Origin of the sequence: Pseudomonas sp. RIT288, assembly GCF_000631985.1 — a bacterium.
Classification (GTDB): domain Bacteria; phylum Pseudomonadota; class Gammaproteobacteria; order Pseudomonadales; family Pseudomonadaceae; genus Aquipseudomonas.
In genome coordinates this window covers 285342-398820 of record NZ_JFYN01000001.1, presented here as the reverse complement: position 1 = coordinate 398820, position 113479 = coordinate 285342, and the positions used below count along the sequence as shown (strand labels likewise).

At 61.4% G+C, this 113479-nt stretch carries 104 protein-coding genes and 1 other RNA gene (2 of these 105 only partly in view); 67 read left to right on the top strand and 38 right to left on the bottom strand.

Annotated elements, in window-relative coordinates; translation table 11 throughout:
• Nucleotides 1-1707, top strand: partial view of an FTR1 family protein gene (locus BW33_RS01785; RefSeq protein ID WP_047596706.1) — the 3' portion only. The gene continues 192 nt to the left of window position 1, outside the view; 1707 of the gene's 1899 nt are visible here — the last part of the coding sequence; its start codon lies off the left edge, out of view; the stop codon is at nt 1705-1707.
• Between the two features lie 110 nt (nt 1708-1817).
• Nucleotides 1818-2273, top strand: a complete 456-nt coding sequence (locus tag BW33_RS01780) for a YaiI/YqxD family protein (protein ID WP_047596705.1) — start codon at nt 1818-1820, stop codon at nt 2271-2273.
• 89 nt (nt 2274-2362) lie between these two features.
• Here BW33_RS01780 and elbB read toward each other — a convergent pair whose 3' ends face one another.
• Both elbB and BW33_RS01770 read right to left on the bottom strand, forming a co-directional pair.
• Nucleotides 2363-3031 (bottom strand): isoprenoid biosynthesis glyoxalase ElbB, encoded by a 669-nt coding sequence (gene elbB, locus BW33_RS01775; protein ID WP_047596704.1) that lies wholly within the window; start codon nt 3029-3031, stop codon nt 2363-2365.
• Nucleotides 3032-3321: 290 nt separating this feature from the next.
• Nucleotides 3322-3972: a DedA family protein gene (locus tag BW33_RS01770; protein WP_047596703.1), complete on the bottom strand. Its 651-nt coding sequence runs from the start codon at nt 3970-3972 to the stop codon at nt 3322-3324.
• A 207-nt stretch (nt 3973-4179) separates the two neighbouring features.
• Between BW33_RS01770 and hemB the strand changes: the two genes are divergently transcribed.
• A complete protein-coding gene (gene hemB, locus BW33_RS01765; RefSeq protein WP_047596702.1) occupies nt 4180-5193 on the top strand; it encodes a porphobilinogen synthase in 1014 nt (337 codons plus the stop codon).
• A gap of 18 nt (nt 5194-5211) precedes the next feature.
• Nucleotides 5212-7437 (top strand): polyphosphate kinase 1, encoded by a 2226-nt coding sequence (gene ppk1 / locus BW33_RS01760; protein WP_047596701.1) that lies wholly within the window; start codon nt 5212-5214, stop codon nt 7435-7437.
• Between the two features lie 161 nt (nt 7438-7598).
• Here the strand turns inward: ppk1 and ppx are convergent, their stop codons facing one another.
• The 5 genes from ppx to BW33_RS01735 all read right to left on the bottom strand — a co-directional run bounded on the left by ppx (nt 7599) and on the right by BW33_RS01735 (nt 12189).
• Nucleotides 7599-9101 carry an exopolyphosphatase gene (gene ppx, locus BW33_RS01755; RefSeq protein ID WP_027610472.1) on the bottom strand — a complete coding sequence of 501 codons (1503 nt, stop codon included), beginning with the start codon at nt 9099-9101 and terminating at the stop codon, nt 7599-7601.
• 240 nt (nt 9102-9341) lie between these two features.
• Nucleotides 9342-10079, bottom strand: a complete 738-nt coding sequence (locus BW33_RS01750) for an amino acid ABC transporter ATP-binding protein (protein ID WP_047596700.1) — start codon at nt 10077-10079, stop codon at nt 9342-9344.
• Entirely contained in the window at nt 10066-10716 is a 651-nt protein-coding gene (locus BW33_RS01745; protein ID WP_007968438.1) for an amino acid ABC transporter permease, read from the bottom strand. The genes BW33_RS01750 and BW33_RS01745 overlap by 14 nt, the downstream gene beginning before the upstream one ends.
• Nucleotides 10713-11381 (bottom strand): amino acid ABC transporter permease, encoded by a 669-nt coding sequence (locus BW33_RS01740; RefSeq protein ID WP_047596699.1) that lies wholly within the window; start codon nt 11379-11381, stop codon nt 10713-10715. Before BW33_RS01740 ends, BW33_RS01745 begins: the two co-directional genes overlap by 4 nt.
• 22 nt (nt 11382-11403) lie before the next feature.
• Complete coding sequence (locus tag BW33_RS01735; protein WP_047596697.1) at nt 11404-12189, bottom strand: transporter substrate-binding domain-containing protein; 786 nt, start codon at nt 12187-12189, stop codon at nt 11404-11406.
• A 256-nt stretch (nt 12190-12445) separates the two neighbouring features.
• Here BW33_RS01735 and BW33_RS01730 point away from each other — a divergent pair, with 256 nt between their 5' ends.
• The 6 genes from BW33_RS01730 to BW33_RS01705 all read left to right on the top strand — a co-directional run bounded on the left by BW33_RS01730 (nt 12446) and on the right by BW33_RS01705 (nt 19810).
• Nucleotides 12446-13153 carry a FadR/GntR family transcriptional regulator gene (locus BW33_RS01730; protein WP_047596696.1) on the top strand — a complete coding sequence of 236 codons (708 nt, stop codon included), beginning with the start codon at nt 12446-12448 and terminating at the stop codon, nt 13151-13153.
• Between the two features lie 120 nt (nt 13154-13273).
• Entirely contained in the window at nt 13274-13603 is a 330-nt protein-coding gene (trxA, locus tag BW33_RS01725) for a thioredoxin TrxA (protein WP_008150340.1), read from the top strand.
• Nucleotides 13604-13850: 247 nt separating this feature from the next.
• Nucleotides 13851-15110: a transcription termination factor Rho gene (rho, locus tag BW33_RS01720; RefSeq protein ID WP_003229334.1), complete on the top strand. Its 1260-nt coding sequence runs from the start codon at nt 13851-13853 to the stop codon at nt 15108-15110.
• 195 nt (nt 15111-15305) lie between these two features.
• Nucleotides 15306-17306, top strand: a complete 2001-nt coding sequence (locus BW33_RS01715; RefSeq protein WP_047596695.1) for an acyltransferase family protein — start codon at nt 15306-15308, stop codon at nt 17304-17306.
• Nucleotides 17307-17375: 69 nt separating this feature from the next.
• Nucleotides 17376-18842 carry a 4-hydroxy-3-polyprenylbenzoate decarboxylase gene (ubiD, locus tag BW33_RS01710; RefSeq protein ID WP_003229330.1) on the top strand — a complete coding sequence of 489 codons (1467 nt, stop codon included), beginning with the start codon at nt 17376-17378 and terminating at the stop codon, nt 18840-18842.
• The gene (locus tag BW33_RS01705; protein WP_047596694.1) at nt 18842-19810 is read left to right on the top strand and encodes a CDP-6-deoxy-delta-3,4-glucoseen reductase; all 969 of its coding nucleotides are present in this window, start codon (nt 18842-18844) and stop codon (nt 19808-19810) included. Before ubiD ends, BW33_RS01705 begins: the two co-directional genes overlap by 1 nt.
• Nucleotides 19811-19832: 22 nt before the next feature.
• Here the strand turns inward: BW33_RS01705 and BW33_RS01700 are convergent, their stop codons facing one another.
• Nucleotides 19833-20306 (bottom strand): hypothetical protein, encoded by a 474-nt coding sequence (locus tag BW33_RS01700; protein ID WP_047596693.1) that lies wholly within the window; start codon nt 20304-20306, stop codon nt 19833-19835.
• A gap of 354 nt (nt 20307-20660) precedes the next feature.
• Between BW33_RS01700 and BW33_RS01695 the strand changes: the two genes are divergently transcribed.
• A complete protein-coding gene (locus tag BW33_RS01695; RefSeq protein ID WP_047596692.1) occupies nt 20661-21329 on the top strand; it encodes a gamma-glutamylcyclotransferase in 669 nt (222 codons plus the stop codon).
• Here BW33_RS01695 and glpT read toward each other — a convergent pair.
• On the bottom strand, nt 21305-22654 hold the full coding sequence (glpT, locus tag BW33_RS01690; protein ID WP_047596691.1) for a glycerol-3-phosphate transporter: 1350 nt from the start codon (nt 22652-22654) through the stop codon (nt 21305-21307). The two genes, BW33_RS01695 and glpT, sit on opposite strands and share 25 nt — an antisense overlap.
• 225 nt (nt 22655-22879) lie before the next feature.
• On the opposite strand from glpT, the gene BW33_RS01685 reads away from it, so the two are divergent.
• On the top strand, nt 22880-23509 hold the full coding sequence (locus BW33_RS01685) for a hypothetical protein (RefSeq protein ID WP_047596689.1): 630 nt from the start codon (nt 22880-22882) through the stop codon (nt 23507-23509).
• A 179-nt stretch (nt 23510-23688) separates the two neighbouring features.
• Nucleotides 23689-24303 (top strand): energy transducer TonB, encoded by a 615-nt coding sequence (locus BW33_RS01680; protein ID WP_047596688.1) that lies wholly within the window; start codon nt 23689-23691, stop codon nt 24301-24303.
• An 83-nt stretch (nt 24304-24386) separates the two neighbouring features.
• Here the strand turns inward: BW33_RS01680 and BW33_RS01675 are convergent, their stop codons facing one another.
• Nucleotides 24387-25364 (bottom strand): NADPH:quinone oxidoreductase family protein, encoded by a 978-nt coding sequence (locus BW33_RS01675; protein ID WP_047596687.1) that lies wholly within the window; start codon nt 25362-25364, stop codon nt 24387-24389.
• A gap of 150 nt (nt 25365-25514) precedes the next feature.
• Between BW33_RS01675 and BW33_RS01670 the strand changes: the two genes are divergently transcribed.
• Entirely contained in the window at nt 25515-25922 is a 408-nt protein-coding gene (locus BW33_RS01670) for a flagellar basal body-associated protein FliL (RefSeq protein WP_027610485.1), read from the top strand.
• 16 nt (nt 25923-25938) lie between these two features.
• Here BW33_RS01670 and BW33_RS01665 read toward each other — a convergent pair whose 3' ends face one another.
• From BW33_RS01665 to BW33_RS01650, 4 genes are all read right to left on the bottom strand, one after another.
• Nucleotides 25939-27057: an ABC transporter permease gene (locus BW33_RS01665; RefSeq protein ID WP_047596685.1), complete on the bottom strand. Its 1119-nt coding sequence runs from the start codon at nt 27055-27057 to the stop codon at nt 25939-25941.
• Nucleotides 27057-29783, bottom strand: a complete 2727-nt coding sequence (gene rbbA / locus BW33_RS01660) for a ribosome-associated ATPase/putative transporter RbbA (RefSeq protein WP_047596684.1) — start codon at nt 29781-29783, stop codon at nt 27057-27059. The genes BW33_RS01665 and rbbA overlap by 1 nt, the downstream gene beginning before the upstream one ends.
• Nucleotides 29780-30745 (bottom strand): HlyD family secretion protein, encoded by a 966-nt coding sequence (locus BW33_RS01655; RefSeq protein ID WP_047596683.1) that lies wholly within the window; start codon nt 30743-30745, stop codon nt 29780-29782. Before BW33_RS01655 ends, rbbA begins: the two co-directional genes overlap by 4 nt.
• A gap of 121 nt (nt 30746-30866) precedes the next feature.
• The gene (locus BW33_RS01650; protein WP_047596682.1) at nt 30867-31316 is read right to left on the bottom strand and encodes an EVE domain-containing protein; all 450 of its coding nucleotides are present in this window, start codon (nt 31314-31316) and stop codon (nt 30867-30869) included.
• A 197-nt stretch (nt 31317-31513) separates the two neighbouring features.
• Here BW33_RS01650 and BW33_RS29930 point away from each other — a divergent pair, with 197 nt between their 5' ends.
• Entirely contained in the window at nt 31514-31669 is a 156-nt protein-coding gene (locus tag BW33_RS29930; protein ID WP_003229308.1) for a hypothetical protein, read from the top strand.
• 35 nt (nt 31670-31704) lie between these two features.
• Here BW33_RS29930 and BW33_RS01645 read toward each other — a convergent pair whose 3' ends face one another.
• From BW33_RS01645 to BW33_RS01635, 4 genes are all read right to left on the bottom strand, one after another.
• Nucleotides 31705-32310 carry a 5-formyltetrahydrofolate cyclo-ligase gene (locus tag BW33_RS01645; protein ID WP_047596681.1) on the bottom strand — a complete coding sequence of 202 codons (606 nt, stop codon included), beginning with the start codon at nt 32308-32310 and terminating at the stop codon, nt 31705-31707.
• 80 nt (nt 32311-32390) lie between these two features.
• Nucleotides 32391-32569: non-coding RNA, 6S RNA (ssrS, locus tag BW33_RS28165), on the bottom strand.
• Nucleotides 32570-32599: 30 nt separating this feature from the next.
• Nucleotides 32600-32917 carry a cell division protein ZapA gene (locus BW33_RS01640; RefSeq protein WP_007967943.1) on the bottom strand — a complete coding sequence of 106 codons (318 nt, stop codon included), beginning with the start codon at nt 32915-32917 and terminating at the stop codon, nt 32600-32602.
• Nucleotides 32914-33123 (bottom strand): TIGR02449 family protein, encoded by a 210-nt coding sequence (locus BW33_RS01635; protein WP_047597101.1) that lies wholly within the window; start codon nt 33121-33123, stop codon nt 32914-32916. The genes BW33_RS01640 and BW33_RS01635 overlap by 4 nt, the downstream gene beginning before the upstream one ends.
• Nucleotides 33124-33257: 134 nt before the next feature.
• On the opposite strand from BW33_RS01635, the gene BW33_RS01630 reads away from it, so the two are divergent.
• The 8 genes from BW33_RS01630 (at nt 33258) to gcvH (ending at nt 42367) form a co-directional block, all read left to right on the top strand.
• Nucleotides 33258-33818: a YecA/YgfB family protein gene (locus BW33_RS01630; protein ID WP_007967947.1), complete on the top strand. Its 561-nt coding sequence runs from the start codon at nt 33258-33260 to the stop codon at nt 33816-33818.
• Nucleotides 33819-33845: 27 nt separating this feature from the next.
• Nucleotides 33846-35180 (top strand): Xaa-Pro aminopeptidase, encoded by a 1335-nt coding sequence (gene pepP, locus BW33_RS01625; protein ID WP_047596680.1) that lies wholly within the window; start codon nt 33846-33848, stop codon nt 35178-35180.
• Entirely contained in the window at nt 35177-36364 is a 1188-nt protein-coding gene (gene ubiH, locus BW33_RS01620) for a 2-octaprenyl-6-methoxyphenyl hydroxylase (RefSeq protein WP_047596679.1), read from the top strand. Before pepP ends, ubiH begins: the two co-directional genes overlap by 4 nt.
• 109 nt (nt 36365-36473) lie before the next feature.
• Nucleotides 36474-37691, top strand: coding sequence for a 2-octaprenyl-3-methyl-6-methoxy-1,4-benzoquinol hydroxylase (locus tag BW33_RS01615; RefSeq protein WP_177327456.1), 1218 nt, complete (start codon nt 36474-36476; stop codon nt 37689-37691).
• Nucleotides 37692-37933: 242 nt separating this feature from the next.
• A complete protein-coding gene (locus BW33_RS01610; protein WP_047596677.1) occupies nt 37934-38938 on the top strand; it encodes an extracellular solute-binding protein in 1005 nt (334 codons plus the stop codon).
• A 141-nt stretch (nt 38939-39079) separates the two neighbouring features.
• Nucleotides 39080-40696 carry an ABC transporter permease gene (locus tag BW33_RS01605; RefSeq protein WP_047596676.1) on the top strand — a complete coding sequence of 539 codons (1617 nt, stop codon included), beginning with the start codon at nt 39080-39082 and terminating at the stop codon, nt 40694-40696.
• A gap of 156 nt (nt 40697-40852) precedes the next feature.
• Nucleotides 40853-41935 carry a glycine cleavage system aminomethyltransferase GcvT gene (gene gcvT / locus BW33_RS01600; protein WP_047596675.1) on the top strand — a complete coding sequence of 361 codons (1083 nt, stop codon included), beginning with the start codon at nt 40853-40855 and terminating at the stop codon, nt 41933-41935.
• A 48-nt stretch (nt 41936-41983) separates the two neighbouring features.
• Complete coding sequence (gene gcvH / locus BW33_RS01595) at nt 41984-42367, top strand: glycine cleavage system protein GcvH (RefSeq protein ID WP_047596674.1); 384 nt, start codon at nt 41984-41986, stop codon at nt 42365-42367.
• 87 nt (nt 42368-42454) lie between these two features.
• On the opposite strand, the gene BW33_RS01590 is transcribed toward gcvH, so the two are convergent.
• On the bottom strand, nt 42455-43594 hold the full coding sequence (locus BW33_RS01590; protein WP_047596673.1) for a DegT/DnrJ/EryC1/StrS family aminotransferase: 1140 nt from the start codon (nt 43592-43594) through the stop codon (nt 42455-42457).
• A gap of 156 nt (nt 43595-43750) precedes the next feature.
• Between BW33_RS01590 and gcvP the strand changes: the two genes are divergently transcribed.
• A complete protein-coding gene (gene gcvP / locus BW33_RS01585) occupies nt 43751-46624 on the top strand; it encodes an aminomethyl-transferring glycine dehydrogenase (protein WP_047596672.1) in 2874 nt (957 codons plus the stop codon).
• A 78-nt stretch (nt 46625-46702) separates the two neighbouring features.
• On the opposite strand, the gene BW33_RS01580 is transcribed toward gcvP, so the two are convergent.
• The 3 genes from BW33_RS01580 to BW33_RS01570 form a co-directional block, all read right to left on the bottom strand.
• Nucleotides 46703-47023 (bottom strand): DUF2388 domain-containing protein, encoded by a 321-nt coding sequence (locus BW33_RS01580; protein WP_169843014.1) that lies wholly within the window; start codon nt 47021-47023, stop codon nt 46703-46705.
• Nucleotides 47024-47088: 65 nt separating this feature from the next.
• Nucleotides 47089-48873 (bottom strand): GspE/PulE family protein, encoded by a 1785-nt coding sequence (locus tag BW33_RS01575; protein ID WP_047596670.1) that lies wholly within the window; start codon nt 48871-48873, stop codon nt 47089-47091.
• 90 nt (nt 48874-48963) lie between these two features.
• A complete protein-coding gene (locus BW33_RS01570; RefSeq protein ID WP_047596669.1) occupies nt 48964-49302 on the bottom strand; it encodes a hypothetical protein in 339 nt (112 codons plus the stop codon).
• Between the two features lie 126 nt (nt 49303-49428).
• On the opposite strand from BW33_RS01570, the gene BW33_RS01565 reads away from it, so the two are divergent.
• Complete coding sequence (locus BW33_RS01565) at nt 49429-49899, top strand: Lrp/AsnC family transcriptional regulator (protein WP_025112016.1); 471 nt, start codon at nt 49429-49431, stop codon at nt 49897-49899.
• A 136-nt stretch (nt 49900-50035) separates the two neighbouring features.
• On the opposite strand, the gene BW33_RS01560 is transcribed toward BW33_RS01565, so the two are convergent.
• Nucleotides 50036-51406, bottom strand: a complete 1371-nt coding sequence (locus tag BW33_RS01560) for a CYTH domain-containing protein (protein ID WP_047596668.1) — start codon at nt 51404-51406, stop codon at nt 50036-50038.
• A 156-nt stretch (nt 51407-51562) separates the two neighbouring features.
• Here BW33_RS01560 and argE point away from each other — a divergent pair, with 156 nt between their 5' ends.
• Together argE and argA are read left to right on the top strand one after the other, a co-directional pair.
• Nucleotides 51563-52717 carry an acetylornithine deacetylase gene (argE, locus tag BW33_RS01555; RefSeq protein ID WP_047596666.1) on the top strand — a complete coding sequence of 385 codons (1155 nt, stop codon included), beginning with the start codon at nt 51563-51565 and terminating at the stop codon, nt 52715-52717.
• 267 nt (nt 52718-52984) lie between these two features.
• Nucleotides 52985-54283 carry an amino-acid N-acetyltransferase gene (gene argA, locus BW33_RS01550; RefSeq protein ID WP_007967974.1) on the top strand — a complete coding sequence of 433 codons (1299 nt, stop codon included), beginning with the start codon at nt 52985-52987 and terminating at the stop codon, nt 54281-54283.
• A gap of 116 nt (nt 54284-54399) precedes the next feature.
• On the opposite strand, the gene tauA is transcribed toward argA, so the two are convergent.
• Nucleotides 54400-55335: a taurine ABC transporter substrate-binding protein gene (gene tauA / locus BW33_RS01545; RefSeq protein ID WP_442965389.1), complete on the bottom strand. Its 936-nt coding sequence runs from the start codon at nt 55333-55335 to the stop codon at nt 54400-54402.
• Nucleotides 55336-55753: 418 nt separating this feature from the next.
• Between tauA and BW33_RS01540 the strand changes: the two genes are divergently transcribed.
• The 8 genes from BW33_RS01540 to BW33_RS01505 all read left to right on the top strand — a co-directional run bounded on the left by BW33_RS01540 (nt 55754) and on the right by BW33_RS01505 (nt 63034).
• On the top strand, nt 55754-57103 hold the full coding sequence (locus BW33_RS01540) for an OprD family porin (protein ID WP_047596664.1): 1350 nt from the start codon (nt 55754-55756) through the stop codon (nt 57101-57103).
• Nucleotides 57104-57399: 296 nt separating this feature from the next.
• Nucleotides 57400-58038 carry a peroxiredoxin gene (locus BW33_RS01535; protein ID WP_047596663.1) on the top strand — a complete coding sequence of 213 codons (639 nt, stop codon included), beginning with the start codon at nt 57400-57402 and terminating at the stop codon, nt 58036-58038.
• Between the two features lie 315 nt (nt 58039-58353).
• On the top strand, nt 58354-58947 hold the full coding sequence (gene ssuE, locus BW33_RS01530; RefSeq protein ID WP_041072109.1) for an NADPH-dependent FMN reductase: 594 nt from the start codon (nt 58354-58356) through the stop codon (nt 58945-58947).
• 89 nt (nt 58948-59036) lie between these two features.
• Nucleotides 59037-60017, top strand: coding sequence for a sulfonate ABC transporter substrate-binding protein (locus tag BW33_RS01525; RefSeq protein ID WP_047596661.1), 981 nt, complete (start codon nt 59037-59039; stop codon nt 60015-60017).
• A gap of 25 nt (nt 60018-60042) precedes the next feature.
• The gene (ssuD, locus tag BW33_RS01520) at nt 60043-61191 is read left to right on the top strand and encodes an FMNH2-dependent alkanesulfonate monooxygenase (RefSeq protein WP_047596660.1); all 1149 of its coding nucleotides are present in this window, start codon (nt 60043-60045) and stop codon (nt 61189-61191) included.
• An 8-nt stretch (nt 61192-61199) separates the two neighbouring features.
• A complete protein-coding gene (gene ssuC, locus BW33_RS01515; protein WP_003229260.1) occupies nt 61200-61982 on the top strand; it encodes an aliphatic sulfonate ABC transporter permease SsuC in 783 nt (260 codons plus the stop codon).
• A complete protein-coding gene (gene ssuB, locus BW33_RS01510) occupies nt 61979-62785 on the top strand; it encodes an aliphatic sulfonates ABC transporter ATP-binding protein (RefSeq protein WP_047596659.1) in 807 nt (268 codons plus the stop codon). The genes ssuC and ssuB overlap by 4 nt, the downstream gene beginning before the upstream one ends.
• Before the next feature lie 33 nt (nt 62786-62818).
• Nucleotides 62819-63034, top strand: coding sequence for a TOBE domain-containing protein (locus BW33_RS01505; protein WP_007967989.1), 216 nt, complete (start codon nt 62819-62821; stop codon nt 63032-63034).
• Between the two features lie 136 nt (nt 63035-63170).
• On the opposite strand, the gene BW33_RS01500 is transcribed toward BW33_RS01505, so the two are convergent.
• Together BW33_RS01500 and BW33_RS01495 are read right to left on the bottom strand one after the other, a co-directional pair.
• Nucleotides 63171-63797, bottom strand: a complete 627-nt coding sequence (locus tag BW33_RS01500; protein ID WP_047596658.1) for a TetR/AcrR family transcriptional regulator — start codon at nt 63795-63797, stop codon at nt 63171-63173.
• Nucleotides 63798-64070: 273 nt separating this feature from the next.
• Nucleotides 64071-65447, bottom strand: coding sequence for a glutamine synthetase family protein (locus BW33_RS01495; RefSeq protein WP_003229254.1), 1377 nt, complete (start codon nt 65445-65447; stop codon nt 64071-64073).
• A gap of 278 nt (nt 65448-65725) precedes the next feature.
• On the opposite strand from BW33_RS01495, the gene BW33_RS28790 reads away from it, so the two are divergent.
• The 8 genes from BW33_RS28790 to BW33_RS01460 all read left to right on the top strand — a co-directional run bounded on the left by BW33_RS28790 (nt 65726) and on the right by BW33_RS01460 (nt 74539).
• Nucleotides 65726-66082, top strand: coding sequence for a glutamine amidotransferase (locus tag BW33_RS28790; protein ID WP_152546076.1), 357 nt, complete (start codon nt 65726-65728; stop codon nt 66080-66082).
• 95 nt (nt 66083-66177) lie between these two features.
• The gene (locus BW33_RS01490) at nt 66178-67536 is read left to right on the top strand and encodes a glutamine synthetase family protein (protein WP_007967993.1); all 1359 of its coding nucleotides are present in this window, start codon (nt 66178-66180) and stop codon (nt 67534-67536) included.
• A 56-nt stretch (nt 67537-67592) separates the two neighbouring features.
• Entirely contained in the window at nt 67593-68957 is a 1365-nt protein-coding gene (locus tag BW33_RS01485; RefSeq protein ID WP_047596657.1) for an aspartate aminotransferase family protein, read from the top strand.
• A 171-nt stretch (nt 68958-69128) separates the two neighbouring features.
• A complete protein-coding gene (locus tag BW33_RS01480) occupies nt 69129-70241 on the top strand; it encodes a polyamine ABC transporter substrate-binding protein (protein ID WP_047596656.1) in 1113 nt (370 codons plus the stop codon).
• Between the two features lie 187 nt (nt 70242-70428).
• On the top strand, nt 70429-71526 hold the full coding sequence (locus tag BW33_RS01475; protein ID WP_047596655.1) for a polyamine ABC transporter substrate-binding protein: 1098 nt from the start codon (nt 70429-70431) through the stop codon (nt 71524-71526).
• 66 nt (nt 71527-71592) lie between these two features.
• Nucleotides 71593-72735: an ABC transporter ATP-binding protein gene (locus tag BW33_RS01470; protein ID WP_003229245.1), complete on the top strand. Its 1143-nt coding sequence runs from the start codon at nt 71593-71595 to the stop codon at nt 72733-72735.
• 35 nt (nt 72736-72770) lie between these two features.
• A complete protein-coding gene (locus tag BW33_RS01465; RefSeq protein WP_177327455.1) occupies nt 72771-73652 on the top strand; it encodes an ABC transporter permease subunit in 882 nt (293 codons plus the stop codon).
• Nucleotides 73649-74539: an ABC transporter permease subunit gene (locus BW33_RS01460; protein ID WP_047596653.1), complete on the top strand. Its 891-nt coding sequence runs from the start codon at nt 73649-73651 to the stop codon at nt 74537-74539. Before BW33_RS01465 ends, BW33_RS01460 begins: the two co-directional genes overlap by 4 nt.
• 93 nt (nt 74540-74632) lie before the next feature.
• On the opposite strand, the gene BW33_RS01455 is transcribed toward BW33_RS01460, so the two are convergent.
• Nucleotides 74633-75274, bottom strand: coding sequence for an HD domain-containing protein (locus tag BW33_RS01455; RefSeq protein ID WP_047596652.1), 642 nt, complete (start codon nt 75272-75274; stop codon nt 74633-74635).
• Between the two features lie 225 nt (nt 75275-75499).
• Between BW33_RS01455 and BW33_RS01450 the strand changes: the two genes are divergently transcribed.
• Entirely contained in the window at nt 75500-76465 is a 966-nt protein-coding gene (locus tag BW33_RS01450) for a GlxA family transcriptional regulator (protein ID WP_047596651.1), read from the top strand.
• Between the two features lie 115 nt (nt 76466-76580).
• Here the strand turns inward: BW33_RS01450 and BW33_RS01445 are convergent, their stop codons facing one another.
• Both BW33_RS01445 and BW33_RS01440 read right to left on the bottom strand, forming a co-directional pair.
• The gene (locus tag BW33_RS01445; RefSeq protein WP_047596650.1) at nt 76581-78992 is read right to left on the bottom strand and encodes a penicillin acylase family protein; all 2412 of its coding nucleotides are present in this window, start codon (nt 78990-78992) and stop codon (nt 76581-76583) included.
• A gap of 102 nt (nt 78993-79094) precedes the next feature.
• Nucleotides 79095-79673, bottom strand: coding sequence for a DUF6436 domain-containing protein (locus BW33_RS01440; RefSeq protein WP_047596649.1), 579 nt, complete (start codon nt 79671-79673; stop codon nt 79095-79097).
• Nucleotides 79674-79772: 99 nt separating this feature from the next.
• On the opposite strand from BW33_RS01440, the gene BW33_RS01435 reads away from it, so the two are divergent.
• Nucleotides 79773-80720, top strand: a complete 948-nt coding sequence (locus tag BW33_RS01435) for an alpha/beta hydrolase (RefSeq protein WP_047596648.1) — start codon at nt 79773-79775, stop codon at nt 80718-80720.
• A gap of 102 nt (nt 80721-80822) precedes the next feature.
• Here BW33_RS01435 and BW33_RS01430 read toward each other — a convergent pair whose 3' ends face one another.
• Nucleotides 80823-81575: a DUF2059 domain-containing protein gene (locus BW33_RS01430; RefSeq protein ID WP_047596647.1), complete on the bottom strand. Its 753-nt coding sequence runs from the start codon at nt 81573-81575 to the stop codon at nt 80823-80825.
• 108 nt (nt 81576-81683) lie between these two features.
• On the opposite strand from BW33_RS01430, the gene BW33_RS01425 reads away from it, so the two are divergent.
• Nucleotides 81684-82316 (top strand): 2OG-Fe(II) oxygenase, encoded by a 633-nt coding sequence (locus BW33_RS01425; RefSeq protein WP_047596646.1) that lies wholly within the window; start codon nt 81684-81686, stop codon nt 82314-82316.
• A gap of 1 nt (nt 82317) precedes the next feature.
• A complete protein-coding gene (locus tag BW33_RS01420) occupies nt 82318-82803 on the top strand; it encodes a DUF523 domain-containing protein (RefSeq protein WP_047596645.1) in 486 nt (161 codons plus the stop codon).
• Nucleotides 82804-82903: 100 nt separating this feature from the next.
• On the opposite strand, the gene BW33_RS01415 is transcribed toward BW33_RS01420, so the two are convergent.
• Nucleotides 82904-83467, bottom strand: coding sequence for a transporter substrate-binding domain-containing protein (locus tag BW33_RS01415; protein ID WP_047596644.1), 564 nt, complete (start codon nt 83465-83467; stop codon nt 82904-82906).
• Nucleotides 83468-83602: 135 nt separating this feature from the next.
• On the opposite strand from BW33_RS01415, the gene BW33_RS01410 reads away from it, so the two are divergent.
• On the top strand, nt 83603-84028 hold the full coding sequence (locus tag BW33_RS01410) for a DUF4399 domain-containing protein (protein ID WP_047596643.1): 426 nt from the start codon (nt 83603-83605) through the stop codon (nt 84026-84028).
• A 62-nt stretch (nt 84029-84090) separates the two neighbouring features.
• Here BW33_RS01410 and serA read toward each other — a convergent pair whose 3' ends face one another.
• Nucleotides 84091-85320 (bottom strand): phosphoglycerate dehydrogenase, encoded by a 1230-nt coding sequence (gene serA, locus BW33_RS01405; protein WP_025112046.1) that lies wholly within the window; start codon nt 85318-85320, stop codon nt 84091-84093.
• Nucleotides 85321-85526: 206 nt separating this feature from the next.
• Between serA and BW33_RS01400 the strand changes: the two genes are divergently transcribed.
• The 4 genes from BW33_RS01400 to BW33_RS01385 all read left to right on the top strand — a co-directional run bounded on the left by BW33_RS01400 (nt 85527) and on the right by BW33_RS01385 (nt 89880).
• On the top strand, nt 85527-86921 hold the full coding sequence (locus BW33_RS01400; protein ID WP_047596642.1) for an FAD-binding oxidoreductase: 1395 nt from the start codon (nt 85527-85529) through the stop codon (nt 86919-86921).
• A gap of 41 nt (nt 86922-86962) precedes the next feature.
• Complete coding sequence (locus BW33_RS01395) at nt 86963-87628, top strand: fumarylacetoacetate hydrolase family protein (protein ID WP_047596640.1); 666 nt, start codon at nt 86963-86965, stop codon at nt 87626-87628.
• A gap of 212 nt (nt 87629-87840) precedes the next feature.
• Nucleotides 87841-88764, top strand: a complete 924-nt coding sequence (locus tag BW33_RS01390; RefSeq protein WP_047596639.1) for an SdiA-regulated domain-containing protein — start codon at nt 87841-87843, stop codon at nt 88762-88764.
• 198 nt (nt 88765-88962) lie between these two features.
• Nucleotides 88963-89880 carry an SdiA-regulated domain-containing protein gene (locus BW33_RS01385; protein WP_047596638.1) on the top strand — a complete coding sequence of 306 codons (918 nt, stop codon included), beginning with the start codon at nt 88963-88965 and terminating at the stop codon, nt 89878-89880.
• Between the two features lie 146 nt (nt 89881-90026).
• Here the strand turns inward: BW33_RS01385 and rpiA are convergent, their stop codons facing one another.
• Complete coding sequence (gene rpiA, locus BW33_RS01380; protein WP_007913886.1) at nt 90027-90701, bottom strand: ribose-5-phosphate isomerase RpiA; 675 nt, start codon at nt 90699-90701, stop codon at nt 90027-90029.
• 299 nt (nt 90702-91000) lie between these two features.
• Between rpiA and ilvA the strand changes: the two genes are divergently transcribed.
• Together ilvA and BW33_RS01370 are read left to right on the top strand one after the other, a co-directional pair.
• Entirely contained in the window at nt 91001-92515 is a 1515-nt protein-coding gene (gene ilvA / locus BW33_RS01375; protein ID WP_047596637.1) for a threonine ammonia-lyase, biosynthetic, read from the top strand.
• Between the two features lie 39 nt (nt 92516-92554).
• Nucleotides 92555-92980, top strand: coding sequence for a DUF2269 domain-containing protein (locus tag BW33_RS01370; protein ID WP_047596636.1), 426 nt, complete (start codon nt 92555-92557; stop codon nt 92978-92980).
• An 84-nt stretch (nt 92981-93064) separates the two neighbouring features.
• On the opposite strand, the gene BW33_RS01365 is transcribed toward BW33_RS01370, so the two are convergent.
• On the bottom strand, nt 93065-93721 hold the full coding sequence (locus tag BW33_RS01365; RefSeq protein ID WP_047596635.1) for an HAD family hydrolase: 657 nt from the start codon (nt 93719-93721) through the stop codon (nt 93065-93067).
• A 143-nt stretch (nt 93722-93864) separates the two neighbouring features.
• On the opposite strand from BW33_RS01365, the gene BW33_RS01360 reads away from it, so the two are divergent.
• Nucleotides 93865-94344, top strand: a complete 480-nt coding sequence (locus tag BW33_RS01360; RefSeq protein ID WP_003229203.1) for an RNA pyrophosphohydrolase — start codon at nt 93865-93867, stop codon at nt 94342-94344.
• 22 nt (nt 94345-94366) lie between these two features.
• Nucleotides 94367-96646, top strand: a complete 2280-nt coding sequence (gene ptsP / locus BW33_RS01355) for a phosphoenolpyruvate--protein phosphotransferase (protein WP_047596633.1) — start codon at nt 94367-94369, stop codon at nt 96644-96646.
• 70 nt (nt 96647-96716) lie between these two features.
• Here ptsP and BW33_RS01350 read toward each other — a convergent pair whose 3' ends face one another.
• Nucleotides 96717-97463, bottom strand: a complete 747-nt coding sequence (locus BW33_RS01350) for an NRDE family protein (protein ID WP_047596632.1) — start codon at nt 97461-97463, stop codon at nt 96717-96719.
• A 130-nt stretch (nt 97464-97593) separates the two neighbouring features.
• Here BW33_RS01350 and BW33_RS01345 point away from each other — a divergent pair, with 130 nt between their 5' ends.
• The 3 genes from BW33_RS01345 to BW33_RS01335 all read left to right on the top strand — a co-directional run bounded on the left by BW33_RS01345 (nt 97594) and on the right by BW33_RS01335 (nt 100306).
• Nucleotides 97594-98376 carry a sulfite exporter TauE/SafE family protein gene (locus BW33_RS01345; RefSeq protein WP_027610537.1) on the top strand — a complete coding sequence of 261 codons (783 nt, stop codon included), beginning with the start codon at nt 97594-97596 and terminating at the stop codon, nt 98374-98376.
• 92 nt (nt 98377-98468) lie between these two features.
• Complete coding sequence (gene lgt / locus BW33_RS01340) at nt 98469-99284, top strand: prolipoprotein diacylglyceryl transferase (RefSeq protein ID WP_007965581.1); 816 nt, start codon at nt 98469-98471, stop codon at nt 99282-99284.
• Nucleotides 99285-99334: 50 nt separating this feature from the next.
• On the top strand, nt 99335-100306 hold the full coding sequence (locus BW33_RS01335; RefSeq protein ID WP_047596629.1) for a thymidylate synthase: 972 nt from the start codon (nt 99335-99337) through the stop codon (nt 100304-100306).
• A 153-nt stretch (nt 100307-100459) separates the two neighbouring features.
• Here the strand turns inward: BW33_RS01335 and cadR are convergent, their stop codons facing one another.
• Nucleotides 100460-100909 (bottom strand): Cd(II)/Pb(II)-responsive transcriptional regulator, encoded by a 450-nt coding sequence (gene cadR / locus BW33_RS01330; protein ID WP_008088440.1) that lies wholly within the window; start codon nt 100907-100909, stop codon nt 100460-100462.
• 85 nt (nt 100910-100994) lie between these two features.
• Between cadR and BW33_RS01325 the strand changes: the two genes are divergently transcribed.
• The 7 genes from BW33_RS01325 to BW33_RS01295 all read left to right on the top strand — a co-directional run bounded on the left by BW33_RS01325 (nt 100995) and on the right by BW33_RS01295 (nt 110080).
• Nucleotides 100995-103310: a heavy metal translocating P-type ATPase gene (locus tag BW33_RS01325; protein WP_047596628.1), complete on the top strand. Its 2316-nt coding sequence runs from the start codon at nt 100995-100997 to the stop codon at nt 103308-103310.
• 16 nt (nt 103311-103326) lie between these two features.
• Nucleotides 103327-104190: a LysR family transcriptional regulator gene (locus tag BW33_RS01320; RefSeq protein WP_041072184.1), complete on the top strand. Its 864-nt coding sequence runs from the start codon at nt 103327-103329 to the stop codon at nt 104188-104190.
• A gap of 160 nt (nt 104191-104350) precedes the next feature.
• Nucleotides 104351-105427, top strand: a complete 1077-nt coding sequence (locus BW33_RS01315; protein ID WP_047596627.1) for a putative 2-aminoethylphosphonate ABC transporter ATP-binding protein — start codon at nt 104351-104353, stop codon at nt 105425-105427.
• Nucleotides 105427-107151: a putative 2-aminoethylphosphonate ABC transporter permease subunit gene (locus BW33_RS01310; protein ID WP_047596626.1), complete on the top strand. Its 1725-nt coding sequence runs from the start codon at nt 105427-105429 to the stop codon at nt 107149-107151. Before BW33_RS01315 ends, BW33_RS01310 begins: the two co-directional genes overlap by 1 nt.
• Nucleotides 107152-107198: 47 nt before the next feature.
• Entirely contained in the window at nt 107199-108224 is a 1026-nt protein-coding gene (locus tag BW33_RS01305) for a putative 2-aminoethylphosphonate ABC transporter substrate-binding protein (protein WP_003229178.1), read from the top strand.
• A 165-nt stretch (nt 108225-108389) separates the two neighbouring features.
• Entirely contained in the window at nt 108390-109523 is a 1134-nt protein-coding gene (locus BW33_RS01300; RefSeq protein ID WP_047596625.1) for a TIGR03364 family FAD-dependent oxidoreductase, read from the top strand.
• Nucleotides 109523-110080, top strand: coding sequence for a phosphonate degradation HD-domain oxygenase (locus BW33_RS01295; RefSeq protein WP_047596624.1), 558 nt, complete (start codon nt 109523-109525; stop codon nt 110078-110080). Before BW33_RS01300 ends, BW33_RS01295 begins: the two co-directional genes overlap by 1 nt.
• Nucleotides 110081-110183: 103 nt before the next feature.
• On the opposite strand, the gene BW33_RS01290 is transcribed toward BW33_RS01295, so the two are convergent.
• Nucleotides 110184-111560: a GTPase/DUF3482 domain-containing protein gene (locus BW33_RS01290; protein ID WP_047596623.1), complete on the bottom strand. Its 1377-nt coding sequence runs from the start codon at nt 111558-111560 to the stop codon at nt 110184-110186.
• Nucleotides 111553-112926: a DUF2868 domain-containing protein gene (locus tag BW33_RS01285; protein WP_047596622.1), complete on the bottom strand. Its 1374-nt coding sequence runs from the start codon at nt 112924-112926 to the stop codon at nt 111553-111555. Before BW33_RS01285 ends, BW33_RS01290 begins: the two co-directional genes overlap by 8 nt.
• Nucleotides 112927-113011: 85 nt before the next feature.
• Between BW33_RS01285 and BW33_RS01280 the strand changes: the two genes are divergently transcribed.
• On the top strand, nt 113012-113479 hold the 5' portion of the coding sequence (locus BW33_RS01280; protein ID WP_047596621.1) for a dihydrofolate reductase. 45 nt of this gene lie beyond the right edge of the window; 468 of the gene's 513 nt are visible here — the first part of the coding sequence; its start codon is at nt 113012-113014; its stop codon lies off the right edge, out of view.

Below are 113479 nucleotides of genomic sequence, written 5' to 3'. Positions count from 1 at the left end.
GAATTCACCCAGGTGTTGCAAGGGCTGATCGCAGTTCTGCCGGCCAAACCGGAGAAGGCTGCGCTGGAGCAGGGCGTCGCAGCTCTGCACGCGGCTATCACGGCGAAGCAGGACGGCGCCGACGTCGCGCATCAGGCCCGACAACTGGGGGCGAAACTGGCGGTGGCGTATGAAGTCAGCCAAGCGCCGATCATCACACCCGATCCGACCCGAGGCGCGCCGCTGTACGCGCAGAACTGCTCGGTCTGCCACGGTGCAACCGGCGCCGGTGACGGCCCGGCGGGGCTCGGCATGACGCCGCCGCCGGCCAATCTGCGCGATGCCGCACGCATCGATCATCTGAGCCTGTACGCGATCTACAGCACCCTCGGCCAAGGCGTCGAAGGCACCGACATGCCGGCGTTCGCCGATCAACTGGACGACCGTCAGCGTTGGGATCTGGCGACCTACATCGCCGGTTTCAGTGCCGACCCGGCCGCAGCCAAGGCCGACAAGACCTTCAACATCGCTGATCTGGCGCGCCAGACGCCGGCCGAAGTGCAGGCCGCCGAAGGCCCGCAGGTCGCTGCGAGCTTCCGTGCCCAACGCGCCCAGCCGCCGCAGGTCAAGCGTGGCCCGACGCAGCTGCTCGACTACACCGCCGCCACGCTGGACAAGAGCCTGGCGGCATACCGTGCCGGTGATCACGATCAGGCCTATGACCTGTCGGTGGCGGCGTATCTGGAGGGTTTCGAACTGGTCGAAAGCTCGCTGGATAACGTCGACGCCAACGTGCGCAAGGACACCGAAAAATCGCTGATGGCCTACCGTCAGTCGTTGCAGGACGGCTTGCCGGTGGCGCAGGCCGAGCAGCGTCTGGACGCGGCCAAGGATAAATTGAAAGCGTCTGCCGAACTGCTCGGCAGCGATGGCCTGAGCTGGTCGCTGAGCTTTATCTCCGGTCTGCTGATTCTGCTGCGTGAAGGCCTCGAAGCGATTCTGGTGCTGGCGGCGATCCTCGCGTTTCTGCGCAACACCGGCCAGCAGTCGGCGGTGCGCAGCGTCAACATCGGTTGGGGCCTGGCGCTGCTCGCCGGTCTCGGCACTTGGGCGCTGGCGGCGTATGTGATCGACGTCAGCGGCTCGCAGCGTGAACTGCTCGAAGGCGCCACGGCGCTGTTCGCCAGCGTCATGGTGCTATGGCTCGGCGTGTGGATGCACGACCGGCGCCACGCGGCGGCCTGGCAGGATTACATCAAGCAGAGTCTGGTCGGCGGCGGCGGGCGTTTCGGCTTCGCGATCCTCGCGTTCTTCTCGGTGTACCGCGAGCTGTTCGAAGTGATCCTGTTCTACGAAACCCTGTGGCTGCAGGCCGGCCCTGCCGGGCATGACGCGGTGCTGGCCGGTGGTGCGACGGCGCTGGTGCTGCTGATCGGTCTGGCCTGGGTGATCCTGCGCGGCTCGGCGAAACTGCCGCTGGCGCTGTTCTTCAGCATCAACGCCGGGCTGCTCTGTGCGTTGTCGGTGGTGTTCGCCGGGCATGGCGTGAAAGCGCTGCAGGAAGCCGGGATCTTCGGCACACGGCCGGTGGCGTTCTTTGAGTTCGACTGGCTGGGAATTCACGCCGATGCCTATTCGCTGACGGCGCAGGCGGTGGCGATTCTGGCGATTGTTGTGCTGTACGGGCGCAGCCGGATGGCCGAGAAGAAGCGGATCACGACTGCCTGATCGAGTTATCGTTAAAAGATCGCAGCCTGCGGCAGCTCCTACAGGGGATCGGTTTATACCTGCAGGAGCTGCCGCAGGCTGCGATCTTTTGTTTTTAAGAGGTTATCAAGATGCGTGTATGGATCGATGCCGACGCCTGCCCCCGGGCCGCCAAGGATCTGGTGGTGAAGTTCGCCCTCAAGCGCAAGTTTGAAGTGGTGCTGGTGGCCGGGCAGCCGCAGACCAAGCCGGGGCTGGCGATCGTCAAACTGATCGTGGTGCCCAGCGGACCGGATGCGGCGGACGATTATCTGGTCGAGCACGCGGTGCCCGGAGAGCTGGTGATCTGCAGCGATATTCCACTGGCCGATCGTCTGGTGAAGAAGGGGGTGGCGGCGCTGGATCCGCGTGGCAAGGAATTCGACGCACAGAACATGGGCGAGCGCCTTGCCGTGCGCAATCTGTTCACCGATCTGCGTGAACAGGGCCAGATCAGCGGCGGCCCGGCGCCGTTCGGCGAACGTGAGAAGCAGGCGTTTGCCAATGCGCTGGATCGAATCCTTACCCGCCTGACTCGTCAATCTTGAAAAGATCGCAGCCTGCGGCAGCTCCTACAGAGGATTGAGGTGCTCACCAGAACTCTGTAGGCGCTGCCGAAGGCTGCGATCTTTTGATTTCAAGCGTCGTTCTCGTGGGTCAGTTCGAGCACCCGATCCACCAGTTTGTTGATCCCCGAAGCCGCTTCACTGATGTTCTGCGCCAGCATGTAAGCCGGGGTCGTTACCAGTTTGCGTGCCTTGTCTTCGATGATGTCGGTCACCGCGCAGTCTTCGTGGGTGGCGCCCATCTTGTTCATCGCGGTGGCGGTGTCGGCGTCATTGCCGATGGTGCAGGTCACGCCCGGGCCGTAGATCTTCGCCGCCAGTGCCGGCGAGATGCACATCAGGCCCACCGGTTTGCCCGCTTCGGCAAACGCCTCGGCCAGTTCCAGCACCTGCGGCTGCACGCTGCAACCGGCGCCTTCGACGGCGAAATTCGAGAGGTTCTTCGCCGCACCGAAACCGCCGGGCACGATCAATGCGTCGAAGTCTTCGACGTCGGCCTCGCGGATGTCCTTGATGTTGCCGCGGGCAATGCGGGCCGACTCCACCAGCACGTTGCGCGTCTCGGGCATTTCTTCACCGGTCAGGTGATTGATCACATGTAATTGAGCGATGTTCGGCGCGAAGCACTGTACCTGCGCGCCGCGTTGATCCAGGCGCAGCAGGGTGATGACGCTCTCATGGATCTCGGCGCCGTCGTACACGCCACTGCCGGACAGGATCACTGCAACTTTTTTGCTCATGGGGTTCTCTCCAGATTCATGGCGCTAAATGTCCACTAAATTGTCGCGCGTTGCCATAGGCTCAAGTGGTGGCTGCACCTGCACGGAACGCTTTCTACATGGATCGCAACAACGGCGGGGTGTTCATTTTTTGGGGCTGCCTGACTCGTAACGAGCGGGAGATTTTGGGCGTGAGAACGCCGCCGGCGAACTTGAATGCGCCAGAGCAGCAAGGATAAAAGTGACGTATCTGACTGAAAGGGCCGGCCAGCCCGCTCAGTGCCGGCGGGCTGTAGCGAGTCGCCAGTGCGTTACTCGGCTGGCGTCTTGGGTTCGGTGGGTTTGCCTTGCTCTGCTTGCAGCAGGCGCGCGGCTATTGCGGCTTGCTCATCGGCGTAAACCTGCTTGGCCAGTCGCGCATTCTTGAAGCGGCGACGCAGCCACAGGCCGACACCCAGTACCAACAACGCGCCGAGCACCCACAGTTCGTACTTCTTGATGCTGCCGAGCATGCCTTCAAGTACCGCGCCGAAGTGGTAGGCGGCGGCAGCCAGCGCGGTTGCCCAGATTGCGGCGCCGATGCCGTTCAGCAGCAGATAACGTCCCGGCGGATAACCCGACAGGCCGATCGCCACCGGCATCACCGTGCGCAGGCCATAAACGAAGCGGAAGCTCAGGACCCAGATGTCCGGATGCTTGCGGATATGTTCCAGCGCGCGGTCGCCCATCATCTGCCAGCGCGGTTTGCGCGCGAGCAATTTGCGCCCGTGCTTGCGCCCCAGGAAGTACCACAGCTGATCGCCGGCATAGCTGCCGAAGAACGCCACGACCACCACCAGGTTGATGTCCATGTATCCACGGAACGCGAGGAAGCCTGCGAGCACCAGGATGGTTTCGCCTTCGAAGAACGTGCCGAGGAACAAGGCAAAGTAGCCAAAGTCATGCAGAAATTGTTGGAGCATTGTCTGGGTGCTGGCGAAATGAACGCGCAGCCTAACCCTTCGCACACATTCATGAAAGTGTCCAAATGTGTCTCGACGTGAACAATTCCTACGCTAACAATGGAATGCGGCTACATGTCACGGGGTACGCACAACTGTAATCTGTTGGTCATAATGGCCGTCTATAACTGTCACGCTCGCCCGTTTGCGCGGGCTCAGGAGTCTGCCGTGAGCTTTACCCCTGCCAACCGTCTGTTCCCCGCCACGCGTTTGCGCCGCAACCGTCGTGATGATTTTTCGCGCCGGCTGGTGCGGGAAAACGTGCTGACGGTCGATGACCTGATCTTGCCGGTGTTCGTGCTTGAGGGTGAAAACCGTCGCGAAGCCGTGGCCTCGATGCCAGGTGTCGAGCGCCTGACCATCGACCTGCTGCTTGAAGAAGCGGCGAAATGGGTCGAGCTGGGTATCCCGGCGCTGGCGCTGTTCCCGGTCACGCCTGTCGAATTGAAATCCCTTGATGCTGCCGAAGCCTGGAACCCCGAGGGCATTGCCCAGCGTGCTACTCGCGCGCTGCGTGAGCGTTTCCCTGAATTGGGCGTGATCACTGACGTCGCGCTCGATCCGTTCACCACCCACGGGCAGGACGGCATTCTCGACGAAGAAGGCTATGTGCAGAACGACATCACCGTCGACGCACTGGTCAAGCAGGCTTTGTCCCACGCTGAAGCCGGCGCTCAGGTCGTGGCACCGTCGGACATGATGGACGGTCGGATTCAGGCGATTCGCGAAGCGCTGGAAATCGCCGGTCACGTCAACGTGCGGATCATGGCCTACTCGGCCAAGTACGCCAGCGCCTATTACGGGCCATTCCGTGATGCGGTGGGTTCGGCGGCGAATCTGGGCAAGGCCAACAAGGCCTCCTATCAGATGGATCCGGCCAACAGCGACGAAGCGCTGCACGAAGTCGGTGCGGACTTGTCTGAAGGCGCGGACATGGTCATGGTCAAACCCGGCATGCCATACCTGGACATTCTTTTCCGGGTAAAAGATGCCTTCAAAGTGCCGACCTTCGTCTATCAGGTTAGCGGCGAATACGCCATGCACATGGCGGCGATCCAGAATGGCTGGTTGAGCGAGGCGGTGATTCTTGAATCACTGACCGCCTTTAAACGTGCCGGCGCTGATGGCATCCTGACTTACTTTGCTGTCCGTGCCGCTCAATTGTTACGAGAGCAGAAATAGCCCTCCCAGGAACATTCGATGAATACCGAAGGACTCACTGAAGTTGCAGTAAAAGAAGCTCAACCGGTGGTGGAGCAAATTACCGAAACCCCGCCGGAACTCGAGCCTGCGCCACCCGCGCCGGTCACCGAAACCGTCGCGGCGGCGCCAGTGATTGCGATCCCGGGGCTGGATGACAGCAGCCTGTATATCCACCGCGAGCTCTCGCAACTGCAGTTCAACATCCGCGTGCTGGAACAGGCGCTGGACGAGTCCTATCCGTTGCTGGAGCGGCTGAAGTTCCTGCTGATTTTCTCCAGCAACCTCGACGAATTCTTCGAAATCCGCGTCGCTGGCCTGAAAAAGCAGATCACCTTCGCCCGGGAACAGGCCGGTGCCGACGGTCTGCAACCGCACCAGGCGCTGGCGCGGATCAGCGAGCTGGTGCACGGTCACGTTGACCGCCAGTACGCGATCCTCAACGACATCCTGCTGCCGGAGCTGGAAAAGCATCAGGTGCGCTTCATCCGTCGTCGTCACTGGACGACCAAGATCAAGACCTGGGTGCGCCGCTACTTCCGCGACGAGATCGCGCCGATCATCACCCCGATCGGGCTCGACCCGACGCACCCGTTCCCGTTGCTGGTGAACAAGAGCCTGAACTTCATCGTCGAACTGGAAGGTATCGACGCCTTCGGTCGCGATTCCGGTCTGGCGATCATCCCGGCACCGCGCCTGCTGCCACGGATCATCAAGGTCCCGGAAGAAGTCGGCGGCCCGGGCGACAACTATGTGTTCCTGTCGTCGATGATCCATGCCCACGCCGATGACCTGTTCCAAGGCATGAAGGTCAAAGGCTGCTACCAGTTCCGCCTGACCCGAAACGCCGACCTGGCGCTCGACTCCGAAGATGTCGAAGACCTTGCGCGCGCCCTGCGTGGCGAGCTGTTCTCGCGGCGCTACGGTGATGCGGTGCGTCTGGAAGTCGCCGACACTTGCCCGAAACACCTGTCGGACTACCTGCTCAAGCAGTTCAACCTGAGCGAGACCGAGTTGTATCAGGTCAACGGCCCGGTCAACCTGACCCGCCTGTTCAGCATCACCGGTCTGGACAGCCACCCGGAGCTGCAATACACGCCGTTCACCCCGCAGATCCCGAAATTGCTGCAGAACAGCGAAAACATTTTCAGTGTGGTGAGCAAGCAGGACATCCTGCTGCTGCACCCGTTCGAGTCATTCACCCCGGTGGTCGACCTGCTGCGTCAGGCCGCCAAAGACCCGCATGTATTGGCCGTGCGCCAGACCCTGTACCGTTCCGGCGCCAACTCGGAAATCGTCGATGCGCTGGTGGACGCCGCGCGTAACGGCAAGGAAGTGACCGCGGTCATCGAACTGCGCGCCCGCTTCGACGAAGAATCCAACCTGCAACTGGCCAGCCGTCTGCAAGCGGCCGGTGCGGTGGTGATCTACGGCGTGGTCGGCTTCAAGACCCACGCCAAGATGATGCTGATCCTGCGTCGCGAGGCCGGCGAGATTGTGCGTTACGCGCACCTCGGCACCGGTAACTACCACGCCGGCAACGCCCGTCTGTACACCGACTACAGCCTGCTGACCTCCGACGACGCCTTGTGCGAAGACGTCGGCAAACTGTTCAGTCAGTTGATCGGCATGGGTAAAACCCTGCGCATGAAAAAGCTGCTGCATGCGCCGTTCACCCTGAAGAAGGGCATGCTCGACATGATTGCCCGGGAAACCCAGTTCGCCGTCGAAGGCAAACCGGCGCACATCATTGCCAAGTTCAACTCGCTGACCGATCCGAAGATCATTCGCGCGCTGTACAAGGCCAGCCAGTCCGGCGTACGCATCGATCTGGTGGTGCGTGGCATGTGCTGCCTGCGTCCGGGCATCGCCGGGGTTTCGCACAACATCCATGTGCGCTCGATCATCGGTCGCTTCCTTGAACACACCCGGGTGTTCTACTTCCTCAACGGCGGCGAGGAGCAGATGTTCCTCTCCAGCGCCGACTGGATGGAACGCAACCTCGACAAGCGCGTCGAGACCTGCTTCCCGGTGGAAGGCAAGAAGCTGCTGACCCGCGTGAAAAAAGAGCTGGAGCTGTACCTGACCGACAACACCCACAGCTGGAGCCTGCAGTCGGATGGCCGTTACATCCGCAACACGCCAACCGGCAACCAGAACCCGCGCAGCGCGCAGGCGACGTTGCTGGAACGCCTGGGCAGCCCGATTCTGCCGGTGAGCAGCTGACCTTCAGCCCAATAAAAAGGCGATCCCCACGGATCGCCTTTTTTGTACTTCGAATTCCCCTGTAGGAGCTGTCGAGTGAAACGAGGCTGCGATCTTTTGATGTTGATCTTAAAAACAAGATCAAAAGATCGCAGCCTTCGGCAGCTCCTACAGGGGGACTGTCAGTGGACGGTGAGGACGATCCCCACCCGCGTCAGCCAGTCGGCTTCGAGGCCAAAGTCAGCCTGAGTCAGCTGATTCTCATCCAGCCAGTTCTCCGGGAATTCCACGTCGAGGGTGTTGCCTTTGGCGTGCAGCGTCACTTGCGGCATCGCCTGGGTACCACGGATGTGGTGGAACAGGATCGCGAAGCGCAGCAGCACGCACAGGCGGATCAGCTTGTCGCCGTCGTCACCGAACTCGGCAAATTTGTCTTTGGGGATGTTGCGGCGATGGCCGCGCACCAGCAGAGCGAGCATTTGCTGGTCTTCGCGGGAGAACCCGGCAAGGTCCGAGTGCTCGATCAGGTAGGCGCCGTGCTTGTGGTAGTGGTAGTGCGCGATATCGAGGCCAACTTCGTGGACCTTCGCTGCCCAACCGAGCAATTCGCGCCAGATACCGTCATCCAGCTCCCAGTCTGCGGCGACCTGATCGAAGGCGTGCAGGGCTTTGCGTTCTACCCGCGCCGCTTGTTCCAAGTCGACGTGGTAACGCTCCATCAGCGAGGTCAGAGTGCGCTCGCGCACGTCTTCGTGATGATGGCGGCCGAGCAGGTCGTAGAGCACGCCTTCACGCAGCGCGCCTTCGCAGTGATCCATGCGTTGCAGTTCGAGGGCGTCGAAGATCGCTTCGAGAATCGCCAGGCCCGCCGGGAAGATCGCCCGGCGGTCAGGCTTGATGCCTTCGAAGTCGATCTTGTCGACGTCACCCAGTTTGAACAGACGACGTTTGAGCCAGGCCAGGCCTTCGGCATTCACTTCGCCAGTGCCATGCCCGCCGGCCTTCAGCGCCAGGCCGATGGCGCGGATGGTGCCCGAGGAGCCGATGGCTTCGTCCCAGGTCAGGCGATGCAGGGCGTGTTCGATGCTCATGATCTCCAGCCGCGCCGCCGTGTACGCCTGGGCGTAACGGGCCGGGGTGATCTTGCCGTCCTTGAAGTAGCGCTGGGTGAAGCTGACGCAGCCCATTTGCAGGCTTTCGCGCAGCAGCGGTTCAAAACGCTGTCCGATGATGAATTCAGTACTGCCGCCGCCGATATCGGCCACCAGACGCTTGCCCGGGGTGTCGGCGAGGGTGTGCGAAACGCCCAGATAAATCAGCCGTGCTTCTTCACGGCCGGAGATGACTTCCACCGGGTGGCCGAGGATTTCTTCGGCGCGGTGGATGAATTCCAGGCGATTGCGCGCTTCGCGCAGGGCGTTGGTGCCGACGATCCGCACGGCGCCCAGTGGCATGCCGTTGATCAGTTGGGCAAAGCGCTTGAGGCAGTCGAGGCCACGCTGCATCGATTCTTCGTTGAGATGGCGCTCATCGTCGATACCGGCGGCGAGCTGCACTTTCTCTCCGAGGCGCTCCAGGATGCGGATCTCACCGTTCTGGGCCTTGGCCACGACCATGTGGAAGCTGTTGGAGCCCAGGTCGATTGCGGCGATCAGGGACAGATTCTTGGCTTTGGATTGCGGCATGGTCAGGGGGTCTCGGTCGATAACCCCGCCATCGTGCCACGATCAAACGCTGACGCCAACGCGCATGGTTCAAACCGTTGATCCAACACAGCTTCTATGGCGAGGGAGCTTGCTCCCGCTGGGCTGCGAAGCGGCCCTGAAGCCATTCACCTTGATATTCAGGTAAATCGCGGTCGGCGGGTTTCACGACTGCTGCGCAGCCGAGCGGGAGCAAGCTCCCTCGCCACAGAGGATGTGGGATCAGTTGGCGGCTTCGACGGTACCAATGAAATTTGCCAGCTCCGCCGTCTGCGGATTGGCAAACAACACCTTCGGATCCCCCACTTCATGCACCTTGCCATGGTGCATGAACACCAACTTATCCCCAACCTCCCGGGCAAATCGCATTTCGTGGGTGACCATGATCAATGTCATGCCTTCCTTGGCCAGTTGGCGCACCACGGCAAGCACTTCGTTGACCAGTTCCGGGTCCAGCGCCGAAGTGATCTCATCGCACAGCAACACTTTCGGTGACATCGCCAGCGCGCGGGCAATCGCCACGCGCTGTTGCTGCCCACCGGAGAGTCGATCCGGGAAGGCGTCGAACTTCTCCCCCAGTCCGACGCGCTCCAACATCTTGCGTGCCAGTTCGGCCGCCTTGGCCTTCGGTACTTTTTGCACCACTTGCGGGGCGAGCATCACGTTCTCGCCGACGGTCAGGTGCGGGAACAGGTTGAACTGCTGGAACACCATGCCGACTTTCTGCCGCAGACTGCGCAGGTCGGCGCGGGCGGCGTCGAGGTATTCGCCATCGACTTCGATCACCCCGTCATTGATCGACTCCAGACCATTGAGGGTGCGCAGCAGGGTCGATTTGCCCGAGCCGCTGCGGCCGATGATCGCCACCACCTGGCCTTCCTCGACGCTCAGGTCGATGCCTTTGAGTACGTGGTGATCGCCGTAGTATTTATGCAGGGCGGAAATTCTAAGCAGAGGCATGCAGTCTCCTTTCCAGGTAGCGCGCACTGAGCGACAAGGGGTAGCAGAGCAGGAAGTAGCCGAGGGCGACGAGGCCGTAGACCATGAACGGTTCGAAAGTGGCGTTGGCGAGCATGCCGCCGGTCTTGGTCAGCTCGGTGAAACCGATGATCGAGGTCACCGCAGTACCTTTCACCACTTGCACCGAGAAGCCCACGGTCGGCGCCACGGCAATGCGCAGCGCCTGCGGAAGGATCACGTAGCGCAGTTGCTCCAGTGGATTCAGTGCCAGGCTCGACGAGGCTTCCCACTGGCCATTGGGGATCGCTTCGACGCAACCGCGCCAGATCTCCGCCAGATAGGCGCTGGTAAACAGCGTCAGGGCAATCGCCGCGGCCATCCACGGCGAGATCTCGATCCCGGCCAGCGCCACGCCGAAGAACACCAGAAACAGCTGCATCAGCAACGGTGTGCCCTGGAACAGCTCGATCCAGGTGCGGGCGATATTGCTCGGCAACGGGTTTTTCGAGATGCGCATGACCAGAATCAGCAGCCCGACAATGCCGCCGCCGATGAACGCTACCAGCGACAGCGCCAGCGTCCATTGCAGGCCGGTGAGCAGGTTGCGCAGGATGTCCCAGAAGGTGAAGTCGCTCATTGGCTGCTCCTCGCGATATAGCGGCGACCGATCCAGTTCAGCAACTGGCGGATCAGCAGCGCCATGCACAGGTAGATCAGCGTGGTCAGCGCATAGGTTTCAAAGGCGCGGAAGTTGCGCGACTGAATGAAGTTGGCAGCGAAGCTCAGCTCCTCGGTGGCGATCTGCGAACACACCGCCGAGCCGAGCATGACGATGATGATCTGGCTGCTCAGGGCCGGCCAGACTTTGCCCAGTGCCGGCAGCAGGATCACGTGGCGGAACGCTTCGAAACGGCTCATCGCCAGTGCGGCAGCGGCCTCCAGTTGTCCGCGCGGAATCGCCTGGATGCCGGCGCGGATGATTTCGGTCGAATACGCACCGAGGTTGATCACCATCGCCAGCACTGCCGCCTGCCACTCGGAAATCTGCACCCCGAGCGACGGCAGGCCGAAGAAGATGAAGAACAGCTGCACCAGGAACGGCGTGTTGCGGATCAACTCGACGTAGACGCCGAAGAGTGCCGAGAACGGGCGGATGTTCCACGCCCGCACCAGCGCCCCGACGATACCCACGCCGACCCCGAACAGCGCGCCAATCGCCGTCAGCTCCAGGGTGAACAGCGCGCCGCGCAGCAACAGGTCAGTGTTTTCCACCACCGGCATGAAATCGAACTGATAAGCCATCGATTGTCTCCCGCGCGACCGATCAGAGGTCGGCCGGCAGCGGCTCTTTGAGCCAGGTCTGCGAGTTTTTCTCCAGCGCGCCGTCAGCCTTGGCGGTGGCGAGGATCTCGTTGACCTTACCCAGCAGCGCCGGCTCGTTCTTGTTCACGCCGACGTAGACCGGCGAATCCTTGAGCTTCACTTTCAGCGCCGGCACGCGTTTCGGGTTCTTCTCGCTGATCGCCACCATCACCACGTTGCCGCTGGCGATCAGGTCGACTTGCCCCGCGAGGTAGGCGGCGATGGTCGAGTTGTTGTCCTCGAAGCGCTTGATGGTCACGCCTTCGGGGGCGACTTTGCTCAGCTCGATGTCCTCGATGGCCCCACGGGTGACGCTGATGGTTTTGCCCTTGAGGTCGTCAAGGCTGCTGATCGCTGCGTCAGGCGGGCCGAACACGGCGAGATAGAACGGTGCGTAGGCGTGGGAGAAGTCGATGACTTTCTCGCGCTCCGGGTTCTTGCCCAGGCTGGAGATCACCAGATCGACCTTGCCGGTGGTGAGAAACGGGATGCGGTTGGTGCTGTTGACCGGGGTCAGTTCGAGTTTGACCTTGAGCTGGTCGGCCAGCAGTTTTGCCGTGTCGATGTCCAGGCCACGGGGTTTCATGTCCGGGCCGACCGAGCCGAACGGCGGGAAGTCCTGGGGCACGGCGACTTTCAGTGTGCCGCGTTTGACCACGTCGTCCAGACCATCGGCGTGGGCGGGGGCCTGGCTCAGCATCAAGCTGGAAAACAGAGCGGCGAGGAGGGCTCGGTAACGCAGGGTCATGGCAAATCTCCGGAACGACGGGAAGTGATTTCTGCGATCGGACAGAGCATGCGCCGTGCCAATACCCGGATTTATCGCCGGCAGGCCGCGGGTTTGCCGGGTTTGTTCGGTCTTACTGGTCTGAACAGTCAGGTTGTTTTTCGCACCCCGATAGCGCATCGGCAGCGGGCGCCGAACCCTGCTGGGGCACGACTTGCCGGATCCGGCGAATAGCTTTACAACTAGCCGCACCTTGGCCTGGCTCGTCTGAAAAACCATGAACTCGATCTCCCGCGCCGTACCTGAAGTGGCGTTGCAAGCGATTCGCAAACTGATCACCGAGCAGGGTTTCGGTGCGGGTGATGCGTTGCCGTCGCAACGGGATCTGGCGGTGCAGCTGGGCGTCAGCCGGGCGTCATTGCGGGAGGCGTTGTCGTCGCTCAGTGCGCTGGGCGTGGTCAGTATCCAGCCGGGCAAAGGCGTGTTCGTACAGGCACCGGTGGAAATTGCGCAGGGTGACAATGCGCAAGGCTGGCCGTTTGCAGCGCAGGCCTCGCCGCTGGACATCTTTCAGTTGCGCTATGCGCTGGAGGGCTTTGCCGCCGGGCTGGCAGCGGTGACCTTGAGCACGTTCGATCTGGACGCGCTGGAGGACAACGTCGCGGCGATGCGTGAGCAATTGAAGGCCGGCGACTTCGAGGCGGCGGCGAAACTCGACTTCGAATTCCACCGGCGCATTCTGCTGGCCAGCGGCAATCAGGCGATGCTGAGCATCCTCACCGCCAGCGCCGAGATCTTTCTGGAGAGCCAGAAACTACCGTTCATCCGCGCCGAACGGGCGATGGAAACCTGGCAGGAGCATCGCAAAATTCTTCGCGCCCTCGCGCGCCGGGCGTCCGCTGCGGCGCAAAAAGCCATGCAGGAACACGTGCGCAACGCCGCCCTGCGCACCGGAATTGCCTTCATTGCCCCCGCCACGGCGTGACTTGGGCTATACCCAGACTCATCGAGTGCCATAGCAAGACTCAATCAACTGCAGCTTCCTGAACAGGGGAAGGGCGGCTATGATGGGCCACGTTTTTTTGCTTACAACCTGGAGAATTCCATGAGCAGCGATCTTATCAAACACGTCACCGACGCTAGCTTCGACGTTGACGTCCTCAAGGCCGAAGGCGCTGTACTGGTCGACTACTGGGCTGAATGGTGCGGCCCTTGCAAAATGATCGCTCCGGTTCTGGACGAGATTGCCGAGACTTACAAAGGCAAGCTGACCGTCGCCAAACTGAACATCGACGAAAACCAGGAAACCCCGGCCAAGCACGGCGTGCGTGGTATCCCGACGCTGATGCTGTTCAAGAACGGCAACGTTGAAGCGACCAAGGTCGGCGCCCTGTCGAAGTCGCAACTGGCTGCTTTCCTCGACGCCAACATCTAAGCGTCGCAGTAAAACGCCGAAAAAAAGCCTCGCAAATTGCGGGGCTTTTTGCGTATTCAGGGCTAGACGCTCCGAAACTCAGGTGGTACATTCGGCCCCGCACTGGTTTCTCCACTGCCCCCTGCTAGCCGTCGCCGACGCACTCCTTTTCGAACAAGTTCGCGATCCTGTCGCCTTCTCCGCGGCGCGGCCTCATTAAGCCAAAAGCTTAATTTCCCCCCTCCATAAATGATTACGTCATTCCTATATGAATCTGACTGAACTCAAGCAAAAGCCGATTACCGAACTGCTCGAATTGGCCGAACAGATGGGCATAGAAAATATGGCCCGTTCGCGCAAGCAGGACGTGATTTTCTCCCTGCTGAAAAAGCACGCAAAAAGCGGCGAGGAAATCTCCGGTGATGGCGTGCTGGAGATTCTCCAGGACGGCTTCGGCTTCCTGCGCTCCGCTGACGCTTCCTACCTCGCCGGCCCGGACGATATCTACGTCTCGCCGAGCCAGATCCGTCGTTTCAACTTGCGCACCGGTGACACCATCGTTGGCAAGATCCGCCCTCCAAAGGAAGGCGAGCGTTACTTCGCTCTGCTCAAGGTCGACACGATCAACTTCGATCGTCCGGAGAACGCGAAGAACAAGATTCTCTTCGAGAACCTGACCCCGCTGTTCCCGACCGTGCGCATGAAGATGGAAGCCGGTAACGGTTCCACCGAAGACCTCACCGGTCGTGTGATCGACCTGTGCGCCCCGATCGGCAAAGGCCAGCGTGGTCTGATCGTTGCGCCGCCGAAGGCCGGTAAAACGATCATGCTGCAGAACATCGCCGCGAACATCGCCCGTAACAATCCTGAAGTTCACCTGATCGTGCTGTTGATCGACGAACGTCCGGAAGAAGTGACCGAAATGCAGCGCACCGTGCGCGGCGAAGTGGTTGCCTCGACCTTCGACGAGCCGCCGACCCGCCACGTGCAGGTTGCCGAAATGGTGATCGAGAAGGCCAAGCGCCTGGTCGAACACAAGAAGGACGTGGTGATCCTGCTCGACTCCATCACCCGTCTGGCCCGTGCCTACAACACCGTGATCCCGAGCTCCGGCAAGGTGCTGACCGGTGGTGTCGATGCTCACGCCCTGGAGAAACCGAAGCGTTTCTTCGGTGCTGCGCGCAACATAGAAGAAGGCGGCTCGCTGACCATTATCGCCACCGCGCTGGTTGAAACCGGCTCGAAGATGGACGAAGTGATCTACGAAGAGTTCAAGGGTACCGGCAACATGGAACTGCCTCTGGATCGCAAGATCGCCGAGAAGCGTGTGTTCCCGGCCATCAACATCAACCGTTCCGGCACCCGCCGCGAAGAGTTGCTGACCGCCGATGACGAACTGCAGCGTATGTGGATCCTGCGCAAGCTGCTGCACCCGATGGACGAAGTGGCTGCCATCGAGTTCCTGGTCGACAAGCTGAAAACGACCAAGACCAACGACGAGTTCTTCCTGTCGATGAAGCGCAAGTAACATCGCCGGTTGATCCGATAAAAATGGCGTCCCGTGCGGGGCGCCATTTTTTTGCCTGAATTTTGTCCGGATCATGGGAGGTTCCCGATCTGGTAAGGTCTGTGATCGGGCAATACAACAAGCAGCGCTCGCGAGCCTCCTGACTCGGGCTCGCGCTGTATAAAAAACAACCACCTGATTGGCATTAAAGATTTTATGAGCACACTCGCTTATCGAAGGGATATCGACGGCTTGCGGGCAGTCGCGGTGATCGCCGTGGTGCTGTTCCACTTTGGCGTTCCGGGGTTCACCGGCGGTTTTGTCGGCGTGGATGTGTTCTTCGTGATTTCCGGCTACCTCATCACCTCGATCATCTGGAATCAGCGTCAGGCTGGCCGTTTCAGTTTCGTCGAGTTCTGGGCGCGGCGTGCGCGGCGGATTCTGCCGGCGCTGTTTGCGATGATCATTGCGGTGCTGGCGGTGGGCTGGTTCCTGCTGGCGCCCAAGGATTACGAAGAACTGGGGCGTTCGGTGCGCTATCAGGTGATGTTCGTCTCGAACATCCTGTTCATGCGCCAGGACGGCTATTTCGACGTCGCCTCTGACCTGAAACCGTTGCTGCATACATGGTCACTGGCGGTGGAGGAGCAGTTCTACATCTTCTTCCCGCTGCTGCTGACGTTGCTCTCGAGTCGCCTGAAACACTGGCGGTTGGCGCTGTTCGGCGTGCTGCTGGTGTCGTTCGGCCTGAGTGTGTGGGCGATCCAGCATCACCCGGAAAAAGCCTTCTTCCTGCTACCGATGCGTGCCTGGGAGTTGCTCGCCGGGGCGATGCTGGCGGTCGCGCCGAAACACGCCTGGCGCTTGAAGCCGATGGCTGCCCAGGCCTTGAGCCTGCTCGGCATGGGCTTGATCCTGCTGGCGGTGTTCGCCTATGACAAGTCGACGCCGTTCCCGGGTGTTACCGCGTTGCTGCCGGTGCTGGGCGTGGTGCTGCTGATTCTGGCCAACGGTCATCGCGAAACGCTGGTGGGGCAATTGTTGAGCAGCCGGGTGATGGTCGGCCTCGGGCTGATCTCCTATTCCTGGTATTTGTGGCACTGGCCGGTCTTCGTGTTTTCCAGCTACGCCAGTGTCGACGAACCGGGCGCGCTCGACACGGCCGGATTGATTCTGCTGACTCTGGTGTTGGGTTATCTGTCGTGGAAGTTCGTCGAAACGCCGTTTCGTGAACGGCGCTTGCTCGCCGGTCGTCGGCAGATTCTGCTGGCCGGTTTCTGCGGGATTCTGGTGCTCGGTCTGGCCGGGCAATCGCTGCGTTGGACTGATGGCCTGCCATGGCGCTTGTCCGAGCAGGCGCTGCAATACGCCAAGGGCCGCGAGTGGCGGCCGGAGCTGATGGCGTGTCTGGCGGACGACAAGACCCCGGACGACAAGCTGTTCTGTCATTACGGCGTGGCGGATCTGCCGACTCGCGCGATGGTCTGGGGCGACAGCCATGCCACGGCGCTGATCCCGGTGTTCGATGACGGTGCCAAAGCCCACGGTGTCAGCGTGATTCTGGCCAGTTCTCCGGGTTGCATTCCGGTCGATGGGCTGGAGCATGACGGTGTCTGCGCGCGCTTCAACAAGCGGGTCGAGCAGGGGCTGAAAAACCAGGCGATCAGCGATGTGGTGCTGGTCGCACGCTGGAGCCTGTATCTGTACGGCGACGCCAAGGGTGATCTCGGGCATGTCTTGAGAACGCCAGACGGTCGTTACGATCGCGCCGAGGCCGAACAGCGTTTTGCCGCAGGCCTGCGCACTCGCGTCGCGCAATTGCGTGCGGCCGGGCATCGCGTATGGCTGGTGAAAGAGGCGCCGTTGCAGGCGTTCAGTCCGCCGTATCGGCTGACGCGGCTGGCGATGCTCGATCGCCCGGTGGATGACGTCGGCCTGGCCGTCGAGGCGCACCACAAGCGTCAGGTGTTCATCAGTCAGTTGTTCGCGCAGTTGGCGCAGAATGATCCGGCGGTGCGCGTGGTCGATCCGGCCCCGCGACTGTGTGATGAAAACGGCCTGTGCCACGCCGAACTCGGCGGCTACTCGCTGTACACCGATGACAATCATCTGTCCGAAGTCGGTGCGCGGTTTGTGGCGCCGATCCTTGAGCCGCTGTTTATCGGCCTGCAAGCCCGGGAAAACCGTGGAAAAGCACAGACGAATGCAGCCAAGTAAGCAGCGACAGGCTGCCACAGGGCTGCATAGCAGGTAGGATGTACGCCTATTTTGAGGGTGCCATCGTCAATGAAATTCAAGGATCTTCGGGATTTCGTGCAGCAGCTTGAGCAGCGCGGAGAGTTGAAACGCATCCAGATTCCCGTCTCGCCGGTGCTGGAAATGACCGAGGTGTGCGACCGCACACTGCGGGCCAAGGGCCCGGCGCTGCTGTTCGAGAAACCCACCGGCTACGACATTCCGGTGCTCGGCAACCTGTTCGGCACCCCCGAGCGGGTGGCCATGGGCATGGGCGCCGAGTCGGTCAGCGAACTGCGCGAGATCGGCAAGCTCCTGGCCTTCCTCAAGGAGCCGGAGCCACCGAAGGGCTTGAAGGATGCGTGGTCGAAACTGCCGATCTTCCGCAAGATCATCTCGATGGCGCCCAAAGTCGTCAAAGACGCGGTGTGCCAGGAAGTGGTCATCGAAGGCGACGACGTCGACCTGGCGATGCTACCGGTGCAGACCTGCTGGCCCGGCGACGTCGGCCCGCTGATCACCTGGGGCCTGACCGTCACCAAAGGCCCGAACAAGGATCGCCAGAACCTCGGTATCTACCGCCAGCAAGTCATCGGCCGCAACAAGGTGATCATGCGCTGGCTCAGCCATCGTGGCGGTGCACTGGACTTCCGCGAGTGGTGCGAGAAGCATCCGGGCCAGCCGTTCCCGGTCTCCGTGGCGCTGGGCGCCGACCCTGCGACCATTCTCGGTGCGGTCACTCCAGTGCCGGACAGCCTCTCCGAATACGCTTTCGCCGGTCTGTTGCGCGGTAACCGCACCGAGCTCGTCAAGTGCCGTGGCAACGACCTGCAAGTGCCGGCCACTGCCGAAATCATCCTCGAAGGCGTGATTCATCCGGGCGAAATGGCCGACGAAGGCCCGTACGGCGACCACACCGGTTACTACAACGAAGTCGACAGCTTCCCGGTGTTCACCGTCGAACGCATCACCCATCGGATCAAGCCGATCTATCACAGCACCTACACCGGCCGTCCGCCGGATGAGCCGGCAATCCTTGGCGTGGCGCTGAACGAAGTGTTCGTGCCGATCCTGCAGAAGCAGTTCCCGGAGATCACCGACTTCTACCTGCCGCCCGAAGGCTGCTCGTACCGCATGGCCGTGGTGACGATGAAGAAGTCGTATCCGGGGCATGCCAAGCGCGTGATGCTCGGTGTCTGGTCGTTTTTGCGACAGTTCATGTACACCAAGTTCGTTATCGTCACTGACGACGATATCAACGCCCGGGACTGGAACGACGTGATCTGGGCCATCACCACGCGCATGGACCCCAAGCGCGACACGGTGATGATCGACAACACGCCGATCGACTACCTCGACTTCGCCTCGCCGGTCTCCGGCCTGGGTTCGAAAATGGGCCTGGATGCCACCCACAAGTGGCCGGGCGAAACCACTCGCGAGTGGGGCCGCGTAATCGTCAAGGACGACGCCGTCACCCAACGGATCGATGCCATCTGGAATCAGTTAGGAATAGATTGATGCGTGTAACCCTGCAGCCCTCCGGAGCCGTGCTTGAGATACGGCCCGGCGAGCGGATTCTCGATGGTGCGCGGCGCCTGGGCTATGAATGCCCGCAAAGCTGTCGCAATGGCAATTGCCACGTGTGTGCGGCGCTGTTGGTGGAAGGCCGGGTCGAGCAGGCCGGCAAGGTGCATGACCACGGCGAGTTCTACACTTGCATAGCCGAGCCGCTGGAAGACTGCGTCCTGCTGTGGGATGGCGTGCTCGCGCTGGGAGAACTGCCGGTGCGCAGCCTGTCGTGTCAGGTCATCGAATGCCGGGATGTCGGCGGCGACACCTGGCGCGTGCGTCTGCGTGCGCCGGCCGGCAAGCCGCCGCGTTATCACGCCGGGCAGTACCTGATGATCGAGCGTGAAAACGGCGAGAAATCGGCGTTCTCCATGGCCTCGGCGCCGCACGGCGGGCGTGATCTGGAAATCCACGTGCTGGCCCGCGAAGCCAGTGCGCTGAGCCTGATCGAACAGCTGCAACGCAACGCGATGGTGCGTGTCGAGCTGCCATTCGGCGACACCCACCTCGCCGAGCTGCCTGACGGGCCGCTGGTACTGATCGCCGCTGGCACCGGCATGGGCCAGATCCACAGCCTGATCGAACACTGCCGCGCCAATGGCTTCAAACACCCGGTGCATCTGTACTGGGGCGTACGCCGTCCGGAAGATTTCTACGACATCGAGCATTGGGACGAATGGCTGAAGCTGCCCAACCTGTTCCTGCACAAAGTCGTCAGCGACCAGTGCGGTTGGGAAGGGCGCTGCGGGATGCTGCACCAGGCCGTGTGCGAAGACTTCGCCGATCTGAAGTCCCTGCATGTATACGCCAGCGGTTCGCCGGCGATGGTCTACGGGACTCTGGATGCGCTGGTGGAAGCCGGGATGGATGCACATCAGATGCGCGCCGATGTATTTGCGTATGCGCCTCGGTCTTGACCCGCGCGTTTGAGTCCCACCCCTAGAAACGTACGCCGCTAGTCACCATCGCCGCATTGGCGCCGAGAAACACCAGCTCGGCGGCCAATGGGCCATAGTGAGTCCCGACGGACGGAATGATCACCGGCGCAACGCCGTAGCGGTTCAAGGGAATCTTGTCCTTGTAATCACCGCGATACCCCTGCAACAGCCCACCCGTGACTTTCAGATACACCGGGTACTCGCTGCTGTCATAGCGTTTGCCGACATAGGCGTAGTTCGAGCGCTGGCGGAACGAGTTACGGAAAGTTGCCCCGCCAAAGACCCAGCCGGACGCCTGATTGCGTTCGATGCCGATCAAGTCCTGATGATTATTGTGTTCGGGGTCGGGCGAGTAATGTCGGGTGTAGAGACTGGTCTGGGCATACCAGAAATCTTTGCCTTGCGCATTGTCCTCGGCCAATGCATGGCCGGCCTGAGCCATCAGCAATGCGGCCAGAAGTCTTGGGATTTTCATCGTGCAGCCTCGGTTAAACGGGATGGCTTGCGCCAGAGGAAGGCCGTTATACGCAGGCGTTCAGCGACGGAGAAGAAAGAAAGTCCGACATTTTAGTAGGAAGTTTCCCGCGCCTTCATGAACGAAACCTGAACAAGCGAAGGCTTATGCATATTTCATTCGGGTATTTAAGATATTCCTGCGATGGTATTAGGCTATATAAAACCGGATAGCCGGGGCTGATAATCGCCAATTAGCGCTATCGGGCAGGTCATACATCCTTTAGCACTTTTCGTTTTAGAGTTACTGCTATATGTTCTATCTAGCGAATTGTGCTTACATCTTGTAATACTTGCGGGGCCGAACACTTCCGTCATGACAGCCATTGAATCTGCTTTTGTGAATCTGGCTTACCCTCCGCGGCTCGATCTGGGGCCGCAGCTGACCCACGAACAACTTCTCGTCTCGATGCAATCGACCATGGCGCGCCACAAAGGCGGGCCGGTGTGGCTGTTCGCCTATGGTTCGCTGATCTGGCGTCCGGAATGCACGGCGGTGGAGCGGGTGCGTGGGCGTGTCCATGGTTACCACCGAGGCTTGTACCTGTGGTCGCATGAGCATCGCGGAACGCCGGAAATGCCTGGGCTGGTATTTGGTCTGGATCGCGGCGGTTCGTGCAGCGGCTTCGCCTATCGGCTGCCGGAAGAGAACCTCGACGCTGCGCTGTACGCGCTGTGGAAACGCGAGATGCCGTTCCCGTCCTACCGCCCGCACTGGCTCAACTGCCGGCTCGAAGATGGCAGTCAGGTTCAGGCGTTGGGGTTTGTCTTGGAGCGACACCTGCCCAGCTATGCCGGCAACTTGCCGGATCACGTGCTGAGTCAGGTGTTCGAAAGCGCTTGCGGGCGTTACGGTACCACTCGCGATTATGTCGAGCAGACCGCCCACGCCCTGCGCAGCCACGCCATGCCAGACCGCAATCTGGAGGCGCGGCTCAAGCGCTGTCAGTCAAAAGCCGATCAGGCGACAGCTTCGCGGCTCTGACTGGCGACTTGCTTGTGCCATAGCGTCGGGGCCAGGAAGGCCATCGACAGCAGGCAAGCGCCCACCAGCAGGACAAAACCACCGTCCCAGCCGAAGTGGTCAACGGTGTAGCCCATCGCCGCACTCGCCGCGACCGACCCCCCCAGATAGCCGAACAGACCGGTAAAGCCCGCTGCCGTACCGGCGGCTTTCTTCGGTGCCAGTTCCAGCGCCTGCAGGCCGATCAGCATCACCGGGCCGTAGATCAGGAAGCCGATCGAAAACAGCGCGATCATGTCCACGGTCGGGTTGCCGGCCGGGTTCAGCCAGTAAACCAGGGTCGCCACGGTCACCAGCGCCATGAACACCATGCCGGTCAGGCCACGGTTGCCACGGAAGATCTTGTCCGACATCCAGCCGCATAGCAGCGTGCCCGGAATGCCCGCCCACTCGTAGAAGAAATAGGCCCACGAGGTTTTATCCACGGTGAAACCCTTGGCTTCTTTCAGGTAGGTCGGCGCCCAGTCCAGTACGCCGTAGCGCAGCAGGTAAACGAACACGTTGGCCATGGCGATGTACCAGAGCATTTTGTTGCGCAGCACGTATTTGACGAAGATTTCCTTGGCGCTGAATTCGTCTTCGTGGCTGGCGTCGTAGCCTTCCGGGTAATCGTTCTTGTACTTCTCGATCGGCGGCAGGCCGACCGATTGCGGGGTGTCGCGCATGGTGATGAAGGCAAACACCGCCACGCCCAGCGCTACCGCTGCCGGTACGTAGAACGCCGCGTGCCAGTCGTTGAACAGGCCCATGCCGATCAGGAACAGCGGGCCGATCAGGCCGCCGCCGACGTTATGCGCCACGTTCCACACCGAAACCACACCGCCGCGTTCCTTCTGCGACCACCAGTGCACCATGGTGCGTCCGCTCGGCGGCCAGCCCATGCCCTGGGCCCAGCCGTTGATGAACAGCAGGATGAACATCATGGTCACGCTGGACGTCGCCCACGGCGCGAAACCGAAAATGAACATCACCCCAGCCGACACCAGCAGGCCGAATGGCAGGAAGTAGCGCGGGTTGGAACGGTCGGACACCAGGCCCATGAGGAACTTCGACAGGCCGTAGGCAATGGCGATGGCCGACATCGCCAGACCCAGATCGCCACGGCTGTAGCCTTCGTCGATCAGGTACGGCATGGCCAGCGAGAAGTTTTTGCGCAGCAGGTAGTAACCCGCGTAGCCAAAGAAGATACCGGCGAAGATCTGCCAGCGCAGGCGTCGGTAAGTACTGTCTATTTTTTCTTCAGGCAATGGAGCCTGATGTGCGGCAGGACGAAAGAAAGCAAACATTCAAGAGCTCCAGATTTCTTGTTTTGACTGCGGATGCGAATGTTACAGTTTCGTTACCGAAAATAGCACCGGTTCGCATTGGCAAAACAGTGGAAATGTTGGAATTCGCGCGTTCTTTTACGAACCTGTCGCTCAGCTGTAAGAACAGGGCGTTTTCACCCCTTATCAACATGGAGTGACTTAGACTCGCGGCCCGTTCAGCCGATTGATCAGCCGAGATAAGAAATGTCACTGAAGGTTCGCATGTTGGTGCCGAGATTTTTGGTGGCAGCGGGACTTGCCGTCGTGTTGCTGACATTGATTGTCACCGATCATCCCGCCCATTCCGGTTTGCGCAACGCCACGGTGCTGATCATTCGACATGCGGAAAAACCGGATGCGGGACCGGTGCTCAATGCCCGAGGCGAACAACGCGCCGCCGCCTACGTCGACTATTTCAATCCGCTGAAACTCGACGGGCAGGCGCTCACCCCCCAGCGTTTGATCGCAGCCGGCGACACCCCGGAAAGTTCGCGTTCGCGCCTGACCCTGACCCCGCTGGCCCAGCACCTGAACCTTGCGATTGAGCAGCCCTTCGTCAATGGCGACCTGCATCAACTGGTCAAACTGTTGCGCAAGAGCAATCAGGCGCAGACGGTGCTGATCGCCTGGCACCACGGCCACATCAATAAACTGCTCAAGGCCTTCGGCGGCGACCCCACAGCGTTGATGGGGCAGGAAAAATGGCCGGATGATGTCTTCGACTGGCTTATCGTGCTGCGCTTCGACGACAAGGGCCGGCTGATTCCGTCTCGCAGTCTGAAGGTGCAGGAGCATCTGTTGCCGGGCGACGTTGCAGGGCGGAACGGCGGCTAAACGTCCGTCAGAAAATTTACCTGCTGCCATTTGCCCAACGGTTTCGTCAGATTTCCCATCGGGATCAGGAAATGTCCTGCATCCAAAAGCGAAGCTGCGCCATTCAGTTAAAAGGCAGCGCCCCGTAACCTTTGTGCTGTTGCCTGGATAAGGCATCTCATTCGGGAAGGGGCGCGATCATGCGGTGGTTTTTTGCGGGGCTTTTATTGACGATCTTCAGTCTTGCACTGGCGGCAGAAGCGTTACTCATACCTGAACACAATCCCCAGCCGATTTACCCAAAGAGGTTGTCCAGGACTGGGGTCGAAGGCGAGGTCAGGGTCAGCTTTATCGTCAAGGCGGATGGCTCGGTCAGCGCGATCGACATTGTACAAAGTGATCACCCCGATCTGGCTGAGGCGGTCAAAGACGCAATAACACAGTGGCGCTTCAAGCCCTGGACGGTTGAAGACGGTCGGCCTGCGGAACAGTCCGTCGTGGCGCCGATGCTCTTTCGATTGGCCAGGGATCAGCCGGTCGACATCAACCAGTGGCTGAAGTCAGTAAAGTGTCGCGTCATCAATGACGGTTTCAGGAACATGCCTGAGCACGCCTGGGTCGACGCAGAAGTGTTTAATTACACCCGTGCTTACGTTTCGAACGCGATCCACAAGAGTCAGTTGGCCGATGAACAACGTCTGGCAATCATCGCCAGGATGAATCGGCGCGTACCGGTGATCGTCAGAGGCTGCCGGGAAGCCCCTATGCGTAGGTACATGAGTTTTCTGCCGGGAGAGGTTCGTGAGTTGCTTTGATAGCCAGCGCCGCAGAGAGCGACGCTGCGTTGTTGCCGGGCGCGAATCAGGCCGGCTCCGAGAGGTCGCCGGCCGGAATAAACTCAGCGCACCTGCACCACCACCTTGCCCACCGCCTTGCGCTGCCCCAGATCGTTGATCGCCTGCGCCGCGTTGCTTAGGGGATACACCTGCGACACCAGCGGTTTCAGCTTGCCTTCGGCGAACCAGCCGAACAGTTGCTGGAAGTTCGCCGCGTTGTCCTGCGGCTGACGCTGGGCGAAGGAGCCCCAGAACACGCCGAGTACCGCGGCGCCCTTGAGCAGCGCGAGGTTGACCGGCAGTTCGGGGATGCGCCCGCTGGCGAAGCCGACCACCAGCAGCCGTCCGTTCCAGGCGATGGCGCGGATGGCCTGGTCAAACAGGTCGCCACCGACCGGGTCGTAGATCACGTCGGCGCCCTGGCCGTCGGTGAGGCGTTTGATTTCGTCCTTGAGGCTGGTTTCGCTGTAGTTGATCAGTTCATCGGCGCCGGCGGCCTTGGCCACCGCGAGTTTCTCCGTGCTGCTGGCGGCGGCGATGACCCGGGCACCCATGGCTTTGCCGATTTCCACCGCCGCCAGGCCGACGCCGCCTGAAGCGCCGAGCACCAGCAGGGTTTCGCCCGGTTGCAGGTTGGCCCGTTGCTTGAGGGCGTGCATCGAGGTGCCGTAGGTCATGCTGAACGCGGCGGCGGTGTTGAAATCCATCGACGGCGGGATCGGCAGCACGTTGTAGCCTGGCACCGCGACCTGTTCGGCGAAGCTGCCCCAGCCGGTCAGGGCCATGACCCGGTCGCCGACTTTCAGATGGCTGACCTTTTCACCGACGGCGCTGACCACGCCGGACGCTTCGCCCCCGGGCGAGAACGGGAAGGGCGGCTTGAACTGATACTTGCCCTCGATGATCAGCGTGTCCGGGAAGTTGACCCCGGCGGCGTGCACCTCCAGCAGGATTTCATTCTTCTTCGCGACAGGACTGGCGACGTCTTCCAGCACCAGCGATTCGGCAGGGCCGAAGGCTTTGCACAGCACGGCTTTCATCAGGGCTATTCCTTTGGGAGTGATGGCCGATAAGTGTAGGTGTGTCAGTCAACGGGTCAACGAGCATGCCCGGCCCTGATAGTCAGCCATAAGCTTGTGCTTGCGCGGCGGGTCGTTATGCTAGGCCGCAAACCGGATAAGGAGCGAATTGTGAAAGCGTGGATCATGTTGTTGCTGGCCCTGTCTCTGCCTGTGGCAGCGCTGGCCGAAGAAGCCAAAGAAGGCGAGGCGCCGAAGGTCAACTACATCACCCTGAGCCCGCCGTTCGTGGGCAATTACGGGCTGGACGGCACACCGAAGCTGAAGGTCTACAAGGCCGACGTGGCGTTGCGTGTGACCGGCGAAGAGGCGACCAAACTGGTCAAGGCCAACGAGCCGCTGATCCGCAATCAACTGGTGGCGCTGTTCACTCAGCAGACGACCGAGGCGATGGGCAGCATCGAAGGCAAGGAAAAGCTGCGTCAGGAAGCCCTGAAGCAGACCCAGCAAGTGATGAATGACGAGACCGGCAAGCCGGTGGTTGAAGATCTGTTGTTCAACAACCTGATCATTCAGTAAGCACGCTGGCCGCTGTTCAGGACGCCAGGCTCTTGCGAAAGCGCGCCAGCGCGATAACGAAGAACAGCAGGCCGATGGCCGTCAGTGCCAGCAAGTCCGGCCAGGCCACGCTCAGCCCGGCGCCGCGAAACAGAATCGCGGCGCTGAGGCTGACAAAATGCGTGGACGGCGAGCCCTGCATGACCCATTGCAGCCACTGCGGCATGCTGTCCAGTGGCGTGCTGCCGCCAGACAGCAGCAACATCGGGATGATCACCGGAATCGCCAGCAGACCGAACTGCGGCGTCGAACGCGCGAGCGTCGCCAGAAAGATGCCCAGCGCGGTACTGGCAAACAGATAAACCGCAGTCACCAGCAAAAACAGGCTCATCGAGCCGGCCAACGGCACACCCAACAGGCCTTTGACCACCACTTCCAGCGACAGCCAGGTGCACAGCACCACCACCAGCAGGTTGCTCCAGATTTTCGCCAGCATGATTTCCAGCGCCGTCAGCGGCAGCACCAGCAAATGGTCGAGCGTGCCGTGTTCGCGTTCGCGCAGCAGCGCCGTGCCGGTGAGGATGATCGCCAGAATGGTGATGTTGTTGACGATCTGAATCACCGCCAGAAACCAGCCTCCCTCCAGATTGGTGTTGAACAGGGCGCGGGTGGTCAGTAGCACGGGCGCCTTGGCGGCTGCATCGCCCTGACCGGCATAGTCGAGCAACTCGCGCTGGAAGATTCGGCTGATGTAGCCGGCGCCCATGAACGCCTGGCTCATGGCGGTAGCATCGACGTTAACCTGAATCGCCGGTTGCCGCGCGGCGAGCAGGTCGGTTTGAAAACCCGCCGGGATGTTGATGACGAAGGTGTATTGGCCGCTGTCCATGACCTGATCCAGTTGCGCATAAGGCAACAACACCGGCGTCTGGAATTCCGGCGGCTGCAGGGCCTGGGCCAACTGGCGCGAGAGGGCGCTGTGATCTTCGTCGACGATCGCCACGCTGGCGTTGTGCACGCCGATCACCGAACCGGCGGCGGGCATGTAGATCGCCACGGTGAAGGCGTAGAACAGGAACAGCAGCAACACGCTGTCATGGCGCAGGCTGGTCAGTTCCTTGAGTCCCAGGCGCAGGATGTGCGCGAACTTGTGCATCAGGCCTCCTGCTTTTTCAGCATGATCAGGCTCAGCCCGGTGAACCCGACAAAGAACCCGAACAGCGCCAGGCACTGTGGCCACAGCTGACGCAAGTCCAGCGCTTTGGTGAACGTACCCACCGCGATGTCGAGGAAGTGCCCCGCCGGAAACAGCATGCCCATCACCGCTGCCGCACCTTCCAGCGACGAGCGCGGCACGATCAACCCGGAGAACTGGATGGTTGGCAGGCTGGTGATGATCATGGTGCCGAGGATCGCGGCGATTTGTGTGCGGGTGAACGCCGAGATCAGCAGGCCCATGCTGGTGGTCGCCAGCACGTACAGCAGGCCGCCGAACGCCAGCGTCAGCAGACTGCCCTTGAACGGCACGCCGAACAGCCAGCGGTTCATCGCCACCAGCAACGCGAGATTGACCAGACTGACCAGCAGATACGGCGCCTGTTTGCCCAGCAGAAACTCCAGACGGGTCAGGGGCGTGGCGTAGAAATTGGTGATCGAGCCCAGCTCCTTTTCGCGGACGATGCCGAGCGCCGTGAGCATCGCCGGAATGAAGGCGAGGATCAGCGCCATGACCCCGGGGCCGATGGCGTTGACGCTGACCACGTCCTGATTGTAGCGAAAGCGGGTTTCCAGACTGGCCGCCGCCGGGTGGGCCAGCGCCGGGCTACTTTGTTCGGCCAGCTGTTGCAGATTGCCCAGGTGCACGGCTTCAACATAGTTACGGCTGGTTTCGGCGCGAAACGGCATGCCGCCATCCAGCCACGCCGCCACAGCGGGTTGGCGCCCGGCGTACAGATCGCGGCCGAATCCGGGGGGAATCTCCAGCGCCAGTTTGATTTCCGAGCGTTGCAGGCGCCGGTGCAGTTCCTGCGGGTCATGAATGGCCGGCTGTTCGTCGAAGTACCGGGAACCGCGAAACGCCTCCAGATAAGCCCGGCTCTGCGGCGTCTGATCCTGGTCGTACACGGCAAACGCGAGGTTTTCCACGTCCAGCGAGATGCCGAAACCGAAGATCACCATCATGAAAATCGCCCCGGCCAGGGCGAACGCCATGCGCACCTTGTCGCGCAGCAGCTCCTTGCCTTCGCGACTGGCCACGGCCAACAGGCGGCCGAGGCTGAAACCGTGATGCGGCACCGGCGTTGTCGCTGCGCTCGGCGGCGCCATCTGCGGCTCGGCCACAGGCGCTGATGGCTGAGCACCCTGAGCCTGTTCCAGGCAAGTGACGAAGGCCGCTTCCAGCGTCTCGCCGGCGAACTGGCGTTGCAGCGCCGCCGGGGTGTCGCACGCGAGAACCTTGCCGGCGTGCATCAGCGAGATACGATCGCAGCGCTGGGCTTCGTTCATGAAATGCGTGGAGAGGAAGATCGTCACGCCCTGTTCGCGGGACAACTCGATCAACAGTCGCCAGAAGTCATCGCGAGCTGCCGGGTCGACGCCGGAAGTCGGCTCATCGAGGATCAGCACTTCCGGGCGGTGCAGCACCGCCACCGCCAGTGACAGACGCTGGCGCAGCCCCAATGGCAATGCCCCGGAGGGCTGGTCGGCGACCGCGAGCAGATTGAAGCGCTGAATCAATGCCTCGATGCGTTGTGCACTCTCGGTTTTGGGCAGGTCGAACAGCCGCGCGTGCAGCTCGAGGTTCTGCCGCACACTGAGTTCGCCATACAGCGAAAAACTCTGCGACATGAAGCCGACCCGCTTGCGCGTGGCCAGATCCTTGGCGTTCACCGGGTTGCCGAGCAGCGTCGCACTGCCTTCACTGGCCGGCATCAGCCCGGTCAGGACTTTCATGGTGGTGGTCTTGCCGCAACCGTTGGAGCCAAGAAAGCCGAAAATTTCGCCACGCCCAATGGCAAAGCTGACGTGATCCACGGCGGTGAAATCGCCGAAGCGCAGCGTCAGGTCGTGGGCTTCAATGGCGATGTCGCCGCTGCTGCCGGTGCGCGGTGGAATCACCAGCGGCTGAGCGTCATGCTGGCTGTCACCCTGGAAATGAGTGAAGGCGTCATCGAGCTTGCCGCTGGGGGTGACGGTCGCCAGCTCGCGGCTCAGGCCGCTGGCGATCAACTTGCCGGCGTCGAGCATCAGGCAGTGCTCGAACTGTTCGGCTTCTTCCATATACGCCGTGGCGACCAGCAGCGTCAGTTGTGGACGCTGGCGCCGCACGTCGTCGACCAACTCCCAGAAGCGCCGGCGCGAGAGCGGGTCGACGCCGGTGGTCGGCTCATCGAGGATCAGCAGGTCCGGTTCATGGATCAGTGCGCAGCACAGCCCGAGTTTCTGCTTCATGCCGCCGGACAACTTGCCGGCGGGGCGCTCGGCGAACTTCAGCAAATCCGTGGCGATCAACAGGCTGTGCATGCGCTGCTCGCTTTCAGCCTTGGACAGGCCGAACAGCGTCGAGAAGAACTGGATGTTCTCGCGGATCGACAGCTCCGGGTACAGGTTGCCGCCCAGCCCCTGCGGCATGAAGGCGATGCGCGCATAGAGTGTGTCGCGATGCCGGCGATCCTCGATCGCACCACCGAGCACGTCCAGTTGCCCTTGTTGCAGGGTCTTCACACCGGCAATCAATCCCAGCAGGCTGGACTTGCCCGCACCATCAGGGCCGATCAGCCCGCAGCGGGTACCGGCGGGCAGGCTGAAGGCGATGTCGCTCAGCGCTTGCTGTTTGCCGTAGCGGTGGGCGATACCGTTCGCTTGAACCGCATGGCCGCTCATTGCAGATTGGCCGGCCATTCGACGGGCGCGATCCGCACGTAGCCGGCCCCGGGCATGCCCGGTTTGGCCTGCGGCACGGCGCTGGGCTGAGCCAGGCGCAGCTTGACGCGGAACACCAGTTTCTGCCGTTCGTCGCGGGTCTCGACCTCTTTGGGGGTGAACTGCGATTTGGCCGCGACGAAACTGATTTTTGCCGGCAGCGGTTTATCGGGCAAGGCATCGAGCAGCACGCGCGCCTCGTCACCCACCGCCAGGCGTCCGGCCACTGCGGCTGACAGATAGAGGTTCATGTACTGGTCGTTGGGATCGATCAGCAACAGCACGCGACCACCGGCCCCCAGCACTTCACCGGGCTCGGCCATGCGCAGCTGGATCACGCCATCGATCGGCGCGCGCAGACTGCTGTCGTCAATTTCACTGGTCAACTGTGCAACTTGCGCCTGTGCCGCGCCAATCGCCGCACTGACAGCAGACACTTGAGCCCGGGCGGCGACAACGGCGGCATTACCGGTGCCAATACGTGACTGCAACTGATCGATGATCTGCGCGCTGACGTAGCCGTGCTTGAACAGTGATTGCGAGCGGCCGAGTTCCTGCTGGGCCAGCAGCAGTTCACTCTGGCGCAATTGCACGTTGGCCTGAGCGGCGTTGAGGTTTTCCCGGGCGCGCAACACTTCGGCTTCGGCCTGGTTGCGCTGGGCTTCGAGGGTGCGGGTGTCCATGCGTGCGAGCAATTGCCCTTTGCTGACCTTGTCGCCTTCGTCGACCAGTACTTCGGCGAGGCGCCCCGGGGTCTTGCTGGCGATCTGCACTTCGGTGGCTTCCAGCCGCCCGTTGCCCATCGACAGCCCCTCGACCAGCCGGCTGCTGATCGAGATCCAGTAACCGAGGCCGCCAGCGACGGCGAGTAATACCAGGAGCGAACCGGCGTATAGAAGTGAAGAACGGCTGTGCGTCGACATGGGGGCATCCTGCGGCTGTGGCTTGCAGTCTGACTGTTCAAGCATTCCATTCGCTTGATGTCAGTCAAATGAGCGCCAAGCCTAGCCCCTTTTGCCGGTAAAAACCGTGACCGGCGAGTTCTCAGCGCAAACCAAGCACCGCGGCCCACTGTTCGGCTGTCACCGGCATGACGGAAAGACGGCTGCCTTTTTGCACCAGCGGCATTTCGGCCAGCTCGGTCTGCTGTTTCAGGTAATCGAGCTTCAGCACCCGGGCAAACGTCTCGACGTGTGCCACATCAATGGCGCTCCAGGCGTTTTTCTCTGGCGTGGCTTTCGGGTCGAAGTAATGGCTCTCGGGTTCCAGTGCGGTGGGATCCGGGTACGCCGCCTGGATAATCTTGCCGATTCCGGCGATACCCGGCTCCGGGCAGCTGGAGTGGTAGAAAAAGAACTCATCGCCCACCGCCATTGCCCGCAGGAAATTGCGCGCCTGATAGTTGCGAACCCCGTCCCAGCGCGCAGTGCCGAGTTTCTCCAAACCTTTGATCGAGAGTTCGTCAGGCTCGGATTTCATCAGCCAATAGGCCATGTCTTTTGCTCCTCAAGCGGTCATTGGGCAGGTTGTCGGGCAATTTTATGACAAACCGACGGTCGGTTGACGTCAGCGTTTGCGCCCGGGTTCACGTTGTCGCAAAATGCCGGCCTTTAAAGCTTGACGCTGCTGCACGGCCTACGAATGGAAACCGCTGCTGTCATCGTGATGATGTGCCTTGAGGGGGGCAATCGATGAAACGCAAACCGGATTTGCTATGGACTTTGGTTATTTTGTTCGGCCTTGGCGTCGTAACCACCGGTTATGCGCAAAGTCTGTGGACGAGCAAGACCGATGCTCCGGTTGAAGTCGCGCAACAGGTTCAACAGTCGACTGCCTTCAAGCGCTGAAACTGCCTTCCCGACGTCGCTGATCTGCGCGGCGTCTATCCTGCGAAATACCACGCCTTATCGGTGACCGTGCCCTGCAACGGTACATCCCAGCTTGCCTGCGCCAGGCGTTCGACCTTCTGACATTCATGGGCCAGGCCCAGTAACGTCGGCTTGCGCCAGTTCTTGCGCCGGGCCAGGTACGCCAGACTGCGGTCGTAGAAGCCGCCGCCCATCCCCAGACGCCCGCCAACATCGTCAAACCCCACCAGTGGCAACAGCACCAGGTCCAGGGTCCAGATCTTGCGCTGACGAGCCAGATTGGCCCGAGGCTCAAGAATACGGAAGCGATTGGGCTTGAGCTTGTCGCCGGGGAGAATCCGCTGGAACACCATTTTGGTTCGCGGCCAGGCGCTGAGCACCGGCAGGTAGGTGGCCTTGCCGCGACGCTGGGCTTCGCGCAGCAGCAGGCGCGGGTCGATTTCACCGTCGGTGGGCAGATAAAGCGAGATATGTCGGGCCCGGCGAAAGTGCGGGTCTTGCGCCAGTTGGCGGAACAGGCCTTTGGCGGCCTGTCGTTGTTCACCGGGAGTCAGTGAGCGGCGCGCCTTGCGCAGCAGGCGGCGGAGTTGCGGGCGGGGCAGCAGCGCAGGTTCGGTCATGGTTCGGCTTCGGCAGGTGAGGGCGAAAACGCACGCATAAAAAATCCGATGCCGGCAAAAACCGGCATCGGATTCGAATCAGGCTCCCCGGATGAACCGCTGTCAACTTAGCCCTTGAACCCGAAAGTTCAAGGTGGAGGATGCAGTAGACTTTAAGGCTTTCCGTCTGGCGGACATGCACACCAGCCCAACGTGCAACCTCCAGGGTAGTGCAAATCGGCTCAGGGACATCGTCAACTGGCAAGCACCCCAGGGAGTGCCGCGAGTATACCTCAAGCGGCCTGGCGAATCAGCCCTTGCTGATGTCCGGATCGTCGGCCAGGACCAGATCGACACGATCGAGCAAGTCGCGCACCTGTTCACGGGTCGAACCGCTGGCCTGGATGTCCGGGCGCTCTTCTTTGTGCAAGAGGTCGTGGGTGATGTTCAGCGCAGCCATCACCGCAATACGGTCGGCACCGATGACTTTGCCGCTGCTGCGGATCTCGCGCATCTTGCCGTCCAGGTAGCGGGCGGCGCTGACCAGATTGCTGCGTTCTTCCTGGGGGCAGATGATCGAATATTCTTTGTCGAGGATCTGCACGGTAACGCTATTGCTTGAACTCATGAGTCTTGCTCCAGGGCCTTGAGGCGCGAAATCATCGATTCGACCTTACGCCGGGCGATTTCGTTTTTTTCAATGAGGTGAGCGCGTTCCTCGCGCCAGGTCTTTTCCTGAGCTAGTAAGAGTGCGTTTTGACTCTTTAGTTGCTCGACTCGGCTAATCAGCTTTTCGAGTCTGGCCATCAGCGCTTGCAGGTCGGTGTCTTCCATTGTGTCCACTGAATTCATCTGATGGGCGGCAGGCGCCTGGCTGGCGGACAGCCTTTAATAGTCTTGGCGAGTCTGTCGATGTAGGATACAAGGCCTTCATTCTAGACATAGCGCCGTCTGGCGCCTAGCTGCCCATGACCATTGCGAATTCCCCGTACCAAGCCTTTGCCACCCTGCTGACTGCCAGCGGCCACAACGTCTCGCCTGCCGAACTGCATGGCCTGCTGCTCGGCCGCAGCTGCGCCGGCGCCGGCTTCGATAATGAAGGCTGGCTGATCGACGCCGCCGAACTGCTCGAAGGCGACATCCAGGACAATGTCCGCAACGCCCTGATCGGCCTGCAGGAGATGGTCAAGGGCGAGCTGACCGGCAGCGACGTCACCGTCGTTCTGCTGCTGCCGACCGATGACGCACCACTGGCCGAGCGTGCTGCCGCGCTGGGCGAATGGTGCCAGGGCTTCCTCAGCGGTTTCGGTCTGAACTGCCGCGACAGCAGCATGCTCAGCACTGAAGCCACCGAAGTGCTGCAGGATCTGGCCGCAATTTCCCAGGTGCAAGACGCTCTGGAAGAGTCCGAAGACGGCGAAAGCGACTACATGGAAGTCATGGAATACCTGCGCGTCGCGCCGCTGCTGCTGTTCTCGGAAACCAAGAAAGCCGACGTGCCGCCAGCCGCCAAGCCGTCGCTGCATTAATCGCGTGCCAGGGAAAGCCATCTGCCCATGACCCATATCCCCAAAGCGGAATACAGCCGTCGCCGCAAGGCCCTGATGGCGCAGATGGAACCCAACAGCATCGCGATCCTGCCCGCCGCTGCGGTCGCGATCCGCAACCGCGACGTCGAACACGTCTACCGTCAGGACAGCGACTTCCAGTACCTCAGCGGTTTCCCCGAGCCACAGGCCGTCATCGTCCTGATGCCCGGCCGCGAGCACGGCGAGTACGTACTGTTCTGCCGTGAGCGCAACGCCGAACGCGAGTTGTGGGACGGCCTGCGCGCCGGGCAGGAAGGCGCGATCCGTGATTACGGCGCTGACGACGCGTTCCCGATTACCGACATCGACGACATCCTGCCGGGCCTGATCGAAGGCCGCGACCGGGTGTATTCGGCGATGGGCAGCAACCCGGAATTCGATCGGCACCTGATGGACTGGATCAACGTGATCCGCTCCAAGGCACACCTCGGCGCCCAGCCACCGAACGAATTCGTTGCCCTGGATCATCTGCTGCACGACATGCGCCTGTATAAATCGGCGGCAGAAGTGAAGGTGATGCGCGAAGCCGCACGGATTTCCGCTCAGGCGCATATCCGCGCGATGCAGGCCAGTCGGCCGGGACTGTACGAGTACAGCCTGGAAGCCGAGCTCGATTACGAATTCCGCAAGGGCGGAGCGAAGATGCCGGCCTACGGTTCGATCGTCGCTGCCGGGCGCAACAGCTGCATCCTGCATTACCAGCAGAATGACGCGCTGCTCAAGGACGGCGATCTGGTGTTGATCGACGCTGGTTGCGAAATCGACTGTTACGCCAGCGACATCACCCGCACCTGGCCGGTCAACGGCAAGTTCTCGCCGGAGCAAAAAGCGATTTACGAGCTGGTGCTGGCCTCGCAGGAAGCCGCGTTCGCTGAAATCGCCCCGAACAAAAACTGGAACCAGGCACACGAAGCGACGGTGCGGGTGATTACCGCAGGCCTGGTCAAGCTCGGGATCCTGCAAGGCGAGGTCGATGAGTTGATCGCGACCGAAACCTATAAAGCGTTTTACATGCACCGTGCCGGCCACTGGCTGGGCATGGATGTACACGACGTCGGCGAGTACAAGGTCGGCGGCGAATGGCGGGTGCTGGAGGTCGGCATGGCGCTGACCGTGGAACCGGGCATCTACATCGCCCCGGACAACCAGCACGTAGCGAAGAAATGGCGCGGCATTGGCGTGCGCATCGAGGATGACGTGGTAGTGACCAAGACCGGTTGTGAAATCCTGACCAGCGGCGTACCGAAAACCGTTGCCGAGATCGAAGCGCTGATGGCGCAAGCACGGACACACGCGGCATGAGTCGAGTCAATCTGGCAATCATCGGTGGCGGCCTGGTCGGCGCCAGTCTGGCGTTGGCCTTGCAGGCCGGGGCCAAGGCTCGTGGCTGGAAAATCGTCCTGATCGAACCGTTCGCCCCCGGCGACAGCTGGCAGCCGAGCTACGACGCGCGTTCGTCGGCGCTGTCCTTCGGTTCGCGGCAGATCTATCAACGGCTGGGCGTGTGGCAGGAGATTTCCCGCCGCGCCGAGCCGATCAAACAGATTCACGTGTCCGACCGTGGTCGCTTCTCCACCGCCCGTCTGTCGGCGATGGAAGAGGGTGTGCCGGCCTTGGGTTACGTGGTGGAAAACGCTTGGCTCGGCCAGTGCCTGTGGCAACACCTCGACAAAGATGTGATCAGCTGGCGCTGCCCGGCGGAAGTCACGCGCATGGAGCCGCTGCCCGACGGCTATCGCTTGACCCTCAACGATGAAACCATCGTCGAGTGCGATCTGGCGGTGCTGGCCGATGGCGGCCGTTCCGGTTTGCGCGAGCAACTGGGCATCAACGTGCGCAAGCGTCCGTACAACCAGAGCGCGCTGATCGCCAACATCACCCCGAGTGAAGCGCACAACGGCATGGCCTTCGAGCGTTTCACCGACGAAGGGCCGATGGCCTTGCTACCGCTGCCGGACAACCGTTGCGCACTGGTCTGGACCCGCCTGGGCATGGATGCGCAACGCCTGGCAGACCTCAGCGAGCGCGATTTCCTCAGTGAATTGCAGGGCGTGTTCGGCTACCGCCTCGGCACCTTGAAACAGGTCGGTGCGCGGCATTTGTATCCGTTGTCGCTGGTCGAGGCCGAAGAGCAGGTGCGCTCGCATCTGGCCGTGCTGGGCAATGCCGCGCACAGTCTGCACCCGATTGCCGGGCAAGGTTTCAACCTGTCCCTGCGCGACGCCGATGCCCTGGCCGCCGCACTGCTCGCCAGCGATAAACCGCTGGGCGACTTCGCCACCTTGCAGGCCTATCGCGAGCGGCAACGCCTGGATCAAGAGCTCACCGTGGGCTTCTCCGATCAGGTCACCCGCCTGTTCGGTAGCACTCAGCCACTGGTCTCGCTGGGCCGCAACATCGGCCTGCTCGGTCTCGATCTGTTGCCACCGGCCAAGCGCTGGTTTGCCCGTCAGGCCATGGGGCTGGGGACGCGGCCGGATGCTTGAGCGGCGGGTCGGCACTTTCACTTTCAGCAGCGCGCCGCCCACTGGCGCGCTCGCTAAAACCCTTTACGGGCGGCGCATGCCGCCAGCGAGACAGGCTTAAAGCATGGAAATGCGCGCAGATCTGCTGATTGTCGGAGCCGGAATGGTCGGCAGCGCCCTCGCGTTGGCGTTGCAGGACAGCGGCCTGGAAGTGTTGCTGCTCGACGGCAGCCCGCTGAGCGTCAAACCGTTCGACGCGACCGCGCCGTTTGAACCGCGGGTCAGCGCGCTGTCGGCGGCCAGCCAGCGGATTCTTGAACGCCTCGGCGTCTGGGACGGCATCGCCAAACGCCGCAGCAGCCCGTACACCGACATGCACGTGTGGGACGGCAGCGGCACCGGGCAGATTCATTTCTCGGCGAGCAGTGTGCATGCCGAAGTGCTCGGCCATATCGTCGAAAACCGCGTGGTGCAGGATGCCTTGCTCGATCGCTTGCATGCCTGCGATCTGGGCATGCTGGCCAACGCACGGCTGGAACAGCTGCGCCGCTCCGGCGACGACTGGCTGCTGACCCTGGCCGATGGTCGGCAGTTGCGCGCACCGCTGGTGATTGCGGCGGACGGCGCCAACTCGGCGGTGCGTCGTCTGACCGGCGTCGCCACCCGCGAGTGGGATTACCTGCACCACGCCATCGTCACCAGCGTGCGCAGCAGCAAGCCGCACCGGATGACCGCGTGGCAGCGATTCACCGATCACGGGCCGTTGGCGTTTCTGCCACTGGAGCGTGACGGGCAGCAGGACTGGTGTTCGATCGTCTGGTCGACCACGCCGAGTGAAGCCGAACGCTTGATGGCGCTGGATGAAGCGGCATTCTGCCGTGAGCTGGAGCGAGCCTTTGAAGGTTGCCTGGGTGAAGTCGTCAGTGCTGATCCACGGCTGTGCGTGCCGTTGCGTCAACGCCACGCCAAACGCTATGTGGCCGAAGGCCTGGCACTGATCGGCGATGCGGCGCACACCATTCACCCGTTGGCCGGGCAGGGTGTGAACCTGGGTTTCCTCGATGCGGCGGTGCTGGCTGAAGTGCTGTTGCAAGCCGCCGAACGTGGCGAGCGTCTGGCCGATGTGAAGGTGCTGAGCCGCTACGAGCGCCGGCGCATGCCGCATAACCTGGCATTGATGGCGGCGATGGAGGGCTTCGAGCGCTTGTTCCAGGCCGACCCGCTGCCGGTGCGCTGGTTGCGCAATGCCGGGTTGAAGCTGGTGGAACAGATGCCGGAGGCCAAGGCGTTGTTTGTGCGCGAAGCTCTCGGCCTGACGGGCGACCTCCCGGCCCTGGCCAAACCCTGAAGGCAATTATTTCTTTGTGGCGAGGGAGCTTGCTCCCGCTGGGCTGCGAAGCGGCCCCAAAAGCCATTTTGGCAGCATTGGCAGTCCTTCGGCCTCCAGCGGGAGCAAGCTCCCTCGCCACAGAGGCCAGCAATTTGGAAGTCATGCAACATCTGGTAACTCCTTGCCCAAGTGTTCGATTGAGCTGGTAAATGTGAGTCCTTATCATTTGGCCCACATTTTCCGACCGAGAGATCACTCCCATGTTGGCACCCAAGCGTCTTCTGACTGCACTGGCCCTGACCCTGATCGGCAGCACCACCGCCCAGGCCGCCGACGAGGTGGTGGTCTACTCCTCGCGTATCGATGAGCTGATCAAACCGGTGTTCGACGCCTACACCGCGAAAACCGGGGTGAAGATCAAATTCATCACCGACAAGGAAGCGCCGCTGATGCAGCGGATCAAGGCCGAAGGCGCAAACGCCACCGCCGACCTGTTGCTGACCGTCGATGCCGGCAACCTCTGGCAGGCCGAGCAGATGGGCATTCTGCAGCCGTTCACCTCGAAGACCATCGACGCCAACATTCCCGCGCAATATCGCTCCTCCAGTCATGCCTGGACTGGCCTGAGCCTGCGCGCGCGTACCATCGCTTACTCCACCGAGCGCGTTAAGCCGGGCGAGCTGACCACCTACGAAGCGCTGGCCGACAAGAATTGGGAAGGGCGCCTGTGCCTGCGCACGGCGAAGAAGGTCTACAACCAGTCGCTGACCGCGACCATGATCGAAGTGCACGGCGCCGAAAAGACCGAGAAGATCCTCAAGGGCTGGGTCAACAACCTGTCCACCGATGTGTTCTCCGACGACGTCGCGGTGCTGGAGGCGATCAATGCCGGGCAGTGCGACGTCGGCATCGTCAACACCTACTACTACGGTCGCCTGCACAAGCAGAAGCCGGACCTGCCGGTAAAACTGTTCTGGCCGAATCAGGCTGATCGCGGCGTACACGTGAACCTGTCGGGCATCGGCCTGACCAAACACGCACCGCACCCGGAAGCAGCCAAGGCGCTGGTCGAGTGGATGACTACGCCAGAGGCGCAAAAGATCTTCGCCGACGTCAACCAGGAATTCCCGGCCAACCCGGCGGTGGCACCTTCGGAAGAAGTGGCGGCGTGGGGCAAGTTCGTCGCTGATACCTTACCGGTAGAAGTGGCGGGCAAGCGTCAGGCCGAAGCGATCCGGATGATGGATCGGGCGGGTTGGAACTGATTCTGCTGCTGTAAAGATCAAAAGATCGCAGCCTTCGGCAGCTCCTACGGGGTGATCAAACTCCCAATGTAGGAGCTGCCGGAGGCTGCGATCTTTTCGCTTTTTTCCCTGAACTCCACGATTTTTCCGCGAGATCTGCAAGTGGCCCACCCCGCCCAACGCCGCTGGTACCCCATCGTCCTCGCCATTGCCGCGCTGGTGCTGTTGCCCCTGAGTGTCCTGCTGCTGTCGTGGCAGACCATCGATCAGCAGATCTGGTCGCACCTGTGGGAAACCCAGATGCCGCGCCTGCTGGGCAACACCCTGACGCTGGTGATTGGCGTCGGTGTCGGCGTGACGCTGCTCGGTGTCAGCCTCGCGTGGCTCACCAGCCTCTGCGAATTCCCCGGAAGACGCTGGCTCGACTGGGCGCTGATGCTGCCGTTCGCCATCCCGGCCTACGTGCTGGCGTTCGTCTTCGTCGGCCTGCTGGATTTCGCCGGCCCGGTACAAACAGTGCTGCGCGAGTGGTTCGGCAGCGGCCTGCGCCTGCCGCGCGTGCGCTCCACCGGCGGGGTGATTGTGGTGCTGGTGCTGGTGTTTTATCCCTACGTCTACCTGTTGGCGCGCACCGCGTTTCTTGCGCAGGGCAAAGGCCTGATGGAAGCGGCGCGGGTACTCGGGCAGTCGCCATGGCAGGCGTTCTGGCGGGTGGCGTTGCCGATGGCGCGTCCGGCGATTGGCGCCGGTGTCGCATTGGCGCTGATGGAGACGCTGGCAGATTTCGGTGCAGTGTCGGTGTTCAATTTCGACACCTTCACCACTGCCATCTACAAAACCTGGTACGGCTTCTTCAGTCTGCCGAGCGCGGCGCAACTGGCGAGTCTGTTGCTGCTGGTGGTAATGCTGGTGCTGTACGGCGAGCGGCGCGCACGCGGTGCCAACCGGGCGAGCAACGAGCGGCCACGGGTCAAGGCGCTGTATCCGTTGCGCGGGTTCAAGGCATTCGCGGCGACTGGCTGGTGCACGTTGGTGTTTGCCTGCGCGTTCGTGATTCCGCTGCTGCAATTGCTGGTGTGGTTCTGGCAGCGCGGGCGCTTCGATCTCGATGAGCGTTACGCCGGGTTGATTCTGCACACCCTTTACCTGGGTGGCATGGCGGCGTTGATCACCGTCAGCGTCGCGCTGCTGCTGGCGTTTGCCCGACGTCTGGCGCCGACCCGGGCGATCCGTTCCGGGGTCAGTCTGGCCAATCTCGGTTATGCACTGCCGGGTTCGGTGCTGGCGGTATCGATCATGCTGGCGTTCAGTTATCTCGACCGCGAACTGGTGATTCCGTTGTCGGGCTGGCTCGGCGGCGCCGGCAAGCCGCTGCTGCTGGGCAGTCTGGCGGCGTTGCTGATGGCCTATCTGGTGCGTTTTATCGCGGTGGCCTACGGGCCGCTGGAAAACAGTCTGGCGCGTATACGGCCTTCATTGCCCGAAGCGGCACGTAGTCTGGGTGTCAGTGGGCCGCGACTGTTTTTCAAAGTGTATCTGCCGCTGTTGCTGCCCGGCACGCTGAGCGCGGCGTTGCTGGTGTTCGTCGATGTGCTCAAGGAAATGCCGGCGACCCTGCTGATGCGCCCGTTTGGCTGGGACACGCTGGCGGTGCGGATCTTCGAAATGACCAGCGAGGGCGAGTGGGCGCGGGCGTCGCTGCCGGCGTTGACCCTGGTGTTGGTGGGTCTGTTGCCGGTCATCGGCCTGATCCGCCGCTCGGCGCACCGAAACACTTAGTCGTCAGTCCTGAATCATGCGGCTACAATGCGCGGCATTCGGTGCGGTTCGTCTGACAGACCCGTTCGCTGGAATCGGCTGAAAGCCTTCTATTTCGCGGCTTTCACCCCGTACAGCAGCTGTCCGCACCTTCGCCACGCCCGGAAGGAGAAACCCATGGGACAGCGTACGCCTCTGTATGACCTGCATCTCGCCCTTGGCGCGAAGATGGTCGATTTTGGCGGTTGGGACATGCCACTGCATTACGGCTCGCAGGTCGAGGAGCACCACGAGGTGCGCCGCGATTGCGGGGTGTTCGATGTTTCCCATATGACCGTTATCGACGTTGATGGCCCACAGGCCAAAGCCTGGCTGCAGCATTTGCTGGCCAATGACGTCGAACGCCTGCACCGCCCCGGCCGAGCGCTCTATAGCACGATGCTCAACGAGCGTGGCGGCATCGTCGACGACATGATCGTCTATCGCCTGGAAGACCGTTATCGACTGGTATTCAACGCCTCCACCCGCGATCAGGATCTGGCGTGGATGCAGGCGCATGTCGCCGGTTACGACGTGCAGCTACACGAGCGCCAGGAACTGGCGATGCTCGCCATTCAAGGCCCGCAGGCCCGGCAGAAAATCGCCGAGCTGGTGACCCAGTCCCGCGCGGCGCTGATCCATCACCTCAAGCCGTTCGAAGCCGAAGTCGATGGCGACTGGTTCATTGCGCGCACCGGGTATACCGGGGAAGACGGCCTGGAAATCGCCCTGCCGGCCGATCAGGCCCCGGGGTTCTTCAACGATCTGATCGGTGCCGGCATTTCCCCGATCGGCCTCGGCGCCCGCGACACGCTGCGGGTCGAGGCCGGAATGAACCTCTACGGCCAGGACATTCATCAAGATGTCTCGCCGCTGGCGTCCAATATGGCCTGGAGCATCGCCTGGGAACCGACCACGCGCCAGTTTATCGGTCGTGCTGCGCTGGAGGCGGAAAAAGCCACCGGCGTTGCGCACAAACTGGTGGGCCTGGTGCTTGAGGAACGGGGTGTCTTGCGCGCCCATCAGGTGGTTCGTATCGCCGATGTTGGCGAAGGAGAGATCACCAGTGGTAGTTTCTCTCCTACGCTAAGCAAATCGATTGCCCTGGCGCGTGTACCGATGGCCACCGCCGACCGCGCCGAAGTGGAAATCCGTGGCAAGTGGTATCCGGTACGAGTGGTCAAACCGACCTTCGTGCGCCATGGCAAAACCTTGATCTAACCTTTTCCGGCGGGCCTGACCGCTGACAATTTCTTGAGGACACCGAGCATGAGCAATATCCCCGCTGAACTGCGTTTTGCCGAAAGTCATGAGTGGGCACGTCTGGAAGCCGACGGCACCGTTACCGTGGGCATCAGCGATCACGCGCAGGAAGCGCTGGGCGATGTGGTGTTCGTCGAGTTGACTGAAGTGGGCACGGTGTTTGCTGCCGGTGATGTCGCTGGTGTGGTTGAATCGGTGAAAGCGGCGTCCGACATCTACTCGCCGATCAGCGGCGAAGTGATTGCGATCAACGAAGCGCTGGCCGACTCGCCGGAAGAGCTGAACAACGATTCTTACAAGTCCTGGATCTTCAAGCTCAAGCCAACCGACAAGGCCGAGCTGGAAAAACTGCTGGACGCTGCCGCCTACAAGGCTGCGATCGGCGAGTAATCCTCGCCCCCTGTAGGAGCTGCCGCAGGCTGCGATCTTTTAAAGACAAGAGCAAAAGATCGCAGCCTGCGGCAGCTCCTGCATTGGTCAGGGCTTCAATACGGCTTTCACCGCCGCCACCGAACGTTCGACATCGTCCTTGGTCATGGTGGTGAACATCGGCAGCGACACGATCAGTCGCCCGATCCGTTCGGCCACCGGCAACATCCCTTCCTTGAAACCGCGCTCGCGGTACAGGCTCAGCAAATGGATCGGCGGGTAGTGATAGCCGATGCCGATGCCGTGTGCCTGCATCTGTTCCATGAACGTAGCGCGGGCCGGCAAGCCGTCCGTGCGCTCCGGCAGCACCAGCTGGAACAGGTGCCAGTTGCTCTGGGTGAAGTCCGCCGGTGGCAGTTGGGCGCCATAGGTCGCTTCGAAGTCAGCGCCAAAACATTTGAAGTAGTGCCGGGCCAGTTCCTGACGATGGGCGGTCAGCGCCTCGATGTGGGCGAATTGACCCAGGCCGATGGTCGCGGCGACATCGGTCATGTTGAACTTGCCGCCGAGCACGTCGACGTCCAGGCCGTCGAAGCCGTTGCGGGTCACGCCCTGCAGGCGGTACTTCTCCGCCAGCCGTGCTTCTTCCGGGGTGTTCAGCACCAGGCAGCCGCCCTCGGAGCAGGTGACGTTCTTGTTCGCCTGAAAACTGAAGGACACAAAATCCCCCGTGGCGCCGATACGCTGACCGTTCCAGCTCGAACCCAGCGCCTGAGCGGCGTCTTCGACGATGCGCAGATTGTGTTTGCGGGCGATGGCGTACAAGCGCTCCATGTCCACCGGAAGGCCGGCGAGGTACACCGGAATCAGCGCTTTGGTGCGGGGGGTGATCGCCGCTTCGAGCTTGTCCAGATCAATGTTGCGGGTCACCGGATCGATGTCGGCGAACACCGGGGTGGCGCCGACTTCGAGAATCACGTTGGCGGTGGCGACCCAGGAAATCGGCGTGGTGATCACTTCGTCACCCGGCCCGATACCGGCGATGCGCAGGGCGATTTCCATGGTGCAGGTGCCGGAGTTGAAGGTGCGCACCGGGCGCCCGCCGAAGTATTCCGATAGCTGTGCTTCAAAGGCCTGGACCTTCGGCCCGCTGGTGATCCAGCCGGAACGCAGCACATCGCCGACGGCGGCAATCGTGGCTTCATCAATGACAGGTTTGGAAAACGGCAGGAACGGCAGTTGGCTCATTGGGATTCGATCATCCGACAGTTGGACGCCTGATGCAGGCGCTACAGCATGCCCCGGAAGCCCTGCCGCCGCCAAGCCGTGCGCGTCGGTATCGGCTGCTATGCTGGTTTGACCGTGTTGCATTGACGCCGAGCGCCAGCCAAGAGAGAGCCCGTCATGTCCCAGTTGCCATCCTTGAGCCAGTTACGCGACCCCGAAGCCTTCCTGCGCCGCCATTTGGGCCCCGACGCCGCGGAACAACAGGCGATGCTCGACAGCCTCGGCCTCGGCAGCCGGGTTGAACTGATCGAGCAGACGGTGCCGCCGGCCATTCGGCTGAATCGGGCACTGGATTTGCCGCCGGCCCTTGATGAGCAGGCGGCGCTGGCCAAGCTGCGCGGTTACGCCGAGCAGAACCAGGTGTGGACCAGCCTGATCGGCATGGGTTACCACGGCACGCTGACGCCAACCGTCATCCTGCGCAACGTGCTGGAAAATCCCGGCTGGTACACCGCCTACACCCCGTATCAACCGGAGATCGCCCAAGGCCGTCTCGAAGCACTGCTGAATTTTCAGCAACTGACCATCGACCTCACCGGGCTTGAACTGGCCAACGCTTCGTTGCTCGACGAAGCCACCGCCGCGGCGGAAGCCATGGCGCTGGCCAAACGCGTGGCGAAGTCCAGGAGCAACCTGTTTTTCGTCGACGAGAACTGTCATCCGCAGACCATCTCCGTGGTGCAGACCCGCGCCGAAGGTTTCGGCTTCGAGCTGATCATCGATGCTGTGGATAACCTCAGCCAGCATCAGGTATTCGGCGCGTTGCTGCAGTATCCCGACACCCACGGCGAGATCCGTGACCTGCGTCCGGTCATCGATCAGTTGCACGCGCAGCAGGCGCTGGCCTGTGTGGCAACGGATTTGTTGAGCCTGTTGCTGCTGACGCCGCCGGGTGAACTGGGCGCGGATGTGGTGTTTGGCTCGTCCCAGCGCTTTGGTGTACCGATGGGCTACGGTGGCCCGCATGCGGCGTTTTTTGCCAGCCGCGAGGAGTACAAACGGGCGATTCCGGGGCGGATCATCGGCGTGTCGAAAGACGCTCGCGGTAACGTCGCGCTGCGCATGGCCCTGCAAACTCGCGAGCAACATATTCGCCGCGAGAAGGCCAATTCGAACATCTGCACCGCGCAGGTGCTGCTCGCCAACATCGCCAGTTGCTACGCGGTGTATCACGGGCCGCAAGGCTTGAAACGCATCGCCCAGCGCGTGCACCGCTTGACCTGCATCCTGGCGGCGGGCCTTGAGCGTCATGGTATTGCGCGGGTCAACGGGCAGTTTTTCGACACCCTCACGCTGGAGGTTGGCGGTGCGCAGAGCGCGATCATCGACAGCGCCCGCGCCGCGCAGATCAACCTGCGGATTCTCGGCCGTGGCCGAGTCGGCTTGAGTCTCGACGAGACTTGCGATGAAAACACGGTGGCCAAACTGTTCGATGTGCTGCTGGGCGCCGATCATGGGCTGAACGTCGACGACATTGATGCGCAAGCGCTGGTTTCCGGCATTCCCGACCACCTGCAGCGCAACACGCCGTACCTGCGCCATCCGGTGTTCAACGCGCATCACAGCGAAACCGAGATGCTGCGCTACCTCAAGCAACTGGAGAACAAGGATCTGGCGCTCAACCAGTCGATGATCCCGCTGGGCTCCTGCACCATGAAGCTCAACGCTACCAGCGAGATGATCCCGATCACCTGGCCACAGTTCGCCAACCTGCACCCGTTCGCGCCGCGGGAACAGGCGGTCGGTTACACCTTGATGATCGAAGAACTGGAGCGCTGGTTGTGCGCGATCACCGGGTTCGATGCGATCTGCATGCAACCGAATTCCGGAGCCCAGGGCGAGTACGCCGGGCTGCTGGCGATTCGCAAATATCACGAGAGTCGGCAGCAGGGCGCGCGGGATATCTGCCTGATTCCATCCTCGGCTCACGGCACCAACCCGGCCTCGGCGCAAATGGCCGGGATGCGCGTGGTGATCGTCGAGTGCGACGAGGCCGGCAACGTTGATCTGGACGACCTGAAAACCAAGGCTGCCGAGGCGGGGGACAAGTTGTCGTGCCTGATGGCGACCTATCCGTCGACCCATGGTGTGTACGAGGAGGGTATCAGCGAAATCTGCGAAGTGATCCACCGGCACGGCGGGCAGGTGTACATGGACGGCGCCAATCTCAATGCACAGGTCGGGCTGGCGCGGCCGGCGGACATCGGTGCCGATGTGTCGCATATGAACCTGCACAAGACGTTCTGCATCCCCCACGGCGGTGGCGGGCCGGGCATGGGGCCGATTGGCATTCGTGCGCATCTGGCGCCGTTCGTTGCCAATCACCCGGTGGTGCCGATTGACGGCCCGTTGCCGCAGAACGGCGCGGTCAGTGCGGCGCCGTGGGGCAGCGCGAGCATTTTGCCGATCAGCTGGATGTACATCGCGATGATGGGGCCGCAACTGGCGGATGCCAGCGAAGTGGCGATCCTTGCGGCGAACTATCTGGCGCAGCATTTATCCGGCGCATTCCCGGTGCTCTACACCGGACGCAACGGGCGGGTGGCCCATGAATGCATTCTCGACCTGCGGCCGTTGAAAGCGCAGACCGGGATCAGCGAAGAAGACGTCGCCAAGCGCCTGATGGACTACGGCTTCCATGCGCCGACCATGTCTTTCCCGGTACCGGGGACGTTAATGGTCGAGCCGACCGAGAGCGAATCAAAGGCCGAACTGGACCGCTTTATCGGCGCCATGCTGAGCATTCGAGCAGAAATCACCGAAGTGCAGAACGGCAACTGGCCGGCGGAAGACAACCCGCTCAAGCGTGCTCCGCATACCTTGGCGGATGTCATCGGAGTCTGGGAACGGCCTTACAGCATCGAACAGGGCATTACCCCGGATGCACACACCAAGGCGCACAAGTATTGGCCGGCGGTGAATCGGGTGGATAACGTTTATGGGGATCGCAATCTGTTTTGTGCCTGCGTCCCGGTGGACGATTACCGCTGAAAGCAAAAGATCGCAGCCTTCGGCAGCTCCTACACTGATTCCTGTAGGAGCTGCCGAAGGCTGCGATCTTTTGATTTTTTACTCGGAGGCTACTGCGTTCTTCGCCAGAATCGCATTCGCCAGTTCCATGTCCGTGGCCTGCAGGCCTGGATTGTCGGCGCGGACTTTCTGCATGGCTGCTTCCAGGTACGGCCCACGGATGCCGCCATCGCTGGCGACGAAGCTGCCGGCATCGTCCTGTGCGGCAACGATCAGCTTGTGATCCTTGAAGGTCAGGTAGGTCGAACCGGTGGTGGCGCCGGACGAAATGACGTTACGCCAAAAGCTGTCGGCCATCGCTGAACCAACGGGAAGGGACAGCAAGGCAAGGGTAGCGACAGCAAGTTTGAGACGCATGATTGAGTGACTCCTGGGGGTTAACTACGGCGTTGGATAACGATTCGCCGATCCGGTTCCGTAGTGGTCTATTTCTGCTCGCTCTGCGGGGTCACCCGCAGCACTTCTTCAAGGGTGGTAAGCCCCGCCGCGACCTTCTGCGCGCCCGACAGGCGCAGGCTGCGCATGCCTTCCTTGAACGCTTGCCGGCGGATGGCGGTGAGGTCGGTGTCCGGGGTGATGAGCGCTTTGAGGTTATCGCTCAACTGCATGATTTCGTAGACCCCGGCGCGTCCGCGATAACCGGTGTCGCGACATTCCAGGCAACCGATCGCCCGTTGCGCATTGCCCGGCAGCGGCGCCTGCCACGGGCGGGTCAGGGTCTGCCAGTCTTCCTCTTCCAGCGTCAGCGGCGCCTTGCAGTGCGGGCACAGGGTGCGCACCAGACGCTGAGCCATGACCCCGAGCACCGTGGCTTTGATCAGATAGTGCGGCACGCCGAGTTCCAGCAGGCGACTGATCGCGCTGGGGGCATCGTTGGTGTGCAGGGTCGACAGCACCAGATGGCCGGTGAGAGCAGCCTGAATCGCCATTTCCGCGGTCTCCAGGTCACGGATCTCGCCGATCATGATGATGTCCGGGTCTTGCCGCATCAGCGCACGCACGCCGGCGGCGAAGCTCAGGTCGATGTTGTGCTGCACTTGCATCTGGTTGAACGCCGGCTCGACCATTTCGATCGGGTCTTCGATGGTGCAGAGGTTGATTTCCGGCGTCGCCAGTTTCTTCAGCGTGGTGTACAGCGTGGTGGTCTTGCCCGAACCAGTGGGCCCGGTGACCAGGATGATGCCGTTGGGCTGGCGGGTCATGTCCTGCCAGCGGCGCAGGTCGTCGGCGGAAAAGCCCAACTGATCGAAGTCCTTGAGCAGCACTTCCGGGTCAAAAATCCGCATGACCATTTTTTCGCCAAACGCGGTGGGCAGCGTTGAGAGCCGCAGCTCCACCTCGCCGCCGTCCGGGGTCTTGGTCTTGACCCGGCCGTCCTGGGGTTTGCGCTTCTCGGCGACGTTCATCCGCCCGAGGCTTTTCAGGCGGCTGACGATCGCCATGGTCACCTGCGGCGGGAATTGATAGACGTTGTGCAGCACGCCGTCGATGCGGAAACGCACGGTGCCCTGTTCGCGGCGCGGTTCGATGTGGATATCACTGGCGCGCTGCTGGAAGGCGTACTGGAACAGCCAGTCGACAATGTTGACGATGTGCGCGTCGTTGGCGTCCGGCTCCTGATCACTGGCGCCGAGGTTGAGCAGTTGTTCGAAGTTGCCGAGGTTGCCGCTCTGCGCGTCGGCATTGCTGGCGCCGCTGACCGATTTGGCCAGGCGGAAGAACTCGACGCTGAAGCGCTGGATGTCCACCGGGTTGGCGACGACCCGTTTGATCGGCAACTTCAGCACGTGGGTCAGGTCAGCCTCCCAGCCGGTGACGTAGGGCTGGGCGCTGGCGACGACCACGGCGTCACGGTCGACCGCTACCGCAAGAATCTTGTGGCGCTGGGCAAAGGCGTAGGACATCAGCGGGGTGATTGCCGCAACGTTGATCTTCAACGGGTCGATGCGCATGTACGGCTGACCGGCCTGCTGCGCCAGCCACAGGGTCAGGCTTTCCAGATCCAGATGTTTGCCCGGACGGCTGAGGTCATCCAGTTGCTGGCTGGCGATGAATTCCAGCGGATGCTGCTGGCCGTGGGTCGCGTGGCGCCGCCGGGCATTGAGCGCCTGCTCCGCCGAATCCTGGCTGATAAAGCCTTGGGCAACCAGCTCACGCAATACATCGTTGAGATCCAGCCAGCGGTCCTGAGTGGCGAGTTGAACGGGCATGCGGGCTCCTTTTGAACGACAGTTCGCAAAGGATAGTCGTGGCCCTGCCGACCGTTGGGCCACTACCCGACAAAGCCGTTGCCGGATTTGTCAGCCCGCCGCTTGGGCTGACGCAGCCCACGCCGTGTCGGCGTCTTGCAGGTTCACCGAGCAGACGCTGATCAGGTTACGAAGTTTTTCCGCGATCACCTCGGCACGATGCCAGCTCAGACCATCAATGACGATATCGATCGACAGCAGATCGTCGAGCCGCTCGACGTGGACCTGCTGCGGCGTGAGGAACTGCAGTGCGAACAGGTTCAGCACCCGCACCGGCAGATCCGGTTCGGCTTCGGCGAGCAACTGATAACGCGCGCAGCAGTGCGCGTTGTTGACGTTCCACACATCGGCGCGGGGCGCGGGGGTATTCACGGCTTCGAGGTGAGGCATGTCCGGTCTCCAGAGTCAGTGGGGGAATTTTTACATTCGATGCCGGGCATTTCTTGTCTAAGATGAGCGGATTGGCGGATTACTCGACAAGAACAATTCGGAAAATGATCATATTGAGGATTGGTTATGCATAGCGAGCTGGACAGCTACGACCGGCGCATTCTCGCCCTGCTGCAGGAGGACGCTTCGCTGTCCAGCGCACAGATCGCCGAGCAGGTCGGCCTGTCGCAATCACCGTGCTGGCGGCGGATTCAGCGGATGAAAGAGGAGGGGATCATTCGCGGGCAGGTGACCTTGCTCGATCGCAAGAAGATCGGCCTGAACACGCAGATCTTTGCCGAGATCAAACTCAACGCCCACGGGCGATCGAACTTCACCGAATTCACCGAGGCGATTCGCGGCTTTCCGGAAGTGCTGGAGTGTTATGTGCTGATGGGCGCGGTGGATTTTCTGTTGCGGATTGTCGCGGCGGACATCGAGGCGTATGAGCGGTTTTTCTTCGAGAAACTGTCGCTGGTGCCGGGGATTCAGGAAGTGAATTCGATTGTGGCATTGTCGGAGATCAAGTCGACGACCAGCCTCCCGGTCATGCGTTGATGGCCTCTGTGGCGAGGGAGCTTGCTCCCGCTGGGCTGCGAAGCGGCCCCAGAATCTGCAATTGCAGGACTTGGGAGTCCTTCGGCCTCCAGCGGGAGCAAGCTCCCTCGCCACAGTTTTCAGGTGTTGCTGAGCATCACATACGCAGCAGCATTTTCCACGCACGATTCTGATAAACCGCAATTGCCTGCTGCTTGCGCGCATCGAGCAGTTCGTCAGTGATCGTCGGCTCGTTGGCCAGTTGTGCCAGTTTGTTCAGCTCGCCGTACAGGCGATCCATTTCCGCGATCTCCAGCACGTTACGCGCGTGGTGCAGCCAGACCTGGATGCGTTCGATGCGCGGCAGTTGCTCGGCCAGATCTTCCGGCTGCTGCTGATAGCGCTGCAGTTGCAGGGACGTGGCTTCCTCGCCCAGCATGCGCGGCAACCAACTGTGCAGTTGCGCGGCGCCCTGGCGATTGCCGCGGGTGTTGCGCTCGGCGGCCCAGGTGCGGGCCAGCAGCCAGCGCGAAACCGTCAGCGAGAACAGGCCCCAGCGCGGGTCTTCCAGTTCTTCAAGGAATTGCTCCGGCGCCGCCTTGCGTACGTCTTCGTCTTCGATACCGACCTGAACCAGCGGGCGCCAGTCTTCGAGCAGTGCGTCCAGCGCCACGCGCAGGTCGTGAGTCGCCGGACGCGGTGCCGCCTGGCCGAGGCTGCTGAGCAGGGCGCGCATTTCCGCGAGGTTCTCGACCCAGTCCTGCAGCAGGCGCCAGTGGCCGTTGAAGCGATATTGTTCGGCCAGACGCTGGCTGCTGCCGAGCAAGTGCCAGGCCAATGCGGCGAAGGCGTCGTCAAGTGGGGTTTCCGGCGTCAGTTGCGGCGCCGGCAGGCTCAGCGAGTAGCTGTTGGCGTCGTACAGACGGTAGCCGCGCTCGGCCTTGCTGATGTCGCACGGCATCAGCGCCAGGGTTTCGGCCAGTTCGGCGGCCAGTTCCAGCAGCGCGGCAGGCTCGCCTTCGCGCAGTTCCAGTTCCAGCTCGCAGATTTCTTCTTTCTGTTTGCCGACCACCACATGACCAAGGTCCAGCGCGGCTTCGATCACCACTTTGGCCTTGCCGCGGCCCCAGGCGATTTCCGCGCGCTCGCGGACGAAATCGGTGGTGAAGATCGGCTTCAGGGTTTTCTTGTCCAGCTCGGCCAGCGACTCGGGCCAGCATTCGCCGTCGAGTTTCTTCACGTCGAGCTTGGCTTTGGGCAACTTCCAGTCGTACTCGTTACGCTCCGACAGACCGGCAACACTCTGGCCGCGGGTCTTGAGGGTCTGAATCACTTCGTCACCGTCCTTGCGCAGGCGCAGGGCAACTTTGGCCTGAGCCAGATCGCGCTCGGGGGTGTCGAAGTACTGGTTCATCAACTCACGGCGTTCCCAGCCATTCTTGTTGCGTTTTTTCAGTAGCGGGTGCTCGCGCAGGGCAGCGAGGGTTTCGCGGCTGACGCGGAGTTTGATTTCGGTTTCTTTCTGCATGGCCGGAAAATCCAGGATCGGGAGCGCAGCCGGGGGAATGTGTGGCTGCCAAGGCCGTGCAGTGTACAGGACTCAAACTTCCTACGCCCTGCGGCGGTTTATTCCGAGCGCCGGATGGCTCTATGATGGACTTCAAATCGGGAGTTGGAGTCAGCGATGCCTTTGCCATCCATGCAAGACCAGTTCGCTGCACTGATCGCCGCACCGTCGGTCAGTTGCACCCAACCGAGCCTGGATCAGTCCAACCGGGCGGTGATCGATTTGCTCGCCGGTTGGCTGGGTGATCTGGGCTTCAGCTGCGATATCCAGCAGGTCAGCCCCGGTAAATTCAACCTGCTCGCCAGTTTCGGCAGCGGCCCTGGTGGCCTGGTCCTGGCCGGGCACAGCGATACCGTTCCTTATGACGATGCGCTGTGGCAGACCGATCCGCTGAAACTCACCGAAGTTGACGGCCGTTGGGTCGGGCTGGGCAGTTGCGACATGAAGGGGTTTTTCGCGCTGATCATCGAGGCCGTGCAGCCGCTGCTCGACCAGCCGTTCAAGCAACCGCTGCTGATCCTCGCCACCTGTGATGAAGAAAGCTCGATGTCCGGTGCCCGCGCACTGGCCGAGGCCGGCAAGCCGCTGGGCCGTGCGGCGGTGATCGGCGAGCCAACCGGGCTCAAACCGATCCGCATGCACAAGGGCATCATGATGGAGCGCATCGATATCCTCGGGCAGAGCGGCCATTCGTCGGATCCGCGCCTGGGGCACAGCGCCCTCGAAGCGATGCACGATGCCATCGGCGAACTGCGCGGTTTGCGCCTGCTTTGGCAGCGTGAATTCAACAACCCGCAGTTCAGCGTGCCGCAACCGACCATGAACTTCGGTTGCATCCATGGCGGCGATAATCCCAACCGCATCTGCGGTCAGTGTTCGCTGGAGTTCGACCTGCGCCCGTTGCCGGGTATGGACCCGAAAGTCTTGCGTGCGGAAATCCTGCGCAAGCTCAATCCGGTGGCCGAGCGGCATCAGGTGAAGATCGACTACCAGCCGTTGTTCCCGGAAGTACCGCCATTCGAGCAGGCCGAAGACGCCGAATTGGTGCGTATCGCCGAAAAGCTCACCGGGCATAGTGCCGAAGCAGTAGCGTTCGGCACCGAAGCGCCTTATCTTCAGCGCCTTGGTTGCGAAACCATCGTGCTCGGTCCCGGCGACATTGCCTGTGCACACCAGCCCGGCGAATACCTTGAAATGTCACGTTTGCAGCCTACCGTGCAGCTATTGCGGCAGTTGATTGAACATTACTGCCTGACAACTGACGAACGATGATCAACCCCTGTGGGAGCGAGCCTGCTCGCGAAAGCGCCATTCCAGACACCTCAATGTCGACAGATACACCGCTTTCGCGAGCAGGCTCGCTCCCACAGGAGGTATGTGTTTTATCCGATCAAACGCTGTAAATTGCCAGCACCCCAACCCGTATTCATGAGGAGAGCGCGCGTGTCGCCAAGCCTGTTCCGACGATAACCATCAGCCCGCTGTGCGTTTTTCGTTTCGCCCTTTTTTCCGGCTGCTATTTATTACAGGCCCAGGTTCATGCCCGAATACGTCAATTGGCTTCGTCACGCGTCCCCTTACATCAACGCCCACCGCGACTGCACCTTCGTCGTCATGCTGCCCGGCGACGGCGTGGAGCATCCGAACTTCGGCAACATCGTCCACGACCTCGTGCTGTTGCACAGCCTCGGCGTGCGTCTGGTGCTGGTCCACGGTTCGCGCCCGCAGATTGAAACCCGCCTCGCCGCTCGCGGCCTGACCCCGCACTATCACCACGGCATGCGCATCACCGATGCGGCAACCCTGGAATGTGTGATCGACGCGGTGGGCCAGTTGCGCATCGCCATCGAAGCACGGCTGTCGATGGACATGGCCTCGTCGCCGATGCAGGGCTCGCGTCTGCGGGTGGCCAGCGGCAACCTCGTGACCGCGCGGCCGATCGGCGTGCTCGAAGGCGTCGACTATCACCACACCGGCGAAGTGCGTCGGGTCGACCGCAAAGGCATCAATCGCCTGCTCGATGAGCGCTCGATCGTGCTGCTGTCGCCGCTGGGCTACTCGCCGACCGGGGAAATCTTCAACCTTGCCTGCGAAGACGTCGCCACCCGCGCCGCCATCGACCTGGGAGCCGACAAGCTACTGCTGTTCGGCGCCGACCTCGGTCTGATCGACGAGAACGGCAAACTGGTGCGCGAACTGCGTCCGCAACAGGTGCCGGCGCACTTGGCGCGTCTGGGCAACAACTATCAGGCCGAACTGCTGGATGCCGCCGCCGAGGCTTGCCGTGGCGGCGTGGCGCGCAGCCATATCGTCAGCTACGCCGAAGATGGCGCGCTGCTGACCGAACTGTTCACCCGCGACGGTGGCGGTACGCTGGTCGCTCAGGAGCAATTCGAACTGGTGCGCGAGGCGGCGATTGAAGACGTCGGCGGTTTGCTGGACCTGATCAGTCCGCTGGAAGAGCAGGGGATTCTGGTGCGTCGTTCGCGCGAAGTGCTGGAGCGCGAGATCGAGCAGTTCAGCGTGGTCGAGCGCGAAGGGATGATCATCGCCTGTGCGGCGCTGTACCAGATTGCCGACTCGGACGCCGGTGAGCTGGCGTGCCTGGCGGTGAATCCGGAGTACCGCCACGGTGGTCGCGGCGATGAGCTGCTGGAGCGCATCGAGACCCGTGCCCGGGCGCAAGGGTTGAAAACCCTGTTCGTCCTCACCACCCGTACCGCGCACTGGTTCCGCGAACGTGGCTTCGAGCCTAGCAGCGTCGAGCGCCTGCCGGCGGCGCGGGCGTCGCTGTACAACTATCAGCGCAACTCGAAGATCTTCGAAAAGACCCTGTAAAACCAGGTTTGCATGAAACCCATGTAGGAGCTGCCGCAGGCTGCGATCTTTTGATCTTGTTTTCAAAAAACCAAAGTCAAAAGATCGCAGCCTGCGGCAGCTCCTACAGGGAGTGTTTATTCGGTTACAAACTTCGCGCTGACATACGACGAGTAGTCCGGCAGCACCGTCTCGACCTTGCCCTGTTCCTTCAAAAACTTCGCTGTCTCACCAATCGCCTTGGCCGTGCCGCCGTCCAGCAGTGTGGTGGATTGCTGCGCCTTGGCATCCGGGAAGGCTGAACCGGCCAGCAGTTCCGGGACATCGGCAGCATTGGCACCGGTCAATTTAGCGATTTTCTGCACGGGCACCGATTCAGCCGTCCAACTGTCTTTATGCGCCGCGTATTCGGCAAATGAATCCAGCGTGACTTTGGCGAACTTCGCGATGACGTCAGGATGCTTCTCGGCGTAGTCCTTGCGCGCGACCCAGACTTCGAAGGTCGGTGCACCCCACTGGCCGACTTGAGCGGCATCGGTCAGGGTCTTGCCGGTCTTGCGGATTTCACCCAGTGCCGGCGACCAGACAAACGCGCCATCGATATCCCCACGCTTCCATGCTGCGGCGATTTCCGTCGGTTGCAGGTTCACCACTTTGACTTTCGAGGTGTCCAGGCCCCAGTGCTTTAGAGCGCCGAGCAAACTGTAGTGGGAGGTGGAAACGAAGGGCGTGGCGATGGTCTTGCCGACCAGATCCTGCGGGGAATTGATCCCGCTGCCATTGCGCACCACGAGGGCTTCGGCGGCATTGATCTGCGCTGAAACAATGAAGGCGACGATTGGCAGATTGCGCGAAGCGGCCGCTGCCAAAGGGCTGGAGCCGAGGTTGCCGATTTGTACATCGCCGGATGCAATGGCTGTCACAACTTCCGGGCCACTATTGAAGCGTCGCCAGTCGATCTTTTGGCCGAGGGTTGTTTCGTAAGTGCCGTCGGCCTGGGGTACTTTGCTGGGGTCGATCCCGGTTTGATAACCGATGGTTAGGTTGGCAGCCTGCGCGGAAAAACAAATCATCGCCGATACACAAACTGTAACAAATTGACTAGATAGTGCGCGTTTAGCCATCATGGCGTCGCCTTTTCGATAGGGTTTGACGAATTGGGGTTGCGCCAAAGCTAATCGATCTAAAAAAAGGCTAACAAATACCATTTAGGAATGAGCTTAGTCGCCGATACTCTGTATCGCGGCGGAGATGGCACGATAGTGGCTATATTCCGAAATGATATGAAAAAGAATGAATAAATTCTTTTTGGGTTTATCAGGAAATCTTTACTCTGCACGGACCAAATCACTGCGATTAGACCTTGGTCGTAGACACACAAGGTTACGATTGACTTGTCAGTCACGGTCTGGCGCTAATCGCGCATCTTAGGATCCAGGGCATCAGACCCCGGGCCAGGAACACAAGAATTAGAAACGAGAGGAGCTTTACATGAACAAGTCCACCTTGGCCCTGGCTGTGGCCGTAGGGGTTATGGCGCAGCAGGCAGGCGCCGCCGGTTTCATCGAAGACAGCAAAGCCACTCTGGGCCTGCGCAACTTCTACATCAACACTGACAACCGTGACTCCGGCACCAAAGCGGCTGGCGCGCAGAACAAGAACGAAGAGTGGGGCCAAGGCTTCGATCTGCGTTTCATCTCCGGTTACACCCAAGGCACCGTCGGCTTCGGTATCGACGCCATCGGCCTGCTGGGCGTACGTCTGGATTCGGGTGGCGGCACCAACGGGGCAACCGCGACTTCCTACGGTGGCACTGTGTTCCCGAGCAAGTCCAACGGCGAAGCTGTTGATAACTTCTCGAGCCTGGGCCTGACCGCCAAGGCCAAGATCTCCCAGACCGAACTGAAGCTGGGTACTCTGCAGCCGAAAAACCCGGTCATCGTGACCAACGATGGTCGTCTGCTGCCACAAACCTGGCAGGGTGGCCAGATCACTTCCGGCGAGATCAAGGACCTGACTCTGGTCGCAGGTCAAATCGAAGCAGTGAAAGGTCGTAACTCCAGCAACAACGAGAACCTGTCCGTTGGCGGTGCGAACGCTCGCGTTGCCAACAGCAACAAGTTCTACTACGCCGGTGGTGACTACAAAATCACCAAGGACCTGACTGCGCAGTACTACTACGGCAACCTGGAAGACTTCTACAAGCAACACTTCCTGGGTCTGGTTCACAACTGGGCAATCGGCCCGGGCGTGCTGAAGTCTGACTTCCGCTACTTCCACAGCAGCGACGATGGCGCCAACGGCAATACCGCAGCCTACTTCGGCAACGGTAACTACGTCGGCAACGTCAGCGGCAAAGGTCCGATCGACAACAATCTGTACAGCGGCCTGTTCCTGTATACCGTTGAAGGCCACACCTTCGGTGGCGGCTACCAGGTTTCCAACGGCAGCTCCGACTTCCCTTGGCTGAACCAGGGCGACGGTTCGTCGAACTACACCATCACCGACATGCAGATCCAGAAGTTTGGTCGTGCCGGCGAGAAAACCTGGCAGGCGCGCTACTCGTATGACTTCGCCAAAGTCGGCCTGCCAGGCCTGACTGCCGGTGTGGTCTATCTGCGCGGCGACGATATCGACACCGTTGGCTCCAACCGTCGTGAAAACGGCACCGGCGCTTCCGAGTGGGAACGCGACCTGACCGTTGGTTACGTGATTCCTGAAGGCCCGGCGAAAAACCTGGGCTTCATGTGGAAAAACGCTACCTGGCGCAACGACGTCCCAGGTCAGCGTGACCAGGATGAAAACCGCCTGATCGTCAGCTACTCGATCCCGCTGCTGTAATAGCGCACCTCGATTCGCTGATGTAAAAAAGCCCCGTCCGGCATCGCGCCGGACGGGGCTTTTGCATTTTCGGGTCAGGCTCACCCCCGTAAGCCTGTCCCGAAATTCCCCTCTTTTGCAGCTACTCAAGGCCTTCTCGAACCTTGAGAGCGATGTTCGTCGCGATGCGGGCGAGCGTCCAGTGAACGATGTTTAATATTCCTTTAGATTATAGATATCTACTTATTTATTCTTTTTCATGATGTTGAATCCCGAGCTACAGTTGAGTTCTCCAACAACTCCTCAGGAGCAGCACCATGAGCCTCAGACTCGGCGACATCGCCCCCGACTTCGAACAGGATTCCAGCGCCGGCAAGATTCGTTTCCACGAGTGGCTGGGCGATAGCTGGGGCGTGCTGTTCTCCCACCCGGCCGACTTCACTCCGGTGTGCACCACCGAGCTGGGCTTCACCGCCAAGCTCAAGGATGAGTTCGCCAAGCGCGGCGTGAAAGCCATCGCGCTGTCGGTCGACCCGGTGGACTCGCACCACAAGTGGATCGAAGACATCAACGAAACCCAGAACACGATCGTTAACTTCCCGATCCTGGCCGATGCCGATCGCAAGGTTTCCGATCTTTATGACCTGATCCACCCGAACGCCAACGACACCCTGACCGTGCGCTCGCTGTTCGTGATCGATCCGAACAAGAAGATCCGCCTGACCATCACCTACCCGGCGAGTACCGGGCGCAACTTCCACGAGATCCTGCGGGTGATCGATTCGCTGCAACTTACCGACAACTACAAGGTGGCCACCCCGGCCAACTGGCAGGACGGTGATGAGGTGGTGATCGTGCCGTCGCTCAAGGACGAAGAAGAGATCAAGCGACGCTTCCCCAAAGGCTATCGCGCGGTGAAACCATACCTGCGCCTGACGCCACAGCCGAATAAGTGAGATTTGCGGTGTAGTCGCCACCGCTTTCGCGAGCAGGCTCGCTCCCACAGGTGATGGAATTCCAAATGTGGGAGCGAGCCTGCTCGCGAAGGCGTCAGTCCGGGCAGTACAGAATTCAAAACCACTAAGCAGGGGATTTCAGGCCGTTTCACGGCCTGTTTTTTTGCCCGTAACAAAGTAAATCGCATATCTCTAAAATGCATAAACAAATAAATAAATATGATTTATGGATATATAAATCAGCTGGTAAGGTCACTCCCATCGAAGCGAGATCGCAACCCGCGAATCGCCTGTAACGCGCAAGGAATTGTCTGAATGCTGGTCGTCTCACTCGGTGGCAGTCCCAGCCAGCGCTCCCGCTCAGGAGTGTTGCTCGAACGCTCGCAACGCTGGTTGCAGGAGCAAGGGGTGGAAGTGGTGAGTTATCAGGTGCGGGACTTCCCGGCCGAAGACTTGCTCCACGCCCGCTTCGACAGCCCGAAGGTGCTCGACCTGCTGGCGCAGATTGAAAACGCTGACGGCCTGCTGATCGCCACGCCGGTGTACAAGGCGTCGTTTTCCGGTGCACTGAAGACCGTACTCGATCTGCTGCCCGAACGCGCCCTGAACCACAAGATTGTTCTGCCGATGGCCACCGGCGGCAGCATCGCCCACATGCTGGTGGTCGATTACGCGCTCAAGCCGGTGCTGTCGGCATTGAAAGCCCAAGAGATGCTCCAGGGCATTTTCGCCGAGGACAGCCAGATCGCTTACGGCGAAGGCAGTGCCCAGGCGCAACTCGCACCAGCGCTGGAGCAGCGTCTGCATGAAGCGCTGGAACAGTTTGTCAGTGCCATGGCCCGCCGGCCGAAACCGCTGGAGCCGGGCCTGTTGAATGAACGTTTATTGAGTGCTCGCTGGAGCATTTGAGCTTCACCCGAATTTGCTCCACTCACCTTACTCAGCCGCTAACGGCCAAGCAGGTGCAGCCAAAACCCAACAGCAAAAAGGAGAGCGCTATGCGCACTGTATTTTTGCGTCGTGGTCTGGTCGCTCTGTTTGCTGCGGCTGTGTCCTTCGGCGCCATTACTCAAGCTCAGGCCGAGACTCTACGGATCGGTTATCAAAAATACGGCACGCTGGTGCTGCTCAAGGCCAAAGGCACTTTGGAAAAGCGTCTGGCCGCACAAGGCGTGGACGTGCAATGGACTGAATTCCCCGGCGGCCCGCAACTGCTCGAAGGCCTGAACGTCGGCTCGATCGACTTCGGCGTGACCGGTGAGACTCCGCCAGTGTTTGCCCAAGCGGCGGGCGCTGATCTGCTCTACGTCGCCTACGAACCGCCAGCGCCGAACAGCGAAGCGATCCTCGTACCGAAAGACTCGCCGATCAAATCGGTCGCCGATCTGAAGGGCAAGAAAGTCGCCCTGAACAAAGGCTCCAACGTGCACTACCTGCTGGTGCGCGCACTGGAAGACGCCGGCCTCAAATACTCTGATATCCAGACTGTGTTCCTGCCGCCGGCCGATGCTCGCGCCGCGTTCGAGCGTGGCAGCGTCGATGCCTGGGTGATCTGGGACCCGTACCAGGCCGCTGCCGAGAAACAGCTGCAAGCGCACACTCTGCGTGACGGCAAAGGCATCGTCGACAACCATCAGTTCTACCTCGCGACCAAACCTTACGCGCAGAAAAATCCCGAGGTGATCAAGACCCTCGTCGAAGAAGTGCGCGCCGTCGGCGAGTGGTCCAAAGCCAATCCTGAAGACGTGACCCAGCAAGTCGCGCCACTGCTCGGTCTGCCGGCGGACATCACCCTGACCTCGGTGAAACGCCAGGGCTACGGTGCGCTGTTCCTGACCCCGGACGTGGTCGCCGCGCAACAGAAAATCGCCGACACCTTCTACCAGCTCAAGCTGATTCCCAAGCCGTTGAGCATCAAGGATGTGATCTGGACACCACCGGCCGCTGTGGCCCAAAGCTCTGTTACCCAAGCCCGGTAAATCGAATCCCCAAGGAGACCACTCCATGAGCCTCAACATCTTCTGGTTCCTGCCTACCCACGGCGACGGCCATTACCTTGGCACCGCCGAAGGCGCTCGCGCCGTTGATCACGGTTATCTGCAACAGGTCGCGCAAGCGGCGGATCGTCTGGGTTTTGGCGGTGTGCTGATTCCCACCGGCCGTTCCTGCGAAGACTCGTGGCTGGTGGCTGCGTCGCTGATCCCGGTGACCCAGCGTCTGAAGTTCCTTGTTGCCCTGCGCCCCGGGATCATTTCCCCGACGGTGGCGGCGCGGCAGGCTGCGACCCTGGATCGTCTGTCCGGCGGTCGTGCGCTGTTCAATCTGGTGACCGGTGGCGACCCGGAAGAGTTGGCCGGTGATGGTCTGTTTCTCAACCACGAAGAGCGTTATCAGGCCTCGGTGGAATTCACCCGCATCTGGCGTCGGGTGCTGGAAGGCGAAACCGTCGATTACGACGGCGAACACATCAGTGTGAAAGGCGCCAAGCTGCTTTATCCGCCGATACAGCAACCGCGTCCGCCGCTGTACTTCGGCGGCTCCTCGGAAGCGGCGCAGGATCTGGCCGCCGAACAGGTCGAGATGGTGCTGACCTGGGGCGAGCCGCCAGCCGCGGTGGCCGAGAAGATCGAACAAGTGCGCGCCAAAGCCGCCAGGCTCGGACGTACCGTGCGCTTCGGCATTCGTCTGCATGTGATCGTGCGCGAAACCAACGCCGAAGCCTGGCAAGCAGCAGACCGGCTGATTTCGCATCTGGACGACGACACCATCAAGCGTGCGCAGGCGTCGCTGGCGCGCTTCGACTCGGTCGGTCAGCAACGCATGGCCGCGCTGCACGGCGGCAGTCGCGACAATCTCGAAGTCAGCCCCAACCTCTGGGCTGGTGTCGGCCTGGTGCGTGGCGGTGCGGGTACGGCGCTGGTCGGCGATGGTCCAACCGTGGCGGCGCGCGTGAAGGAGTACGCGGATCTGGGCATCGATACTTTCATCTTCTCCGGTTATCCACACCTCGAAGAGTCATATCGCGTCGCTGAACTGTTGTTTCCGCACCTCGACATCGAGCGTCCGGAACTGCCGAAAAGCGCCGGTTATGTCAGCCCGTTCGGCGAGATGGTCGCCAACGACATTCTTCCCAAAGCCGCGTCGCAGAGCTGAGGCGCGCCATGAAGAAAATTATTCACAGCCTCGCGCCCTGGGCGTTGCCGGTGCTCTTGCTGGCGGTGTGGCAGTTGTCGGTGTCGGCCGGCTGGTTGTCGACGCGGATCCTGCCGGCACCGGTGGCGGTGATCGAGGCCGGCGTCAGCCTGGTGCGCAGCGGCGAGATCTGGACGCACCTGGCGATCAGTGGCTGGCGCGCGGCGCTGGGATTCACCATCGGCGGCAGCATCGGCCTGGTGCTGGGCTTCATCACCGGCCTGTCGAAATGGGGCGAACGCCTGCTCGACAGCTCGGTGCAGATGATCCGCAACGTGCCACACCTGGCGCTGATTCCGCTGGTAATCCTGTGGTTCGGCATCGACGAGTCGGCGAAGATTTTCCTGGTCGCATTGGGCACGCTGTTCCCGATCTACCTCAACACCTACCACGGCATCCGCAACGTCGATCCGGCGCTGGTGGAAATGGCGCGCAGTTACGGCCTGTCCGGTTTCAGCCTGTTCTGGCAAGTGATCCTGCCGGGCGCGCTGCCTTCGATTCTGGTCGGTGTGCGCTTTGCGCTGGGCTTCATGTGGCTGACGCTGATCGTCGCCGAAACCATTTCCGCCAGCTCCGGCATTGGCTATCTGGCAATGAATGCCCGCGAGTTTTTGCAGACCGATGTGGTGGTGCTGGCGATCCTGCTTTACGCGGTGCTCGGCAAACTCGCCGACCTCGCGGCCCGTGGGCTTGAGCGTGTGTGGTTGCGCTGGCATCCGGCTTATCAGGTTGCCAAGGGAGGTGCGGCATGACCGCTCAACAGCCTCCACGCCTGCTGCGCGGGATTCCGCTGGTGGTGCGCAACCTGCAGAAAACCTTTGGCGCGCGGCAGGTGCTGCGTGACATCGACCTGCACATTCCGGCGGGGCAATTCGTCGCCGTGGTCGGGCGCAGCGGGTGTGGCAAGAGCACCTTCCTGCGCCTGCTCGCCGGCCTCGACCAACCGACTGGCGGCGACCTGCTGGCCGGCGCCGCGCCGCTGAGCGATGCGCGCGAAGACACCCGGCTGATGTTTCAGGAAGCACGGCTGCTGCCGTGGAAAAAGATCATCGACAACGTCGGCCTCGGCCTTAAAGGCAACTGGCGCCCGCAAGCTCTGGAGGCGCTGGAAGCGGTGGGTCTGGCTGATCGTGCCAACGAGTGGCCGGCAGCCTTGTCCGGTGGGCAGAAGCAGCGTGTGGCGCTGGCGCGGGCGCTGATTCACCAACCGCGCCTGCTGCTGCTCGACGAGCCGCTGGGTGCGCTGGATGCGCTGACCCGGATCGAGATGCAGCAACTGATCGAACGTCTCTGGCAGCAACATGGCTTCACCGTGCTGCTGGTGACCCACGACGTCAGTGAAGCGGTGGCGATTGCCGACCGAGTGATTCTGATCGAGGACGGCGAAGTCGGCCTCGACCTGCAAGTGGAGCTGCCACGCCCGCGAGTACGCGGATCGCATCGACTGGCGGCGCTGGAAACCGAAGTGCTTAACCGTGTTCTGTCCCTGCCCGGCGAGCCGCCGGAGCCGGAACCTGTTTCACCCCTGCCTACGCAATTGCGTTGGGCTCAATAACTCAAGTCACATCCAACGACAGGAATCAAAGCCATGACTATCAAAGCCATCAACGTGCGCAACCAGTTCAAAGGCTCGATCAAGGAGATCGTTCTCGGCGACGTGCTGTCGGAAATCGACGTGCAGACCGCTTCCGGCATCGTCACTTCAGTGATCACCACCCGTTCGGTCAAGGAGCTGGAACTGGCGGTGGGCAGCGAAGTGATCGCCTTCGTGAAATCCACAGAGGTATCGATCGCCAAGTTGTAAGCCGGTGAGTAAAAAACAACCCCGAAAGGCGTGAGCCCTTCGGGGTTTTCTTTTTCAAGATCAAAAGATCGCAGCCTTCGGCAGCTCCTACAAGGGAATGTGTGCTCCTGTAGGAGCTGCCGAAGGCTGCGATCTTTCAGCGTTTAGGCAAATACGGCGGCAGATACAGGCCGATATAGGCATCAAACACCCGCATCCCTTCCTCGGCCATGCGCGGCGTGATCTGCCCGTGCTGCTGCACTGAACGTGCATACACGCGGTCGCCCAGTTCCATCGCCAGGGCAAACACGTCGACATCGCTTGGCAGTCGCGGCAATTCGAAGTGATGGTCGAACAGCTTGTGCATCAGGTCGCCCAGTTCGATGTCGTGCTGCCGGTCGGCCTGGGTCACTTCGGTCAGACCGTGCTGGGCGAGGATCAACTGGCGGGCCGCGGCGTCTTCGTCGTAGATCTCCAGCATCCGCTCTTCGACCAGCCGCGACAGGTCACGCCAGTCGCGCAGCGCCTCGTGGTCGATCGGCGCCTGCAGACAAGCGCGAAACGCCGCGTGCACATCGGCCGTCAGCGCTTCGAGCAGTGCCGGCACGCTGGCGAAGAAGTGGTACACGGAGGACGGCGGAATCTGCGCGCGTTCGGCGACGCTGTAGATCGACAGACTGGCCACACCCTCGGCGGCCAGCAGCGTACGCGCGGCGTCGAGTATCGAATCGATTCGCGCCTGGCTGCGGGCACGGGGTTTGCGGACGGGGGCGGGACGCGTCATGGAAGTCTCCTGCGGGGCAGCGGGCATTGTACGCGGAGCGCCCATCCCCAGTGCAATACAGTCCTTGCTCCCGCACCGCTGCGCAGCAGTCGTAAAAACAGGCGACCGGTTTTTCCTGCATACCGAGTCGAATGGTCTTGGGGGGCTGCTGCGCAACCGAGCGGGACGGTGCGACGATTCGACAAGCTCCCTCACCACAAGGGAATGTATTCGGCCATAAAAAAACGCTGCGGGCTGAAATAGCCGGCAGCGTTTTTTATTCCTGCAATCCGCTTAAACGGTATGCAGATACCAGTTGTACTCAAGGTCGGAGATGGAGTGTTCGAACTCCTCCAGCTCGCTTTCCTTGCAGGCGACGAAGATATCGATGTATTTCGGATCGATGTACTTGGCCATCACCTCGCTGTCGTCCAGCTCGCGCAGGGCATCGCGCAAGTTGTTCGGCAGGCTTTGTTCGTTCTGCTCGTAGCTGTTGCCTTCGACCGGAGCGCCCGGTTCGATCTTGTTCACCAGACCGTGATGCACACCGGCCAGGACCGAAGCCATCAGCAGATACGGGTTGGCGTCGGCACCGGCTACACGATGCTCGATACGCACGGCATCGGCAGAGCCGGTCGGTACGCGGATCGCCACTGTGCGGTTGTCCAGGCCCCAGCACGGCGAGTTCGGTACATAGAACTGCGCGCCGAAGCGACGGTACGAGTTGACGTTCGGGCAGAGGAAAGCCATCTGCGCCGGCAGGGTCTCGAGCACACCGCCGATCGCGTGACGCAGCGCGGCGTTCTGCTCGGGATCCTCGCTTGCAAAGATGTTCTTGCCATCTTTGTCGAGCACCGAGATGTGGACATGCAGACCGTTACCCGCCTGGCCCGGATACGGCTTGGCCATGAAGGTGGTGTCCATTTCATGGTCGTAGGCGATGTTCTTGATCAGACGCTTGAGCAATACCGCGTAGTCGCACGCCTTGATCGGGTCGGCGACGTGGTGCAGGTTCACTTCGAACTGCGCCGGGGCACTTTCCTTGACGATGGCGTCGGCCGGGATGCCTTGCTCTTTGGCACCTTCCAGAATGTCCTGGAGGCAGTCGACGTATTCGTCGAGGTCGTCGATCAGGTAGACCTGAGTCGAATGCGGGCGTTTGCCGGAGATCGGCGAGCGTGGCGGCTGTGGACGGCCGTTCACGTTTTCCTGGTCGATCAGGTAGAACTCCAGCTCGAAGGCGGCGCAGATGGTCAAGCCCAGCTCGTCAAACTTTGCAACAACTTGACGGAGCACTTCGCGCGGATCGGCGAAGAACGGGTCGCCTTCGAGTTCGTGCATGGTCATCAACAGTTGCGCGGTAGGACGCTTCTGCCATGGCTCGTTGCACAGGGTATCGGGGATTGGATAGCAGATCCGGTCGGCGTCGCCGATGTCCAGACCCAGACCGGTGCTTTCCACCGTAGAACCATTGATATCCAGAGCAAATAGAGAGGCCGGCAGGTTGATGCCTTTCTCGTAAACCTTGTGGAGGCTGGTGCGTTCGATGCGCTTGCCGCGCACCACACCATTCATATCCGCAATCAGAAGGTCAACGTACAGAACCTCAGGATGTTCCTTAAGGAACGCGTTCGCTTCGTTAAGCTGAACGGCACGCGGGGGTACCGACATGATGCAACACCTTTGTTGTTAAAAATATCAATCATTGATCTTTTCTGGTTTCAGTCAACCCGAACGGCCTGCCGAAGTCAAGCGAGGCCTTTTTTGCCCTAAAAAAGCGCTGCAAGGGCATTTATGGGGCACTTTGAGGCGGTTTTTGCCCTTCAGGACGCTTGGCACCCGCAGGCTTGAGCAGGCCGTGTTGTATTTTTTACGGGGGTGTTGTGTAAAAAAATGAACAAGGCTAAGCTCGGATCAAACCCATAACAGCAACAATACCGGGGTGCTTCATGTCTCGCCTGCCGTTAATCGGCATCACCGACTGCTCGCAACAGTCCGGTCTGCATGCTCATCACATCAGTGGCGACAAATCCGTCCGTAACGCAGCCAGCATGGCTCGTGGCTGGTCGAAGAAGTTCTCGTCCGTATCAGCGAAAACGGCAACGTCCGATATTCTGGACGCACGGGACAGCATCCTGTTTATGGCGTCTCCTTCCAATATAGATCTCTTTGAGTCCCAAAGCCTGTGCCGCTCCCAAAGCCGTGCTCATGATTCTGCACGCCTTGAATGTGCACAGGAAATGCAACGCCAGCGTAAAGGGCAGGTAAGCTCCTCTTTCATTGTCTATGCGCGGTGCCAGGCGTAAGCCGGTACTGCGCGCAAGCAAGCCCCCTTTAACGCGACGCCAAGGCGTCAAACTTTGCCTGACACAATGTCAGGAGACTCAGCCCAGAGGCATTTATGAGTAACAACCTCGACCAGCTCACCGATTGGTTGAAAGACCACAAGATCACAGAAGTCGAATGCATGATCGGCGACTTGACCGGTATCACCCGGGGCAAGATCTCGCCGACCAACAAGTTCATCGCCGAAAAGGGCATGCGCCTGCCAGAAAGCGTGCTGTTGCAGACCGTGACCGGCGACTACGTCGAAGACGACATTTATTACGAACTGCTCGACCCGGCCGACATCGACATGATCTGCCGCCCCGACCAGAACGCCGTGTATCTGGTGCCATGGGCCATCGAGCCGACCGCCCAGGTGATCCATGACACCTACGACAAGCAAGGCAACCCGATCGAGCTGTCGCCGCGCAACGTCCTCAAGAAAGTCCTCAAACTCTATGCCGACAAGGGCTGGCAGCCAATCGTGGCGCCGGAGATGGAGTTCTACCTGACCAAGCGCAGCGACGACCCGGATTATCCGCTGCAGCCGCCGATTGGCCGTTCGGGCCGTCCGGAAATCGGTCGTCAGTCGTTCTCTATCGAAGCAGCGAACGAATTCGACCCGCTGTTCGAAGACGTCTACGACTGGTGCGAACTGCAGGAGCTGGACCTCGACACGCTGATCCACGAAGACGGCACGGCGCAGATGGAAATCAACTTCCGTCACGGCGACGCACTGTCGCTGGCCGACCAGATCCTGGTGTTCAAACGCACCATGCGCGAAGCCGCGCTCAAGCATGACGTGGCCGCGACCTTCATGGCCAAGCCGATGACCGGCGAGCCGGGCAGTGCGATGCATTTGCACCAGAGCATCATCGACATCGAGACCGGCAAGAACGTGTTTTCCAATGAAGACGGAACCATGAGCCAGCTGTTCCTGCACCACATCGGTGGTCTGCAGAAACTGATCCCGGAATTGCTGCCGCTGTTCGCGCCGAACGTCAACTCGTTCCGCCGCTTCCTGCCGGACACCTCGGCGCCGGTGAACGTCGAATGGGGCGAAGAGAACCGCACCGTGGGTCTGCGCGTACCGGATGCCGGCCCGCAGAACCGCCGCGTGGAAAACCGCCTGCCGGGCGCCGACGCCAACCCGTACCTGGCGATTGCCGCGAGCCTGCTCTGCGGCTACATCGGCATGGTCGAAGGCCTCAATCCGAGCGCGCCAGTGGTGGGTCGTGGCTATGAACGCCGCAACCTGCGCCTGCCGCTGACCATCGAAGACGCGCTGGAGCGCATGGAAAACAGCGCGACCATCGAGAAATACCTGGGCAAGACCTTCATCACCGGCTACGTCGCGGTCAAGCGGGCCGAGCATGAAAACTTCAAGCGCGTGATCAGTTCCTGGGAGCGTGAGTACCTGCTCTTCGCCGTCTGATACGCCGGGCGCGGCTGGCAGCAGCCGCGCCTTCACCGATAACAAGGAGAATTGGCATGACCAGCAACAACCCGCAAACCCGTGAGTGGCAAGCCCTGAGCAGCGATCACCACCTGGCCCCGTTCAGCGACTTCAAGCAGCTGAAAGAGAAGGGTCCACGGATCATCACCAACGCCAAGGGCGTGTACCTGTGGGACAGCGAGGGCAACAAGATCCTCGATGGCATGGCGGGTCTGTGGTGCGTGGCGATCGGTTATGGCCGCGATGAACTGGCCGACGCAGCTGCCAAGCAGATGCGCGAACTGCCTTACTACAACCTGTTCTTCCAGACCGCGCACCCGCCGGCGCTGGAACTGGCCAAGGCCATCGCCGATGTTGCACCGCAAGGCATGAACCATGTGTTCTTCACCGGTTCCGGCTCCGAAGGCAACGACACCATGCTGCGCATGGTTCGCCATTACTGGGCGATCAAGGGCCAGCCGAACAAGAAAGTCATCATCAGCCGCAAGAACGGTTATCACGGTTCGACCGTGGCCGGCGCGAGCCTGGGCGGCATGACTTACATGCACGAACAGGGCGACTTGCCGATCCCGGGCATCGTTCACATCGCGCAGCCGTACTGGTTTGCCGAGGGCGGCGACATGTCCCCGGAAGAGTTCGGCATCTGGGCGGCCAATCAGCTGGAAGAGAAGATTCTCGAAGTCGGCGTCGACAACGTCGGTGCGTTCATTGCCGAGCCGATCCAGGGCGCCGGCGGCGTGATCATTCCGCCAGACAGCTACTGGCCGCGCATCAAGGAAATCCTCGCCAAGTACGACATCCTGTTCGTGGCGGACGAAGTGATCTGCGGTTTTGGCCGTACCGGTCAATGGTTCGGTTCGGATTTCTACGACCTGAAGCCGGACATGATGACCATCGCCAAGGGCCTGACCTCCGGTTACATCCCGATGGGTGGCCTGATCGTGCGTGACGAAGTGGTGAAGGTGCTCAACGAGGGGGGCGATTTCAACCACGGCTTCACCTACTCCGGGCACCCGGTGGCGGCGGCGGTGGGTCTGGAAAACATCCGGATTCTGCGCGACGAGAAAATTATCGAGAACGCGCACAACGAAACGGCACCGTATTTGCAGAAACGTCTGCGCGAACTCAACGATCACCCGTTGGTGGGTGAAGTGCGCGGCGTCGGTTTGCTGGGGGCGATCGAACTGGTGCAGGACAAGGCCACGCGCAAGCGTTACGAAGGTCGGGGTGTGGGCATGATCTGCCGGCAGTTCTGCTTCGATAACGGTCTGATCATGCGCGCCGTGGGCGACACCATGATCATTGCGCCGCCGCTGGTGATCAGCAAGTCAGAGATCGATGAGCTGGTTACAAAGGCACGTAAATGCCTGGACCTGACCCTCAGTGCGTTGCAGGCCTAAGTGCTAGGCTTCGAGCGGGGGAGCTGCGGCGCTCTCGCTCGAAGGTGTCAGAAAGGTTGGCCTTTTCTTGAAAGACCGCCTCCGATCTTGCCAGACTAGCCGCGGTTCCAGTTGTCCGGGTTCGGCCGCTGAACAAAGTGGTTCAAAAAAGAAAAATTTGGAGCATGACGCATGAAGGCATTAGGTAAAAAGCTTGCTGGCAAGACTCTTCTCGCGCTGTCCGTAGCGGGCATGATGGCGGGCGCGGTTCACGCGGACGACAAGGTACTGCACGTCTACAACTGGTCCGACTACATCGCGCCGGACACGGTCGCCAACTTCGAGAAGGCCACCGGGATCAAAGTCGTCTACGACGTATTCGACAGCAATGAAACCCTGGAAGCCAAGCTGCTGGCCGGTAAATCCGGTTACGACATTGTGGTGCCTTCCAACAACTTCCTCGCCAAGCAGATCAAGGCCGGTGTTTACCAGGAGCTGGACAAGTCCAAGTTGCCGAACTGGAAGAACCTCGACGAGGACCTGCTCAAGGCCGTTGGCGATGCCAGCGACCAGGGCAACAAGCACGCGTTCCCGTACATGTGGGGCTCCATCGGGATCGGCTACAACCCGGCGAAGGTCAAGGCTGCGCTGGGCATCGACAAGATCGATTCCTGGGACATCGTGTTCAAGCCCGAAAACATCGAGAAGCTGAAAAGCTGTGGCGTAAGCTTCCTCGACGCCCCGACCGAAATGATTCCGGCGGCGCTGCACTATCTGGGCAAGCCGACCAACAGCAAGGACAAGGCTGACCTGAAGGCTGCCGAAGACCTGTTCCTGAAGATTCGTCCTTCGGTTGCCTACTTCCATTCCTCCAAGTACATCTCGGACCTGGCCAACGGCAACATCTGCGTCGCCGTCGGTTACTCGGGTGACCTGGAACAATCCAAGACCCGCGCCCAGGAAGCCGGTGACAAGGTCAAGCTGGCCTACACGATTCCAAAAGAAGGCGCTGGCACGTTCTACGACATGGTCGCCATTCCCAAGGATGCCGAAAACGTCGAAGCCGCTTACAAATTCATGAACTACCTGCTTGAGCCAGAAGTGATGGCCGGGATCACCAACGCCGTACGCTTCCCGAACGGCAACAAGGCTGCCACGCCGCTGGTGGACAAAGACATCACCAGCGATCCGAGCATCTATCCGTCGGCTGAAGTGAAGAAACAGCTCTACGCGATCAGCGATCTGGATGCCGCCACCCTGCGCCTGATCACCCGCAGCTGGACCAAGATCAAATCCGGTAAATAAGCCGGTTTGACGCAGTGACCGCTGGCCGTCGTCCCCGCGAAGGCGGCCAGCGGATCAATTAAATGACAGGAAGTTTTGCAGGAACGGTTTTTCGAGGGTAAGTTGCGCGCCGGTTTGGTTGCCGGGCAGCCATGGCTGTCATGTAACGCGGGGCAACTTGGGCCCAACTAATTTAGAGGACCTCCACTTGCCTATTTTTTCTTCTTTGCGCAAAGCCCTGCTGGCCACTGCCGGCCTGACGATCGCTGTCGGAGCTCAGGCCGCCGGTACGGTGCATATTTATAACTGGTCGGATTACATCGGCGAGACCACCCTGGCCGACTTCGAGAAAGCCACCGGGATCAAACCGGTGTACGACGTGTTCGACTCCAACGAAACCCTGGAAGGCAAACTGTTGGCCGGTCGTACCGGTTACGACGTGGTCGTGCCGTCGAACCACTTCCTCGGCAAGCAGATCAAGGCGGGCGCGTTCCAGAAGCTCGACAGGTCGCAGCTGCCGAACTACTCGAATCTCGATCCGGTGCTGCTCAAGCGCCTGGAGCAGAACGACCCGGGCAACCAGTACGCCGTGCCGTACCTGTGGGGCACCAACGGCATCGGCTACAACGTCGAGAAAGTCAAAGCGGTGCTCGGCATCGACAAGATCGACTCCTGGAGCGTGCTGTTCGAACCGGAGAACATCAAGAAGCTGCACAGTTGTGGCGTAGCGTTCCTCGATTCGGCCGATGAAATGATGCCGACCGTGCTCAACTACATGGGCCTGAATGCCAACAGTACCAATCCGAAGGACTACGCCAAGGCCACCGACAAACTGCTGGCCGTGCGTCCTTACGTGACCTATTTCCACTCGTCGAAATACATCGGTGATCTGGCCAACGGCGACATCTGCGTAGCCATCGGTTTCTCCGGCGATATCTTCCAGGCCAAGCACCGTGCCGAAGAAGCCAAGAAGGGCGTGAACATCGCCTACTCGATCCCGAAAGAGGGCGGCGCGCTGTGGTTCGACATGCTGGCGATTCCAAAGGACTCGTCCAACGTCAAAGAGGCCCACGCCTTCATCAACTATTTGCTGAAACCTGAGGTGATCGCCCAGGTCAGTGATTACGTCGGTTACGCCAACCCCAACCCAGGGTCGGACAAGCTGATGGAGCAGTCCATCCGCACCGATGAAGCGGTTTATCCACCGCAAGCAGTCCTCGACAAGACCTACGTGTCGGTCGAGTTGCCACCCAATATTCAGCGTTTGATGACCCGTAGCTGGACCAAGGTCAAGTCGGGCAAGTAAGGCACAAACTATCCTGGGTTCGTCCGCATGGGGCGAACTGCACTATTTTTTCTGGGAGTTTCGTAAATGGCAGTTGCCTCCGGCGCCTATAAGAAAGCCCTCGAGGGCGACCAGACACCGAAACAGGTGTTGGTCAAAATCGACCGGGTCACGAAGAAGTTCGACGAGACGATTGCCGTGGACGATGTGTCCCTGGAAATCAAGAAAGGCGAAATCTTCGCCCTGCTCGGCGGTTCGGGATCGGGCAAATCCACGCTGCTGCGGATGCTGGCAGGGTTCGAACGGCCCACGGAGGGGCGCATTTTCCTCGACGGCGTCGACATCACCGACATGCCGCCGTACGAGCGACCGATCAACATGATGTTCCAGTCGTACGCCTTGTTCCCGCACATGACCGTGGCACAGAACATCGCCTTCGGCCTCAAGCAGGACAAGATCCCCAACGCCGAGATCGATGCGCGTGTGGCCGAGATGCTCAAGCTGGTGCAGATGAGCCAGTACGCCAAGCGCAAGCCGCATCAACTGTCCGGCGGTCAGCGGCAGCGTGTGGCACTGGCACGCTCGCTGGCCAAGCGGCCGAAGCTGCTGCTGCTCGACGAGCCGATGGGCGCACTGGACAAGAAACTGCGTTCGCAGATGCAGCTGGAGCTGGTAGAGATCATCGAGCGCGTCGGTGTGACCTGCGTGATGGTGACTCACGACCAGGAAGAGGCCATGACCATGGCCGAGCGCATTGCGATCATGCACCTGGGCTGGATCGCCCAGATCGGCAGCCCGATCGACATCTACGAAACCCCGACCAGCCGTCTGGTCTGCGAATTCATCGGCAACGTGAACATCTTCGAAGGCGAAGTGATCGACGACGCCGAAGGCCACGCGACCATTACCTGCAAAGACCTCGACCGGCAGATCTACGTCGGCCACGGCATCAGCACTTCGGTCCAGGATAAATCCGTGACCTACGCGATTCGTCCGGAGAAGCTGCTGGTCACCGCCGAAATGCCGACTTGCGAATACAACTGGTCGAGCGGCAAGGTGCATGACATTGCCTACCTCGGCGGTCACTCGGTGTTCTACGTCGAACTGCCGAGCGGCAAACTGGTGCAGTCATTTGTCGCCAACGCCGAACGTCGCGGCCAGCGTCCGACCTGGGGCGATCAGGTTTACGTGTGGTGGGAAGACGACAGCGGCGTGGTACTTCGCTCATGAACATGCGCAAGTTCAAACGACGGCTCAACCGAATAATTCCCAATGGCCGGCAACTGGTCATCGGGGTTCCGTTCATCTGGCTGTTTCTGTTCTTCATGCTGCCGTTCTTCATCGTCCTGAAGATCAGCTTCGCTGAAGCCGATGTGGCCATCCCGCCGTACACCGAGATTTACACCTACGCCGAACAGAAGCTGCAACTGCTGTTGAACCTCGGTAACTACGCGATGCTCGGCGATGACGAGTTGTACATCGCCGCCTACCTCGGCTCGCTGAAGATGGCGTTCTTCAGCACGCTGCTGTGCCTGCTGATCGGTTATCCGATGGCCTACGCCATCGCCAGCGCGCGCAAAGAGCTGCAGACGGTGCTGGTGCTGCTGATCATGATGCCGACCTGGACCGCGATCCTGATCCGCGTGTATGCGTGGATGGGCATCCTCAGCAATAACGGCCTGCTCAACGGTTTCCTGATGAGCATGGGCCTGATCGACGAACCGCTGCAGATTCTCAACACCAACCTCGCGGTTTACATCGGCGTGGTCTATTCGTACCTGCCGTTCATGATCCTGCCGCTGTACGCCAACCTGGTGAAACACGATCAGAGCCTGCTGGAAGCGGCTTCCGACCTCGGTTCGAGCACCTTCAACAGCTTCTGGAAAATCACTATTCCACTGTCCAAGAACGGGATCATCGCCGGCTGCATGCTGGTGTTCATCCCGGTGGTCGGTGAGTTCGTGATCCCGGAACTGCTTGGCGGTCCGGAGACCCTGATGATCGGTAAAGTGCTCTGGCAAGAGTTCTTCAACAACCGTGACTGGCCGGTGGCGTCCGCCCTGGCGGTGGTGATGCTGGCGATCCTGATTGTGCCGATCATCCTGTTCAACCGCAGTCAGGCCAAGGAAATGGAGGGCAAAGAATGAAACGCATCCGTTTCTCCAGCCTGATGCTGGTTCTGGGTTTGTTGTTCATCTACCTGCCGATGCTGATCCTGGTGATCTACTCGTTCAACGCCTCGAAACTGGTGACGGTATGGGGCGGCTGGTCGATCAAATGGTACGTCGGTCTGCTCGACAACACCCAACTGATGGGCTCGGTGCTGCGCTCGCTGGAAATCGCCTGCTACACCGCGGTTGCGGCGGTGGCGCTGGGCACGCTGGCGGCTTTCGTGCTGACCCGCATTACCCACTTCAAGGGCCGCACGCTGTTCGGTGGCCTGGTGACGGCGCCGTTGGTAATGCCTGAAGTGATCACCGGTCTGTCGCTGTTGCTGCTGTTCGTGGCCATGGCGCAGATGATCGGCTGGCCGCAGGAACGCGGCATCGTCACCATCTGGATCGCCCACACGACGTTCTGTGCGGCGTATGTGGCGGTAGTGGTGTCGGCGCGTCTGCGTGAGCTGGACCTGTCGATCGAAGAAGCGGCGATGGATCTGGGTGCGCGGCCGTGGAAGGTGTTCTTCCTGATCACCATCCCGATGATCGCGCCGTCGCTGGCAGCGGGCGGCATGATGTCGTTCGCTCTGTCGCTGGACGATCTGGTACTGGCGAGCTTCGTTTCCGGCCCGGGTTCGACCACTCTGCCGATGGAAGTGTTCTCGGCGGTGCGTCTGGGCGTGAAGCCTGAGATCAACGCCGTGGCCAGTCTGATTCTGCTGGCGGTGTCGATCGTGACGTTCCTGGTGTGGTTCTTCAGCCGCCGCGCCGAAGAAGCGCGCAAGAAAGCCATCCAGCAAGCCATCGAAGAAGGCGCCGCCGATTCGTGGAAGCAACCGGACGTGCGCCGCGCATCTGCGCCGGAAGCGGCTTAACGGGCAAAAAAGATCGCAGCCTGCGGCGGCTCCTACAGGGATCGTATTCCACTGCAGGAGCTGCCGCAGGCTGCGATCTTTTGCTTTTGGAACTCAGGAAATCCAGGGAGATTGGCGGATGACCTCAACAAAGTTCATCGGTTTGAACCCGGGCTCCTGATCCGCCAGCACATCGGTCTTCACGTTGCCAAACGTGGTCTGCGGACGATGGCGCAAGCCGTCGGCAAACGCGCAGATGATGCACTCCTTGAAACCTTCCCCGCGTGGATGCGCATGCACCACGGCTTCGCGCTGGGTGCTGCTGAACGCCGCGTAATCCATCCCCAACACGTCCATCTCGACACCCGCCGTCACCAGCGCCACGGTCGGCCGCAAATGCTTCGGCACGCCCGGCGTGGTGTGCAGGGCAATCGACAGCCAGACTTGCTCGATGTCGTCATCGCTCAGCCCGTACGGTTTGAGAAACGTTGCTGCCGCATTGGCGCCGTCCACTTCGAAACGCTCGTCGTCACTGCGATAGCCTTCGACCAGACCGAGGTCATGGAACATCGCACCGACGTACAGCAGCTCCGTGTTGTAGGCCAGTTGCTGGCGCTCACCGCTTAACGCACCGAACAGAAATACCCGGCGCGAGTGGTGGTAGAGCAGGTCGGATTCAATGTCGCGAATGTACTCGGTGGTGGCCCGGGCGAGGGCGCTGTCGGGGATCTTGATGCCGGCAATGGTCGTGCTCATGGGAGGTTTCCTCACTGAAACGCCGTTGTGGCGCTGATGGACAAAGTCTGTTCCCCAGGCACTGAACGGACAATCAACGCATGGCTGCGATCCTTGCCAATCAACCTGTAAATCGTGCCAAGCTAAAAAGATCGCAGCCTTCGGCAGCTCCTACAGTTGTCCACATTCCCCTGTAGGAGCTGCCGCAGGCTGCGATCTTTTGTTCTTGAAAGGGAATCCACAGTCATGCACAAAACCATCGCCATCGTGGTGTTTCCCGGCGTGCAGGCACTGGATGTCAGTGGGCCGATGGATGTGTTCGCCGAGGCCAATCGTTTTCTGCCGCCCGAGGATCACTATCGGCTGGAGGTCATCGGCCTCGAACGCGAGGCGATGGCTTGCTCCAACGGTTTGAATCTCTGCGCCCATCGGCACTTCAGCGAAGCGCAGGATGCTTATGACTTGTTGCTGGTGGCCGGCGGCCCGCAGTTGCCGTTCATGGATTTCGGCAAGAGTTTCGACACCTGGCTGCGTGAGGCCTGCGCCCGTGCGCGGCGCTTTGGCTCGATCTGCAACGGCGCGTTCATGCTGGCGCGGGCGGGGTTGTTGGAAGGGCGCACCGTGACCACCCACTGGAACGATGCCGAAGCCTTGGCACAGTTGTGCCCATCGACCCAAGTCGAGGCCGATCGCCTGTACGTCGAGGACGGTGCGCTCTACACCTCGGCCGGGGTCACCGCCGGGATTGATCTGTCGTTGTACCTGTTGGCCCGGGATCACGGCGCTGAAGTGGCGCTGAGTGTGGCCAAGCGGCTGGTGGTGTTCACCCAGCGCTCGGGCGGGCAGTCGCAGTTCAGTCCGTTCCTCACGCCGCATGCGGAACCGACGTCGGCGGTGGCGATGGTGCAGTTGTATGTGCTGGCCAACCTCACCGGGGATCTGACGATTGCCGATCTGGCGGATGCGGCGAACATGAGTGCGCGCAATTTTTCCCGGGTGTTCGCCCGCGAGGCTCGGGTCACCCCGGCAGAGTTCGTCGAAAGTGCGCGGGTGGATGCGGCGCGGGTGCTGCTGGAAAGCACCACGGCGCCGTTGAAAACCGTGGCCTATCAGTGCGGGTTTCGCGATGCGCAGCACATGCGCAGTGTGTTCAATCGCCGGTTGGGGGTGACGCCGCAGCAGTTTCGGCTGAATTTTGCTGGGCTGCTCTGAGTTCCAGTGTTGTTCTTGAGGGCCCCTTCGCGAGCAGGCTCGCTCCCACAGGGGAATGCATTTCAAATGTGGGAGCGAGCCTGCTCGCGAAGGGGCCGGTGCTGTCAGCACAAAACTACTGCGCAGCCCTTGCCGGCAACAGCTTAAGGGTACTGCGAGTATTGGCCGTCACCTCTTCCTCGCTGAAGTGCGCCTGCACATACATCCCCTCGACGTACTCTTCGGCCTGATCGTCATAGTGGCTGTCGAACGGCACGCCACTCTGGCCGACCGGGTTGATGGTCAGGCTGTGCGCCGGGTCGGCGAAGTCCACCAGACGCCGTGTCGAAGGCCCATAGGTCACCGGCCATGGCGCCGGGCCGAGCTTGGCCGAGAGGTTGTTCGGCACTTCATGACTGCCCGACGCAGCGAACGGCCCGACATTGACGATCCGGTCCAGCGGCTTCTGCTGACCCAACGGATGACCGTGGGTCAGGGTGTGCGCCGTACCCCAATGCCAGTCCGACGGATTGTCGCCGAGGGTCTGTTTCAAGTGCGCCATGCTCGCCAGCCACGCCGCTTTGACGATATCGGCACGGGTTTCCTTGTTCGGCGTGTTGCGGTTGTCCCACCACGGCGAATCCGCATTCGCCGCCAGGCGGGGCAGGGCGGCGTCGATCACCCGGGTCGACAGCAGCGTTTCGAAGAAATCGTTGCCCAGCTCATCACGCATCGCCGCATCGGCGAGGTCGTAAAGGAACTGGTTGAATACTGTGGCGCTGACCGAATCCAGCGGATAGTCGCCTTGCCACTGCGCCAGTTGCTCGACCAGTTTCAGTTGCGCCGGATCGCTCACCACTTCACGCAGCACCGGCAGCAATGGCGCCAGGGTGCGCGGGCCGTAGGCGGTGGTGGTGCCCAGTTGCAGTTTCTGATTGGCCTCGTTGCTCCATTTCACGCTCTTGTCGCTGAGCTGGCGATTGAGCTGCTGACCGCGATCGGCGAGGTTGTAGTAACCGGGAATCTCCATCCCGGTCGGCGACAGCGGCTGGAAGTTGGCCGAGACGATGTAGCCGCGCGCCGGGTTTTCCTCCTGCGGGTTGGCGCTGAACGGGTAGTAGCCGTCCTTGTCCGCCTGATTGCCGCTGCCATCGAGAATGAACTCCGGCTTCACCCCGGTCGGGCGTTTGGGCAACAGCGCCGAGGCCCACCAGGCGATGTCACCCTTGGCGTTGGCGTAAACGATGTTCAGCCCCGGCGCCTGCACTTTGGCCGCCGCCGCACGGGCCTTGGCCAGGGTATCGGCGCGGTTGAGCTGGTAGAAACCTTCGAGGATCGGGTTCGGTGTTTCGAGGAACGCCCACCACATGGCGATCGGGGTCTTGCCGGCAGCGGTGCCGAGGGCGTCGTTGACGATCGGGCCGTGGGGTGACTGACGCAGGGTCAGCGTCACCGGCACCTGGCCCTTCACCGCGATCTGCTGCTCGGTGCTGACCAGGTCGGTCCACTGGCCGTGGTACCAGACCTGATTCGGGTTGTCCGGGTTGACCTTCTCGGCGATCAGATCCAGATCGTCGTTCTGGAACATGGTCAGGCTCCAGCCGAAATCGAGGTTGTGCCCAAGGAACGCGAACGGCACCAGCGCCTGATGATGGCCGTAGAGCTCAAAGCCCGGCGCCGACAGTTGCGCCTCGTACCACACCGACGGCACCGAGAAACGAATGTGCGGGTCACCGGCCAGCAGCGGTTTGCCGCTCTGGCTGCGGCTGCCGGCGATCACCCAGGCGTTGCTGCCTTCGAATTGCGGCAGGCCGTTTTCAATCAGCGCCTGCTCGCTGAGGCGGGCGAGAGCGTTGAGGTCTTGCCAGTCACCGGCGGCGAGGGGCGGGATCTTATTGGCGTGACCTTTGGCGAGCACGCCTTTGGGCTGCCAGTCGAGGTCGAAGACGCCGAGGTAGTCGGCGCCGAGTTGATCGCGCACGTAGGTCAGCAACGGTTCGGTACGAAACGCTGCCGCAAAGCTGTAGGCCATATAACCGGCGACGCTGATGCTGTCTTCGGCGGTGAACGGCCTTTTGGGGATGCCCAGCACGTCGAACTCCACCGGCGCGGCGTGGCTGTCCTGATACTGATTGATGCCGTCCAGATAGGCTTGCAGGGCCTTCCATGCCGGTGACTGCTTATCGAGACTGGCGACATAACTGGCGGCGCGTTCGCGGATGCGCAGGCTGCGGAACAGTTTGTCGGTGTCGAGCAGCTTCGGCCCGAGTACTTCGGCCAGCTCGCCGCGCGCGAGGCGGCGCATGGCTTCCATCTGGAAGAGTCGGTCTTGAGCGTGCACGTAGCCGAGGGCGCGATACAGATCGGTTTCGTTCTCGGCACGAATATGCGGCACCCCGCGTTCGTCGTAGCGCACGGTCACCGAACCCTGCAGATTGCGCAGCTCCACCTGGCCCTGACGCGTCGGTTGCTTGCTGTAGAGGTAGCCGCCGACGCCGGCGAGCAGGACAACGATGAGCAAGGCAAGAACGGTGAAGACGCGTTTCATGGTGACTCCTTGTGCATGCGGGATTGCCGCCCGTCGGGCTGCAAACAATTAGCACAGACCTTCCGTGCCGTGCATCGCTGTCCTCGAAAAGTCCGGAATGCCTTACTGCGCCACCACCGGCCACGGGCAATAACACCCGACCGCCAGGGTGTGCGTGGCGTTGACCGGGCGATCTTCGGTCAGGGCATTGAGGATCGGTTCGATAAAACTGTTGCTGGAGTTGCAGGTCAGCCCTTCGCTGTACGGCCCGAAGTACGCCAGTTTGCCGCTGCGATCCCAGATCGCCACGGCGGGGCTGGCCGGTACCTGCTCGGAACCGGGCAATACCGCAATGGTTTTCAGATTGCTCAGGGTGGCGGGCAACTGGCCGTGGCTGCCGCCACGCTGCACCGCAAAGAATTCCACACCGCGCGGGCCGAACTGCTCGACCATTTCCGTCAGGTGCTGTTGATTGCCGACGTTGCATGGGCAGGCCGGGTCCCAGAAATGCACGAGACGGATTTTGCCGGGGCCGGCCAGTTCATCCGGCAGGCGCAACGGATCCCCGGAAAACACGGCGGTGTGCTGACTGAACGCGCGCAGATAGCGCCCTTGAAACCAGTCGTACGCCGCCCACAGCACCCCGGCACACACAAGCGCGAGCAGGCTGGCAAACAGTGCGGTGCGGTAGGGCGAGCGCATGGTTTTTCGATCCTCGAAGGGGGGCTAGCTTGCCATGCTTGCCGCAACAGATGAATATCGCAGGCCGATAAAGTCTGTTTACCGCTTTGGAATACCCGCATGCCTGACACTTTCGATGCCGATCATTTACGCGCCAGCCTCAAGCCTTTGGCCCAGTGGCAGCCGTTGTCGGACGAGGCCAAGGCGTATCAGCGGTTCTATCAGACCGACTTCCCCGAGCGCGATGTCTGGCGCGGCATGGGTCGGTTCGAGGTGGACGGTTATGAACTGGTCAGTCATTGCTGGTGGCCGGAAAAGGTCAAGGGCACGCTGTTTCTGCTGCACGGTTTTTACGATCACACCGGGCTGTATCGACATGTGATCGAGTGGGCGCTGGATCAGGATTTTGCGGTGATCGCCTGCGACTTGCCGGGCCATGGTCTGTCGAGCGGAGCGCGGGCGAGCATCCGTGATTTCTCCGAATATCAGGACACCTTGCAGGCGTTGTTCGCCGAAGCCAATTCGATAGCCCTGCCGCAACCCTGGCACCTATGCGGACAAAGCACTGGCGGCGCGATCGTCGTCGATCATGTGCTCAATCATGGCGAGAACAGTCCGGCGCAGGGCCAGCTGATTCTGCTGGCGCCGCTGGTGCGTCCGCGCGCCTGGGGCTGGTCGCAGCTCAGTTATTACTTGCTGAGGCCTTTCGTGCGGGGCGTCACCCGGCGCTTCAGCGAGAACTCCAACGATCCGGATTTCCTGCCGTTTCTGCAGACCGATCCGTTACAGCCCAAACGCTTGCCGACGGCGTGGGTCGGTGCGCTGTCGCGCTGGATCATCCGGGTCGAACACGCGAAAAAAAGTCCGCGACGGCCGCTGATCATTCAGGGGCAGGCGGACATGACCGTGGACTGGCAGCACAACTTGCAGGTGCTGAAGTGGAAGTTCGACCGGCCGCAGATTCTGCTGCTGCCGCAGGCGCGGCATCATCTGGCCAATGAGACGCTGGAGATGCGCGAGGAGTATTTCGAGTTTCTGAACAAGCGGATCAGGGGGCGGAATCTTTAGCGCTTTCGAGGGCCTCATCGCGAGCAGGCTCACTCCTGCGTTTAATCGCGGTCTCTGTAGGAGTGAGCCCGCTCGCGATGGCGGCCCTTCAGGTGATAGAAATTACTGGCTGAGGTTCGAAGAGCTTTGCCCCACCGCCAACCCCGCCCGGATCGCTGCCAGCGCCGCCTGGTAATACGCCTTGCCCTCGCTGGACTCGGCAAAGGTCGCGAACTGCTCCAGTTCGTCATCCGACAAATCGCGATAAACGTAGAGCAGCGTGTTGTTCAAATCGGTGCCGATCTGCTCCATCAGGCGCTGGCGCTGACCGTTCAGCATGCCTTGCGCCTGACCGCCGCCGAGCAGGCCGGGGATCATCGAGCTCAAACTGTCCGCCGCCACCCCGGCAATCGCCAGACTGACCTCTGCACCGGCCTCGCGTGCCGGCAGCGCTTGCGCCAGGTGGCCGATGATCAGCAGTCGGCTGTCGCTGGCCTGCATCTTCGGCAAGCCCTTGGCGTTCTTCGCCAGTTGATCGCGACGGGTGGCGAGCAATTCAGCGGCGACAATTTTCTTGCCCAGCGGTGACTGGAAGAAAGTCAGCGCCGGTTGTGGATCGGCAAGGTGCTGACGCAGTTGCGCTTCGGCACGCTGGTCCATGGCCTGGGGGGCGAAGCGCTGGTTGCTGTTGTTGACCAGGGCTTGAAACACCGCCGGCGGCAGGTTGTTCTGGTAGCGCTGCTGCGCGGCACTCAGGGCATCATTGAAATGCGCACGTTGATCTGGCCAGCCGGCAATCTTGTACAACTGATCGTGGCCGTCCGCCCAGGCGGGCAAAACGCAGAACATCAACAGTGAAAAAAGCAAACGGCGCATAGGGACTCCTGTCAGCAGCGGACTATTCTCCGTGCGGTGCCGGTACTTGTCGAGAATTCGTAGCAAGCCGCTGCGTGGCTCTGTCGGATTTCTTGCCGCAGGCATACTATGCACGCCATGCAAATATCCTCTGAACACCCGCTGCTGTTACGCATCGTCGACGACCTGGCCGAACACGGCTGGTCGCAGCAGAACATTTTCCTGCCCGCAGGTTTGACCCGCGAGCTGGCGGCCGAGTGCCGCAAACGTGAGGCCGAGGGCGAGCTGGCGCCGGCGGCGGTGGGGCGTGGGCCGTTTTCGGAGATTCGCGAGGGCATTCGTGGCGACCACATCCAGTGGATCGACCCGGGCCAGGCCGAGGCCAGCGACCGCTATCTGAACCTGATGGAAAGTCTGCGCGAGGCGCTCAATCGCGGCCTGTTCCTCGGGCTCGAGGATTTCGAGTGCCACTTTGCCCTGTATCCGCCGGGCGCGTTTTACCGCAAGCACGTTGATCGTTTTCGCGACGATGACCGGCGCATGGTTTCGGCGGTGGTCTATCTCAATGACGGCTGGCTGCCGGAAGACGGCGGTCAGTTGCGCATGTATCTGGACGAAGAACGGGTCCACGACGTGCAACCCACCGGCGGCTGTCTGGTGGTGTTCCTCTCCGGTGAGGTGCCGCATGAAGTGCTGCCGGCGCACCGCGAACGCCTGTCGCTGACCGGCTGGTTCCGCCGCCGTGGCAACGAGCCGTTCTGATATGCAGAAGATTCTGGTCAGCCGCTGCCTGCTGGGCCACCGCGTGCGTTACGACGGCGGGGCCAGCGGGCCGTTCGATCTGCTCGAACAGTGGATCGCCGAGGGCCGTGTAGTGCCGTTGTGTCCGGAAGTGGCTGGCGGTTTGCCAACCCCGCGTGCAGCGGCGGAAATTCCCGGCGGGCAGGGTGCCGAAGTGCTCGATGGCAAGGCGGCGGTGATCACCACCGAGGGCGAGGACGTCAGCGCGCAGTTTCTCGACGGCGCGCGGCAGGCACTGGCGTTGGTGCAGAGGCACGGGATTCGTGTGGCGGTGCTCAAGGCCAACAGTCCATCTTGCGGGAATCTGCTGACGTATGACGGGACGTTCAGCGGAGTGAAAGTCTCCGGCGAAGGCGTAACGGCCGCGTTGCTCAAGCGCCATGGTGTGCAGGTTTTCAGTGAGCTGGAGTTGCCGCAGGCTGCAACAGCCCTGACTCTGCTCGATTAAACCCACCCCGGATTCTTCTGTAGGAGCTGTCGAGTGAAACGAGGCTGCGATCTCTTGATCTTCAAAATCAAGATCAAAAGATCGCAGCCTGCGGCAGCTCCTACGGTTCGGTGAACCACTTCTCGGTCAGCGCCGCCAAGCGCCCATCCGCCTTGATCCGCTGCAACGCCCCCGCCAGGCTCGCCTGAAACGCCGGGTTGCCCTTCTGAAACGGAATCGCCAGCTCCACCGGGGTCGCCTTCGGCTTCTCCTCGGTCAGCGCCTGTACCAGCACCATCGGGCGTGGCTGCTCATCTTTCTTCGCCCATAGCTGCGAATCGACCTTGCCGTAAGCCTCGCTGAAGTCGAAACGATCCTTGAGTTCAGGTGTCAGTGCTATGTGGTTGAGCGCGACGTCGTACTTGCCGCTTTCAACGCCCTGGAGCAGGTCGGCTTCGTCGGTGACGATGAAGTCGGCGCGCACATCCAGCTCGTTGGCCAGCAGTTGCCCAAGCTCGACCTCGAACCCCGTGAGTGTGTCGCCATCCTTGAAATTGAAGGGCGGTGTATTAGCCTCAAGGGCAATGCGCAACTCGCCACGGTCGTTGACGTCATCAATCAGTTCGGCGTGAGCCAGAGGGCTCAGAAGGGGTAGCAGGCAGATCAGGCCAGGCAGAAAGCGCATGGTCACTCCTTTGAAATCATTATTGCGATGCTCTGAGTCAGGCTCGCTTTGCTATGGTTGTCGAGTGCCTTCGACAACGAATGGTCATGAAGTTGTCATGACCGCGCGGATTTTACGGAAAAACTGGAGAAGAGAATGAAAACGTTTATGTCACGAGCAGCCTTGGCTGGCCTGTTGATGGGTGTTTCAGTGCTGGCCAGTGCAGCGACCCCCGCGCCCAAGGGCGCCGAAGTGTTCATCGTTTCTCCCGAAGACGGGGCCACGGTTGCTCAGGAGTTCAAGGTCAAATTCGGGGTCAAGGACGTTGCGCTGGCACCGGCCGGCGACGTCACCAAGAACACCGGGCACCATCACCTGCTGATCGATGTCGACAAAATGCCGGCGGCTGGCGCACCGATTCCGAATGACGCCAATCACATGCACTTCGGCAAGGCGCAGACCGAGGCCACGATCAAACTGGCCCCGGGCAAGCACACTCTGCAGTTGGAACTGGGCGACAGCGGCCACATGCCGTTCGATCCGCCGATCGTCTCGAAGAAAATCACCGTCAACGTCGAATAAATTTCCGGCGCTGCATGAAAAAGGGAGCCCGAAGGCTCCCTTTTTTGTTGCTCAACGCTTGATCAGAACAGCACGCGGCTACGGATGGTGCCGTTGACGTGTTGCAGCTTCTCTTGCGCCAGCTCCGAGTACTCGGCGTCGACGTCGATCACCACGTAACCGACTTTCTCGTTGGTCTGCAGGAACTGACCGGAGATGTTGATACCGTTTTCGGCGAAGACCTTGTTGATCTCGCTCATCACACCCGGAATGTTCTCGTGGATGTGCAGCAGGCGGTGCTTGCCAGGGTGAGCCGGCAGGGCCACTTCCGGGAAGTTTACCGACGACACCGAAGTACCGTTGTCGCTGTACTTGACCAGTTTCTCCGCCACTTCCAGACCGATGTTGGCTTGCGCTTCGGCAGTCGAACCACCGATGTGCGGGGTCAGGATCACGTTGTCCAGGCCACGCAGCGGGCTTTCGAACTCTTCGTCGTTGGAACGTGGCTCCACCGGGAATACGTCGATGGCCGCGCCGATCAGGTGCTTGTCCTTGATCGCGTCCGCCAGGGCGTCCAGCTCGACCACGGTACCGCGCGCGGCGTTGATCAGGATGCCGCCCTTCTTGATGGCGCGGATTTCCTTCTCGCCGATCATCCACTGGGTCGCCGCGGTTTCCGGAACGTGCAGGGTGACGATGTCGGACATGCCCAGCAGTTCGTGCAGGTTGCCGACCTGAGTGGCGTTGCCCAGCGGCAGCTTGGTCACGGTGTCGTAGAAGAACACCTGCATGCCCAGACCTTCAGCCAGAACCGACAGTTGAGTACCGATCGAGCCGTAGCCGACGATGCCGAGTTTCTTGCCACGGATCTCGAAGGAGTTGGCTGCGGATTTGATCCAGCCACCACGGTGGCAGGAAGCGTTTTTCTCAGGAATGCCGCGCAGCAGCAGGATCGCTTCGGCCAGCACCAGTTCCGCGACGGAACGGGTGTTGGAGTACGGCGCGTTGAACACGGCGATACCGCGCTCGCGGGCAGCACTCAGGTCAACCTGGTTGGTACCGATGCAGAAACAGCCGACCGCGACCAGCTTCTTCGCGTGATCGAAGATCTCTTCGGTCAGTTGGGTGCGCGAACGAATGCCGATGAAGTGAGCGTCAGCGATCTTTTCCTTGAGCTGGGCTTCCGGCAAGGAGCCTGTCAGGTATTCGATGCTGGTGTAGCCCGCCGCCTTGAGGACGTCGACAGCCGATTGGTGGACGCCTTCGAGAAGAAGGAACTTGATCTTGCTCTTATCGAGAGAAGTCTTGCTCATCTGCGTAAACCTGTATCCCGGAGAAAAATGGCAGGGAGGGGAGCAGCCTGGAGCTGACCCGCACGGCAAGAAAGCCGTCACCGCAGAACTGGCCTTGGGCACTGGCCTGCGGGGTCGGTATGCTAGCATAGCCACCCCGCGAAACACTCATTCCTGCGACGTGAAGCGTCTTCAGGATGACCATGAATTGTTCGAGAGTTCTGTCGATGACCAATCCTGCCCTGATTGATGAACTGAAGACCCTGGTCGAGCCTGGCAAGGTCCTGACCGACGCCGACTCCCTGAATGCGTACGGCAAGGATTGGACCAAGCACTTCGCCCCTGCGCCAAGCGCCATCGTGTTTCCCAAAACCATCGAACAGGTGCAGGCCATCGTCCGCTGGGCCAATACCCACAAAGTGGCGCTGGTGCCGTCGGGTGGGCGCACCGGGCTGTCCGCCGCCGCGGTGGCCGCGAATGGCGAAGTGGTGGTGTCGTTTGACTACATGAACCAGATTCTCGACGTGAACCTCACCGACCGCACCGCTGTGTGTCAGCCGGGCGTGGTCACCGAGCACCTGCAGAACGTCGCCGAAGAAAACGGCCTGTACTACCCGGTGGACTTCGCTTCCGCCGGCTCCAGTCAGATTGGCGGCAATATCGGTACCAATGCCGGCGGGATCAAGGTGATTCGCTACGGCATGACCCGCAACTGGGTGGCTGGCCTGAAAGTGGTCACCGGCAAGGGCGATGTGCTGGAGCTGAACAAAGACCTGATCAAGAACGCCACCGGTTACGACTTGCGCCAGTTGTTCATCGGCGCCGAAGGTACCCTCGGGTTTGTGGTTGAAGCGACCATGCGTCTGGATCGCGCGCCGAAAAATCTCACCGCCATGGTGCTCGGCACCGCCGACTTCGATTCGATCATGCCGGTACTGCACGCTTTCCAGGGCAAGCTCGACCTGACCGCGTTCGAATTCTTCTCCGACAAGGCCCTGGCCAAAGTGCTGGGCCGTGGCGATGTGCCGGCGCCGTTCGAGACCGAGTGCCCGTTCTATGCCCTGCTGGAATTTGAAGCGACCAGCGAAGAAGTGGCCAACACGGCGCTGGAAACCTTCGAACACTGCGTCGAGCAGGGCTGGGTGCTGGACGGCGTGATGAGCCAGAGCGAAACCCAGCTGCAGAACCTGTGGAAGCTGCGCGAGTACATTTCCGAAACTATCTCGCACTGGACGCCGTACAAGAACGACATCTCGGTCACCGTGTCGAAAGTGCCAGCGTTCTTGCAGGAAATCGACGCGATCGTCGGTGAATATTACCCGGACTTCGAAATCGTCTGGTTTGGCCACATCGGCGACGGCAACCTGCACCTGAACATTCTCAAGCCGGATAACCTGAGCAAGGACGAGTTCTTCGCCAAGTGCGCGACCGTCAACAAGTGGGTGTTCGAAACCGTCGAGAAGTACAACGGTTCGATCTCCGCCGAGCACGGCGTGGGCATGACCAAGCGCGACTACTTGACGTACAGCCGTTCGCCGGTCGAAATCGAGTATATGAAAGCGGTCAAAGCGGTGTTCGATCCGAACGGCATCATGAACCCGGGCAAGATCTTCGCGGTTTGATTGGCAATCCCTGATGAATCAATGAAGGCAGGAGTCGGTAAATGAGCTATCAGCACCAGTACGTCGACGGCACGCGCATTCACTTCCCGATCGGGAAAGTGGTGTGTATTGGCCGTAATTACGCCGAACACGCCAAGGAACTGGATAACCCGGTGCCTACCGAGCCATTGCTGTTCATCAAGCCGGGCAGTTGCGTGGTGCCGTTGGAAGGCGGTTTCAGCATTCCGACCGAGCGCGGCTCGGTGCATTACGAAGCGGAAATCGCCGTGTTGATCGGCAAGCCGCTGTCGACCAAGCCGAGCCGTGAAGAAGTGCTCGACGCGATCTCCGGTTTCGCTCCGGCGCTGGATTTGACCCTGCGCGACAAGCAGGCCGAGCTCAAGTCCAAAGGCCTGCCGTGGGAAATCGCCAAGTCGTTCGACGGCGCGGCGGTGATTGCCCCGTTCGTGGTTGGCAGCACCTTCGCCGACCTGACCGACATCGGCATCCGCCTGACCATCAACGGTGAAGTGCGTCAGGACGGCAACAGCAGCGCGATGCTCAACCCGATCGTGCCGATGATCCAGCACATGGCCGGCTGCTTCTCGCTGCAGGCCGGCGACGTGATCCTCACCGGCACGCCAGTGGGCGTCGGCCCGCTGAATGTCGGCGACGACATCGTGCTGGAACTGGTCGGCGCGAGCAGCTTCACCAGCAGCGTGCGCTAACCGCAAAAGATCGCAGCCGTTGGCAGCTCCTGCACTGGTCTCTGTAGGAGCTGCCGAAGGCTGCGATCTATTGATCTGGTTTTATCAGGCAGGGGCAATCCCGCCATTTGCCGTTTTTTTCACATCCTGTACGGATAATTCCTCTCATTCTGGCGTCTGAGCCGGCCTCTTTGTGCTATTACCCATAGCCTGAATTTTCGGAACGCGTCCTGATGTCAGCTCAAACTCAGCTCAAAACTTCCCGTCGTTCACGTTTTGCCCTGCGCTGGTATGTCTGGTTGTTGCTGGTGATCGCAGCCGCCTATGGCCTGGCGTTTGCCATGCATTGGGACGACCGTGGTCTGCTGTGGCTGCGCGAGCGACTCGAGACTCAGGCCGAGCAGAAGGCAAGCATCTGGTTGCCGGATTATCGGGCGGTGATCGACGGCAAGCGGCTGCCGGGCATGGAAAAGGACGAGGCTTCGGACCTGTCCTACAACCCACAGACCAAAACCCTGTTTTCGGTGATGGGCAAGAATCCGTTTCTGGTCGAACTGACCCTGCAGGGTGATGTGCTGCGCAAGATGCCGCTGGTGGGCTGGAGCAATCCGGAAGGCCTGACCGTGATGGAAAACGGCCTGATGGCGATCGTCGATGAGCGCGAGCACCTGCTGAGCATCGTCAAGGTCGATGCCAACACCCGCGAGCTGAATATGGCCGACTTCCCGAAATACGACCTCGGCCCGTCGAAAAACCAGAACAAGGCATTCGAGGCAGTCACCTGGGATCCGCGCAACCAGCAGTTGCTGCTGGGCGAAGAGCGGCCGCCAGCGCTGTTCACCTGGAAAAGCGATGGTAGTCAGATGCTCAAGGGCGACAAGCAGAAGCTGGCCAGCAATGAACTGGATATCCGCAACCTCTCGGCGCTGGCCATCGATCCGCGTACCGGCCACACCCTGGTGCTGTCTGCCGACTCGCACCTGCTGCTGGAGCTGGACGAGAAGGGCGAGCAGGTCAGTTTCATGACCCTGCTCGGCGGCTTCAACGGCTTGAAGGACACCATTCCCCGTGCCGAAGGCGTGACCATGGACGACGCCGGTACGCTGTACATGGTCAGTGAGCCGAACCTGTTCTATCGTTTCGAAAAACAGAAATAAAAGCCTTCCACCGGTCCTCATGTAGGAGCTGCCGCAGGCTGCGATCTTTTGATTTTGTTTTCTAGAATCAACGTCAAAAGATCGCAGCCTTCGGCAGCTCCTACACGGTTCTGTTGTGGCAAGGGCAAGTGGCCATTAAGCTTCAGTTCAGACAGGCGTGATATTTCATCCGCCTGTTTTGATCCCGAGCCTGCCCGAATGCGTCGACTTGCCCGCCCCAAGCCTCTGTTTGTCATCCTGTCGGTTGTCGCCCTGATCGCGTTGATCGCGATCGGCCAATACCTGCGCCTGTTCGAGCGCGCCTGGTTCAATCTGCATACCTTGTGGCAACCGTTGAGCAGCGAGGCCATTGGCCTCGATCAATACCGAGTCGAGGTTGAAGCCAGGGTTATCGACGGGCTGAACGACGATGTCTCGGCACTGACCTACGACCCAGTGCGCAAAAGCCTGTTCACCGTGACCAACAAAAATGCCGAACTGGTCGAGTTGTCGCTGGAGGGCAAGATCCTGCGGCGCATCGCACTGATCGGCTTCGGCGATCCTGAAGCCGTGGAGTTCATCAGCGCCGACACCTATGTGATCACCGACGAGCGCCAGCAACGCCTGATCAAGGTCCATTTGGAGCAGGACACCACGTTCCTCGATGCGGCGGAGGCCGAACAGATGACTCTCGGCGTGCACATGAGCGGCAACAAGGGTTTCGAAGGCCTGGCGTATGACTCAGTGGGCAAGCGCCTGTTCGTCGCCAAGGAACGTGATCCGATGTTGATTTATGAAGTGCACGGTTTTCCGCACTTCAATCCGGAAAAGTCCTACGCGGTACACGTGATCAACAACCCCAAGCGCGATGCCGGGATGTTCGTGCGTGATCTGTCGAGCCTGCAATACGACGAGCGCAGCGGCCACTTGCTGGCGCTGTCCGACGAGTCGGGGCTGATTCTGGAACTGGACGTGGACGGACGTCCGCTGAGCACCTTGTCGCTGAACAAGGGGCGGCAGGGTTTGCAGAAGAGGGTGCCGCAGGCCGAAGGCATTGCGATGGATGACGACGGGACGTTGTATCTGGTAAGCGAGCCGAATCTGTTTTACGTCTTCAAGAAACCTGCACAGCCTTAACTCACACCACAAAACACTGTCGGAGCGAGCCTGCTCGCGAAGGCGTCGTGTCAGCCACTGAAAATGTTGGCTGAACTGGCGCTTTCGCGAGCAGGCTCGCTCCCACAAGTTTATTCGTCTGCCCATTAATTTCGGGCAGTCTGGGCTTACTCAGCCTTCAGCGTCTTCACACCTTCGCTGGTGCCCAACAACAGCAGATCCGCCGGGCGCGCCGCGAACAGGCCGTTGGTGACCACGCCGACGATCGCGTTGATCTGCGCTTCCAGCTCCACCGGGTTGGTGATCTGCAGGTTGAACACGTCGAGGATGATGTTGCCGTTGTCGGTCAACACGCCTTCGCGGTACACCGGGTCGCCGCCCAGTTTCACCAATTGGCGGGCGACGTGGCTGCGGGCCATCGGGATCACTTCGACCGGCAGCGGGAATTCGCCCAGCACCGGCACCAGTTTGCTGGCGTCGGCGATGCAGATGAAGGTCTTGGCCACGGCCGCGACGATCTTCTCGCGGGTCAGGGCTGCGCCGCCGCCCTTGATCAGGTTCAGGTGCGCGTCGCTCTCGTCGGCGCCGTCGACGTAGAACTCCAGGTCGCTGACGGTGTTCAGCTCATACACCGGAATCCCGTGGCCCTTGAGGCGCGCAGCGGTGGCTTCGGAGCTGGCGACCGCGCCATCGAACGCGCCCTTGTGCTGGGCCAGCGCATCGATGAAGCAGTTGGCGGTGGAGCCGGTGCCGACCCCGACGATGCTCTTGTCGTCGAGTTTCGGAAGGATGAAGTCGACGGCGGCCTGAGCCACTGCCTGTTTGAGTTGATCCTGGGTCATGCGGGCTCCGGAAGCGGGCAAGGGGAGAACGGAAAGGCCGGCATTATAGGCCCCGCGACAAGGCAGGGGGAAACACCCTGTGGTGAGGGAGCTTGCTCCCGCTGGAGTGCGAAGCGGCCCTTTGCAGTTTTTCAGACAGATCGTATGTTCTGATTTACGACTGCTGCGCAGCCGAGCGGGAGCAAGCTCCCTCGCCACAGTAGGTCTTCACACCCTAAAACCCCCCCTTCAGTGTGGTCGTGCGCCCAAAAGCCGGGTTAGACTCGTCGGTCCCGCCCAATCGCCAGTGATGCTTTCCGATGCTCGAACAGTACGTCAAAAAGATCCTCACCTCGCGCGTTTATGACGTTGCCGTAGAAACCCCGCTGCAGAACGCTCGCCAGCTCTCCGAGCGGCTGGGCAATGACATCTGGCTCAAGCGTGAAGACTTGCAGCCGGTGTTCTCGTTCAAGATTCGCGGCGCGTATAACAAGTTGACCCAGCTGACCGACGAAGAACGCGCCCGTGGCGTGGTCACCGCGTCGGCGGGCAACCATGCGCAGGGTCTGGCGCTGGCGGCGAAAGTGCTGGGCGTGAAAGCGACCATCGTGATGCCCAAGACCACCCCGGAGATCAAGGTCGAAGGCGTGCGTTCGCGCGGCGGCAAAGTGGTGCTGCACGGTGACTCGTTCCCGGAAGCACTGGCCTACTCGCTGAAGCTGGTCGATGAAAAGGGCTACGTCTACATCCACCCGTACGACGATCCGCACACCATTGCCGGGCAGGGCACCGTGGCGATGGAAATTCTGCGTCAGCACCCACAACCGCTGGACGCGATCTTCGTGCCGGTCGGCGGTGGCGGTCTGATTGCCGGTATTGCGGCATACGTGAAATACCTGCGCCCGGACATCAAGGTCATCGGCGTCGAGCCGGACGACTCCAACTGCCTGCAAGCGGCCATGGCCGCGGGTGAGCGCGTGGTGCTGCCGACCGTGGGCATCTTCGCCGACGGCGTGGCCGTGGCGCAGATCGGCCAGCACACCTTCGACATCTGCAAGGATTACGTCGACGAAGTGATCACCGTCAGCACCGACGAGATCTGCGCGGCCATCAAGGATATCTACGACGATACCCGCTCGATCACCGAGCCTGCCGGCGCCTTGGGCGTGGCCGGGATCAAGAAGTACGTCGAGTCGCGCGGCGTCAGTGGCCAGACCTTCGTCGCCATCGACTCCGGGGCCAACGTCAACTTCGACCGTTTGCGCCATGTCGCCGAACGCGCCGAGCTGGGTGAAGGCCGCGAAGCGATCATTGCCGTGACCATTCCGGAGCAGGCCGGCAGCTTCAAGGCCTTCTGCGAAGCGATCGGCAAGCGCCAGATCACCGAATTCAACTACCGCTACAACACTGGCAGCGAAGCGCACATCTTCGTCGGCGTGCAGACTCACCCGGAAAGCGACCCGCGCAGCGCATTGCTGGCGAGCCTGACCGAGCAGGGCTTCCCGGTACTCGACCTGACCGACAACGAACTGGCCAAGTTGCACATCCGCCACATGGTCGGCGGCCACGCGGCGCACGTGATCGACGAAGTGGTATTCCGCTTCGAATTCCCGGAGCGTCCGGGCGCGCTGTTCAACTTCCTCAACAAGCTTGGCGGGCGCTGGAACATCTCGATGTTCCACTATCGCAACCATGGCGCGGCAGACGGCCGGGTGGTCGCGGGCCTGCAAGTACCGCATGACGAGCGTCATCTGGTGCCGGCGGCGCTTGAGGAAATCGGCTACCCGTACTGGGATGAAAGCGAGAACCCGGCCTATCAGCTGTTTCTTGGCTGAGCGGCTACGCTGATGGGCAGGCCATAAGGAAATCGAACAATGGAAACGTTAACTGCCCTGAAAACTGCGCACATGGTCGCCACCGTGGTGTTGCTGGCCAGTGCGCTGGGGCTGGGAGTCTGGGTTTTTCTGGCGCGCCGCAAAGGTGATGCAACGGCTGGCAGCCGCACCTTGCAGCGGCCACGGGTGTTCATCTGGCTGTTGATGGGCCTGGCTTTGCTGAGCATGCCGTTTACCGGCTGGGGCATGGTGCATCTGGTCGGCTGGCCGCTGAGGCAGACCTGGCTGCTGGTCTCCAGCGTGTTGTACACCGTCGCCGCGCTGGCGTGGTTCTGGTTGCTGGTGCGGTTGAATCGGTTGCGCAAGGTGCCGGGTGGCGTTGGCAAGTTCACTTTTGCCTTGGCGTTGTTCAGCTTTGTCTGCTTTATCGCCATTGCCGGGTTGATGGGGGCCAAACCTGTGTGAAGCGAAAAGATCGCAGCCTGCGGCAGCTCCTACATGGGATGTGTACCTCTGTAGGAGCTGCCGCAGGCTGCGATCTTTTGATCTTCAGTCGCGCAACGAGATCACTGGCCAGCCACGCTTCTCGGCCTCGGCGCGCAGATTCGGATCCGGGTCCACCGCCACCGGGTTCGCCACCTGCTCCAGCAGCGGCAAATCATTCATCGAGTCGCTGTAGAAATAGCTGTCGTCCAGCGAATGACCGGTTTCATCCAGCCAGCGATTGAGGCGCGTCACCTTGCCTTCGCGAAAGCACGGAATGTCGGTGCTACGCCCGGTGTAGCGGCCATCGACCATCTCGCATTCGGTGGCGATCAGGGTTTCAACGCCCAGGCGCACGGCAATCGGCGCGGTGACGAAGCGGTTGGTGGCGGTGATGATCACCAGTTTGTCGCCGGCGTCGCGGTGTTTTTTCAGCAGCTCCAGCGCCTTGGGCAGCACGATCGGCTCGATGCAGTCGCGCATGTAATCGTTGTGCCACTGCTCAAGCACGGCCATTTCGGTGCGGCCGAGGATTTCCAGGCAGAAGTTCAGGTACGCGGCGTTATCCAGCTGGCCGGCCAGGTAATCCTGGTAGAACTCGTCGTTGCGCGTCTTGTACGCCACCGGATCGAGGAAGCCGCGTTCGCACAGATAGTCGCCCCAGGCGTGATCGCTGTCGCCGCCCAGAAGGGTGTTGTCCAAATCGAATAGAGCCAGGCGCATTGCAGTTACCCGCTGAAAAGTCAGTAAAAAGGCGACAAGAATACGGTCTTTTCACAAGAGTGCACATAAGGTAGGAACCTTCGTTGCCGCCTTATCAAGCTTTGTGGAACAATGCGGCGACATGCGTTTGCGAGGTTGTTGCCGTGATCGACCCCGATGGTTTCCGCCCCAATGTCGGGATCATTCTGACGAATGACGCCGGCCAGGTGCTATGGGCTCGCCGTATCAATCAAGATGCCTGGCAGTTTCCACAAGGGGGAATCAATCCCGAGGAGACGCCGGAAGACGCCTTGTACCGCGAGCTGAACGAAGAAGTTGGCCTGGAACGTGAAGATGTTGAAATACTGGCCTGTACCCGGGGCTGGTTGCGCTATCGTTTGCCGCAACGTCTGGTGCGTACTCACAGCCAACCGCTGTGCATCGGCCAGAAACAGAAATGGTTTCTCCTGCGCCTGATCTCCAACGAGCAGCGGGTGCGGATGGATTTGACCGGTAAACCGGAGTTCGATGGCTGGCGCTGGGTCAGTTATTGGTATCCGTTGGGCCAGGTGGTGACATTCAAGCGCGAGGTGTATCGACGCGCCCTCAAAGAGCTTGCCCCGCGCCTTTTAGCGCGCGACTGACGACGGAGTTCGACCCCGAGCCATGCTCAATACGCTGCGCAAGATCGTCCAGGAAGTTAACTCCGCCAAGGATCTCAAGGCGGCGTTGGGGATTATTGTGTTGCGCGTCAAAGAGGCCATGGGCAGCCAGGTCTGCTCGGTCTACCTGCTTGATCCCGAGACCAACCGCTTCGTCCTGATGGCCACCGAGGGCTTGAACAAGCGCTCGATCGGCAAGGTCAGCATGGCACCCAACGAAGGTCTGGTGGGTCTGGTCGGCACGCGTGAAGAACCCCTGAACCTCGAAAACGCCGCGGATCACCCGCGCTACCGTTACTTCGCCGAGACCGGCGAGGAGCGCTACGCCTCCTTCCTCGGGGCGCCGATCATTCACCACCGCCGCGTCGTCGGCGTGTTGGTCATCCAGCAGAAAGAACGCCGCCAGTTCGATGAAGGTGAAGAAGCCTTCCTCGTGACCATGAGCGCGCAGCTCGCCGGTGTTATCGCCCACGCCGAGGCCACCGGGTCGATCCGCGGTCTGGGCCGTCAGGGCAAAGGCATTCAGGAAGCCAAGTTCGTCGGCGTACCGGGTTCGCCGGGTGCGGCAGTCGGTACCGCCGTGGTCATGCTGCCGCCGGCGGACCTGGATGTTGTGCCAGATAAAACCATCACCGACATCGACGCCGAGCTGGCGCTGTTCAAGACCGCCATCGAAGGCGTGCGCGCCGACATGCGCGCGTTGTCCGCCAAGCTCGCGACCCAGCTGCGCCCGGAAGAACGCGCGCTGTTCGACGTCTACCTGATGATGCTCGACGATGCCTCGTTGGGCAGCGAAATCACCACCGTGATCAAGACCGGCCAGTGGGCCCAGGGCGCGCTGCGTCAGGTGGTCACTGAGCACGTCAACCGTTTCGAACTGATGGACGACGCCTACCTGCGCGAGCGTGCGTCGGACGTCAAAGACCTCGGCCGACGCCTGCTGGCCTACTTGCAGGAAGAGCGTCAACAGAACCTGGTCTACCCGGAAAAAACCATTCTGGTCAGCGAAGAGCTGACGCCGGCGATGCTCGGCGAGGTGCCGGAAGGCACGCTGGTCGGTCTGGTGTCGGTCCTCGGTTCGGGTAACTCCCACGTCGCGATCCTGGCCCGGGCCATGGGCATTCCGACGGTGATGGGCCTGGTTGACCTGCCGTACGCCAAGGTCGACGGCATCGAAGTGATCGTCGATGGCACCCGCGGCGAGGTCTACACCAACCCCAGCGATGTGCTGCGCAAGCAGTTCGCCGAGGTGGTCGAAGAAGAGAAACAACTGGCACTGGGCCTCGACACCCTGCGCGATCTGCCGTGCGTGACCCTCGACGGGCACCGCATGCCGTTGTGGGTCAACACCGGTCTGCTGGCCGATGTGGCGCGGGCGCAGAAGCGCGGCGCCGAAGGTGTCGGCCTGTACCGCACCGAAGTGCCGTTCATGATCAACCAGCGTTTCCCGAGCGAAAAGGAACAGCTGGCGATCTACCGCGAGCAGCTCGCCGCGTTCCATCCGCAACCGGTGACCATGCGCAGCCTCGACATCGGCGGTGACAAGTCGCTGTCGTACTTCCCGATCAAGGAAGACAACCCGTTCCTCGGCTGGCGCGGGATTCGCGTCACCCTCGATCACCCGGAAATCTTCCTGGTGCAGACCCGCGCGATGCTCAAGGCCAGCGAAGGCCTGAACAACCTGCGGATCCTGCTGCCGATGATCTCCGGCACCCACGAACTCGAAGAAGCCCTGCACCTGATCCACCGGGCCTGGGGCGAAGTGCGCGACGAAGGCACCGACGTGCCGATGCCGCCGATCGGGGTGATGATCGAAATTCCGGCCGCGGTGTATCAGACCAAGGAACTGGCGCGACAAGTGGACTTCCTGTCGGTCGGCTCCAACGACCTGACCCAGTACCTGCTGGCGGTCGATCGCAACAACCCGCGAGTGGCCGATCTCTACGACTACCTGCACCCGGCGGTGCTGCAAGCCCTGCAAACCGTGGTGCGCGACGCGCATGCCGAAGGCAAACCGGTGAGCATCTGCGGCGAAATGGCCGGTGATCCGGCAGCGGCGGTGCTGTTGATGGCGATGGGCTTCGATAGCTTGTCGATGAACGCCACCAACTTGCCGAAAGTGAAGTGGATGCTGCGCCAGATCAACCTGAGCAAGGCCAAGGATCTGCTGGCGGAGCTGATGAAGATCGATAACCCGCAAGTTATCCACAGCTCGCTGCAACTGGCGCTGAAGAATCTCGGGCTGTCGAAGATGAATCCGCCGGCGGTCAACAAGGCCCTCTGAAAGATCGCAGCCTTCGGCAGCTCCTACATGGAATGTATATCCCTGTAGGAGCTGCCGGAGGCTGCGATCTTCAGATTCTGATCTCCACCTCGCCCAAATGTCCGCCATACGGCCCGAAACTGCGCTCCACCATCCGCCGCGAACCATCCGCCTGCACAATCAGCGCCGTACTCGCCCGCGTCCCATAACTCTGGCTGGCAATAAACACACTCGACAGCAGCGATTCGGTCGCCAGCCCGACCCCGGTGTCCGGCAATTCGGCAAACGGCGCGGTCTGCGCATCGCTCAGTAATCCCAGCAGTCGTGCAGGCTGCGGATCATCCAAGACCGCGCTCAGGGCAGCCTTGGCCTTGAGCACCTTCGGCCACGGTGTATCCAGCCCGGCATTCGAGAGGCCGTAAACTCCGGGTTCAAGCATCACCGGTTCAGATGTCCGCGCATTGAAGTGCCACAGCTCATGGGCATTGCCCAACAGCAGATTGAACCCGGCGTATTCCGGCGACCGACCGACCACATCGCGCAAATAATCATCAATTGACGCATCACCCGCGAGAAACCGCGCCACCAGCTCCCCCCGCGACTTGCGCGCCGGCGGCTGGTGCGGATCGCGGATATTGGTCAGCGCGGCGAAGCGCCCGTTGGCGCCGATCCCCAGCCACGTGCCGCCAGCCTCAAGATCGCGCCCGGCGTGCACGTGCGGCACGTCGGCCCATGGCGCCAGCGGCAGGCTCGGGCGGGCGTAGAACTCGTCACGGTTGGCCGCGACGATCAGCGGCTGGGCATGGCCCGGGCGCCAGGCGAAAACGATCAGGCACATAAGGTGATCCTTGTGTGTTTTCTGCTCACTCTACGCAGTCGGCGTCCGTGCATCCATCGTAAGTGGAGCCGGAGGGCATGCATCCGTTACCATGCCGCTCCAGTTTTGGGGATACGTCTGGGAGACGGCCGTGGAATTTCTGCTCTATCTGGCGTTGGGCGCCTGTGCGGGCGTGCTGGCCGGGCTGTTCGGGGTTGGCGGCGGGATCATTATTGTCCCGGTGCTGGTGTTCAGTTTTACCTTGCAGGGATTCGATCAGTCGATCCTCACGCACCTGGCGGTAGGGACATCGCTGGCGACCATCATTTTCACTTCGGTCAATGCCGTGCGTGAACACCATCGGCGTGGTGCGGTGCGCTGGCCGATCTTCATGTGGATGACCGTGGGCATTCTGCTCGGCGCCGGGTTCGGTGCGCTGACGGCTGAGGCGATTTCCGGGCCGAACCTGCAGAAGATCATCGGCGTGTTCGCCTTGGTCATTGCCGTGCAACTGGCGCTGGAGGTCAAACCCAAGGCCAGTCGAACGGTGCCGGGCAAACTCGGTCTGACCGTGGCCGGCAGTGTGATCGGTTGGGCCTCGGCGATTTTTGGAATCGGTGGCGGTTCGCTGACCGTGCCGTTCCTGACCTGGCGCAGCGTGCCGATGCAGCAGGCGGTGGCAACGTCGTCGGCCTGTGGCTTGCCGATTGCTGTGGCGAGTGCATTAAGTTTCATGATTCTGGGCTGGCATGATCCGCTGTTGCCGCCGCATAGTCTCGGTTTTGTGTATTTGCCGGCGCTGCTGGGCATTGCCCTGACCAGCATGGTTTTCGCCCGTCTCGGCGCGCGCCTGGCACACAGATTGTCGCCGCGCTTGCTGAAACGGCTGTTCGCCGCTTTGCTGTTCTGCGTGGGCCTGAATTTCCTGCTCTGACCCGTTGGGTCAGAACGGGCCGCAATCCTGGCTTAATCCTGAGGTGGCAGCGTCGCCCGGGAATTTTGGTTTCACTCTAACGAGGAGTCGCAATGCTGCCTTACCCGCAGATCGACCCGGTGGCCCTGGCCATCGGTCCGCTGAAAATCCACTGGTACGGTCTGATGTACCTCGTCGGCATCGGCGGCGCGTGGCTGCTGGCGTCGAGCCGGCTCAACCGTTTCGACCCGACCTGGACCAAGGAGAAGCTCTCCGATCTGGTGTTCTGGCTGTCGATGGGGGTGATTGTCGGTGGTCGTCTGGGTTACGTGCTGTTCTATGACCTGAGCGCCTACATCGCCAACCCGACGCTGATTTTCGAAGTGTGGAAGGGCGGCATGTCGTTCCACGGTGGATTCATCGGGGTGATGCTTGCCGCGCTGTGGTTCGGCAAACGTAACGGCAAGACCTTCTTCCAGCTGATGGACTTCGTTGCGCCGATGGTGCCGATCGGTCTGGGCGCCGGGCGTATCGGCAACTTCATCAACGCCGAGCTGTGGGGCAAGCCGACCGACGTGCCATGGGCGATGATCTTCCCGCCATTCAGCGATCCGGCGCAGCTGCCGCGCCACCCGTCGCAGCTGTATCAATTCGCGCTCGAAGGCGTCGCGCTGTTCCTGATCCTGTGGCTGTTCTCGCGCAAGCCGCGTCCGACCATGGCGGTATCGGGCATGTTCGCCCTGTTCTACGGCATCTTCCGCTTCATCGTCGAGTTCGTCCGTGTGCCGGACGCGCAACTGGGCTACCTGGCCTGGAACTGGCTGACCATGGGCCAGGTGCTGTGCGTACCGATGATCGTCGGCGGGCTGTTCCTGATCTGGCTGGCCTATCGTCGTGCGCCGGCAGCGCCGCTCGCGCCGACCGCTTAAACTACGAACCCCGGCGCGCGACGCCGGGGCTCAAAGGACACAGGTAACTCATGAAGCAATATCTCGAACTGGTCTCGCACGTCATTCAGAACGGCACCAAACAGGCCAACCGCACCGGCATCAACACCATCAGCTTCCCGGGTGCGATGCTGCGTTTCGATCTGCAGGAAGGCTTTCCGGCGATCACCACCCGCAAGATGGCCTTCAAATCGGCCATCGGCGAGATGTGCGGTTTTCTGCGTGGCGTGAACAATGCCGCTGAATTCCGTGCGCTGGGCTGCAAGGTCTGGGACCAGAACGCCAACGAAAATGCGCAGTGGCTGGCCAACCCGTTCCGTCAGGGCGAGGACGACCTCGGCGAAATCTACGGTGTGCAATGGCGCAAGTGGCCGGCATACAAGCAGATCCCGCTGAGCAACACCGCCGCCATCGAACAAACCCTGAGCAACGGCTACAAGCAGATTGCCCAGGGCGAAGAAGACGGTCAGGCCTACGTGGTGCTGTACAAAGCCATCGATCAGGTGCGCCAGTGCGTCGACACGATCATCAAGGATCCGGGCAGCCGCCGTATTCTGTTCCACGGCTGGAACGTCGCCCAGCTCGATGAAATGGCCCTGCCGCCATGCCATCTGCTGTACCAGTTCCACCCGAACGTCGAGACCAAAGAGATCTCCCTGACCCTGTACATCCGCTCCAACGACCTGGGTCTGGGCACGCCGTTCAACCTCACCGAAGGCGCCGCGCTGTTGAGCCTGATCGGGCGTCTGACCGGCTACACGCCACGCTGGTTCACCTATTTCATCGGTGATGCGCACGTCTACGAAAACCACCTGGACATGCTCAACGAACAGCTCAAGCGCGAGCCGTTCGCCATGCCGAAACTGAAGATCTCCGACCGCGTGCCGGAGTTCGCCAAGACCGGTGTGTATCAGCCGGAGTGGCTGGAGTTGGTGGAGCCGAGCGATTTCTCGCTGGAAGGTTATGAGCACCATGCGCCGATGACCGCGCCGATGGCGGTCTAAGCCAAAACGCAATAACCGTTCCCCCTTGATGGGCGGGAATGATTGGCCCCTGTAGGAGCTGCCGAAGGCTGCGATCTTTTGATCCTGTAAACAGCAAGATCAAAAGATCGCAGCCTTCGGCAGCTCCTACAGGGGGGGGGTTATGTATTGTCTTTAGTGGCCGTGGCTGCGGCCCACATGGGAATGCTCAACCTCCGTCGCCACAACCCCGCCACTCACCTCCAGTCGCTGCAAGATCCCGCACTGATCCGCCCCCGGCCCTTCGCCACAACGTTGGCGCAGGTCGAGCAGTTGTGTCTGCAACGCCAGCAAGCCGTCGATCCGCGCTTTCACATGCTGGATGTGCTCGTCGATCAGCGTATTGACGCTTTCACACTGATCCTGCGGGCTGTCACGCATGGCCAGCAGGCTGCGGATTTCTTCGAGGGTCATGTCGAGGGTGCGGCAGTTGCGGATGAAGGTCAGGCGTTCGGCATGGGCCTGGGTGTAGACGCGGTAGTTGCCATCGCTGCGCGCCGGTTCCGGCAGCAGGTTTTCGCGCTCGTAGTAGCGGATGGTTTCCACGGCACAATCGGTGAGTTTCGCCAGTTCGCCGATCTTCATGACGGCCATCTCCAAATGGGTGCTTGACCCTATAGTGGCTACAGGGTCTTTACTTGGCAACAGGCACCTTCATGGACGCGACCCGATGAGCGATTCTCAGCACACCCACAAGCCCGGCGACGGGCACGATCATAGCCACAGCCATAAATTGCAGCCTGTGCCTAAGCACGAACATGGCGGCGATTCCTGCTGCGGGTCGAAAGCCGTTGCGGCTGCGCCGGTTCATTCGCACGAAGATTCTTGCTGCTCGTCGACAGCTGCCGCGCCTGCGTTGGTGCAACTGAGCGAGAAAACCAGCGCTGACGCCCGACTGAGCAGTTTCCGCATCGAAGCGATGGACTGCCCGACCGAGCAGACGCTGATCCAGAACAAACTCGGCAAACTGGCCGGCGTGCAGCAGCTGGAATTCAACCTGATCAACCGCGTGCTCGGTGTGACCCACAATCTGCCGGACACCGCGCCGATCACTGAAGCGATCACGTCCTTGGGCATGCACGCCGAGCCATTGGAGGCGGGCGTCGAAGCCCCGACCCCGGCCCCGGTGAAAAAACACTGGTGGCCCCTGGCGCTGTCCGGCGTCGGTGCGCTGGCGGCCGAAGTGATCCATTTCACCAACGCCGCGCCGACCTGGGTGGTGGCGATCATTGCGCTGATCTCGATCCTCAGCGGCGGCCTGGCCACCTATAAAAAGGGCTGGATCGCCCTGAAGAACCGCAACCTCAACATCAACGCGCTGATGAGCATCGCGGTGACCGGTGCGGTGCTGATCGGGCAGTGGCCGGAAGCGGCGATGGTGATGTTCCTGTTCACCGTGGCCGAGTTGATCGAAGCGCGCTCGCTGGATCGCGCGCGCAACGCCATCAGCGGTCTGATGCAGATGACCCCGGAACAGGCCACGGTGCAGCAAGCCGATGGCAACTGGATCGAAAAAGAGGTTAAAAGCGTCGAACTCGGCGCCCGCGTGCGGGTAAAACCCGGCGAGCGTATCGCGCTGGACGGCGAAGTGGTCAGCGGCAGTTCGACCATCGATCAGGCGCCGATCACCGGTGAAAGCCTGCCGGTGGAGAAAACCGTGGGCGACAAAGTCTTCGCCGGCACCATCAACCAGGCCGGCTCGCTGGAATATACGGTGACTGCGGCGGCGAACAACTCGACGCTGGCACGGATCATCCACGCCGTCGAGCAGGCTCAAGGTGCACGGGCGCCGACTCAGCGCTTCGTCGATCAGTTCTCGAAAATCTACACCCCGGTGGTGTTCGTGCTGGCGCTGGCCGTGGCGATCATTCCGCCGCTGTTCATGGGCGCAGTGTGGTTCGACTGGATCTACCGTGCGCTGGTGTTGCTGGTGGTTGCCTGCCCATGCGCGCTGGTGATTTCGACGCCGGTGACCATCGTCAGCGGCCTCGCGGCGGCGGCGCGCAAAGGCATTCTGGTCAAGGGCGGCGTGTACCTGGAGGGCGGTTTCAGGCTCGACTATCTGGCGCTGGATAAAACCGGGACGATCACCCACGGCAAGCCGGTGCAGACCGATTACCTGTCGCTGGATCCGACCGCCGACGCCAGCGCTCCGGCGATTGCCGCCGCGCTGGCCGGGCGCTCAGATCACCCGGTGTCGCTGGCGATCGCCAATGCGGCTGTGGATAAAAACCTCGCCGTGCTGAGTGTGGATAACTTCGAAGCGCTGGCCGGTCGCGGTGTGAAGGGCCAGGTCAACGGTCAGACCTATCACTTGGGCAACCACCGTCTGGTCGAGGAGCTCGGCTTGTGCTCGCCGCAACTCGAAGAGAAGCTGTTTGCGCTGGAGAAACAAGGCAAATCCGTGGTGCTGCTGCTCGACAGCTCCGGCCCGCTGGCGCTGTTCGCCGTAGCCGACACGGTCAAGGAATCCAGCCGCGATGCGATCCGCCAGTTGCATGCACTGGGCGTGAAAACCCTGATGCTCACCGGTGACAACGTGCATACCGCGCAGGCCATCGCGGCGCAGGTCGGCATCGACCAGGCCAAGGGCGACTTGCTGCCGACCGACAAGCTGCAAGCCATCGAAGCACTTTATGCACAGGGTCATCGGGTGGGCATGGTCGGCGACGGGATCAATGACGCCCCGGCACTGGCCCGCGCCGAAATCGGTTTCGCCATGGCGGCGGCTGGTACCGACACCGCGATTGAAACCGCTGATGTCGCCCTGATGGACGACGATCTGCGCAAGATCCCGGCATTCATCAGCCTGTCGCGCGACACCGCGAGCATCCTGAAACAGAACATCGCCTTGGCACTGGTGATCAAGGCTATCTTTCTTGCGGTAACCTTCGCCGGATTCGCCACCATGTGGATGGCGGTGTTCGCAGACATGGGCGTGAGCCTGCTGGTGGTGTTCAACGGTTTGCGCCTGCTGCGTAAATAAACGATGAGGGATGGTTGTGCTGAGTGCCGAGCTGAAAGCGTTTTATATGGTCGCCCGCCTGGGCAGCATTACGCTGGCGGCGAAAAAGCTCGGCCTCAGCCAACCCACCGTGACCACGCAGATCCGCAATCTGGAAAGCCAGTATTCGGTGGAGCTGTTCTACCGTGGCGGTCGGCGCCTGAGTGTCAGCGACGAAGGCGCGCGGTTGCTGCCGATGGTCAAGGCGCTGTTGCAGCAAGAGGCCGACATCGAGTTCTTCCTGCGTAACAGCGGTCAGGTACAGGGCACGTTGCGCATCGCTGCCACCGCGCCGTATTACATCCTCGATCTGGTGAAGACCTTCCGCGAGCGTCTGCCGCAGGTGGAAGTGTCGGTGGAAATCGGCAACTCGCAGCAGGTGCTCGAAGCGCTGGAGGATTACCGGGTCGATGTCGCGGCGTCGTCGCAGTTGCTTGAGGATGCGCGGTTGATTCGCCGGGTATTGGGTAGCGATCCACTGGTGCTGGCGGTGCATCGCAATCATCCGCTGGCGGCGCAGGAACATGTGGCGTTGAGTGCGCTGGCCGGGCATACCTTGCTGATGCGCGAGTCGGGTTCGACCACCCGCCGTTTGACCGAGGAGTTGCTGGAGAGCGCCGGGGTCAGTTTCGGGCCGCTGCTGGAAATTGGCAGCCGCGAATCGATCCGTGAGGCGGTGCTGCGCAATATCGGCATCAGCATCATTGCCCGCCAGGAAGTCCCGCACGATCCGCAATTGCGGGTGCTGACCATCGAGAATGCGCCGCAGATTCCCGAGTACCTGTATTGCCTCAAGGAGCGCAAGGGCGCGCGGTTGCCGGCGGCGTTCCTGGGGTTGGCGCAAGAGATGTCCCCGGCCTGAACATCAAAAGATCGTCCGATCACGGCCCGAGCCTTCGGACGATCTTTTGACTTCTAACCAAAATCCCCGAATACCACTATCAGCCGTTTTTGCCCTACTGCCACATGACGGACGCATTACAACTCTAGGATTGGCCCCATCAGCTTGATGAGGTCTGTCCATGAATCCTGCAATCGCAACTGCCCTGACCAACCCCGGTGCGCCGATGAAAGTGCGCGGCGTGCAGAAGCGCTTCGGCGCCTTCACCGCACTGGATAACGTCTCGCTCGATGTCGCGGCCGGTGAACTGGTGTGCCTGCTCGGCCCCTCGGGCTGCGGCAAGACCACGCTGCTGCGCTGCATCGCAGGGCTGGAGAAACAGGACAGCGGCGAGTTGTACCTCGGTGACCGCGATGTTTCCCACCTCGCACCGCAAGCCCGGGACTACGGCATTCTGTTCCAGTCCTACGCGCTGTTCCCCAATCTGACCGTCGAAGCGAACATTGCCTACGGCCTCGCCGGCAGCGGTCGCGACGAAGTGCGCCGTCGCGTCGGGCAGATGCTGGAACTGGTCGGCCTCACCGGCAGTGAGAAAAAGTACCCGGGCCAGTTGTCCGGCGGCCAGCAACAGCGAGTCGCGCTGGCTCGCGCCCTGGCCCCGGCGCCGTCGCTGCTGTTGCTTGATGAACCGATGTCGGCCCTTGATGCCCGAGTGCGCGAGCACCTGTGCACCGAACTGCGCCAACTGCAGCGCAACCTCGGCATCACCACCCTGATGGTCACCCACAATCAGGACGAAGCCATGCTGATGGCCGACCGCATCGCCGTGATGAACAACGGCCGCGTCGAGCAGTACGCCACCCCGCAGGAAATCTACAATCGCCCGGCCACGCCGTTCGTGGCCGAGTTTGTCGGGCAGGGCAACTGGCTGCCGTTCCAGCGCAGCAGCGCCAGTCACGCCCGGGTTGGCGGGATGGATGTGCGTCTGGCTGATGGCAGTGTGAGCGGTGCTTCGGGCCGACTGTTCTGCCGCCCGGAAGCAATCAACGTCAATCCGCTGGTGCACGAAGAAAACCTGTTCCCGGCCAAGGTGCGCGAGATCACTTTCCTCGGCAATCGCTGCCGCATGAGTTTCGAACTCGATCAACTGCCGGGCCACGCGCTGCTCGCCGAACTGGCGCCGGAAGCGATGCCGCGCCTCGGCGCCCAGCAGATCATGGTCGCCCTGCCACCGCGCAGCCTGCAGGTGTTTGCCTGATGAGCGCGAACATCGCACTGCCGCTACCGCACAAGCAGGTGCGGCAGGTGTCCGGTGCCGAGGTCGGTGACCGGATCTTCGTCCTCGGCGGCAAACTCCTGCTGTTGTTGCTGCTCGGTGTCGCCGTGCTGCTGCCGTTGCTGGCGATCTTCTGGCGAGGTTTCAGCAGTGAGGCCGGGCAGGGTGGTGGCTGGCTCGCCGCGAAGGAGCTGGTGACCAGCGCCAATTTCCACTGGCTGCTCGGCAACAGCCTGAAAGTTTCCCTCAGCGTTGCGGCCATCGTCGTACCGCTGGCCTACCTGTTTGCCTACGCCCTGCAACGCACCCTGATTCCGGCCAAGGGCCTCTGGCGCGGGATCTCCCTGCTGCCGTTGATGGCGCCCTCGATGCTGCCGGGGATCGCACTGGTCTATCTGTTCGGCAACCAAGGCATGCTGCGCGGGCTGCTTTCGGACAACATCTACGGGTTCTGGGGGATCGTGCTCGGTGAGGTGATTTACACCTTTCCGCATGCGTTGATGATTCTGTTGTCGGCGTTGTCGCTGGCCGATGCGCGGTTGTTCGATGCGGCGTCGAGCATGGGCGCCAGTCCTGCCAAGGCTTTCCGCAGCATCACCTGGCCGGCGACCCGCCAGGCGGTATTCGCCGCGTTTTGCTTGGTGTTCACCCTGACCATCACCGACTTCGGCGTGCCGGTGGTGGTCGGTGGCGACTATCAGGTGTTGGCACTGGAAGCCTACAAAGCCGTGGTCGGCCAGCAGCAATTCGGTCGCGGTGCCTTGATCGGCATGGTGCTGTTGCTGCCAGCGCTGTTCAGCTTCGGCGTCGATGCCTGGTTGCGTCGGCGTCACGGTGATTCCATGAGTGGCCGTGCGCAGGTGTTCAAACCGGCGCCTTCCAAACTACGTGATGGCTGCTATCTGGCGATTGTTTTGTTGATCAGTGCGGCGCTGCTGCTGGTGTTCGGCATGGCGGTGTTTTCCTCGCTGGTGAAGTTCTGGCCGTACAACCTGTCGCTGTCGCTCAACCACTACCAGTTCAACGAGACCGCCGGCGGTGGCTGGCTGGCCTACGGCAACAGCCTGAAGATGGCGCTGGGCACGGCACTGATTGGCAGCGTGTTGATCTTCACCGGCGCTTACCTGATGGAGAAAACCCGCAGCCAACGCGGCCTCAATCTGATTTTGCGCATGCTCAGTTTCATCCCGATGGCAGTGCCGGGGCTGGTGCTCGGTCTGGGTTACGTCTTCTTCTTCAACCTCAGCGGCAACCCGCTGCACGTGTTGTACGGCACGATGACCCTGCTGATCGTCTGCACCATTGCTCATTATTTGACCACCGCACAAATGACCGCGACCACCGCGCTGCGTCAGCTCGATGCCGAGTTCGAAGCCGCCGCGCTGTCGCTCAAGGCGCCGCTGTACCGCCACTACCTGCGCGTCACCGTGCCGATCTGCCTGCCGGCGCTGCTGGACATCGTGCGCTACCTGTTCGTCTCGGCGATGACCACTGTGTCGGCGGCGATCTTCCTCTACAGCCCCGACACCATCCTCGCCGCAGTGGCGGTACTGAACATGGATGACGCCGGCAACGTCGGCGGCGCGGCGGCGATGTCGACCCTGATTCTGTTCACCTCGGCAGGCGTGTCCTTGCTACTGGCGTGGGCTTCGCGCGGCTTGCTGCGCCGTTCCCAGGCCTGGCGGCAAACCGCGCCCGGTCACTGATTGACGACTTATCCCTACAGCCTCAACTCACCGACAGGAAAACGATCATGTTCAAGCCTATGGCCCTGGCCGCTGCTGTGCTCGCTACTTTCAGCCTGAATGCCTTCGCGGCAAAAACCGAGTTGACGGTGTACACCGCTCTCGAAGCCGAGCAACTGACCGCTTACAAAGCCGCGTTCGAGAAGGCCAATCCGGACGTCGAGATCAAGTGGGTGCGCGATTCCACCGGGATCATCACCGCCAAGCTGCTGGCCGAAAAGGCCCGTCCGCAGGCTGATGCGGTCTGGGGCCTGGCCGCTTCGAGCCTGGCGATCCTCGATCAGCAGGGCATGCTGCAAAGCTACGCACCGAAGGATCTGGGCAAGATCGGCGCGAACTACCGCGACGCCGCCAACCCGCCAGCCTGGGTCGGCATGGACGTGTGGGCCGCGACCATCTGCTTCAACACCGTCGAAGCCGAGAAGCAGGGCCTGAGCAAACCCGTGAGCTGGCAGGATCTGACCAAGCCTGAGTACAAGGGCAAGATCGTCATGCCGAACCCGGCGTCCTCCGGCACCGGTTTCCTCGACGTCAGCGCCTGGCTGCAAACCTTTGGCGAGAAACAGGGCTGGGCCTACATGGACGGTCTGCACCAGAACATCGGCCAGTACGTTCACTCCGGCTCCAAGCCTTGCAAACTGGCCGCTGCGGGCGAATTTCCGATCGGCATTTCCTTCGAATACCCGGCGGTACAGCTGAAACGCCAAGGCGCACCGCTGGACATCATTCTGCCGAAGGAAGGCCTGGGCTGGGAGATCGAAGCGACTGCCGTGATCAAGGGCACGCCGCATGAAGACGCAGCGAAGAAACTCGCTGACTTCTCCGCCAGCGCCGAGGCGATGGACCTGTACAAGGAGAACTTCGCCGTCCTCGCCCAGCCGGGTATCGCCAAGCCGCAGACCGAACTGCCGGCCGACTACGAGCAGCGCCTGATCAAGAATGACTTTGCCTGGGCCTCGAAGAACCGCGACGAGATCCTCACCGAGTGGCGCAAGCGTTATGACGGCAAGTCCGAAAAAGTCGTTGCGAAATAACTGACTCACACATCCTGTGGCGAGGGAGCTTGCTCCCGCTGGAGCGCGAAGCGGTCCCAAATTCTGCGAACGAGTAGTGTCAGGCACTCCGCATCTGCTGAATTTACGACTGCTGCGCAGCCGAGCGGGAGCATGCTCCCTCGCCACAAAAGCGGGATTGCTTTTATGACACATCACAAAGACCTGCTGATCGTCGGCGCCGGCATCCTCGGCCTGTCCCACGCCTACGCTGCCGCCAAACGCGGCCTCAAGGTCAGCGTTTTCGAGCGCACCGCCACGCCCCTTGGCGCTTCGGTGCGCAACTTCGGTCAGGCGCTGGTCACTGGTCAGCCACCCGGCCCGATGCTTGAACTGGCCAAGGCCAGCCGCGAGATCTGGGGCGACTGGGCGCAACTCGCCGGTCTGCAGATCAAGCGTAACGGCTCGTACCTGTTCGCGCGCAGCGAAGCCGAAGAGCAATTGCTCGAAGCTTTCTGCAACGGCCGCGCCGTGGAGCACGGGTACAACGTCGCCTTGCTGCGCGGCGCAGCCCTGCGTGATCTGTACCACGGTCAGTTCAGCCACCACCGCGCTGCATTGCACGGCCTGGACGATCAACAGCTGTACTCGCGGGAAGCTATCCCGGCGCTGATCGACTATCTGCGCCGCGACCTCGGCGTCGAGTTTCACTTCTCGACGCTGGTGCGCGACGTCGAACCGGGGCGCCTGCACAGCACCGCCGGCAGCTTCACGGCAAAGCAGATCATCGTCTGCTCCGGCCACGATTATCAGACCCTGCTGGCCGAGCCGATTGCCGCGCTCGACCCGCAGATCTGCCGGCTGCAGATGCTCCGCGCCAAACCGCAAGTCGAGCTGAATCTGCAACACGCCTTGCTCACCGGTTTGAGCTGCGTGCACTACGGCGCCTTCGCCGATCTGCCGCAAGCGGCGGCGGTGCAGGCGCAGATCTTGCGCGAACAGCCGCACCTGCACGACAACGGCATTCACCTGCTGATGAGCCCGACGCCGTATGGCGAGCTGATCATCGGCGATTCGCACCATTACGGCAGCGATCCGTCGCCGTTCAATGCCGAGCAAGTGGACAACTGGATGCTCGAACTGGCCGAGCACACCCTGGGCTGCAAGGTGCAGGTGGTCGAGCGCTGGCAGGGTGTCTATGGTGCCCGTGGGCCGGGTCCGTTTTCGTTGCTGCGCCCGGCACCGGGGCTCAGTGTGGCGTTGATGCACACCGGCGTCGGCATGAGCGTCGGCCCCGCACTCGCCGAGCGCAATGTCGCGCAGTGGCTGGAGGAAGTTTGATGACCGGTCATGAGCAAGTCGTCGCTCGGGTGTTCGGCTTGTACGAGCGCTTTGGCAGCAGCGATTACATCGGCGAGCCGGTATCGCAGATCGAACATATGTCCCAGGCCGCGCAGTTGGCGATGGCTGAAGGGTTTGATGATGAAGTGGTGCTGGCGGCGTTCTTCCATGACATCGGCCATTTGTGTGCCGAAGGCGCGGAGAACATGGGCGGTTATGGCGTGGTCAGCCATGAGCGGCTGGGGGCTGATTATTTGCGTGAAGCGGGGTTCAGCGAGCGCATGGCACGGTTGGTGGAATATCACGTGCAGGCCAAGCGCTATCTGACCTTGCGTGAGCCTGGGTATTTCGAGCGCCTGAGTGAAGCGAGTCGCCGGACCCTGGAGTATCAGGGCGGGGTGATGAGCGAGGCTGAGGCGGATGTGTTTGAGCGCGATCCGTTGTGTGCCGTGAGTTTGCGCATGCGGCAGTGGGATGAGCTGGCCAAGGAGAGGTCGGTGCCGGTGATGGACCTCGGCTTGCTGAAGGAGAAAGCGGTGCGGCTGCTGGCAGCTTGAGTCTCTGGATCGAGTTGCGGCTATCGCGAGCAGGCTCACTCCTACAAGGTGAACGCGATCAATTGTAGGAGTGAGTCTGCTCGCGATAGCGCCAGATCAGGCGCTACAAATCTGCAGCCAATAGATCAATCTGCTCCTGCCGCTCCGCCTGATTCAACTTCGGATGCGGATTGAGCGAAGACCACTGCGGGTGCGCCCGCGCTTTGCTCAGTGCATCCGGTAGCTTGCCCTCGCGCCAGGTCTTGTCCTGCGGTGTGGCAACCTGAACCGCCTCCATTGCCGCATGCCCGCGCTGATCCAGCGCCAGCAACAGTTGGCGCTGGCGCAACGCCAACAGCCGCAGCACCCCGTCATCCACGGTCAATTCCCGCTGTCCCTTGATCTTGCCCAGCAAGCGGCTGCCATAACTGCGCGCGGTTTGCAGTGCGCCGCCGGCAATCGCCCCGGCCAGCGCCGCAGCGCCAAGGGTGATCCCGCCCACCAGCAGATCAACCCCAGCTCCCGCCGCGGCACCGGCCGCAATCCCGCCGCCTACTCGCACGCCGAGTTGCTTCAGGGTTTCCGGGTTGAACAAGTCATCGCCCCAACGCCCATCGAGCAACGGCAGATCACTGGCCGCAGCATCCTGCGGGCGGAACGCGTAGAGCTTGAGCAATGCCTCGACGCATTTCTGTTCACGCTGGCGCACGGCTTTGCGCAGTTCGCTGATCGCTTGCTGTTCCTGCTCGGCGTCGCTGACCACGCTGCGCCGGCACGCGGCGCAGTCGATCAGCAACTCAGCGATCAAACGTGCCGCACTTTGCTGGCGGGCGAGACGCTGGGCCTGTTGATCGGCGATCAAGCGTTGCAGTTGCGGACGGGCGTTTTCCAGGAGCAATGCGAGGCTTTCGTACAGTCGTCGTTCGCCATCCTCCGGCGGCGCAACGCTGTCGAACCGCACCAACGCATGCAGGCCGAGCCGCGCCAACGCTTCGCGCCAGTCCGGCTCGCGATGGCTGGCGCTGCTGACGAAATTCAGCACCGGCAGCAGTGGTTTACCGCAACTGGCCAGCACTTCGAGTTCGTCACGATACTTGGCCAGCACCGGTTCGCGGGCGTCGATCACATAGAGTCCGGCATCGGAGGCGAGCAGTTGCCGCAGCACCTTGGCCTCCTGTTCGAAACGCTGGCGCGCCTCGCTGCCGTCGAGAAACCGCGTCAGTCGTGCCGGGCCGTCGAGACGTTCGCCGGGGCGCTCCAGACGTTCCAGGAAATCCAGCAGGGCAATGGCGTCTTCCAGCCCGGGTGTGTCGTAGAGATCAAGCAATGGCTCGCCATCCACCGACAACCGCGCACCCTCGACATGTCGAGTGGTGCTCGGCCGGTGCGAGACTTCGCCGAAACCGACGTCGCGGGTCAGGGTGCGCAGCAGCGAAGTCTTGCCGACGTTGGTGTGGCCGACCACCGCGAGTTTCAGTGGGGCTTTGCGGGCATCAGTCATGACCTGTCTCCAGCCAGTTCATCGGCGCGCAATCGGCGAACGGCAACTCCAGTTGTTGCAGCGCGACGTGCCAGTCGCCGAGGCGGGCGCTGTCCAGCGCTTCGCCGGGCGGCGCTTGCAGCAGCCAGATCCGGGTGGCGCTGGCGTTGCGCGCCAGTTCGGCGATCAGTGCGAGGCTGCCGCGATCCGGCGAGCGCCGTGGATCACAGGCGATCAGCAGGCGCGCCGGGGGGAAACGGCTGAGTTGTTCGAGCAGTTTGTGTCGCGATTCGCGGCTGTCGAGGATCCCGGCGTTGCTCACGGTTTTCGGCAGCGCTGGCGGCCACGGGCGCTGGTCGTCGAGTTCGATGGCCACCAACAAGGCGCCCTCGCTGGTCTGTTCGCTGACGCTGCTTTGGACCCGATGCAATTGCTGCGGCGCGGCGTCGTTGATGCCGAGACGTTCGCTGGTCGGCATCAGCCGCTCACGCAGCTCGGCGTAACCGGGCAGGTTCAAGTCCAGCGTCAGCGCGGCTTTGCCGCGACTCCAGCGCCAGAAGCACAACACTGCCAGCAGCAGGCGCGGCAGCACGCCGTAGACCAGCAGCACGCCGACCAGCCAGGTCGCCCAGGCCTGTCGTGCGCTTTCGATATCCAGCGCTGCGCCGCCACTGGCGCGGATCATCTCCACGGTCGGCACGTTGAAGCCGAGCAGTGCCGGCACCGCGCCGAGGGCTTGAGTCAGGTTGATGAACGTGTCAGCGCCGAGAATCGTGGTTTCCCAGACGAAGCCGTAGCGCCGGGTCGCCATCAGCGTCAGCAGCAACAGCAGGGCGCTGAGCATCGCCAGTAACCACAGACCATTGACCAATGTGCCGAGGGCCCAGCGATTGAGTTTTTTGCGTTGCAGCATCAGCAGCAGGGCCGGAGCGAGTTGCGCGGCTTTGGCATCGCGGGCGAGTTTTTCGCTGAGCCACAGCCACAGGCGGCCGAGGGTGGCGCCGTGTTCGCCGGCAAGGATCAGCCCCAGCGCCCAGCTCAGCAGCAGAATCAGATTCAGTCCGAGCAGACTGCCCAAGGCCCAGAACACATTGACCGGTGTCTGGCTCAGCGCGGCGAAGGCCAGACCGGCGCCGCTCAGCAGCGCGAAAATGACCAGCAGCACCAGTGCCAGACGCGCGCCTTGCAGCCAGTGCCTGAGTGCTGCGCCCAGCCCGTCGCGCTCGGCCAGCCACACAGCGCGGTGCTGAATACGGCCCGGCAGATCGCCGCCGGCCGCGCGGGCCAGACGATTGGCCTCCAGATCATCCAGGGGACCTGCGTGTTCTTCGCGCAGGCGGATGGTTTCAGTCAGCCAGAGGTTTTGCAGTGGAGTCAGTTCAGTCACGCGCCATTCCGTTGCTCAATTGAGCAGTGAGCATAACCGCTGTGGCGCTTATCGGGTCAAGCGAGGCTCTGGTATCCTCGCCGGTATGACTAAATCACTCCCCCTCAGCCTGATCGCAGCCCTCGGTGAAAACCGTGTGATCGGCGTCGACAACAGCATGCCCTGGCACCTGCCGGGGGACTTCAAATACTTCAAGGCCACGACCCTTGGCAAGCCGATCATCATGGGCCGCAAGACCTGGGATTCCCTCGGCCGTCCGCTGCCGGGCCGCTTGAACATCGTAGTCAGCCGTCAGCCAGATCTGCTGCTGGAAGGGGCGGAAGTGTATCCGTCGCTGGAAGCCGCGGTGGTTCGCGCCGAGGAGTGGGCGAAGGCGCAGGGCGTCGATGAGTTGATGCTGATTGGCGGCGCGCAGTTGTATGCGCAAGGGCTGGCGCAGGCCGATCGTCTGTATTTGACCCGAGTGGCGCTGAGTCCGGAGGGTGATGCGTGGTTTCCGGAGTTCGATCTGAACCAGTGGACACTGGTGTCGAATGTGCCGAATCCGGCTGAG

What these genes read in the sequence shown, in the direction of transcription:
- BW33_RS01780 (WP_047596705.1), top strand. Translation starts at nt 1,818, where the DNA reads ATGCGTGTATGGATCGATGCCGACGCCTGCCCCCGGGCCGCCAAGGAT.
- elbB (WP_047596704.1), bottom strand. Translation starts at nt 3,031, where the DNA reads ATGAGCAAAAAAGTTGCAGTGATCCTGTCCGGCAGTGGCGTGTACGAC.
- BW33_RS01770 (WP_047596703.1), bottom strand. Translation starts at nt 3,972, where the DNA reads ATGCTCCAACAATTTCTGCATGACTTTGGCTACTTTGCCTTGTTCCTC.
- ppk1 (WP_047596701.1), top strand. Translation starts at nt 5,212, where the DNA reads ATGAATACCGAAGGACTCACTGAAGTTGCAGTAAAAGAAGCTCAACCG.
- ppx (WP_027610472.1), bottom strand. Translation starts at nt 9,101, where the DNA reads ATGCCGCAATCCAAAGCCAAGAATCTGTCCCTGATCGCCGCAATCGAC.
- BW33_RS01750 (WP_047596700.1), bottom strand. Translation starts at nt 10,079, where the DNA reads ATGCCTCTGCTTAGAATTTCCGCCCTGCATAAATACTACGGCGATCAC.
- BW33_RS01745 (WP_007968438.1), bottom strand. Translation starts at nt 10,716, where the DNA reads ATGAGCGACTTCACCTTCTGGGACATCCTGCGCAACCTGCTCACCGGC.
- BW33_RS01740 (WP_047596699.1), bottom strand. Translation starts at nt 11,381, where the DNA reads ATGGCTTATCAGTTCGATTTCATGCCGGTGGTGGAAAACACTGACCTG.
- BW33_RS01735 (WP_047596697.1), bottom strand. Translation starts at nt 12,189, where the DNA reads ATGACCCTGCGTTACCGAGCCCTCCTCGCCGCTCTGTTTTCCAGCTTG.
- BW33_RS01730 (WP_047596696.1), top strand. Translation starts at nt 12,446, where the DNA reads ATGAACTCGATCTCCCGCGCCGTACCTGAAGTGGCGTTGCAAGCGATT.
- trxA (WP_008150340.1), top strand. Translation starts at nt 13,274, where the DNA reads ATGAGCAGCGATCTTATCAAACACGTCACCGACGCTAGCTTCGACGTT.
- rho (WP_003229334.1), top strand. Translation starts at nt 13,851, where the DNA reads ATGAATCTGACTGAACTCAAGCAAAAGCCGATTACCGAACTGCTCGAA.
- BW33_RS01715 (WP_047596695.1), top strand. Translation starts at nt 15,306, where the DNA reads ATGAGCACACTCGCTTATCGAAGGGATATCGACGGCTTGCGGGCAGTC.
- ubiD (WP_003229330.1), top strand. Translation starts at nt 17,376, where the DNA reads ATGAAATTCAAGGATCTTCGGGATTTCGTGCAGCAGCTTGAGCAGCGC.
- BW33_RS01705 (WP_047596694.1), top strand. Translation starts at nt 18,842, where the DNA reads ATGCGTGTAACCCTGCAGCCCTCCGGAGCCGTGCTTGAGATACGGCCC.
- BW33_RS01700 (WP_047596693.1), bottom strand. Translation starts at nt 20,306, where the DNA reads ATGAAAATCCCAAGACTTCTGGCCGCATTGCTGATGGCTCAGGCCGGC.
- BW33_RS01695 (WP_047596692.1), top strand. Translation starts at nt 20,661, where the DNA reads ATGACAGCCATTGAATCTGCTTTTGTGAATCTGGCTTACCCTCCGCGG.
- glpT (WP_047596691.1), bottom strand. Translation starts at nt 22,654, where the DNA reads ATGTTTGCTTTCTTTCGTCCTGCCGCACATCAGGCTCCATTGCCTGAA.
- BW33_RS01685 (WP_047596689.1), top strand. Translation starts at nt 22,880, where the DNA reads ATGTCACTGAAGGTTCGCATGTTGGTGCCGAGATTTTTGGTGGCAGCG.
- BW33_RS01680 (WP_047596688.1), top strand. Translation starts at nt 23,689, where the DNA reads ATGCGGTGGTTTTTTGCGGGGCTTTTATTGACGATCTTCAGTCTTGCA.
- BW33_RS01675 (WP_047596687.1), bottom strand. Translation starts at nt 25,364, where the DNA reads ATGAAAGCCGTGCTGTGCAAAGCCTTCGGCCCTGCCGAATCGCTGGTG.
- BW33_RS01665 (WP_047596685.1), bottom strand. Translation starts at nt 27,057, where the DNA reads ATGCACAAGTTCGCGCACATCCTGCGCCTGGGACTCAAGGAACTGACC.
- rbbA (WP_047596684.1), bottom strand. Translation starts at nt 29,783, where the DNA reads ATGAGCGGCCATGCGGTTCAAGCGAACGGTATCGCCCACCGCTACGGC.
- BW33_RS01655 (WP_047596683.1), bottom strand. Translation starts at nt 30,745, where the DNA reads ATGTCGACGCACAGCCGTTCTTCACTTCTATACGCCGGTTCGCTCCTG.
- BW33_RS01650 (WP_047596682.1), bottom strand. Translation starts at nt 31,316, where the DNA reads ATGGCCTATTGGCTGATGAAATCCGAGCCTGACGAACTCTCGATCAAA.
- BW33_RS29930 (WP_003229308.1), top strand. Translation starts at nt 31,514, where the DNA reads ATGAAACGCAAACCGGATTTGCTATGGACTTTGGTTATTTTGTTCGGC.
- BW33_RS01645 (WP_047596681.1), bottom strand. Translation starts at nt 32,310, where the DNA reads ATGACCGAACCTGCGCTGCTGCCCCGCCCGCAACTCCGCCGCCTGCTG.
- BW33_RS01640 (WP_007967943.1), bottom strand. Translation starts at nt 32,917, where the DNA reads ATGAGTTCAAGCAATAGCGTTACCGTGCAGATCCTCGACAAAGAATAT.
- BW33_RS01635 (WP_047597101.1), bottom strand. Translation starts at nt 33,123, where the DNA reads ATGGAAGACACCGACCTGCAAGCGCTGATGGCCAGACTCGAAAAGCTG.
- BW33_RS01630 (WP_007967947.1), top strand. Translation starts at nt 33,258, where the DNA reads ATGACCATTGCGAATTCCCCGTACCAAGCCTTTGCCACCCTGCTGACT.
- pepP (WP_047596680.1), top strand. Translation starts at nt 33,846, where the DNA reads ATGACCCATATCCCCAAAGCGGAATACAGCCGTCGCCGCAAGGCCCTG.
- ubiH (WP_047596679.1), top strand. Translation starts at nt 35,177, where the DNA reads ATGAGTCGAGTCAATCTGGCAATCATCGGTGGCGGCCTGGTCGGCGCC.
- BW33_RS01615 (WP_177327456.1), top strand. Translation starts at nt 36,474, where the DNA reads ATGCGCGCAGATCTGCTGATTGTCGGAGCCGGAATGGTCGGCAGCGCC.
- BW33_RS01610 (WP_047596677.1), top strand. Translation starts at nt 37,934, where the DNA reads ATGTTGGCACCCAAGCGTCTTCTGACTGCACTGGCCCTGACCCTGATC.
- gcvT (WP_047596675.1), top strand. Translation starts at nt 40,853, where the DNA reads ATGGGACAGCGTACGCCTCTGTATGACCTGCATCTCGCCCTTGGCGCG.
- gcvH (WP_047596674.1), top strand. Translation starts at nt 41,984, where the DNA reads ATGAGCAATATCCCCGCTGAACTGCGTTTTGCCGAAAGTCATGAGTGG.
- BW33_RS01590 (WP_047596673.1), bottom strand. Translation starts at nt 43,594, where the DNA reads ATGAGCCAACTGCCGTTCCTGCCGTTTTCCAAACCTGTCATTGATGAA.
- gcvP (WP_047596672.1), top strand. Translation starts at nt 43,751, where the DNA reads ATGTCCCAGTTGCCATCCTTGAGCCAGTTACGCGACCCCGAAGCCTTC.
- BW33_RS01575 (WP_047596670.1), bottom strand. Translation starts at nt 48,873, where the DNA reads ATGCCCGTTCAACTCGCCACTCAGGACCGCTGGCTGGATCTCAACGAT.
- BW33_RS01570 (WP_047596669.1), bottom strand. Translation starts at nt 49,302, where the DNA reads ATGCCTCACCTCGAAGCCGTGAATACCCCCGCGCCCCGCGCCGATGTG.
- BW33_RS01565 (WP_025112016.1), top strand. Translation starts at nt 49,429, where the DNA reads ATGCATAGCGAGCTGGACAGCTACGACCGGCGCATTCTCGCCCTGCTG.
- BW33_RS01560 (WP_047596668.1), bottom strand. Translation starts at nt 51,406, where the DNA reads ATGCAGAAAGAAACCGAAATCAAACTCCGCGTCAGCCGCGAAACCCTC.
- argE (WP_047596666.1), top strand. Translation starts at nt 51,563, where the DNA reads ATGCCTTTGCCATCCATGCAAGACCAGTTCGCTGCACTGATCGCCGCA.
- argA (WP_007967974.1), top strand. Translation starts at nt 52,985, where the DNA reads ATGCCCGAATACGTCAATTGGCTTCGTCACGCGTCCCCTTACATCAAC.
- tauA (WP_442965389.1), bottom strand. Translation starts at nt 55,335, where the DNA reads ATGATTTGTTTTTCCGCGCAGGCTGCCAACCTAACCATCGGTTATCAA.
- BW33_RS01540 (WP_047596664.1), top strand. Translation starts at nt 55,754, where the DNA reads ATGAACAAGTCCACCTTGGCCCTGGCTGTGGCCGTAGGGGTTATGGCG.
- BW33_RS01535 (WP_047596663.1), top strand. Translation starts at nt 57,400, where the DNA reads ATGAGCCTCAGACTCGGCGACATCGCCCCCGACTTCGAACAGGATTCC.
- ssuE (WP_041072109.1), top strand. Translation starts at nt 58,354, where the DNA reads ATGCTGGTCGTCTCACTCGGTGGCAGTCCCAGCCAGCGCTCCCGCTCA.
- BW33_RS01525 (WP_047596661.1), top strand. Translation starts at nt 59,037, where the DNA reads ATGCGCACTGTATTTTTGCGTCGTGGTCTGGTCGCTCTGTTTGCTGCG.
- ssuD (WP_047596660.1), top strand. Translation starts at nt 60,043, where the DNA reads ATGAGCCTCAACATCTTCTGGTTCCTGCCTACCCACGGCGACGGCCAT.
- ssuC (WP_003229260.1), top strand. Translation starts at nt 61,200, where the DNA reads ATGAAGAAAATTATTCACAGCCTCGCGCCCTGGGCGTTGCCGGTGCTC.
- ssuB (WP_047596659.1), top strand. Translation starts at nt 61,979, where the DNA reads ATGACCGCTCAACAGCCTCCACGCCTGCTGCGCGGGATTCCGCTGGTG.
- BW33_RS01505 (WP_007967989.1), top strand. Translation starts at nt 62,819, where the DNA reads ATGACTATCAAAGCCATCAACGTGCGCAACCAGTTCAAAGGCTCGATC.
- BW33_RS01500 (WP_047596658.1), bottom strand. Translation starts at nt 63,797, where the DNA reads ATGACGCGTCCCGCCCCCGTCCGCAAACCCCGTGCCCGCAGCCAGGCG.
- BW33_RS01495 (WP_003229254.1), bottom strand. Translation starts at nt 65,447, where the DNA reads ATGTCGGTACCCCCGCGTGCCGTTCAGCTTAACGAAGCGAACGCGTTC.
- BW33_RS28790 (WP_152546076.1), top strand. Translation starts at nt 65,726, where the DNA reads ATGTCTCGCCTGCCGTTAATCGGCATCACCGACTGCTCGCAACAGTCC.
- BW33_RS01490 (WP_007967993.1), top strand. Translation starts at nt 66,178, where the DNA reads ATGAGTAACAACCTCGACCAGCTCACCGATTGGTTGAAAGACCACAAG.
- BW33_RS01485 (WP_047596657.1), top strand. Translation starts at nt 67,593, where the DNA reads ATGACCAGCAACAACCCGCAAACCCGTGAGTGGCAAGCCCTGAGCAGC.
- BW33_RS01480 (WP_047596656.1), top strand. Translation starts at nt 69,129, where the DNA reads ATGAAGGCATTAGGTAAAAAGCTTGCTGGCAAGACTCTTCTCGCGCTG.
- BW33_RS01470 (WP_003229245.1), top strand. Translation starts at nt 71,593, where the DNA reads ATGGCAGTTGCCTCCGGCGCCTATAAGAAAGCCCTCGAGGGCGACCAG.
- BW33_RS01460 (WP_047596653.1), top strand. Translation starts at nt 73,649, where the DNA reads ATGAAACGCATCCGTTTCTCCAGCCTGATGCTGGTTCTGGGTTTGTTG.
- BW33_RS01455 (WP_047596652.1), bottom strand. Translation starts at nt 75,274, where the DNA reads ATGAGCACGACCATTGCCGGCATCAAGATCCCCGACAGCGCCCTCGCC.
- BW33_RS01450 (WP_047596651.1), top strand. Translation starts at nt 75,500, where the DNA reads ATGCACAAAACCATCGCCATCGTGGTGTTTCCCGGCGTGCAGGCACTG.
- BW33_RS01445 (WP_047596650.1), bottom strand. Translation starts at nt 78,992, where the DNA reads ATGAAACGCGTCTTCACCGTTCTTGCCTTGCTCATCGTTGTCCTGCTC.
- BW33_RS01440 (WP_047596649.1), bottom strand. Translation starts at nt 79,673, where the DNA reads ATGCGCTCGCCCTACCGCACCGCACTGTTTGCCAGCCTGCTCGCGCTT.
- BW33_RS01435 (WP_047596648.1), top strand. Translation starts at nt 79,773, where the DNA reads ATGCCTGACACTTTCGATGCCGATCATTTACGCGCCAGCCTCAAGCCT.
- BW33_RS01430 (WP_047596647.1), bottom strand. Translation starts at nt 81,575, where the DNA reads ATGCGCCGTTTGCTTTTTTCACTGTTGATGTTCTGCGTTTTGCCCGCC.
- BW33_RS01425 (WP_047596646.1), top strand. Translation starts at nt 81,684, where the DNA reads ATGCACGCCATGCAAATATCCTCTGAACACCCGCTGCTGTTACGCATC.
- BW33_RS01420 (WP_047596645.1), top strand. Translation starts at nt 82,318, where the DNA reads ATGCAGAAGATTCTGGTCAGCCGCTGCCTGCTGGGCCACCGCGTGCGT.
- BW33_RS01415 (WP_047596644.1), bottom strand. Translation starts at nt 83,467, where the DNA reads ATGCGCTTTCTGCCTGGCCTGATCTGCCTGCTACCCCTTCTGAGCCCT.
- BW33_RS01410 (WP_047596643.1), top strand. Translation starts at nt 83,603, where the DNA reads ATGAAAACGTTTATGTCACGAGCAGCCTTGGCTGGCCTGTTGATGGGT.
- serA (WP_025112046.1), bottom strand. Translation starts at nt 85,320, where the DNA reads ATGAGCAAGACTTCTCTCGATAAGAGCAAGATCAAGTTCCTTCTTCTC.
- BW33_RS01400 (WP_047596642.1), top strand. Translation starts at nt 85,527, where the DNA reads ATGACCAATCCTGCCCTGATTGATGAACTGAAGACCCTGGTCGAGCCT.
- BW33_RS01395 (WP_047596640.1), top strand. Translation starts at nt 86,963, where the DNA reads ATGAGCTATCAGCACCAGTACGTCGACGGCACGCGCATTCACTTCCCG.
- BW33_RS01390 (WP_047596639.1), top strand. Translation starts at nt 87,841, where the DNA reads ATGTCAGCTCAAACTCAGCTCAAAACTTCCCGTCGTTCACGTTTTGCC.
- BW33_RS01385 (WP_047596638.1), top strand. Translation starts at nt 88,963, where the DNA reads ATGCGTCGACTTGCCCGCCCCAAGCCTCTGTTTGTCATCCTGTCGGTT.
- rpiA (WP_007913886.1), bottom strand. Translation starts at nt 90,701, where the DNA reads ATGACCCAGGATCAACTCAAACAGGCAGTGGCTCAGGCCGCCGTCGAC.
- ilvA (WP_047596637.1), top strand. Translation starts at nt 91,001, where the DNA reads ATGCTCGAACAGTACGTCAAAAAGATCCTCACCTCGCGCGTTTATGAC.
- BW33_RS01370 (WP_047596636.1), top strand. Translation starts at nt 92,555, where the DNA reads ATGGAAACGTTAACTGCCCTGAAAACTGCGCACATGGTCGCCACCGTG.
- BW33_RS01365 (WP_047596635.1), bottom strand. Translation starts at nt 93,721, where the DNA reads ATGCGCCTGGCTCTATTCGATTTGGACAACACCCTTCTGGGCGGCGAC.
- ptsP (WP_047596633.1), top strand. Translation starts at nt 94,367, where the DNA reads ATGCTCAATACGCTGCGCAAGATCGTCCAGGAAGTTAACTCCGCCAAG.
- BW33_RS01350 (WP_047596632.1), bottom strand. Translation starts at nt 97,463, where the DNA reads ATGTGCCTGATCGTTTTCGCCTGGCGCCCGGGCCATGCCCAGCCGCTG.
- lgt (WP_007965581.1), top strand. Translation starts at nt 98,469, where the DNA reads ATGCTGCCTTACCCGCAGATCGACCCGGTGGCCCTGGCCATCGGTCCG.
- BW33_RS01335 (WP_047596629.1), top strand. Translation starts at nt 99,335, where the DNA reads ATGAAGCAATATCTCGAACTGGTCTCGCACGTCATTCAGAACGGCACC.
- cadR (WP_008088440.1), bottom strand. Translation starts at nt 100,909, where the DNA reads ATGAAGATCGGCGAACTGGCGAAACTCACCGATTGTGCCGTGGAAACC.
- BW33_RS01325 (WP_047596628.1), top strand. Translation starts at nt 100,995, where the DNA reads ATGAGCGATTCTCAGCACACCCACAAGCCCGGCGACGGGCACGATCAT.
- BW33_RS01315 (WP_047596627.1), top strand. Translation starts at nt 104,351, where the DNA reads ATGAATCCTGCAATCGCAACTGCCCTGACCAACCCCGGTGCGCCGATG.
- BW33_RS01310 (WP_047596626.1), top strand. Translation starts at nt 105,427, where the DNA reads ATGAGCGCGAACATCGCACTGCCGCTACCGCACAAGCAGGTGCGGCAG.
- BW33_RS01305 (WP_003229178.1), top strand. Translation starts at nt 107,199, where the DNA reads ATGTTCAAGCCTATGGCCCTGGCCGCTGCTGTGCTCGCTACTTTCAGC.
- BW33_RS01300 (WP_047596625.1), top strand. Translation starts at nt 108,390, where the DNA reads ATGACACATCACAAAGACCTGCTGATCGTCGGCGCCGGCATCCTCGGC.
- BW33_RS01295 (WP_047596624.1), top strand. Translation starts at nt 109,523, where the DNA reads ATGACCGGTCATGAGCAAGTCGTCGCTCGGGTGTTCGGCTTGTACGAG.
- BW33_RS01290 (WP_047596623.1), bottom strand. Translation starts at nt 111,560, where the DNA reads ATGACTGATGCCCGCAAAGCCCCACTGAAACTCGCGGTGGTCGGCCAC.